Genomic DNA, 115343 nt, shown 5'->3' on the forward strand with positions numbered 1-115343 from the left:
GCATCGCGCCGTCGTCGCCAACATCGAAGCGATTGCCGCGCATGGCCTGATGATCAGCCGCCGCGACCGCTGCGTGTCATGGCTGCCGTTCTATCACGACATGGGACTGGTCGGTTTCCTGCTGACGCCGCTGTGCTGCGCGATTCCGGTCGACTTCGTCGCCACGCGCGAATTCGCGCGCCGACCGCTGACCTGGCTGCAGCTGATCAGCCGCAACGGCGGCACGCTGTCGTTCAGCCCGAGCTTCGGCTTCGAGTTGTGTGCGCGTCGCGCCGAAAACGGCGCACCGGCCGGCCTCGACCTGTCGAGCTGGCGTGGTGCCGGCATCGGTGGCGACATGGTGCGTCCGGCACCGCTGCAGGCCTTCTCCGAACGTTTCGCCGCGAGCGGCTTCAACCCCGGTGCGTTCGTCCCGAGCTACGGCATGGCCGAGGCATCGCTGGCGCTGTCGTTTACGCCGCTGAACCGCGGCGTGCGCATCGATCATCTGGACATCGATGCGCTCGAACGCCAGGGTCGCGCGGTCGCGGCGGCAGCGGGCGCCTCGCGCAGCCGCAGCTTCGTATTCTGCGGCCCCATCCTGCCCGGCCACGCCGTCGAAGTCCGTAACGAAGATGGCACGACACTGGGCGAGCGCCAGATCGGCCGCATCTACGTCCGCGGCCCGAGCCTCATGCAGGAATACTTCGCGCGCCCGGATGAAACCGCGCGCGTGATCGCCGACGGCTGGCTCGATACCGGCGATCTCGGCTACATCGCCGACGGCGAGATCGTCATCACCGGTCGCGCCAAGGACCTGATCATCGTCAACGGCCGCAACATCCTGCCGCAGGATCTTGAATGGACCGCGGAAGGTGAAGTCATCGGCCTGCGCAGCGGCGATGTCGCGGCGTTCTCGGTTGACGACGGCGAAGGCGAGCGTGTGGTGGTGCTGTTCGAATGCCGCAGCAACGACCCGCAGGCTCGTGAAGCACTCGGCGCCGAAGTGGCCGGCGTGCTGCGTACCCGCCACGGTGTGCATGCCGACGTGGTACCCGTGCCACCGCGGACGCTGCCGCAAACCTCGTCGGGCAAGCTCAGCCGCGCACGTGCGCGTCAGCTCTACCTGAAGGGCGCGTTCGAGGCCGTGCGTGCCGCCTGAAGCGGCGGCTGAAGCGTCCGCTCGAGGTACCGTCGCCGTCACCGGGGCCACCGGTTTCATCGGCCGTCATCTGGTGCGCGCGCTGGCGCAGGCCGGCTGGCGGGTGCGCATGCTCGTCCGCCGCGATCCGGCCGGCGCCGATTGGGGCGGGCTGCAACTCGAACTGGTCGGCGGTGATCTGCGCAATGCCGACGCGGTGCGGCAACTGGTCTCGGGCGTCGATGCGGTCGTCCACCTCGCCGGCGTCATCAAGGCGCCGACCGAGGACGCCTTCATGCGCGTCAATTGCGATGCGACGCGCGCATTGGCCGAAGCCACCGCGAAGCACGCGCCGGCCGCCGCGTTCCATGGCGTCTCCAGCCTCGCGGCGCGCGAACCCGAGTTGTCGACCTATGCGCGCAGCAAACGCGCCGGCGAGGACGCCATTCTCCAGGTGCTTGGCGCGCGTGCCGGGATTCTGCGCCCGGCCGCCGTTTATGGCCCTGGCGACCGCGAAACCCTGGTGTTCTTCCAGCTCGCCGGCATGCCACGCGTGCCGCTGCTGGGCAACGATCGTGCGCGCCTGACGGTGATCCACGTCGCCGACCTGTGCGCCGCCATTGTCGATGCCGTGGCGGCCGGGCCGAATGGTCAGGTGCGGACGGTCTGCGACGCCCGCGCCGACGGCTACGGCTGGCGCGAGCTGATGGCCGCTGCCGCCGCTGCGATCGGGCGCCCCCATGCCAAGCAGATCCGCCTGCCGCGGGTGGTGCTCCGCAGCCTGGCCGGCGTCGGCGATGTGGCCCATCGTTTTGGCAACGACAACATGCTCAGCTCGGAAAAGCTGCGCGAGCTGCTGCACGAAGACTGGTCGGTTGGCCTTGCCGAGCAGTACCGCTCGCCGACATGGCGCCCCCGCTTCGATCTGCATTCCGGCTTCATCGATGCCGCATCGTGGTATCGTGACGCGGGCTGGCTGCCGGCGGGATGACCGTCCGGTGACCGATACGCTACGCTGGCATGGCGACGATTGCAGCGTGATCGTTGCGTGGAGCCAGGAAATTTCTTACGATTTCCTTACAGCTTCACGAAGCTCAAACAAAGACTTATCGCGTTTCTCCGGCTGTGTCTCCGACGGCGCCCCGCTCCCCCGGCGCTCACGCTGTGCCGAAGTGCCCGCGACTGACACCTGACCGATATGAAACAGATCTCCGAGATTCGCGAACAGATCATCTCCGGCCTCGCACAGGCACGCCCCGATGCCCCAGACATCAACGGTTCGACGCGCATCGTGCAGGACCTTGAGCTCGACTCGGTTGCCGTCATGGACTTCATTCTCTCCGTCGAAGATCGCTTCGACATCTCGATCCCGCTCGATCGCGTCGCTGATATCGTGACGGTCGACGATCTGGCGCGCGTCGTCGAAGGCCTGTGCAACGCGGAACGCGCATGAGCATGCGACACGGTGTTTTGCGCGAAGCGCAAATGGCGGCGGCAGCATGCGCTCTCATGAAGGCAGCCACACTTGAAGTCAGCGTAAGGGTGGGTGCATGAGCATTCTCGATAAGTTCGAACAGCTTCGGCATACCTTCGAGCGAGTCGGCAGCGGCGGCCACAATCCATTTTCGGTCGCCTTCGATCGCATCGATTCGGCCACCGAGGGCGTCGTCGACGGTCGCCGCGTCATCCTGCTCGGCACCAACAATTATCTGGGTCTGACCTTCGATGCGCATGGCATCGAGGAATCGGTCCGCGCCGTGCAGACGCAGGGCACCGGCACCACCGGCTCGCGCGTCGCCAACGGCAGCTACGCCGGCCACCGTCAGCTCGAACACGATCTCGCGGCATTCTTCGGTCGCCGGCACGGCATGGTGTTCAGCACGGGCTACCAGGCCAACCTCGGCATGCTGTCGACCGTGGTCGGTCGCGGCGATCATCTGATCCTCGATTCCGACAGCCACGCCAGCATCTACGACGGCGCGCGCCTCGGGCACGCCGAAGTGATCCGCTTCCGTCATAGCGATCCTGAAGACCTCTACAAGCGTCTGCGCCGCCTGCAGGGCACGCCGGGCAGCAAGCTGGTCGTCGTCGAAGGCATCTACTCGATGCTGGGCGACGTCGCACCGCTGCGCGAGATTGCCGCGGTCAAGCGCGAGATGGGCGCCTATCTGATGGTCGACGAGGCCCACTCCATGGGCGTGCTCGGCGAGCACGGCCGCGGTCTGGCCGAAGCGGCGGGCGTCGAGGCCGATGTCGACTTCATCGTCGGCACGTTCTCGAAGAGCCTCGGCAGTGTCGGTGGCTTTTGCGTATCGGATATCGAAGGCTTCGATATCCTGCGCGTTGCCTCGCGGCCGTACATGTTCACCGCATCACTGCCGCCGGCGGTCATCGCCTCGACGCGCAGCGCGCTGCAGCGCCTGGCCGAAGACAAGGCCCTGCGCACGCGTCTGAACGACAACGCCCACCGTCTGCATGGCGGCCTGCAGCGCCTCGGCCTGCACGTCGGCCCGCACGTCAGCCCGGTGGTGTCGGTCGAACTCGAGGACGTCGAGGTCGCCGTACGCTGCTGGAATGCGCTGCTGGATGGCGGCATCTACCTGAATCTGGCACTGCCGCCGGCGACCCCGACCAGCCGCCCGCTGCTGCGTGCCAGTGTCAGTGCCGCGCACAGCCCGCAGCAGATCGACGCGGCCATCGAACAGTTCGCCCGCGTGACCCGCGAGCTGGGCGCGCTGCCGGCGGAAGCACCACAGATCGACTTCGCACCGGCCCACGCATCGGCCGGCTGAGCGTTGTTGAAAAAAGGCCGCCGGCGCGTCTATGCGCCGGCGGCCTTTTTGTTGGCACACGCGACAGGCGCGCGATACGACGTCAGCGCAGCACGCCGCGCCGCCACAGCCGCCACAGCACCTTGGGTGCCGCCAGCACTGGGTGCCGGCGTTGCCAGTCGCTCAGCTCCAGCTTGTAGCCCGAGTGCCGCTCGATCTTCCACGCCAGATAGTCGGCGCCGTTGTCGAAGGTGAACGCCGCCTTCGCCAGCCGCGCGAGATTCAGCGGCTTGCCGGCCGCACGGCGCAGCCACCAGGCACGCTGTGCAGCGCGCCGTAGCGCGGCATCCAGCGTCGGCTGGTAGAGGCCAGCGGCTTCGGAATACGCCACTGCGCCGGCCTGCCAGGCCAGCGGCAGCAGTCGCGCATAGCGTGCGCCGTCGAACGCCAGCAGCGACTTGGCACGCGTGCCGCCACGCTCCACGCGCAATTCCACGGCATAGGTGTGCTGGTAGAGCGCCTGCCAGTAGTCGCCCGCCGCGCCGGACGCAGGCCCCAGCAGCGCCGCCCAACGGGCGGCAGTGACGACCGCCTGCGACAGATCGGCAACGACCCGCTCGCGCGTTGCCGCATCGCGTGCCCAGGCACAGGCGGCAGGCTGCGAGAAGCGCGCCCACATGGTCGTATCGATCGCACCCTCGCGCATGCCGCGGCGCAGCTGCGCGGGGCTGAGCACGGCAATCTTGGCGCGCAGACGACGATCGTCGATCGTCATCTCGACATACGAGACGCTGACCGGCAGCACGGCATTGGCCAGCGCCGCCGCCTGGCTGTCGTGCCAGCCACTGAGCGGATCAGCAACGACATAGAAATCGAGCAGCCCGTCGAGGTCGGCATCGCGCAGCGCCGAACCGTAGAACAGGATCGCCTGGGTGGCGGTACTGCGCTGCGCCAGCGCGGCAGCGAAGGCCGCAACCCGCGCATCGAGCGGCCGCGCCAACTCGTCGGCGAGCAGCGCCTGCAATTCACGGCGTGCGTTCATGGCGTGACGAATTCCAGTTCGGCGTCGGTATCGATCTCGACGATCCCGCTGGGCCCCGGCGCGAAGCGCTCACCGTCGATGATCAGCGGGTCCGAGTAAACCAGGCGGATGCGCTCGGCACGGTCGCTGCGGTAGGCGCTGCGATCGCCGCGCGGCGGTCGGCCACGCAGCACCCGCGGCAGCGAGCGCAGCAGGCGTGGCGGCGGCGAATCGATGTCGAGCCAGCGCAGCGGCGCCGCACTGCCCTCGCCGCCCCAGAACGGCCACAGTCCGAGCATCAGCTGATTGAGCGTCGTCGCCATGAAGATGAAACGTGCGCCTTGCCGCGGCGCGGCATCATCGATGGCGATCGACATCGATTCGGCACCGACCCAGCCGGGACGGCCCCAAGCGGCGCGCCACAGCGCCACGGCGACGGTGACGATGACCGAGGCCTGGTGTGTGACGCCGCGCGTCAGCACACGCTCGTTGGCATGGCGCGTCGCCTGTGAAACCACCGCACCGCCACAGACGAAGCCGAGCACGGGCAACACGTCGAGATCCGGCCAGCGCACGCGCAGCAAGCGACGCCGGGCGCGCTTCGAGAAGCGTTCATCGCTCGCTGCCTGCAGCAAGGCGTCGAATGCGGCCTGGCCGTAGCCGGCGCTACCGACGTCGGCACCGACGACATTGGCGTTGCCGGCACTCAGCACCGACACGCACGGCAGGCGCTCGCCATAGGCATGCGGCAGCATCGTCGTGACTTCGCGCAGCGTGCCGTCGCCGCCGCTGACGATCACCAGATCGACACCGCGCGCCACGAATCCACGCAAGGCCTTGAGCAGTTCGTCGCGCGAGGTCGGCGCCGCATACGGAAAATCCGGCGCGATGTGCAGCGCCGCCGAGGCCCGGTTCCGTTGACTGAGCGGGTTGTAGATCAGACCGGGCTGCATCAACCCGCGAGCCAGGATTTCAGCGGGCCATGACGCTTGGCGAGGAGGCCTTGAACGATGACGACGGCGTGAATGACGAAGCAGATCAGCACCCAGACCGCGACGATCGCAAAGCCGATGTCGGGACGACCGACGAGGGCGCTGAGCGTCAGGATCAGCAGATTCGGATTGCGCCGCGCCGTGATCAGACGCATGAAACTGTCGAACGGACGCCAGACGTGCATACCGACACCGCACAGTGGCTTGAAGATGCCTTCCTCGATCCGCTGCGCGACGTAGCCGACCAGGATCACCCACAGCGCCCAGTCGAGGTGCGGCAGACCGGCGAGTCCGACAGCACCGAGCCCGGTGAACCACGCCCACCACCAGAACGGCGGATGGATCAGATCGATGCCGTGATCGAAGATGTCACCGAACGTCGACGACTGCAGCGTGACGCGCGCCAGCTTGCCGTCGACGGTATCGAGAAAGGTCATCAGCCACGCCGCCACCAGACCGAAACCGTAGTGGCCGGCCTTGAACTGGTAGAACGCGATGATCGTGAAGATCAGGCCGAGGAAGGTGACGTGGTTGGGCGCCACGCCGCGCCGCGCACACAGTGCCGTCACGTGGCGCGCCGGCCACGGCCAGACGTACTTGGTGACGAGATCGGTGACGCCCTTGTAGGACGCACCGAAGGTGCGTCGCTCCATCTCGGCGATCTGGGTCGCCTCGAGGCGACCCAGATACGGAATCTCACGCTTGCGCAGACGATGGTTGTAGGTGCCGGCAACGCCGGAGGGCGACTTGGCCACACACGCATCCGGCAGCGCCTCCGGCATCTGCCCGAGCAGCGCCGCGACCGCTGCGGCCTGCGCCGGCGCCACCAGCGCCGCAACGATGCGATTGGCGGCCTCGTCGACCAACAGCGTACCGACCTCGGTCTTGGCCATGGCCTGTACCAGGGTCTCGTCGAACACCCATTCGCCGTGCAGCAGCAGGACCGGCGCCGCCTGCGCACCGGCCGTCGCCACGTCATCGGACACCTGCGCGATACCCAACGCACGCAGCTGGCGACGCAGCCGCTCTTCGCCGGTCAGCCCCCAGATCTTGAGGTGACTGTGGCCGACGAGCACCGCATGGGGTTTGTTCGAAGTCGCGTTTTGCCCGGGAGGCGAGTCGGTTGCCGGTCGCACGTATGTCATCATGGCGGTCTGAATAAGCCGCCTATTATCCATGACCGCGTTCACGCTTGCGCATTTTTCAGACCCGCACCTGCCGTACGAACCGCGACTCGACTGGCGCCAGCGTTTCTCCAAGCGGATCCTCAGCGCCTGGTCGTGGCACCGCAGCCGCCGCGCGGTGCAGCGCCCTGACATCCTTGCCGCCCTCGCCGACGATGTCCGCGCGCAGCAGCCTGACCATATCGCCGTCACTGGCGACATCACCAATTTCTCGCTACCCGGCGAATTCGAACAGGCCGCCGCCTGGCTGCGCACGCTCGGCGACGGCGCGCGCGTCAGCGTCGTGCCCGGCAACCACGATGCGCTGGTGCCGGTCGCGCCAGCCGAAGGCTGGGACCACTGGCAGCCGTGGATGCGCAGCGACGACGCCGACGCAACCCAATGGCCGTACCTGCGCCTGCGGGGCGACGTCGCACTGATCGGCGTGTCTTCGGCGCTGCCGACGCCACCGACCATCGCCGGCGGTCGCGTCGGCGCGGCACAGCTCGCCGCGCTCGAAGCGCTGCTGGACGCGCAGCGCGGGCGATTCCGCGTCGTGCTCGTCCATCACCCGCTTGCCGACGGCGCGGTGTCGCGGCGCAAGGCCTTGCGTGATCGGGCCGAACTGCGGGCGGTACTGCAGCGCGCCGGTTGCGAGCTGGTGCTGACCGGTCATGCCCGCGACGCCCGCCTCGACCTGCTCGACGGTGCCACCGCGCCGATCGTCTGCCTCGGCCTGCCGTCGTCGACGGCGGCACCCAATGCGCACGACCAGGGTGCGCGCTGGCACGCCTTGCGCATCGAAAAGCAAAGCAGCGACTGGCGCCTTTCGGTCGCCGTGCGGCTCTGGGATGAAGCCACCGGCGCGTTCTGCTCCGGCGGCACCTACGACTACCGCCTTCCACGGACAGGAGCAATCGCGGTATGAGCATGCGACACGGTGTTTTGCGCGTAGCGCAAATGGGTGCGGGAGCATGCTCTCTCATGCATGCGGCCGCACTTAGAAGACCACGCGACGGTCGGAGCATGAGCATGCGACACGGTGTTTTGCGCGCAGCGCAAATGGGTGCGGGAACATGCGCTTCCATGCGAACCGCCGCATTTGCAGGCAGCGCGGGGACGGACGCATGAGCAATGCCACTGCGCGAAAATTCGGATATCCCGACACGCTGATCGCCGAGATCGGCCCGTGGCAGCTGCTGTTGCGGCCCAAGCAGCCGACGCTCGGTGCGCTGGTGCTGGTTTGCACCGAAGACGCACAGGCCTTCGCCGATCTCAGCCCGGCAGCCTACGCGGCGCTACGCGACGCCGTGCGCGGCACCGAGACGCTGCTCAAGGATTTCGTCGGCTATGAGCGCATCAATTATCTGATGCTGATGATGGTCGACCCGGACGTGCACTACCACGTGATTCCGCGCTACGCCGAACCGCGCCACCATGCCGGCGTCGACTACACCGATCACGGCTGGCCCGGACCGCCGGCGCTCGAACCGTCGGTGACGCCCGATCCGGAGACCCGCAGCGCCCTTGTCGCCGAGCTGCGGCGGCGCTGGTCGGCCGCGCACTAACGCCCGGCATGGCTGTGAAGGGCACCCGCGACACGCGGATTCTCGACCGCTATCTGCTCGGCATGCTGGCCGGGCCGCTGTCGCTGTCGATCGGCGTGGTGCTCGTCGCGCTGTTGCTGGAGCGCCTGCTGCGCCTGTTCAATCTGGTCGCCGCCAGCAGCTCGGCGCTCAGCGCCGTCGCCGACGCCATCGTCAACCTGGTGCCGTACTACCTCGGGCTGGCACTACCGGCGGCTTTCTTCGCCAGCATCTTCATGGTCGTCGCACGGCTCGGCGACGACAACGAACTCGACGCAATGCTGGCGGCCGGCCGCTCGATCCTGCAGCTGGCGAGACCGTTCGTGCTGGTCGCCGGCCTGCTCGCGATCTTCGCCTTCTATCTCTACGGCTATCTGCAGCCGCACAGCCGCTACCGCTACCGCGCCGTGCTCTACGAAGCGCTGCACGAAGGCTGGAACGCACGCGCACAGGAAAACGTGTTCGCCGACGCCGGCCGTGGCTTCACGCTGACCGCCGACGAGGTCGACGCCAGCGGCCGCCACATGAAAGGCGTGTTCATCCGCCGCCTCGCCGATGGCTACGACGAAATTATCACCGCCCGTACCGGCACCCTGCTGCCGACGCCGGACGGCCACAGCCTGCAACTCGAACTCGGCGTCGGCCGCTCGGTGCGTGAGCAGGATGGCATCGGCCTCGACGACATGCATTTCCAGCACGCCATCGTCAACGAGAACTTCGACGCGCAGGCGCCACCGTTCCGGCCGCGCGGCAACAGCGAGCGCGAGCTGACGCTGCCCGAGCTGTGGAGCGCGATGCACGAGCAAACGCCACCGGTCTCGTACGCCGAACTCGCCGGCGAGTTCCACGCGCGCCTGGCGCGCTCGGCGGCGCTGCCGTTCCTGCCGCTGTTGGCCTTTGCGCTCGGCATGGCCGCCAAACGCGGCCAGCGCGCGCCGAGCGTCGCACTCGCCTGCCTGCTGCTGCTCGCCCTGCACCACGGCATCCAGTTCGGCGAGAGTCTGGCGCAGACCGGCCGCGTCTCGGCCGTGGCCGCGGTCTGGTCGCCGCTCGCGGTGTTTGCGGCACTCAGCTGCTGGCTGTTTGCTGCCAGCCTCAAGAGCCCCGGCGACAACCCGATGACCCGCATGGTCGCGCGCAGCGAACGCTTGATGGAAGGCATCTCGCTGCGCCGCAAGAAGGCCGCGCCGTGATCAAGGGACCGCTCGCCTCCTACCTGCGGCGCATGCTGCTGGCGCAGACCACCGGCCTGCTGCTGGCGCTCGCGGCATTGATGCAGGTGCTCGATCTGCTCGACGCCACCACCGACATCCTCAAGCGTCACCTCGGCCTGTCCGGCGTGTTGCACTACGCGGCGCTGCGCACGCCGGCCGAACTGGCGTTGGCACTGCCGCTGGCATCGTTGCTCGGCGCACTGTTCACGTTCTTCACGCTGGCCAAGCGCCGCGAGTTGACGGCGATTCGCGCCACGGGCGTCAGCCTGCGGGGCGTTGTCATCGCCCTGCTGCCGGTGCCGCTGCTGTTCGCTGCGCTGCAGTTCTGGGTCACTGATCAACTGGTTCCGAAGAGCGAGATCGCGCTATCGGCCTGGTGGAACTCGACGACGCCACCGCCCGGTGACGATGACGACCAGGCGAAGACCACGCTTTGGGCGCACACCGACGACGGCCTCGCCGCCTTCGATCAGATCAGCGCCGATGGCCGCCACATCAACGGCCTGCACTTGTACCGGCGCGGCGCCGACGCGCAGTTCGACGAGCGCCTGGAAGCGGCCAAGGCCGATTGGGATGGCAAGCAGTGGCATCTGCGCGACATGCGCCGCCTCGCGCTCGAGCCCGATCATGTCGATCGTTCGGTACCGTCCGACGATGTCTGGCGCACCAATCTGCGGCCGGATGATCTGCTGCGCATCGATTCGCCGCAGCCGCAGCTGTCGAGCACCGTGCTGATGGGCGTGCTGGCCGGTGCGCGCGTCGGCGCGCGCCCGGCGAGCTACTACCACACCGCCCTCTACCGCCGTTTCACCGCACCGCTGGCGCCGGTCATCATGCTGCTGCTGGCGCTGCCCGCCACGCGCGCCGCCGGGCGCAGCGGCGAAGGTGGCGGCCTGATGCTCGCTTCCCTGGCGGCCGGCCTGCTGTTCGTGCTGGTCGACGGTCTGCTCGCGGCGCTCGGCGAGGGCGGTCGTATTCCGGCGCTGGCCGCCAGCGCCGCCCCCCTGATTTTGTTCGCCGCACTCGGCGTGGCGATCCTGCACCGTTACGATACGCGCTGACACAGCCGACAGGTTCGACCTGGAAACCTCATAACATCATGACCTCAATCGACATCGTGCCGGTGCGCAGCCCCGCCGAAATGCGCCGCTTCATCCGCCTGCCGGCGCGCCTGCATGCCAACGATCCGCTATACATTCCGCCGCTCGAACTGGAGCGCAGCGAGGCGTTTTCGCCGAAGAAGAACCCGTTCTTCGAACACGCCGACGTGCAGTTCTGGCTGGCCGTGCAGGGCGGCGTCGACGTCGGCCGCATCAGCGCACAGATCGACAAGCTGTCGCCGATGCTGCGCGACGAGTCCGCGGGCCATTTCGGCCTGATCGAAGCCGAGGACGATCCGGCCCTCTTCGACGCGCTGTTCGCCACCGCCGAAGCCTGGCTGCGCGAGCGCGGCTGCAAGCGCGCGATCGGCCCGTTCAACCTGTCGGTCAACGAGGAAACCGGCCTGCTGGTGCGCGGCTTCGACACGCCACCGATGCTGATGATGAGTCACGACCATGCCTACGTCGGGCCGCGCATCGAAGCGCTGGGCTACAAAACCGAGCAGAACCTGCTCGCCTACATCCTCGGCGCCGACGTCGATCCGCCGAAGGGCCTGCAGCGCATCCTCGCGCAGCCGCCGAAGAACCTGCGCGTGAGGCCGCTGAACCTGAAGAACTACATGGCCGACATCCGCACGATCACGGCCATTTTCAACGACGCCTGGTCGCAGAACTGGGGCTTCGTGCCGTATACCGAAGCCGAGGTCGATCATCTCGCCCACGCGCTCAAGCCGTTGCTCGACCCGAAGCTGGTGCCGATCGCCGAGCTCGACGGCGAACCGGTCGCGTTCGGCGTGCTACTGCCGAATCTCAACGAGGCGATCCGCGAATTCGGCGGCAAGCTGCTGCCGTTCAACTGGGCCAAGCTGATCTGGCGCCTCAAAGTCAGCGGCGTGAAGACCGGCCGCGTGCCACTGATGGGCGTGCGCCGCAGCATTTCAGCCGACTTCGTCGGCCGCTCGGTGGCGTTCTACGTCGTCGATGCAATGCGCCAGCGCTGCAAGCAAATCGGCATCGAGCGCGTCGAGCTGTCGTGGATTCTCGAAAACAACGCGCCGATGCGGCGCATGCTCGAAATGCTCGGCGCGCACGACTACAAGACCTATCGCCTCTACGGCAAGGATCTGTGAGCACACCGGCAGCCGGCCTCACCGCGCTGGTCCTGGCCGGCTCGCGCGGGCCTGACGAGCCGCTAGCGGTCTATGCCGGGGTCAGCCACAAGGCGCTGATCGAGATCGGCGGCAAGACCATGCTCGAGCGCGTGCTCGACACGCTCGCCAGCATCGACGCCATCACACGCATCGTGGTCGTCATCGAGCGCCCCGAACTGCTGGCCGCGCTACCGGCCGTACAGCGGCTCGGCACGCGAGTCGAAGCGATGCCGGCCGCGGCCGGCCCCAGCCTCAGCGTCGCCGCCGCGCTGACCCGCTACGGCACGCCACTGCTGGTGACGACCGCCGATCACGCGCTGCTGGAGGCTGAGTGGGTGCGCTACTTTCTCGCCCACTGCCCGCCGCAGAACGATCTATGCGTGGCGCTGGCACGGCGTGAAGCGGTACTCGCGGCATTGCCGGACACGCAGCGCACTTGGCTGCGCTTCGCCGACGGTCACTATTCGGGCTGCAATCTGTTCTACCTGGCGCGCCCGTCGGCCGGCGGCGCCGTGCAGTTCTGGCGCACCCTCGAAGCCGACCGCAAGCGGCCGCTGCGCATGCTGCGCCGCATCGGCGTCTTCAGCGTGCTGCGCTACCTGCTCGGACGGCTGACGCTGCGCGAGGCCCTGCGTCGCATCGGCCGTCGCTGCGGCGCCAGCCCGGCGCTGGTCGAGATGCCGTACGGCCTGGCCGCCGTCGACGTCGACAAACCATCGGACCTCGACTTGGTCCGGAAAATCGTCGGCGACGCGTAAAAGACGTGAACCACAGATTTCACAGATTGCACAGATGGGAAGCGGCGCTGCAGCCGTTCTGTTTTCGACAAGATCCGCCGCGCCGTCTCGTTGAGGTCGCGGCTGGCGCCTCTCCTACAGCAAGACGCCTGCTGGTCCCGAAAGCTTCACCGCGCCCAACACCCCCTGTAGGAACGGCGCAAGCCGCGACCTGCAATGCCGGCAGCGAATAACGGGCACCCCGAAATGTGGGAGAACCTTTCGCCGGCGCATCGCGAGCGAAGGCAGATGACGGGACGACGAAGCGCAGCGTACGTTCGTACGTGAGCCTTGCAAGCACCGCCCGCGCGGGAGGTGCCGAGCGCTGGGGCTCCGGCGAAAGCTTCAGCGCGGCCGGGTGCCGAAGACGTAATCCCACAACGGCGTGCTGACGCCGAAGCGTCGATCCGGATCGACGAAGTGGTGCTGCATGTGATTGCGCTTGAGCGCGGTAAACCACGACATGCGCCACGACGCGTGATGCAGCGCGTAGTGAATCAGGTCGTATATCAGGTAGCCGGTCAGGAAGCCGGCGAAGCTCGCGTGCAGGCCGGGCGCCGGCATCACCAGGCGGAACAGCAGGTAGAACACGAAGGCGATCGGCAGACTCGCCGACGGCGGCATCACCAGACGCTTCGCATCGTTCGGGTAGTCGTGGTGAACGCCGTGGAAAATGAAGTGCAGGCGCTTGCCCCAAGCAAAGCCGGGCTCATAGTGGAAGGCCCAACGGTGCAGCACGTATTCGACCGGCGTCCAGATCGCCAGCCCGACAGCGAACCAGCCCAGCGCCGGCAACACCGGCACGGATTCGAGACCGAGCGCGACGTAGAGCATGGCGGCGATGATCGGCACGAACACCAGCGGCGGCACCCACCAGTAGACCTTCGACAGCGCCTCCATCCAGTCGAAGCGGAACATGCGCACCGACTCGCGCGAGTTCGAAACGTAGCGGCGCTGAGGCGCCGACGCGCCGCGCGCCGGAAAGGTCTGCTGAACGGACATGCGGCTCAGCGGGCGGCAGCCGTCGGCAGGCTGGCGCCGGCAGACACCGGATGCAGCCAGCGATCGGCCCACGGCGCGGTCAACGCACGATTGCTTTCGACGTCGGCGAGGAAGTCCATCTCGCCCCAGTCGAGGCCTTCGATCGATTCGACGCGCACCTCGCAACCGTCCTGCACGAGGCGATTGATGGTCGACAGATACCAGAGCTTGATGCCCTCGCCGCTGCGCATCATGCGCTCGAGGTCGGCGATGAAACGCGCGGCGCCGTCGGCATCGAAGCGCAGAAAACCGATGGACTCGCCGTCGACGATCGACATTGGCAGCGTCTTGCCGATCGCACGCAGCTGGCCGTCTTCGGTCTGTACCTTCATGTCGTCGGCGTCGTAATCGCCCTTGCGGTCGATCGTCACGGTCACCGGGGCGGCCGGCGCGCTCAGCAGACGCATCGCGATTTCCGGCTCGATCAGCGTGTCGCCGTTGAGGATCAGGCCGCCGTCGCGCAATTCCTCGCGGATCAGCCAGCAGGTCGCCAGGTTGTCGCTGACGTTGTAGAACGGATTGAAGACCGTCCGCACCGTCATACCGGCCGGCGTGTGCGCGGCCAACATCTGGTCAACCTGATCGGCGGCGAAGCCCGTCACGACCACGGCTTCGCTGACGCCAGCATGACGCAGCGCTAACAACTGCCATTCGAGGAGGCTGCGACCCGACAAATCAATCAGGCACTTCGGTCGCTTTTCGGTCAGCGGCAGCAGCCGGCTGCCCTGTCCTGCACTGAGAATGACCGCTCTCAGTCCCGGTCGGGCGCGCGCTGCACGCCCGGCGTGTCCATCATCCATTTCTTCCTACCTGCTGTGACCGGACACCACCCCCCCGGCAGTGTTCCGCTTTCTTGACGGATATGTTACGGCGCTGCGCCCCCGGCTGCACGCGGCGCCCCGCCGATCACACGCGGCCGGTCGAACCTTGCTGGCTACGGACGATTTTCAGCTCCGGACGGCGGCTGATGCGCTCGCCGGTGCCGGGCAGCGGTTGCTCCTGCTCCAGCGCGCGTACGCACTGGTCGAGCATCTGACTGATCATGGTCTGATTGCGGATCATCTCGATGCGCGGCCACGTGGCGCGTTCGCCTTCGAGCATGAAGCGCTTGATCGCTTCCATCGACGGGTTGGCGGTGACGTTGGCGTATCGCCAGAGACTGACGTCCGGCAGGATGTTGATGTTGCCGCGATAGTCCTGATCAAGGATCGACGATGCCGTGTCCAGGGTCCGGCGCAGGCCGCCGACCGCGAGGTTCTGCCGTGCCAGGTCGACGATGCTCTTGCTCTGGCTGCGCGCCGTCGAATAGATGTAGTCACGCGCCGCATTGCGCAGGCCCCGATCACCCGGCTCGCGCTTGCCCGACACGAACGGCAGCACATGCGGGTTGGTCTGGCTGACGATGAAGTGATTGACGTTGTGCAGGCGGCGCATGCGCAGGATCGGCAGATCCGACTTCAACGAGCCGTCATTCCAGCGCAGCAGCGGCATATACGGCACGCGCTCGTCACGCTCGTCCTGCGTCATCAGCATCACCGGCGGAAACAGCAGCGGTACGGCGCAGGACGCCAGCACTGCTTCGCGGATATACAGATACGGGAACGTCAGGTGATTGAGCAGGCGTGGCTGCTGATGCGTACCGGCCGGTGATACCGTGATGTTGATGGCGCGCCCGGACAGGTGCTGGGCCTGCTCGAAGGTCAGGTCGCGCACATTGGCGGCAATCGCCTTGCGCAGCTGATCCTGATCCATCAGCGCACGGCGGCGGATGATGTCGCGCATCGGCAGCACGCGCCAGAAGTGGTAGTACGCGGCATCCGGATCGAGCAGGTCCTCGACCTCGTGCGCGGCGCGGGTACCGACCGTCGCGCAGACGACCGAGCCGGCGCTGGAGCCGGACATCACCGGCGGCACCAGGTTCTCGCGATACAGCGCCTTGACCACGCCGACGTGGAACAGGCCCAGTGTCGCGCCACCCGACAGCATCAGCGCCGAGCGGCCGTAGCTCGAGACAATGTCGTTGAAGAACTTGAGCTTGGCGGCTTGCGGCAGCTCCGGCAGATCGACCTCGCAGATCCACTGCAGCGCCGCACAGACCTCGCGGGCGTATTCGGTCACCAGTTGCTTGGTGCCGACGCGCGCATGCGAGTACAGACGCGCGCTGCCGACGTTGCCAAGGTTCCAGTGCAAGCCCTGACGCAGGTGATGAATCAGCTTGAGCACGTTGCCATGCTCGCGATACTGGCGGATCTGACGCAGACGCGAACGAATCAGGCGCCAGTCGTAGTCGTCCGAGGCCTCGTCGGCCTGCCAGTCGTCCCAGCCTTCGCGACGATCGAGCTCGGCCGCCGCGTCGCGCCACTGCGCGTAGCTGGTTGCCGCCTCCATCTCGCGATTCAGCTGGCGAGTTTTTGCGTCCAAGTGCCGCTCCGTCAATATGACCTTGGACACTATGGTCGCCGCCACCCGGTGCCGCCGCAAGCATCATCGGCACCATTATTCGACCGACCGGGACCGTCCGTCCGGCACGGGCGGCGCCTGCGGTTACACTCGCCGCTCGGGCTCGCGAAGCCCTATCCGAACGAATACGCCTGCCTCTCTGATCGCTCCGTCATGAATGCCACCGTCGCCCCCGTCCTGCAGCGCCTCAATCAGATCATTCTCGGCAAGGACGCCCAGCTGCGGCTGGTGCTGGCCTGCCTGCTCGCGCGCGGCCACCTGCTGATCGAGGACATCCCCGGCATGGGCAAGACGACGCTGGCGCTGGCGCTGGCACGCGTGCTCGGCCTGCACTTCCAGCGTGTGCAGTTCACGTCCGACCTGCTGCCGGCCGATATCCTCGGCGTCTCCGTGTTCGAAACCGCGACCAGCGCGTTTCGCTTCGTGCCGGGGCCGATCTTCTCGCAGCTGGTACTGGCCGACGAGGTCAATCGCGCCAGCCCGAAAACGCAGTCGGCGCTGCTCGAGGCGATGGAAGAACGCCAGGTCACCGCCGAAGGCGACACGCGCGCACTGCCGGAACCGTTCTTCGTCATCGCCACGCAGAACCCCTCCTACCAGCTCGGCACCTTCCCGCTGCCGGAATCGCAGCTCGATCGCTTCCTGATGCGTCTGTCGCTGGGCTATCCGTCGCCGGATGCCGAACGCCAACTATTGTTGGAACGCGAACGCCGCGACCTGCTCGACGAGCTGCAGCCGGTGCTGCAGCCGGCCGAGTTGCTCGATTTGCAGCAGCAGGTCCGCGGCGTGCGCACCGCGCCGGCGCTGGTCGACTACATCCTCGCGCTGGTGCAGCGAACCCGCGAGCTGCCGGGGCTACGCCAGGGCCTGTCACCGCGCGCCGGGCTCGGCCTGCGTCGCGCTGCACAGGCCTGGGCGTTCATCGAAGGCCGCAGCGGCGTGATTCCGGAGGATGTCCAGGCGGTGTTCGCGGCCGTGGTCGGCCATCGACTGGTGATGTCGGCCGAGCGCGAGGGCGCCGCCACCAGCGCCGAGGACATCCTCGCGCAGGTGGCTATACCGTGAGGCGTGAGGCGTGAGGCGTGAGGCGTGAGGCGTGAGGCGTGAGGCGTGAGGCGTGAGGCGAAAAAGCATACGGCACGGGGCGTGAGCTTCAACCCACTGCATCTGATTCAGGCGCGTATCGACGCCTGGGTGATGGCGCGCGTCAAGCGTCAGCCGGGGCCGATCGCGATCTCGCGCGGCCGCGTCTACATCGTGCCGACGCGCTTCGGCAGCGGCTACGCGCTGATGCTGCTGGTCATGCTGCTCGGCGCGATGAACTACAGCAACAGCATGGCGTTCCTGCTGACCTTCCTGCTCGCCGGCCTCGGCCTGCTGTGCATGTATCACACGCACGCCAACCTCGCGAACCTGCGGCTGCGCGCCGGCGTCACGCATCCGGTCTTCGTCGACGAGATCGCGCACATCGAAGTGCGCGTCGACAACCCGTCGCGGCAGGCGCGGCTGTCGATCGGCCTGTCGTGGCCGCGCGCCGCGCAGCCCGCCGACACACAAGACATCGCGCCGCTGCAGACCGCGACAATGCGCTTGCCGCTGGCGGCCGCGCGCCGCGGCTGGCTGCGGGCCGGCGCCTTCAGCGTCGCCACCGAATATCCGCTGGGCCTGTTCCACGCCTGGACCTGGGCCGAGCTCGACATCAGCGTGCTCGCCTATCCGAGACCGGCGGCGGCGCGCCTGGTGCCGCCGGGCAGCGCCGGCCATGGCAGCCTCGAAGCCAGCAACCGCATCGGCCAGGACGAGTTCAGTGGCCTGCGCGGCTACCAGCGCGGCGACACCGCACGCGCGATCCACTGGAAGAGCCTGCCGAAGTCGCCGCAGCCGATGGTCAAGCAGTTCCAGGAAGCACTCGATCAGGATCTCTGGCTCGAATGGCATGCGCTGCCGCAGCTCGACGTCGAAGCGCGTTTGTCGCAACTCACGCGCTGGGTGCTCGATGCCGAAGCGCTGCAACGCCGCTACGGCCTGCGCGTGCCGGGCACGACGATCGCACCCGGCCAGGGCGATGCCCATCGCTTCCGCTGCCTGAAAACCTTGGCGCTGTACGGGGCCGACGCGTGAGCCCGCGGCACGGTGTTTTGCGCAGCGCGCACCCGTCTGCGGGCACGGGCGCTCTGCTGCGGGTGGCCGGGCTTGAAGACAGCGCGGGACGGCGTGCATGAGCGACGAGCGCGGCATCGCCGACTACCTGCCGGTCGCGACGCTGTTGCGTCTGCTCTTGGTGCTGACACTGGTCTACGCGCCGCATGTCACGCATCTGCCGCTGTGGGAGACCGGCCTGCTCGTCGCCCTGCTGATCTGGCGCGCGCTGGCGGCCACGCGGCAGTGGCGGATGCCGCCGCGGGCGCTGCGCGTTGGCCTGGTGGTCGCGTCGGTCGGCGGCATCTATGCCAGCTACGGCCACGTCTCCGGCCAGACCGCCGGCACCGCGCTGCTGTGCCTGATGGGCGCGCTCAAGCTCGTCGAGTTGCGCGCGCGCCGCGACGTGATGGTCATGGTGTTCCTGATGTACTTCATGCTCGTCACGCATTTCTTCTACTCGCAGGAGATCTGGACCTCGATCTACCTGCTGGTCAGCTGCGTGGCGATCACCGCGCTGCTGATCGAATGCCAGCATCTCGGCGCACTGCCGCCGCGACAGACCTTGCGCAAGGCTGGCGTGATGGTCGCGCAGGCGCTGCCGCTGATGCTGATCCTGTTCGTGCTGTTCCCGCGCATCCCAGGGCCGCTGTGGGGTCTGCCGGCCGACGCCGGCGCCACCGCGCGCACCGGTTTGTCAGACTCGATGTCACCGGGCGATATCGCGTCGCTGATCCAGACCGACGCGGTGGCGTTTCGCGTGCACTTCGACGGCCCCGCGCCGCCGCCGGAGCAGCGTTACTGGCGCGGCCCGGTCTTCGACTTCTTCGACGGCCGCACCTGGAAGCCCAGCTGGATCAGTCGCCAGCCCTTGGCCGCCGATGCTGTCCGCTATCTCGGCCAGCCGGTGCGCTACGAAGCCACGATGGAGGCGACGCGCATGCCGTGGCTGCTGGCGCTCGACCTGCCCAGCGACCGCGGGCTGCCCGACGACGTGCGCCTCAACCACAACGGCGAACTGCTGGCACGCCGGCCGGTCATCGAGCGGCGCCGCTACACCGTCACCTCGTACCCGCAATACGCGCTGGACCCGCAGCTCGACGCACGTGCACGGCAGCGCCTGACGCGACTGCCGAAGGGGCGCGATCCGCGCACGCTGGCGCTGGCTCAAAGCTGGCGCGCACAGGGCTTGACCGACAGGCAAATCGTCGATGCCGCGCTGAACATGATTCGCAACGAAAACTTCGTCTACACGCTACGCCCACCGGCGCTCGGCGCCGACAGCATCGACGAATTCCTGTTCGACACGCGCCGCGGCTTCTGCGAGCACTACAGCAGCGCGTTCACGTTCCTGATGCGCGCCGCCGGCATTCCGGCGCGTGTCGTCACCGGCTATCAGGGTGGCACGCTCAATGCGCTTGGCGACTACTACGTCGTCAACCAGGCCGACGCGCACGCCTGGAGCGAAGTCTGGTTCGACGGCAGCTGGCACCGCATCGACCCAACCGCCGCCGTCGCGCCGAACCGCATCGAGGACGGGCTCAGCGCCGCGATCGACAGTGCCGACGGCCTGCCCGCTTACCTGGCGCATCGAACCGCCTGGCGCGACGCGCTGAAGCTGCGCTGGGATTGGCTCAATGCGCGCTGGAACGGCCTGGTGCTGGGCTACGGCCCGGAACTGCAGCAGCAGTTCCTGCAGCGCTTCGGGCTCGGTGATCTGCGATCGATGATCCTGGCATTGACCATCCTCGTCACCGGCACGCTGGCACTGGTCGGCGCCGTGCTGATGCGACGTGCGGCACCGGCGCGCACGCAAGACCCGGCGTTGCGCGAGTGGCAACGCCTGACCCGCCGCCTCGCGCGCCGTGGCCTGCCGGCACATCCGGGCGAAGGCCCGCGCGACTACATCGCCCGCGTGCAACAGACGCACCCCGAGTGGTGCGACGCATTGCAGACGGCGCTCGACCTCTACCTGAGCAGCCGCTATCTCGACACGCCGAATGCAGCACGTGTCGCCGAGCTGCGGCGTGCTGTAACAGCTGCGCGCATCTGATCGCAGCGACCGTCGATCGGCGATAATGCACTGTCCCCGGCCATGCCGGTGACGATCGATAACAAGCAAGAAGCGCCCGGCGAAAACGGGCGACGAGGAGATCATGGACCGCGAAGACCGCATCGCGATCGGCGCGCACGTACCGCGCCGGCAGCGCCCGTTGCTGCGCCGCCTGGGCCGCGCCGTGCTGCGCAGCTTCGGCTGGCGCCTGCAGGTGACGGTGCCGGACGTGCCGAAGCTGGTCGTCATCGCCGCGCCACACACCTCGAACTGGGACTTCGTGTTCGGCATGGCGGCGGTACTGGCGCTCGATCTCGACGTGCACTGGCTCGGCAAGCACACGCTGTTTCGCGGCATCTGGGGGCGTCCGCTGCGCGCGCTCGGCGGCATCGCCGTCGACCGCCAGGCCGCCGGTGGTGTCGTACGCCAGAGCAGCGATGCCTTCGTCGCGCATGAGCAGCTGATCATCGCGCTGGCGCCGGAAGGCACACGCTCGCGCGTGGCACGCTGGAAGCGCGGCTTCTATCACATCGCCACCGCCGCCGACGTCCCGGTACTGGTCGCCTACATCGACTACCGCACGCGCACGGTTGGCGCGAATTTGCTGGTCTGGCCAACCGGCGACTGGGATCGCGACATGCGCCCGGTATTCGCGTTCTACGACGGCGTCACGCCGAAGCGGCCGGCGGATTTTGCGACGGAGCCGCCGCTGCCGGCGCCTTCACGCGCGACAGCAACAGCCCGCCGATAACGAAGAACGGCAACAGCGTCAGGATCGGCAGGCGCTGGTTGTCGACGACCAATGCGGTCTGGCCGACGACGATGGGCCCGAGCACGGCGGCGAACTTGCCGAGCATGTTGTAGAAGCCGAAGAACTGCCCGGACTGCTCGGACGGGATCAGGCGTGCGTAGTACGAGCGCGACAGCGACTGGATACCACCCTGCACGCAGCCGATCGCCGCCGCCAACAGATAAAAATCGCGCTCGCTTTGCAGCCAGTAAGAGCCGATCGTCACCCCGCCGTAGACGGCCAGCGCGATGTACATCATCAGCTTGGTGCCGAAACGATTGGCCAGCCAGCCATACAGCACGGCGGCCGGAAAGCCGATGAACTGCACCAGCAGCAGCGCCTTGATCAAGGCGCTGGGTTCGAAGCCAAGCTTGACGCCGTAATCGACGGCCATGCGGATGATGGTGTCGACCGCGTCGATGTACAGCCAGTAGCCAAGCAGGAACAGCAGCACCGGCTTCATCGTCAGCACCTGACGGAAGGTGCGTACCAGTTCCTGCCAGTCGCTGCCGGATTGATCGTGCATCGGCTCCTCGTGCACCCAGCGGAACAGCGGCAGCGAGAACAGCATCCACCAGACCCCGACCATCAGGAACGACCACAACACCGCCTGCGCGCCGCTGGCCAGGCCGAAAGTCTGCGGCGACTGGAACATGAAGACGTTCACCGCGAACAACAGGCCACCGCCCAGGTAGCCCAGGCCGTAGCCGAGGCCCGATGTGAAGTCCATTTCCTCAGGCTTGGCGACCGCGACGATCAGCGAATCGTAAAACGACGTGCCGGCAAAAAAACCGATCGAACCGAGCGCGAACAGTCCCAGGGCCAGCGGCCAGTTGCCTTGCGCCACCCAGAACATCGCCGCCGTCGACACCGCGCCGAGCACGGTCGCGGCGAACAGGAAGTGCTTCTTGATGCCCTTGCGATCGGCCAGGCCACCGAGCAGCGGCGCGATGAACATGACGATGACGCTGACCGCCGAGCTGGCCAGGCCCAGCCAGAACGTGCGCGTGCCCGGCTCCAGGCCCTTGGCCCAATACTCGGCGAAGAACAGCGGAAAGAAGCCGGCCATCACCGTTGTCGCGAACGACGAATTCGCCCAGTCGTAGAACGCCCACGACCACCTGCTGCTTCGATCGGATTTCATGCGCTGTCCTGTCAGGCCCGCCACTGCGAATGTCGATTCAAGATCGCGCCGCGAGCGGCGCCGGGGCATCGACTCAACTGCCGATGAGTTCCAGGGACAGCACCCAAGCGTCCTCGCGGCCTTCGGCGGCCGGATAGTAGCCGCGACGTTCACCGATCTTGGCGAACCCGAAGTTCTCGTAGAGCTTCTGCGCGGCCTTGTTCGAACGGCGTACTTCGAGCAGCACCAGCGTGACGCCGGCGGCGCGTGCCACCATCAGCAGGTGCCGCAGCAGAAACGCGGCGACGCCGCGACGCTGCTGATCCGGCGCGACGCAGATGTTCAGCACATGCGCTTCGCCGACCGCCATGCTCATCAGCGCATACGCCAGCACCTCGCCGAGCGTATTGGTCACGACCCAGGCGCTGTAGCCGACACGCAGGCAGTCGTTGAAGATGCCTTCGGTCCACGGGTGCGTATAGGCCTGCTGCTCGATCTCCATGACCTGCGGCAGGTGTGACGGATGCATCGGGTACAGCCGCCAGATGTCTTCGGGCTGCGCACTCATGCTTCCATCCTCGCGCCGACTGCAAGTGCGTCCGCTCGCATGAGAGAGCCTGCTCCCGCACCCGTTTGCGCTGTGCGCAAAACACCGTGTCGCACGCTCATGCGCCGGCTCCCAGCAGGCGGTGGATCTGTTTGAGATCCGCCCAGCTCTTGGCCTTCTCGCGCGGACTGCGCAGCAGATAGGCCGGGTGGTAGGTGATCAGCAGCGGCGTGTCACGCGGACCGTAACGATGCATCTGCCCGCGCAGGCGCGACAGCGGCTGGTCGGTGCTGAGCAGGCGCTGCGCGGCGACACGGCCGAGTGCGACGATCAGCTTGGGCTGCACCAGCTCGATCTGCCGGTCGAGGTACGGACGGCAGGCCTCGACCTCGTCCGGTTGCGGATCGCGATTGCCGGGCGGCCGGCATTTGACGACGTTGGCGATGAACACCGCGCGCGCCGGGTCGGCCTCGCCGCGGCTGCGGCCAATGGCTTTCAGCATCTCGTCGAGCAATTGGCCGGCGCGACCGACGAACGGTTCACCGCGCGCATCCTCGTCGGCGCCCGGCCCTTCGCCGATCACCATCAGCGGCGCCGACTCGTGACCAATGCCGAACACCGTGTTGGTCCGCGTCGCGCACAGCTTGCAGGCGTCGCAGCCACTGACCATCGCACGCAGCCCCGTCCAATCGCCCGGCACGTCGACGACGCGCGGCGCGGCGACAGGTGGCGTTGCAACGAGAGATGGCGTGGCCGGCTGCGGCGCCGTTCGTGGCACGGCGGCCGGACGCGGCGGCGCCGCCGATGGGCGCGGTGTCGTGGGTCGCGGCGCTGCAGCGGCTCGCGCCGGCGGCGCGGCTTCGGCCACCGTTGCAGGCGGCATCTCGGCTTCCAGCGGGTCCGGCTCGGCACCACGCAGCCGCCAGGCATCGATGCCCATCAGCTTCAGATAACGGTGTCGGCGCGCGGCATCCATGTCGGCATTTTATCGGCGTACGGCGAACGGCGCTCAGAGATCGGGCGCGAACTCGTCGGTATCGCGGCCTTCAAGCCGCCAGCCGCGCTTGCCGGCGAGCTTGGCGACGTACATCGCCTCATCGGCGCGCCGGATGATGCGCTCGGCGTTGTCGTCCGAACCATCGAACAGCGCGATCCCCACCGACGCGTGAATCTCGAACTGACGCGATTCCAGCTCGAACGGCACCGACAGAGCGATCAGCAGTTCGTCGGCCAGTATTTCCGCGGCCTCGACACCGTCAATGCGTGCGATGACGATCGCGAATTCATCGCCGCCCAACCGGCCGAGCACGGCGCCGCCGTCCGGCACCAGCACGGTCATGCGCTTGGCGGCATGGCGCAGCAACTGATCGCCAAAGGCATGCCCGTAGCGGTCATTGATCAGCTTGAAATCATCAAGGTCGACATAAAGCAACGCGCCCTGCGCCGACGTTCCACGCAGCTTGCGCGCTGCACGACGCACCGCTTCGAGGAACAGGCGCCGCGTACCGAGGCCGGTCAGGGTGTCGTAATTCGCGAGCTGGGCCAGCTTGCGCATCGCCATCTGCCGGCGGCTGCTCTCGACCGCGAAGCGGTCAAGAACGGCGTTGTAGAAAACCGCGATGCGAGCCGCCTCGGTCTCGGGCTCGACATCGACGCGCGACGCGAAGTCGCCGCTGCGCGCCTGACGGTCCATTTGCACGATCAGGTCGAGCACCGCGCTGCTGGCACCATGCTCGGCGATATTGAGGCCGATGCGCTCGTCGTCACGGCTGACCCGCAGCGGCATCCAGCGATTGAACAGATACAGCACCACGAACGCCAAGCCGAACGAGAACACGCCAATGCTGACGATGCCGAGCAGCTGGACCTGCAATTGCTGCCAGCGCGTCACGCCCTCGCCCCAGCTGCCGTCCGGCGCGCAAAGCGCAACCGCCAGGGTCCCCCAGATGCCGGCAAACAGATGGACCGGCACGGCGCCGACCGCATCGTCGATCTGCCGCCTTTCGAGCAGCTGCGTGCCGAGCATGCAGACCGCACCGCCGACCGCACCGACCAGCAGGGCGCCCAGCGGCGTCAGCAGATGGCAGCCGGCGGTAACGCCGACCAGCCCCGCGAGTACGCCGTTCATGATGCGATCGACGGCGGGAATGCCGAGCAGCTTCCAGGTCAGCAGCATCGCCGCCGCGCCGCCCGCCGCGCCGGCGAGCGCGGTATTGGTGATGATGCGCGGCACCTGATCGTCGAGCGCCAGGGTGCTGCCGCCGTTGAAGCCGAACCAGCCGACCCAGAGCAGGAACACGCCGAGCGTCGCCACCGGCAGGTTGTAGCCCTCGATCGGCCGCCCGTTGGGACCGAAGCGACCGACACGCGGGCCGATGATCAACAGACAGGCCAGTGACACCCAGCCACCGACCGAGTGCACGACGGTCGAACCGGCGAAATCGATGAACCCCGCCTTGCCTAGCCAGCCGGTGTGAAAGCCCTCGATCACACCGCCCCAGGCCCAGTGGCCGACGATCGGATAGATCAGCAGCGAGATCATCACCGCCGCGGCGCAATACGCAGCGAAGCGCATGCGCTCGGCGACCGCGCCGGACACGATGGTCGTCGCCGTGCCGCAGAACGCAACCTGAAAGAAGAACAGCGTGTAGAGCCAGGACGTCGAGCCGGCATGCTCGAGAATGTCCGGCTGCACGCCGATCAGGCCGTGCCAGCTGGCGCCGAACATCAGGCCGAAGCCGGCAACGCCGTACAGCACCGCGGCGATGCAGAAATCGATGAGATTCTTGAAGGCGACGTTGATGCTGTTCTTGGCGCGCACCAGGCCGGATTCGACACAGGTAAAGCCCGCTTGCATCAGCACGACGAGAATCGCGCAGGCGAGTACCCACAGATGGTCGATCGGTGCGTGAACCGACATGACGGCAGAACCACTAAAGGCGAGAGGTCCGCAGTATGCAGCGCAGCGGACCGCGCTGCTGTACCTGCGGCGGACCGGCCGCAAATAGCCGCCAGCCGGCCTTCAGCCCGCGCCAAGCGGGCGAAGCCCGGCCAGCGGCCGACTTCGGGTCAGGCGACGCGACGCTGCTCGACGTTGCCGCGCTGCGCCAGCGCGCGGTTGAGTCCGGACAGGATCGCCTTCAGCGACGCGGTGACGATGTTCGAATCGCGCGCCGCGCCGAACAGCGCCTTGCCGTCACCGAGCTTCAGCTCGATGTAGGTTGCCGCGGCGGCGTCGGCACCGGCCGAGATCGCGTGCTCGTGATAGTCGACCACCGTCAGCTTCTCACCGACCACGTCCGACATCGCCGCGATGAACGCGTCGATCGGGCCGTTGCCGCGGCCCTTGAGCTGGCGCACCTGGCCATCGACCTCGATCTCGGTGGCCAGCTCCACCTCGTTGCGCTTCGAGTCCTCGACCAGATGGTGGGCGACGTAGCCATACGGCTGCTGCGCGTCGAAATACTCGCGCGTGAAGATCTCGCCGATGTCCTCGGCCGACATTTCCTTGCCGGACTCGTCCATCGCGCCCTGCACGACCTGGCTGAACTCGATCTGCAGGCGGCGCGGCAGCACCAGCCCGTGCTCATGCTCGAGCAGATACGAAATGCCGCCCTTGCCGGACTGCGAATTGACGCGAATCACCGCCTCGTAGCTGCGGCCCAGGTCCATCGGGTCCAGCGGCAGATACGGCATGTCCCAGATATCGCCGTCCTCGCGCGCCGAGAAAGCCTTCTTGATCGCATCCTGATGCGAGCCGGAGAACGAGGTGTAGACCAGATCGCCGACGTAAGGATGGCGTGGATGTACCGGCAGCTGGTTGCAGTACTCGACGACGCGGCGGACTTCGTCGATGTCGGAGAAGTCCAACTGCGGATCGACGCCCTGCGAATACAGGTTCAGCGCCAGATTGGCGACGTCGAAATTGCCGGTGCGCTCGCCGTTGCCGAACAGCGTGCCCTCGATGCGGTCGGCGCCGGCCATCAGCGCGAACTCGCCGGCGGCGGTGCCGGTGCCGCGGTCATTGTGCGGATGCACCGACAGGATGATCGCGTCACGCTTGGCGACGTTGCGATGCATCCACTCGATCATGTCGGCGAAGATGTTCGGCGTCGAATGCTCGACGGTCGACGGCAGGTTGATGATCAACGGATCTTCCGGCGTCGCACCGAAGGCCTCGACGACGGCGTCGACGACCTGCTTCGAGAACTCCAGCTCGGTGCCCGAGAACATTTCCGGCGAATACTCGAAGCGCCAGCGCGTGCCCGGATGCTCGTTGGCCAACTGCCGCGCCAGATGCGCGTGCTTGATCGCCAGGTCGTTGAGCACCTGCTCCTTGGTCATGTTGAAGACGACGCGGCGCATGATCGGCGCCACGGCGTTATAGACGTGAACGATGGCTTGCTTGGCGCCCTTCAACGATTCGAAGGTGCGGCGAATCAGTTCCTCGCGGGCCGGCGTCAGCACCTGAATGGTGACGTCGTCCGGGATCATGTCGTCTTCGATCAGGCGACGCACGAAATCGAATTCGATCTGCGAGGCGCTCGGGAAGCCGACCTCGATCTCCTTGAAGCCGATACGGATCAGCTCGCGGAACATGCGCAGTTTGCGCTCGACATCCATCGGCTCGATCAGCGCCTGATTGCCGTCGCGAAGATCGGTCGACAGCCAGATCGGCGCCTTGGAGAGCACCGCGTCCGGCCACTGCCGGTCACGCAGGTGGATGGGCTGGAACGAACGGTACTTGGTCGAAGGATCTTTCAGCATGCTCATGGCGGATTCCTGCCGTATCGCGAACGGCCGCTAAGGCCAGGTTCGGCGGTGAATTTCTTGGGTTTTGTCTGGCACGGTTTCGGCCCCGTGCTGGCGCGGTCGTTGGTCTGCCTTACGGCAGAAGCGCGAGACCAAGAAGAAGCTGCGAGCGCACGAACGACGGCACCGCACCGAGGGTGCTGGCATGCAGGTCGTTGTGAATGGTGCGGCACATGACGCGGAACTATAGACCAATTCGCCGCAGGGGAAAACCACCAATGGCGACGAACGTCACCATCTGCCGGTTCACGCGGTCGCCGACGAGCGGCGCACGCGCCGCCAGATCAGCGCTGCCGGCCCCGACAGTGCGTACGCGAAAAAGCCCAGGAACAGGATGCGCGGCGGGTCGATCAGCACCAGCGCGAAGATGCCGATCACCGCGGCCAGCGACACGAAGCGCATCCGCGTCTTCAAGTTCAGCTTCTTGAAGCTGTTGTAGCGCACGCTCGACACCATCGACAGCGCCGTCGCCACCGTCAGCGGCGCCGCGAAGCCGAGCACTTCACTGCCGGTCAGCGGGACATGGCCGGAGACCCACGCGAACAACGAGCGGCTGTCGTCGACGCAACTCCAGACGAAGAAGGTGATGACCGCCGCCGCCGCCGGGCTCGGCACGCCGTAGAAATCCTTGTTCGAACTGGCCAGCGCCGCCAGCACGTTGAAGCGCGCCAGCCGCAGTGCCGCGCAGGCCGCGTACGCGAACGCGATGACCCAGCCGAGCTTGCCGCCGATCCACGGATAGTCGGCCAGATAGTGCAGCGAGAACGCCCAGATCAGCACCGCCGGCGCGATGCCGAATGCGACCATGTCGCACAGTGAGTCATATTCCTTGCCGAAGTCGGTCTGCGTATTGGTCAGCCGCGCAACGCGACCGTCGAGGCCATCGCAGATCATCGCGCCAAAAATGCCGAACACCGCCGCCGAGAAATGACCGGCGGTGGCCATCACGATCGCGTAGAAGCCGCCGAACAACGTGCCGGTCGTCAGCATGTTCGGCACCAGATAGATGCCTTTGCGTCGCTTTTTGGGCTGGCTGCTGTCCATATCGTCGTTATGTCGTTTCAATCCCGGTGGGGCCGAATCTTAGCGGGTCGCCGGCCTGAATATCATTGCCGACCCGCCGCTTGCGTTACCGAAGCCCAGCCACGACGATGCGCGGGCCGCGCCCGGCGCGCGCTCCGCAATGCACGTCACCGCGAGCCTCATCATCGATACGCCGCTGCCCACACTCGAACGCCTGGCCGACGACGCGCTGCTGCTGCAGTGGTCCGAAGACACCACCAACACGGCGCCGATCCGCGCGCTGTGCGCAGCGTTGCGCGAGGCGGCCCTGCCCTGGCTGCGCGACCTGGTGCCGGCCTATGACAGCGTCGGCGTGTTCTTCGATCCGCGACAGTCCACGGCATCCGAGATCGGCGCTTACCTGCAGGACACGCTGCGCCGCCTGCCGGCCGGCGCGACCGAGCGCGATGCCGCGCGGCTGATCGAGATCCCGGTCTGCTACGGCGGCGAGCACGGCCCGGACCTGGAATCGGCCGCGACCGAACTCGGCCTGACTGCAGCGGACCTTGCACGGCGGCACGCCGACGGCGACTACGAGGTGGCACTCATCGGCTTCGCGCCCGGCTTTCCCTATCTGCGCGGGCTGGACCCGACGCTGGCTTTGCCGCGCCTGGCGACGCCGCGAACCCGCGTTCCGGCCGGCAGCGTCGCGATCGGCGGTCAGCAGACCGGGATTTACCCGCGTGCAAGCCCCGGCGGCTGGCGATTGATCGGCAGCACGCCGCTGCGCCTGTTCGACGTCGAGCGTGCGCCGCCATCGCGCTTGTTGCCCGGCGACCGCGTGCGCTTCGTCGCCATCGACGCGGCAGGCTTCGCCGACCGCAACGAACACGACCTGAGCTGAGCCCGCCCGCATGAGTCTGAAAGTCATCAGCAGCGGCCCGCTGAGCACGGTGCAGGATCTCGGCCGCAGCGGCTGGCGCCACCTCGGCGTCGGCCTGGCCGGCGCCCTCGACGCCGACGCCGCGCGCATCGCCAACCGCCTAGTCGGCAACGCCGCCGACGCCGCCGTCATCGAATGCACGCTGCAGGCGCCGACGCTGGAATTGCTGCAGCCCTGTCGCCTGGCGATCTGCGGCGCGCCACTGCAAGGCCGCTACCGCGGTGCCGACGACAGCCTGCTGACGATCGATAGTGGCCGCCGCTTCGATCTGCTGCCGGGACGCATCGAGCTGGGCCGCCTGCGCGGCGCGGCGCGCGCCTGGATCGCCGTGTCCGGCGGCATCGACGTTGCCGCCGTGCTCGGCAGCCGCAGCACCGATCTGCGTGCCGGCTTCGGCGGCCTGCTGGGCCGCGCACTGGCCGCCGATGACGTGCTGCCGCTGGGCGCCGCCCGGACCGACTTCACGCGCAGCCGTGCCGCACCGTGGTCGATCCGCGTCGACGCCCCGCCGCGTACCGCAGTGCTGCGCTATGTGCCGAGCGCCCAACCCGCCGCCGTCGCGCTGGCCCGCCGCGAATGGCAGATCGATGCGCGCAGCAATCGCCAGGGCCTGCGCCTGTCGGGCGACGCCCTGCCGTCACCGCCGGCCAACGGCATCTCGGCCGCCGTCGCGCCGGGCACCATCCAGCTGCCGCCGGACGGTCAGCCCATCGTGCTGCTCGCCGACGCCCAAACCGTTGGCGGCTATCCACGCCTTGGCGACGTGATCGGCGCCGACCGCAATCGCCTCGCGCAACTGCTGCCGGGTCAGCGCGTCCGCTTCGAGGCCGTCAGCGTCGAACAGGCGCGCGAACTCGCGACACAGCGCGCCGCCGCGATGGCCGCACTCGAGCACGCCATCGCCCAATACGGCGGCAACTGACGCGGGTCGCGCCAGCCGCGCGGATCACCAATCGATGTCACGACCGTTGCGCTCTGCGCAACATCGCGACCGGCAGCGGGCGCCGCGCACGGCCAGGGCTGGAATCCGACCGGCCCGGTGCACTAGCCTCTCGGCCATGCCCTCCATCGACTTCAACTGCGACCTCGGCGAAGGCTGCGGCGACGACGCGGCGATCGTGCCGTGGATCAGCAGCGCCAGCATCGCCTGCGGCGGCCACGCCGGCGACGAGCAGAGCATGCGCGCGACGCTGCGCCTGTGCCGCGCGCGCAGCGTTGCCGTCGGCGCGCATCCGTCCTACCCCGATCGCGAGGGCTTCGGCCGTCGTGCGCAGGACTTGAGCCCGGCGCAGATTGCCGCCACCGTGCGCGAACAAATCCTCGCACTGCGCGCGATCGCCGAGCAGGAAGCCTGGCCGCTGCGCCACGTCAAACCGCACGGCGCGCTCTACAACCGCGCCGCGCGTGACGCCGACTGCGCTCGGGCGATCGCCGACTGCGTGGCGGCCATCGACCCGACGCTGACGCTGTACGGCCTGTCCGGCTCGGCGCTGACCGACGCCGGCAGCGCCGCCGGCCTGCGCGTCGCGCATGAGGTCTTCGCCGAACGCGGCTATGCCGCTGACGGCCAATTGCTGCCGCGCGGCACACCGGGCGCCGAACTCGATGACCTGCCGTCGGCACTCGCGCAGGCACGCGCGCTGGCGCAGCACGGCCGCCTGACGCTGGCCGACGGCCAGATCCTGCAGCGCCGCGCCGACACGCTGTGCCTGCACGGCGACCGCGCCGATGCCGCCGCCTTCGCCCGCGCCTTGCGCGAAGGGCTGGAAGTGGTGGGCGTCGGCGTGCACGCGCTGTGATCCACCCCGCCCTCACCGCCACCGGGGCCGCGCCCCGCAGCCGACGCACGACATGATCGACCTCAATTACTGGCCGCTGCTGGGCATCGCCTGCGTGGTGCTCGGCTTCATCCTGCGCTTCAACCCGGTGATCGTGGTCGTCGGCGCCGGCCTCGTCAGCGGCCTGTGCGCCGGCATGAGCGTGCCGAACCTGCTGGAGCTGCTCGGCAAGAGCTTCGTGTCGAACCGCGCGCTACTGCTGTTCGGGCTGACACTGCCGACCATCGGCGTGCTCGAACGCGCCGGCCTGCGCGAGCACGCGCACGCCTGGATCGGTCGCCTGGCCGGATTGACGCTGGGCCGGCTGCTCGCCGGCTATCTGCTGCTGCGCCAACTGCTGAGCATGGTCGGTCTCAATCAGGTCGGCGGCCACCCGCAGACGGTGCGCCCGCTGCTGGCGCCGATGAGCGAGGCCGCCGCCGAGAAAGAGCACGGCAAGCTGCCCGACGCGGAGCGCCAACGCCTGTTCGCGCTCGACGCGGCCACCGACAACATCGGCCTGTTCTTCGGCGAGGACGTGTTCGTCGCCATCGGCGCGGTGCTGCTGATCCAGGGTTTCTACGCGCAAAACGGCATCGTCCTCGAACCGCTGCAGATCGCGCTGTGGGCGCTGCCGACGGCGATCGCCGCCTTCGTCATTCACGCGCTGCGCATCCGCCTCTACAGCCGCGCGCTGCGCCGCCGCCTGGAGGCGGGGCGATGATCCATCTCGGCTATTTCTACGGGCTGCTGGCACTGCTGATCGCCTACACGGCGCTGCGCAACCTGCGCGAACGGCGCTGGCGCGCGGCCGGCTTCTGGGCGGTGACCGCGCTGCTGATCGGCAGCGGCGACTGGGTGCTGGCGCGCGACGCTGCCGGCGACCCGCTGCCCGCGCAATGCGCCGGCGTCGCGGTCCTGCTGCTGGCGGTGCTGGCGCCGGGCATGCAAAGACCGGCGCTGGCCGAAGCCCCGCTCGAACAGCGGCTCGCCAGTGCCCGCCGTCTCGGCCACCGGCTGTTCGTGCCGGCGCTGCTGATTCCGCTGATCACGGTACTGGTCGTGATCGCCGGCAAATGGTTGACCGAGAGTGGCCTGATCGGTGCCGACGACAGTGTCACGCTGATCGGCCTGTCGCTGGCCAGCGTCATCGCCGTGCTGGTAGCGCTGCGCATGGGCCGCGCGCCGCTGCCAACCGCGGCCCGTGAAGGCCGGCGCCTGCTCGACACCATGGGCTGGGCGGCATTGCTGCCGCTGGTATTGGCGACACTCGGCGGCGTGTTCGCAGCCAGCGGCGTCGGCGATGCGGTCTCGGCGCTGGTCACTGCGGTGATTCCCAGCGACAGCCGTGTCGCCTGCGTGCTCGCCTATGGCCTCGGCATGGTCTTGTTCACCGTCATCATGGGCAATGCCTTCGCCGCGTTTCCGGTCATGACGGCCGGCATTGGCCTGCCGCTGCTGATCCACGAACACGGCGCCAACGCCGCCATCCTCGGCTCGCTGGGCATGCTCACCGGCTATTGCGGCACACTGCTGACGCCGATGGCGGCCAACTTCAATCTGGTGCCGGTGGCGCTGCTCGAACTCGACGACCCCTACGCGGTGATCCGCGCGCAGTTGCCGACCGCGCTGGGCCTGATGGCCGTCAACCTGCTGCTGATGTACTGGCTGATCTTCGCGTTCTGAGGCCCATGATGCGCAAGTCCTCCAAGACCCCGACCGTGCTGCTGACCGGCTTCGCGCCGTTCGGCGGCGAATCGAGCAACCCGAGCTGGGAGGCCGTCGCCGGCCTGCATGGCGCGCGCATCGCCGGCCATCGCGTGCAGGCCGTGCAGCTGCCGGTCGTCTTCGGCGACTCGCTGCGTACGTTGCGCGCGGCGCTGCGCGAACACAAACCCGCACTGGTGATCTGCGTTGGTCAGGCCGGCGGCCGCGCGCAACTGACCATCGAACGCGTCGGCATCAACGTCGACGACGCGCGCATCGCCGACAATCGCGGCCAGCAGCCAATCGACGAACCGGTGGTCGCCGGCGGCCCGGCCGCCTACTTCGCGACGCTGCCGATCAAGGCCATGCTGCAGGCGTTGCGCGACGCCGGCATTCCCGCCGAAATCTCGCAGACCGCCGGCACCTATGTCTGCAACCACGTGCTCTACGGCCTGCTGCACGCGCTGCGCGCGCAGCCCCGCGTGCGCGGCGGCTTCATTCACATTCCGTATTCGCCGGCGCAGGCCGCGCAACACCCCGGCGCGCCGAGCCTGCCGATCGACGTCGTGCAGGCGGCACTGCGTCTGTGCGTGCGCACCGCGCTTCGCACCGCCGGTGACCTGCGGCTGAGTGCAGGCGCCGAAAGCTGAAGAAGCGCGAACGCCGCGCACAAAAAACGCCCGCGTGCGCGGGCGTTCTTGACTCGATGATCGTACGACGCTGCGGCAGGAGCCGTAGCGTCGCGAGGATCAGTTGCGCGTCTTGTCGACGAGCTTGTTCTTCGAGATCCACGGCATCATTTCGCGCAGCTTGCTGCCGACTTCCTCGATCTGATGCTCGGCCGACAGGCGACGCTGCGCCTTCAGCGTGGTGTGGCCGGCCTGGTGCTCGAGCACGAAGTCGCGAACGAAGCGGCCGGTCTGGATGTCGGCCAGCACCTTCTTCATTTCCTTCTTCGTCTCCTCGGTGATCAGGCGCGGGCCGGTCACGTAGTCGCCGTACTCGGCGGTGTTGGAGATCGAGTAGCGCATGTTGGCCATGCCGCCTTCGTACATCAGGTCGACGATCAGCTTGAGCTCGTGCAGGCACTCGAAGTACGCCATTTCCGGCGCGTAACCCGCTTCGACCAGCGTCTCGAAACCGGCCTGCACCAGCGCCGTCGTGCCGCCGCAAAGCACCGCCTGCTCACCGAACAGGTCGGTTTCGACTTCCTCGCGGAAGGTCGTTTCGATGACGCCGGCGCGGCCGCCGCCATTGGCCGACGCGTACGACAGCGCGATCTGCTTGGCCTGGCCCGACGCATCCTGGTAGACGGCGATCAGGCTCGGCACGCCGCCGCCCTGGGTGTAGGTGCTGCGCACCGTGTGGCCGGGGCCCTTCGGCGCGATCATGATCACGTCGAGGTCGGCGCGCGGCTCGATCAGGCCGAAATGCACGTTGAGGCCGTGCGCGAACGCCAGCGCCGCGCCCTGCTTGATGTTCGGCGCGATCGAGTCGGCGTAGATCTTGCGCTGGTCCTCGTCGGGGGCCAGGATCATGATGACGTCGGCGATCTTCACCGCCTCGCCCACTTCCATGACCTTGACGCCGGACTTCTCGGCCTTTTCCCAGGACTTCGAGCCGGCACGCAGGCCGACGATGACATCGACGCCGCTGTCCTTGAGGTTGAGCGCGTGGGCATGCCCCTGCGAACCGTAACCGACGATGACGACCTTCTTCGACTGGATGATCGAAAGGTCGGCGTCTTTGTCGTAATACACGTTAATGCTCACAGCTTCACTCCAGGTCAGGACTTGGCAAATAAGCGGCCGCCGCAGGCGTTCGCTCGGGGGGTAGTGGGTAGGCGCTCAGACCACCGGCACGCGCATGCACTGCGCACCGCGCTGCAGGGCGGCAACGCCGGAACGGACCAGCTCCAGCACCGGCGCGATCTTCTCGATCGCCGCGACGAACGCATCGATCTCCGGGGCGGCACCGGCGCATTGCGCGGTGCGCGTCTCGCCGGTCTCGTCGAGGATCACGCCGCGATGCTCGCGCACGCAGTCGAGCAGCGCGCGGGTGTCGACGCCGAGCGTCGAGACCTTGAGCATGACCAGCTCGCACTCGAGGTGCTCGTCGCTCGACAGGTCGGAAATCTCGACGATGTCGATCAGCTTGCGGGTCTGCTTGATGATCTGCTCGATGACCGCATCGGAACCCGTCGTGACGAGCGTCAGGCGCGAAACCGTCGGATCGTGCGTCGGCGCGACCGACAACGAGTCGATGTTGTAGCCGCGCGACGAAAACATCGCCGCGACGCGGGCCAGCGCGCCCGCTTCGTTTTGTAGCAGGATAGAGATGATATGACGCATAGGGCGCGCATCTTAGTGGCTCGCGGCCGAGAAAGCACCAAAAAATTGGCCGTGGGCTAGCACGAACGCGGCGCCAAGACTATTGGGGTAGCCCCCCAAATAGGGCTAAGATTCGCGCCCCCTACGTTTGACGCGCACCGCCAAGACCCTCAATGAACGCCGTACTGAAGACTGCCCACCCGCTCGCCGGCCAGACGATGACCGGAGCGGACATGATCGTCCAGATTCTTGCGGACGAGGGCGTCGAGGTCGTCTTCGGCTACAGCGGCGGTGCGATTCTGCCCTGCTACGACGCGATCTACCGCTACAACGCCGCGCATCCGAGTGCCGACGGCGGCGAGTCCATCCCGCTGATCGTGCCGGCCAACGAGCAGGCCGCCGGCTTCATGGCCGCCGGCTATTCGCGCGCGTCCGGCCGCGTCGGCGTGTGCATGGTGACGTCCGGCCCGGGCGCGACCAATACCGTCACGCCGGTGCGCGACAGCATGGCCGACTCGATCCCGATGGTCGTGATCTGCGGCCAGGTGCCGACCGCCGCGGTCGGCACCGATGCGTTCCAGGAAGCGCCGATCAGCGCGATCATGGGCTCGGCGGCCAAGCACGTGTTCCTCGTCACCGACGCCAGCAAGCTCGAAGCGACGCTGCGCAGCGCGTTCGAGATCGCCCGCACCGGCCGCCCCGGCCCGGTGGTCGTCGACATCCCCAAGGACGTGCAGAACTGGAGCGGTCCGTTCCAGGGCGAGGGCGTGCTGCCGCTGCCGGGCTACCGCGCGCGGCTCAAGGAGGTCTACGAAAACCTGGTGACGCCGACCCAGCAGCGCAGCTTCCTCGACCTGCTGCGTCAGGCCAAGCGGCCGCTGATCTATGCCGGCGGCGGCGTCATTCACGGCGAGGCCTCGGAAAGCCTGCGCGCGTTCGCGCACGCCTTCGGCATCCCGGTGACGACGACGCTGATGGGCATCGGCTGCTACGACACCACCGAGCCGCTGTGCCTGCAGATGCTCGGCATGCACGGCACCGCGTTCGCCAACTACGCGGTCGACGACTGCGACTTCCTGATCGCGGTCGGCGCGCGCTTCGACGACCGCGTCGCCGGCAATCCGGGCAAGTTCGCGCCAAATGCCAAGGCCATCGCCCACTTCGACATCGACCCGTCGGAGATCAACAAGGTCAAGCGCGTGCAGTGGCACCACGTCGGCGAGCTCAATGCGGCGCTGAACAGCCTGCGCGAGTACCTCGGCAAGCAGGGCTTTGCACCCGACTACGGCGAGTGGCATGCCCATATCGCCCAGCTCAAGCAGGTCCACGCGATGAACTACGAGCGCGGCGGCGAGCTGATCCAGCCGCATGCCGTGATCGAGGCGATCAACGCGCAGACCCAGGGCGAGGCCGTGGTCGCCACCGGCGTCGGCCAGCACCAGATGTGGGCCGCGCAGTATTTCGACTTCAAGCATCCGCGCCTGTGGCTGACGTCCGGCTCGATGGGCACGATGGGCTTCGGTCTGCCGGCCGCGCTCGGCGCCGCGTTCGCGGCCAGGGACAAGATCGTCATCGACATCGACGGCGACGCCTCGATCCGCATGAACTACGGCGAGCTGGAAACGGCGACGACCTACAAGCTGCCGGTCAAGATCGTCATGCTCAACAACAACGGCGACGGCATGGTCAAGCAGTGGCAGCGGCTGTTCTTCGAGTCGCGCTACGCGGGTTCGGACAAGACGCTGCACACCAAGGACTTCATCAAGGCCGCCGAGGCCGACGGCTATCAGTTCGCGGCGCGCGTCGAGAAGAAGAGCGAGCTCGAAGCGACGATCAAGGCCTTCATCGAAGCCGACGGCCCGGCCTTCCTCGAAGTCATGATCGACCCGATGGCGTCGGTCTACCCGATGGTCGGTCCCGGTCAGCCCTACGCGCAGATGATCACCGGCGACTGGATCCAGTCGCGCAGCGAGGTCGCACCGGAAAAGGCCGACGCGCAAACCACGCAGATGTTCTGACGCGCGGGCGTCGGTGCCGAGAGCCGGTCAAGGCCGGCTGATGCGGTACGTGCGCTGGACAAATTCAACGGCAGGCTGTGACCAGCGTCGGCTCGCACCTCTTCAGTTCTCGGCACATGGACCTCCAAACCCCACTGCAGTACAAGATCTGGGCCGACCGTCGGACACTGGACGCCGTCGCCCGGCTCGATCAACGAAGCGCATCCGCGGCCTTCGCGTTTGCTCGACAGCAGCTCAATCACATGGTGCGGGTCGAAGAACTGTTCCGTGCTCGATTGATCGGTGCCGCCGATCCGTATGCTTCCACGAACACACATGATGTGCCTCAGCTTACAGCGCTCGATCACCGATTGATGGCGTCGAACCGCTGGCTGCAGGATTACGTTCGGACGCTTCCGCCAGGCGAGATCGGCAAATACATCCGCTTTGCGTTCGTCGACGGCAGGAATGGAATGCTGACCCGCGAGGAGGTGATCTACCACTTGATCAACCACGGCACCTACCATCGCGGGGCCATCGGGCACGCACTCGACCTGGCAGGCGCTCATCGGCCGGCGGACACGTATACCGTCTTCGTTCATGCGGCAGAACCGGCGCGCAGAGACGCTGGACCCGCCACAGACCACCGGTCATCTGACTGAGCACATCAGCTGCGGCGCGGCCTCGCCAGGGACGCGTCCGAAGCGCTGGCAGCGTACGCAACCAGAACATCGAAACACGCCCAAACCGTCAGGCCCGACAGACGCCTCGGCGCGCACCGCAGGTGCGGAGATCCTTCGATACACCGCGCTGCGCGCGGCACTCAGGGCGAACGGCGAAATGGGATCGGTGACGCCCTCCCCGAGTTCAGCCCCGCGTGCGGCAGGACCTGCGCTTGACGCCTACCTATCAGTTCATGCCGAGTGCCGTGCGAAGCACGGTGTGTCGAGGCACGTGCAAACCGCAGGGCAGGACAAATACGTCCGAGTGCGCGCCGCAAGCGCCGAGACCCTTCGATACACCGCGCTGCGCGCGGCACTCAGGGCGAACGGCGAAATGGAATCGTGGTGCCTCACCCCGAGTTCAGGTCGGGCGTGCGGCAGGGCCGGCGCTTGACGCCTCCCCCATCCGTTCATGCCGAGTGCCGTGCGAAGCACGGCGTATCGAGGCACGCGCAGACCGTCAGCGCGGTGCCCGAAAATCCGGGTTGCGTACCGGCTGCGAGTCGCGCGGCTCGACCACCTCGCCGCTTTCGTTGACCAGGGCCGCGCGGATGCGCCCGCCGCTGCGGCGGTCGAGCAGGCGCACCGGACCGCCACCAGGCGGCGACGCATGGCGATCGCCCCAATCCATCAGCGCGACGATCACCGGCAGCAGGTCGACACCGCGCGACGTCAGCCGGTACTCCGAGCGCTCGCGGTCGCCGTCGTCGCGATAGGCCTGGCGGCGCAGCACGCCGGCATCGACCAGCTTTTTCAGGCGCGATGCCAGCACCGCCGTCGAGCAGCCGGTGTTGCGTAGGAACGCGTCATAGCGACGCACCCCCATGAATGCTTCGCGCAGCACCAGCAGGCACCAGCGGTCCCCGATCAGCTCGGCCGCCGCGGCGATCGCGCACTGGTCGAGGTCGCGGCGCACGTCATCTGCTGGTTCTGACAGTCTGACTTTCATTGACAAAGCCAGAATAGCCGACTAGCGTCTGACTTCCAAATCCGAAGCCACATCGAGTTCCGTCATGCCCGATACCCCCACCGCCGCCATCCGCTACGGCGTCGTCGATCCCGCCGAACGCGCCAGCGTCGACGGCGTCAGCTTCCTGCAGGCCATCATCGACGGCCGCCTGCCGACCCCGCCGATCATGGAAACGATGGCGATCCGCACGGTCAGCGCCAAGCACGGCGAAGTCGTGATGGACGGTGCCCCCGAGCATCGGCATCTCAATCCGCTCGGCAGTATTCACGGCGGCTTCGCCTGCACCTTGCTCGACTCGGTGCTCGGCTGCGCCGTGCATTCGACACTCGCCGCCGGCGAGGGCTACACGACGGTCGAGCTGAAGGTGAACCTGACGCGGCCGATCATGCCGGGCATGCGCGTGCGCGGCGTCGGCACCGTCATCAACCGCGGCCGGCAGATCGCCGTCGCCGAAGGCCGCATCTTTTCCGACGACGGCAAGCTGCTGGCCTATGCCAGCACTTCGTGCCTGATCTTCGCGATGCCGACGAAGGCGGCCGGATAATGCGGTCACTCGTCCGGACGCAGCAGCCGGTTCCAGCGGCCCGGCCGCTACACTAGCCACCCTCACTTTCAAGAACGGTCCCTACATGAGCACCGAGCACATCGTCACCGAACTGCGCGACCGGATCCTGACGATCCGCCTCAACCGCGCCGACAAGAAAAACGCCATCAGCTCGGCGATGTACGCCGCGATGGCCGATGCCCTGGTCGCCGCCAACGACAACGCCGACGTCCGTGTCGTGATGTTCGTCGGCACCGACGGCTGCTTCTGCAGCGGCAACGACCTCGGCGATTTCCTCAATTCGCCGGGCAATGCCAGCGGCAACGTCATCGCCCGCTTCATGCAGGCCGTCACCGACCTGAGCAAGCCGGCGGTCGCCGCCGTGCAGGGCCCGGCGGTCGGTATCGGCACGACGCTGCTGCTGCACTGCGACCTCGTCTACGCCGGCGAGAAGACGCGCTTCCAGCTGCCGTTCGTCAACATCGGCATCTGCCCGGAATTCGGTTCGAGCATGATGATGCCGGCGATCATGGGCCACCCGCGCGCCGCCGAACTGCTGTTGCTCGGCGAGATGTTCTCGGCGGCCAAGGCCCGCGAATACGGCCTGATCAACGACGTCAAGGCCGACGATGAAGTCATCGCCTACGCGCGCGCGCAGGCGCTCAAGCTCGCCGCGCAACCGCCGAACGCAATGCGCACAACCAAGGCGCTCCTCAAGCGCTGGACGCGCGAACAGCTCAAGGATGTGATCGGCGTCGAGATCAATCACTTCGGCCCGATGCTGACGCAGCCCGAAGCGCGCGAAGCGCTCACCGCATTCATGCAGAAGCGCAAGCCGGACTTCTCCAGCTTCAGCTGAGAGGATGACACGACCGGCGGGCGATCCCCCTATCGCCCGCCGGCAGCAGCGCTTACAGTGCCTGCGATCATCCGTACAGGGGCATTCATGAACACCATCAAAGCGGTGCTGGCGCTGACGCTGGCCACCGGCGTCGTTGCCTGCAAGGGACATGACGACAGCACCAGCAAGGCCGCCGCCGACCCGGCCGCATGGAAGCTCGACGACAGCAAGCTGACGCCGTCGATCAGCTTCTCGCCGAACGACCTCGACGCCAGCAAGAACGCCTGCACCGACCTCGCCGCCTACGTCAACGACAAGTGGCTGGCGGCCAACCCGATTCCGTCCGATCGCGCCAGCTGGGGGCCGTTCGCGGCACTGGCCGAGCGCTCGCTCGACGTGCGGCATCAGATCGCCGAGCACGCCGCGACTGAAAAATCGCCGGGCACCATCGACAAGATCATCGCCGACTTCTGGACGTCCGGCATGGACGACAAGAAGATCGAGCAGCTCGGCATCAGCCCGCTGAAGTCGCGCCTCGATGCGATCGCCGCGCTCAGCGACGGCAAGTCGATCGCCGACTACCTGCGCAAGACCGCCGCCGAAGGCGAGAATCCGCTGTTCGACTTCGACGCCGAAGCCGATTTCAAGAACTCGTCGATGAACATCGCGTACGCGACGCAGGGCGGCCTCGGCCTGCCCGACCGCAACTACTACTTCGACGACGACAAGAAGGACATTCGCGAGGCCTACGAGAAGCACATCGCCAAGGTGCTGGAGCTGTCCGGCATCGACGCCAAGGACGCCGCCGAGCAGGCCAAGACCGTGATGGCCTTCGAGACGCGCCTGGCCAAGGTCTCGAAGTCGCAGGAAGAAATGTCGCGCGACGTCTCGCTGTACTACAACCCGGTGTCGCCGGCCGACGCCGACAAGCTGACCCCCAACTTCCCGTGGACCGCGTTCTTCGCCTCGCAAGGCGTGCCCGCACCGACGATGTTCTCGCTGGCGATGCCGGCCTTCCACGAAGAAGTCAGCAAGATGCTCGCCGACGTGCCGGCGGCGCAGTGGCAGAGCTACCTGCGCTACCACCTCGTCGACAGTGCCTCGCCGTATCTGAGCAAGGCTTTCGTCGACGAGTACTTCGAATTCCACCGCAAGACGCTGGGCGGGCAGAAGGAACAGCGCGCGCGCTGGAAGCGCGTCATCGGCGCCATCGAATCCAATGCCGGCGAAGCGATGGGCCAGCTCTACGTCAAGGTCGCCTTCCCGCCGGAATCGAAGACGCAGATGGAGACGCTGGTCGGCAATCTGCGTACGGCGCTCAAGGCTCGCATCGAGAATCTCAGCTGGATGAGCGACGAGACCAAGAAGAAGGCACTCGAAAAGTGGGCGGCGTTCACGCCGAAGATCGGCTATCCCGACAAGTGGCGTGACTGGAGCGGTCTGAAGACGCAGCCGGACGACTATCTCGGCAACGCGCTGGCCGCCGACAAGTTCAACTACGAGTGGCAGCTCAGCAAGATCGGCAAGCCGGTCGACAAGACCGAATGGTCGATGACGCCGCAGACCGTCAACGCCTACTACAACCCGCTGCAGAACGAGATCGTGTTCCCGGCCGCCATCCTGCAGCCGCCGTTCTTCGATCCGAATGCCGATGCCGCGTTCAACTATGGCGCGATCGGCTCGGTGATCGGCCATGAAATGACGCACGGCTACGACGATCAGGGTTCGCGCTTCGGCCCGGACGGCAACTTCGAGGACTGGTGGACGAAGGATGACCGCGCCAAGTTCAACGCGTTGACCGACAAGCTGATCGCCCAGTTCAACGGCTACACGACCAAGGATGGGGTCAAGGTCAACGGCAAGCTGACGCTGGGCGAGAACATCGCCGATCTCGGCGGCATCAACGTCGCCTACGACGCGATGCAGGCCGCGACCGCCGGCCAACCGGATGACAGGGCCGACGACCTGACGCGCGATCAGCGCTTCTTCATCGGCTGGGCCACCGCCTGGCGCGGTCGCTACACGCCCGAGCTGGAGAAAGTCATCATCGCCTCGGACCCGCATGCACCGGATAACTTCCGCGCCGACGGGCCGCCGTCGAACATGCCGGTGTTCGCGCAGGCTTTCGACTGCAAGGCCGGCGACCCGATGGTGCGCAGCGAGAAGGACCGCATCTCGATCTGGTAATCACGCTCAGCAGCACCCGAACGCCCGGCCCTCGCGCCGGGCGTTCTTTTGCATGAAAGTTGACGCATGCGTCATCAATATTCATGCTGCCGCTCACGCGCAAAAACAGGGAGGAGAACCCATGAGCGCAGGCCAGCGTGTCGCCGTCATCGGCGCCGGTCCGTCCGGTATTGCCGCCGCCAAGGAATGTCTCGCCCACGGCTTGGGCGACGGACTTGTCGTCTTCGAGAAGTCCGATCAGGTCGGCGGCAACTGGGTATTCCGCGAACAGACCGGGCATTCGAGTGTCTACGAAACGACCCACATCATCAGCTCCAAGTACTACTCCGAGTACGAGGACTTCCCCTTCCCGGCCGGCGTGCCGGACTACCCGCATCACACGCACCTGAAGGCGTATTTTCAGGACTACGCGCAACACTTCGGCGTGCTCGACAAGATCCGCTTTCACACCGAGGTGCTACGCGCCGAGCGCGACGCCGACGGCAAGTGGCAACTGCACTCGCGCGGGCCGGACGGCGAGCGCATCGAGACCTTCGACGCATTGATGGTCGCCAACGGCCATCACTGGAACCCGCGCCTGCCGAGCTACCCCGGCCGCTTCGACGGCGAGTTCCTGCACTCGCACCAGTTCAAGCGCGGCGAGACCTTCCGCGGCAAACGCGTGCTGGTGATCGGCGGCGGCAATTCGGCAGCCGACGTCGCCGTCGAATGCGCGCGCGTCTGTCCGCAGGTGTCGATCTCCATGCGCCGCGGCCACTGGTTCCTGCCGAAGTTCATGTTCGGCCTGCCCGGCGACGTGATCTACGAGCGCGCCGCGTGGCTGCCTAACGTCTTGCGCCAATGGGGGCTGCAGCTGTCGGTGAAGATCGTCGGCGGCGACAACACGCGCTTCGGCCTGCAAAAGCCGGCTTACAAAATCCTGCAGGGCCACCCGACGCTGAACTCGGAGCTGCTGTACTTCATCGGTCACGGCGAGATTCAGCCGCGGCCCGGTGTCGCCCGTTTCGAAGGCGGCCGCGTCTACTTCAGCGACGGCACGCACGGCGAGTTCGACACCATCGTCGCCGCAACCGGCTACAAGATCACGTTCCCCTTCTTCGACCCGTCATTCATCGACTGGCAGGACGCGACCTATGTGCCGCTGTGGCGACGCATGTTCCACGAGCAGGTACCGAACCTGTACTTCATCGGCCTGTTCCAGCCGATCGGCTGCATCTGGCCACTGGCCGACTACCAGGCGATGCTGGCCTGCCTCGACATCGTCGGCCGCTATCGACGGCCGTCCGACATGGCGGCAGCGATCGCCGCCGAGCGGCGCCGTCCGCACTTTCGCTTCGTCGAATCGCCACGGCATTCGACGGAAGTCGACTACGCCGACTTTCGCCACGAACTGTTCGCCGAATTGAAAAAGGCCGGCGCGCAGCCGCACCCGCGGCCGCGCTCGGCGTCGATCTTCCGCCTGCGCGACGAGGCCTCGGCGATGAAACGCATGCGGGCCGCATAAAATGCGCGCATGACCACGGCCGGCAAGCGCGAGCGCAACAAGGAGGCGAACCGTGCGGCGATCCTCGCCGCCGCACGGCGCTGCTTCATCGACACCGGCTACGACGCGGTGACGATCCGCGACATCGTCCGCGCCACGTCGCTCGCGTCCGGCACCTTCTACAACTACTTCCCGGACAAGGAAACGCTGTTCCGTGCGCTGGTCGACGCGCGCCTCGGCCATCTCCAGGAACGTATCCACGCGTCGCGCCAGCACGCAGGCAGCATCGAGGATTTTTTCTACGGCGCTTATCTCGAGGGCCTGCAGGAAGTCCGCAACGATCCGGCGTTCTTCGCGATGATGTTCCGGAATGAACCCGTACTGCGCGCGCTTTACCACGACAACATCTTCGGCCTGATGCTGCGTTCTCTGAAGGACGATCTGCGTGCCGCGATCATGCGCGGCGTATTTGCGGAGACCGACATCGACGTGCTGACCTCGATATCGTTCGGCGCCGGCTATGAGCTGTGCCGCCTGATGGCCAATGAACCGGAGCGCAAACCTGAAGTCCTGGCCCGCTACGTCACGCGCCTGTTCGTCGACGGCATCGCCGGCCTGCCGCGCGCAGCCGAGACGCCGATGATCCGCATCGGTCCGCGCAAGTTGCGCGGCGCGGCGCGTTGACTTGAATCCAAAGTGAAACCCATCGCGTCAATCACACTTGCGGTGGCTCAGTACCGTCGATGAAAATTTCCGCGATACTCGTAAGTCTCAACGCTCTCGTCCCGCCTCATCGAAAGTTCCTTTAATTGGCGATAGAAGATACTCAAGCACCGTTCGTTCGCCAAGGATGATTTCCGCTTGAACCTGCATCCCCGGAAGCAAGGACAGTTTCTTTCCCCGATATTCCAGATATGGATGGTTCAGGTCGATGAGCGTGCGATAAAGAAACGGATTACTTCCGGCCATAACCTGACTTCGGGTCGACCGGCCATTCGAATCGACGTCGTCCGAAGCATCAGCACTGACATCGGTCACCTGACCAGCCAGGAAGCCATATTTCTGGAATTCGAACGTTGCGAGCTTCACATGGGCTGGAAGCCCTGTCCGAACGAAGCCCACATCTTCATTGGAAAGCCATACCTCTGCGACAAGCGGTTGATCTCCGGGAACCAGAGTCATCATTATCTCGCCCGGTGAAACAACCGTACCGATCGAGTGCGTCTCAAGGTTTTTAATGATTCCGCCCACCGGAGCCTTGAGTTCGAGAAGTCCTTGCGCGTAGACATTTTTCTTCAACTGCTCTTTGAGCCGTGACACGTCGCTCGTGACCTCCACAGCCTTGGCCTGAAGTTCGCGTCTGTAGTCGGACTCGAGTTGCCGTAAGCGTTCCTCGCTCTGTCGAATCGCCGCGCGAGCCGATTTGATGGCGAAGCTCTGGGCTTTCAGGTCCTTTTCGGCCTGAATTCTCTGGCGCACCTTCTCGTTGAGCTGAATTTTGCTGGCAATGCCACTCCTGTCCAATTCCTCATAGATATTCTCTTCCTGGCGATAGCTCGGCAGCATGCCTTCCAGCTTCTCGAACGTCTCCCGATTTCCTGCCAGATCATTCTTCGCGCGGCTCAAGCCAGCTCTTTCCAGCCGAATGTCGTTCTCATGCGCATGCACATTGGCAAGGTACTCTGCGCGGACCTTGGAAAAAATATCGTCACGGTCACCCGGCTGTTTATCAAACGAAGTTCCAGCAATCTCTGCCTTGATACGGCGCAGCGTGAGCTGCTGTATCTCATACTCCGTCAGTAGTGCACTGCGATCTGCCTCAGACTCCGTTGAATCCATCCGCATCAGGACTTGCCCCTCTTGAACCACTTGTCCTTCAGCTACCAGGATCTCCTTGATAACCCCTTGACTGGCTGGCTGAATAATCTTGACATATGTCTTCGGGATCACTTTTCCATGGGCAGTTGCGACGACTTCAACATGGCTCACAGAAATCACGATGAGGCCCAATACAATGAGTGCCGACAGCGAGAGCAAAACGGTCCGGCGCAACGGAGACGGCTGGCTCCTTTCAATTTTCAACAGGCCCGGCTGAAAATCGTCCAATACCGGTTCATGCCCGGATAGCGGAAAAAGAGAGGTGGCCGCCTCCTTCACGGACGACCACCTTACCAACCGGCCCAGCGCGACAAGCCCGTGCTTCATTGCGTCTAAACGCATCGGCTTATGCGGCCATTCGAGAGGATTGGCCGTTCCTCAGGTGATCCTCTGTCAACAAATCGGACGCCAGCCTGTGCGACTGCAAGCCACCGGCGGACTGCAGAGTCAATGGATTTCTTATCCATGCGGCTGCGAAATCCTCGTCCATCGCGCTTGCGTTATGGTCCATATCGAAACGAGAAACAGCGTCCGCTAGCGTCCAGCTGCTGATACCAGCGCCGCTGCGGAATGCAGGTTTTTCAGGCACGACGGTATCGGATGCCTCGTCGGCCGTCGTTGCCGGCAAATCTCCGGCATCCAACCACAGTCTGGTCGTTACGCCGCTTGCCGCCATGCTCTGCCCTGAAATCGCGTTGACGACATCGGCATAACCCAGCGTGGTGCCGTCATCGAACCGGATGGCATCCAGTCGATATGCGCTTGTTCCGTTACTCGCGAAGTAACTCTGAATCGTGACTTGGTCCGATGTGCCGTTGATCGAGACGATGAGATTGTTGCCGCTTTGCGTGAACGTCGTGTCCGCCATCGCAATCCCTGTACCCAATTGCAAGGTGTCAGTTCGCGACGACGCAGTGTCATAGTTATTGATCGTGTCCTGACCGTCACCGAGCCCGAACAGATAAACGTCATTACCCGCATCACCCTTCAGCGTATCGTTGCCCCCGCCACCTGATAGCGTGTCGTTGCCCGATCCACCTGACAGCGTATTGGCCGCCGAATTGCCGATCAGTATGTTGGCCAGCGTGTTGCCCGTTCCGTTGATGGTGGAGTTACCCGTCAATGTCAGATTTTCGATATTGTTGCCCAAGGTCCAGGTGCCGCTCGACATCACCATGTCGGTGCCTTGCCCCGCGCTTTCGGTAACCGTGTCACTGCTGGTGACGTAGTAAATATTGTCGCCAGCGCCACCGGACAGCGTGTTGATTCTCGAGTTTCCGGTCATGACGTTGTTCAGCGCATTTCCGGTTCCATTGATCGCCGAGTAAGTCAACGAATCACCACTGTCCGGATCCGTAAACGCGCCCGACGTTACGGTATAAGTGAAGTTGACGCCCTGCGAGGCTGACTGGTCCGCCAGCGGCATCGATAGCTCCGGCGCGTGATTGGGGCCTCCGACGACCAGACTCACATAGGTGCCTGCAGCATAGCCATAGTTGTCGGCTCCCCAAAGCACGAATTGCAAGGTCCCGAGATCATCCGCATCCGGCGTCCCGGAAAACGTCCTCGTGGCCGGATCGAAGGTGATCCAGGACGGCAATGCCGAGCCATCGGGCATGCTGGCGCTATACGTGATCGAATCCCACGGATCCGGATCAGTGATCGTGTCGATGGGCACAACGTACGTGAACGCGCTTCCCTGGCTTGCATGCAGGGTCGGAACCGTACCGCTGACCGTCGGAGGTTGATCATTGTTCGCGCGATCGACGACGGTCTGGATCATTTCCTGATCCCACACGACGCCGTTACTGAATTGAACCGCATCGATCTTGTGATCGGCCGCTTGCCCGTCGATCGTGGTATCCGCCGCGTAGTAATCAATGATTGCGACTTGATCGGAGCTACCGTTGATCGTCAGGAAAAGGCTGCTGCCATACTGGAAAGCCGACACATCATCATCGGAAATGCCCGAGCCGAAGCTCAGCGTATCGGTCGCGCTGAGAAGATCCGTGTTGTCGATACTGTCTTGTCCGTCGCCAAGGTTGAATACGTAGGTATCGTCACCTTGATCACCGAAAAGGTAGTCGTTACCCGCGGCTCCAGTCAGCACGTTATCGCCCGCGTTGCCCCAGAGACCATTGTCGAGCTCGTTGCCGGTAGCCGACACCGCATCTCCGTCAATGGCGAGGCGCTCAAGATTGGCGCCCAGTGTCCAGCTCACCGTGCTGCGGACAAAGTCGTCTCCTTCGTCAGCATTCTCGTGGATGACATCTGCCGCGTTGTCGATTTCGTAGTAATCGTCGCCGAGCCCGCCGATCAGGGTGTCTTCGCCGTCCGATCCGAACAAGGCATCGTCACCGGCACCGCCAATCAGTGTGTCGTTTCCGCCCAGGCCCAGCAGATTATTGTCTGCGTCGTTTCCGGTAATGACATTGTCGAGATCGTTGCCATTGCCACGGTACACGGTACCGGCAAGAGTGAGATTCTCGACGTTGCTTTCCAGGATGTATGTGGTATCGAAGCTCCGCAGGATGGTGTCGATACCGCCGCCGGAATCCTCGGCGACGTAGTCATCGGCATCGTCGACGACATAGGTATCGTCGCCGAGACCGCCTTCCATGTAATCCGCACCCGCGCCGCCATCGAGACGGTTGTTGCCGGCGTTGCCGATCAGGTCGTTGTCTTCGCTGTTGCCAGTGGCATCGATATCGGCAGTTCCGATCAGCGTGATGCCTTCCAGATTCGCGCCGAGCGTATAGCTGAAACCGGCTTCTACTGTGTCGAAGCCATTGTCTGCGTCTTCCTCGATCACGTCACCGGCACTGTCGATCACGTACGTGTCGTCACCCGCCCCGCCTTCGAGGGTGTCATCGCCAGCGCCACCATCGAGCCGATCGTCTCCGCCCAGCCCAATCAGCCAGTTGTCCGACGCATTGCCGACCAGCGAATTGTCCAGAGCATTGCCGATGCCCTTTGCCGCCGTATCGGTCAATACGAGATTCTCGACGTTGTCTTCGAGATCGTAGTCGCTGCTGACGCTGCGAATGACTGTGTCGTTGCCCTGCCCTGCGTCTTCAATGGCAAAGTCGTCGGCGTTGTCTTCGATATAGGTGTCGTCGCCGGCACCGCCAATGAGATCGTCGTAACCGCCGCCGCCATCCAGACGGTTGTTGCCTGAATTCCCGGTCAGGATGTTATAGCCATCGTTTCCTGTCGCATCGATATCCGATGAACCCAGCAGAGTGATGTTTTCAAGATTGGCGCCGAGCGTGTAGCTGAAGGCCACTTCCACGGTGTCGGTTCCACCATCAACATCCTCCGTGATTTGATCGTTCGCCGAATCGACGACATAGGTATCGTCGCCAAGTCCGCCAACCAAAATATCGTCCCCGGCTCCGCCGTCCAATCGATTGGCTCCGTCGTTGCCGGTCAAGGTGTTGCTGCCGCTGTTGCCCGTCGCATTGATGTCATCCGAACCCGATAGCTGCAGGTTTTCGACATTCGCAGCCAAGCTGTAGTTGATAGAACTGATGACCGTATCGGTACCTTCGCCTACCGCTTCGGTGATCACGTCATTGACGTTGTCGACGACGTACTCGTCGTCGCCCGTGCCGCCCGACAGCTGATCGGCGCCGCTGCCGCCATCCAGCAGGTCGTTTCCGGCAGCGCCATTGAGGGTGTCTGCTCCGGCGCCACCCATCAAGGTATTGTCGAGCTCGTTGCCGTCGAGCACGTTATCGCCATCATTGCCTGTGCCTTCGATGGCTCCAGCGCCGACGAGACTGAGATTTTCGACGTTGTCCGCAAGCGTGTAGTTGACTGCCGCTTGAACAGTGTCAGCGCCTTCTCCAAACGCTTCAGTGACAGAGTCATCAGCGTCATCGACGACATAGGTATCGTCACCCATGCCGCCGGACATCTGGTCGGCGCCCGTACCGCCGTCAAGCAGGTCGTCACCGGCACCGCCGGCAAGCACATCGTTCCCGGCAAGGCCCGTCAAGGTGTTCGATGCGCTGTTGCCGATGATCTCGTTGTCAAGATCGTTCCCGACACCCTGAGTCGCGCCACTGCCCTCCGCCAGGACCAGGCGCTCGATATTCTCTCCAAGCGTGAAATCAACGCTCGCAACAACCGTGTCGGTGCCCTCATCGGCATTCTCGATCAGGGTTGCGGCGTTGCCGGCGACGATGTACTCGTCATCCCCGGTGCCGCCGCTGGCGACATCCGAATCGCCATCGAGCATGAGCGTGTCGTTTCCTGCGTTGCCTTCGACCACATCGTCACCGGCGCCACCGGACAGCGTGTCATCGCCGTCGCCGCCATACAGGTGATCAACACCCGAGCCGCCATTGACGATGTCGCTGCCCGCGCCGCCGTAGATCACGTCGTCGCCATCGTCACCGGAAATGGTGTCGTTCCCGTCACCGCCATCGGCGGTATCGTCCCCTGCGCCCAGCGTGACAATATCGTCGCCCGCTCCCGCCGTAACGGTGTCGTCGCCTTCCAGCGCAGCGATGTTGTCGCGGGCCGAGGTGCCGGTAATCGTGTCGGCATCCGGCGTGCTCGGCAGCGAAATGCCGACCGCCTCGACCACATCCGCAAGCGTCATCGTGGTTCCGTCGGAGAACTCGATGCTGCTGATCGGCGAGGTATCGACAAGATTGTTGTAATCCACCCCGTCCAGATGGATGGCATCGCCACCCGCACTGGTTTCGATCAGCAGCGAACCCAGGCCGAGATGGATATTGCTGAGCGTGATGCCGTCCTGCAGTACCAGCGTGTTGAAGCCGCCGGTATCCGTGATGTGCTTGGTGCCGTCGCCCAGAGAGAAAACATAGACATCGTCACCGGCACCGCCCGACAGCGTGTCGTTTCCAGTACCCGCGACGAGTATGTCGTTGCCGGCGCCGCCTTCCAGCGTGTCGTCACCGGCGCCGCCGTAGAGCTGGTCGTCTCCGTCACCGCCGACCAGCTGGTCGGCGCCGTCACCACCACTGAGGTAGTCAGCGCCGTCGCCAGTTGTGAGCGCGTCATCTCCGGCTCCGCCGTACAAGGAGTTGTTGCCGCTCGTATCGGTCAGGATGTCGTTGCCGTCGTTGCCCGAGAGCGAATCGTCTCCAGCATCGCCGTTGAGCTGGTCAACGCCGCCGCCGCCGGAGAGTATGTCGTTTCCGGCGCCACCCGAGAGGGTGTCGTCCCCTTCGTCTCCCTGCAGCGTGTCGATGCCATCACCGCCCATGAGCTGGTCGTTGCCACCGTATCCCCTCAGATAGTCGTCACCGGCGCCGCCATCCAGTATGTCGTTGCCGTGATGTGCGGCATCGACGTCATCGGCGTCACCGAAGAGCTGGTCGTTGCCGTTTCCACCGAGCAGCGTGTCATTGCCGCCTTCGCCGATAAGGTGATCGTCGCCGTCGCCACCATCGAGTTCGTCATCTCCGTGCAGCGATGCGTCTATATCCGATGCGTCGCCATAGAGGTAGTCGTTGCCGGCGCCACCGACCAAGGTATCGTTGTTGCCGTACCCGACAAGCGTGTCGTCGCCGTCACCGCCGTCGAGACTGTCTGCTCCTTGCGAGGCTGCGTCCGTGCCGGCAACGTCGCCGTACATCTGATCGGCGCCAGCGCCACCGACCAGCGTGTCGTCGCCACCGTAGCCGACCAGCAGATCGTCGCCGTCGCCGCCATCGAGATAATCGTCACCCTGTGAGGTGGGATCAGTGCTCTGCAGATCGCCGTAGAGACGGTCGTCGCCATTCCCACCGAACAAGGTGTCGCTTCCGGCATAACCGACAAGCTGGTCGTTGCCATCGCCACCGTCAAGAAAATCATCGCCCTGATCTGCCACGGCAACATTGTCGGCGTCTCCATACAGGAGGTCGTCATCGTCCCCGCCAAACAGGAAATCCGAGCCGCCATTGCCGAAGAGGATGTCTTCACCGGCGCCGCCGTAGAGCCAGTCGGCACCGTAATACGCCGCGAGTGTCGAGTTCGAATCACCATCGAGCTGATCGTCACCGTCACCGCCATACAGCGTGTCGTTCCCGCCTTGACCGCCGAGGACGTCATTGCCGGCGCCGCCATCCAGGGTGTCGTCGCCGTGGTACTGCCCGTCCAGAATTTCCGAGTCACCCTGAAGTTGATCGTCGCCATCACCGCCGGTGAGATCATCGTTGCCGCCGCCGCCGATCAGATAGTCGTTTCCGGCGCCGCCATCGAGCGTATCGTCGCCCTGGTATTGACCGGGCGTGACGTTGTCGTCACCAAACAGATAATCGGAACCTGCGCCGCCCAGCAGTGTGTCGGCACCGCCGTTGCCGTAGAGCGTATCGTTACCGGCACCGCCATCGAGATAGTCGGCGCCGTGCAGGCTTCCCGACAACCCGCCGGACGAGCCGTCGTCATCGGCGTCGCCAGAGATGTCGTCGTCACCATCTCCACCCAACACAACATCGGAGCCAGCGTCGGCAAAGACGAGATCGTTCCCCGTGCCGGCATCAATGAAGTCGTTGCCACCGCCCGCATATACCCAGTCAGCCCCCGCGCCGGCGATGATGATGTCGTCATCACCCGCACCCGGCGCGAGCGCGATCGGCGTCACGCCCGATTCCGTCAGGTTGTAGGACGTCTGGGAACCGTTGACGATTGTCTCGCGCGTCACGCTCCAGTCGGTATTGGCGCCGGCGAGATCGCGATCGCCCCAGATGACGTCGTCGCCCGCGCCGGCCACGATCGTGTCCTGGCCCGACCCGCCATGCAGATAATCATCGCCGTTGGACGCGATGAGCCGATCATCACCGTCACCGCCGACGAACAGGCTGCCTCGCTGGCCTGTTCCTGATTGCGTCTCTCCGTTGTCGATGGCGGTATCGATGTCGCTTTCTTCGGCGCCATACAGATCGTCGTTGTCCGCTTCTCCGAACAGCACGTTGCTGCCCGTGCCGCCGATCAACACGTCTTCCCCGCCGTGGCCGGCGAGGACATCGTTGCCGCCCAGACCTTCGATCCGGTCATTGCCGTCCGAGCCGAGCAGGGTGTCGTTGCGATCCGGAGACGCCGTGGCGCCGACCACGACGTTGCCGTACTGGTCGTACTGAAGGTTTTCTTCGCCGTCGATCGGGGCAAGGTCACCGACAAAGGTCAGCGTCGTTTCGGGCGGCGCTTCCTGCGCGCCGCCCGTCAACTCGATGCCCAGATCGCCGCTGTGGAAGTTCTGGACAATGGTGCGGTCACCGCTGCTGCGCGAAACAATGGTCAGCGTCGTGCCGCTGCCCGTTGCTGAACTCAAGATGTAATCGAACAGATCATCGTCACTGCGATACAGCTGCCCACCACCGGACGTACCCGCAATGAGATGACCATTACCCAGAAGGCTGACGGTGCCATCGGCACCATTCTCGTCCGGGATGATGAACTGGATTTGCCCGGCTTTGTGTCCGCCCGACTCGTCGATGTCGATGATCGTGTCGCCGGCCTGGCCGGCGCGGATCACGTAAGTGTCGAATCCAAGACCGCCTTCAAGGGTGTCAGCGTCCTCCCCTCCGTCGAGGAAGTCATCGCCCTGCATGCCGACGAGGCGGTCACGGCCGGCTTCGCCTTTGAGCAAGTCGCCGCCGCTGCCGCCTTCAAGATAATCATTACCTTCGCCAGCGGAAAGTGTGTCGTCACCGTCACCACCGAACAGCCGGTCGTCTCCGCTTCCGCCTGACAGCGTATTGACAGCGGCACTCCCGAAGATCGTTTTACCGGACGTGACCAAACCAAAATCCAGTCTGTCGACGGTTACCGAAAGGCTCTGCCCGACGTCAGTGAATTCCAAATCACCGCCCAAGAAGGAATAAGGCAGGTTCACGAGGACAGAGAAAGGGGCATTTGTATCCTGAACAAATGGCGGTACCGTATTGTCGGTGCGATCATTTGCGTTGACTGCCTGTTGGACCGCCAGCATTTCAGAACGCGCCGATACCCACTCCTGCGTGATGTTTCCAGCTCCTGTATTGGGGTCATAGAGCGACAGGGAATTCGCGTAGGCTTGGTAAAGAAGCTGTCCGTTGGCATCGAGAACCGCTCCCGAGGAATCGGACGCCATAAAAACGAACGGATTGAGTCGCTCCAAAGCGTAGCGATATGCCAGTCCTGCATCATCGTCCGCAGCCCCGAGCGTCGCCGCTGAGCTCAAATACTGAGTGCCACCCACAATACTAAATTGAAGACCCGGATGATCGGAAACGAGCTGCGATATGCCAGACGAAATCGCATCGATCGTATCGTAGAGTTGGCTCCGATCTTCGTTTGCAACTACTGGGGCTAAGAAAAGATCAGCCAGCGGGTTCACAATGTTTTCGAGCGAAGCGGTGGAGGAGTTCGCCGCGGCATCGAAGATTGTGCTGACAGTCTGATCGCTGATGGATGGATCAATTCCATGAAGTAGCGTCTGAACAGCCAGAGAGTCGACCAGATATTTGATGCTGTGGTTGTTCAATACCCCTTCGTTTTCAATTCTGATCGGCTGGACAGAGCCGATCATTTGCCCGAGTCCGGACGTAGCCGAAGGGCCATCTTCGGCATAGACGTTGAATATGCGATCGTTCGGCATAGTTGCATCGGTAATTCCCAGCATTTCGAGTAACTGGGTTCCGATATCCGAAATTGCCCCTGCGGCGATGGAAAAACCCGGCGCGTTGAAGGTGTAAGCCGCCGAAACAACATCGGGATGATCGGCAGCAAATGCCTCGGCCAGAAACCCACCCAAGCTATGACCCGTAACGGTGATCGATTCCGACGGATCTATTTTCGGAGGATTTCCAGTCGTTAGTGACTGATAGAACGATTCCAGAGCCTCATATTGTGGCTGGCCGAACCATGTTCCGAGTATCGCTACGTTCGCAATATCTGTTACATAGTCCGTAAATCCGTTGGACCCAGCGATTGCGATCACCTTTTCATGGGTGTCGGCGTCCTCGAAAGCAACGGCTGAGAAGCCATTGAGCAAGTCAACTTGCTCCAAAACGATCCATTCGCCGTTGAATTGCTGAGCCAGAGCAAGAGGCATTGCAGGATCACTGGGATTACTACCCACATATGCATCTATATTTTGGGGATCTTGGCCATCGAAAAGGTCAGTGGCATACGCTGCTTGTGCGGTTTCCGCATAACGAAGATACGTGCTGATTGATGGCATGACTCACGCTCCCTTGACGAAAACCGACCTGATAAGTTGCTGTTCTTCTTTTCTGGAAGGACACGTATTTACAGTTGACTCAAAACCAATAAGTAGCGAAATATCTCCTCCATACGAGGAATAATAAATTTTCTCGGCCAGCAATTGACCATCGGCTCTTCTAATTATCTTCTGATCGTGGCGAATAAGCGAAGTCCCGCCGAGTTCTGGCTGCCCATTATTTAATGCTTCATACTCATCGTCGTATAAATATTCATGGCCGAGTAAATTTTTAACCGACCTCTGTTGCCATCCCGGAAAAGGGTTTCCGTATTCATCAAACATATTTTTTGGAAGAATTACTTTTTCATATACTCTTATTCCACCATCGCTCCTACATAGGGATCCCATACGGCGCTCTACAAGATATTTATTGCCCTTCATCAGCGACAAAAGAGACACACAAAGGAAGAAAAGGAGCCAGGCTAACGTCTTCATAGCCCCATCTCCGTTTGCCCTTTACCGCCGTTGAACACGCCGTGATCGGCTCGGAACCTACTGCGTAGCTTCGGAACACGTCCGGCACCTTGTGCCTTTTCTATCAACGCGCGGAAACGTTCGCCACCATCTCCACCCAACACAACATCGGAGCCAGCGTCAGCAAAGACGAGATCGTTCCCCGTGCCGGCATCAATGAAGTCGTTGCCACCGCCCGCATATACCCAGTCAGCCCCCGCGCCGGCGATGATGATGTCGTCATCACCCGCACCCGGCGCGAGCGCGATCGGCGTCACGCCCGATTCCGTCAGGTTGTAGGACGTCTGGGAACCGTTGACGATTGTCTCGCGCGTCACGCTCCAGTCGGTATTGGCGCCGGCGAGATCGCGATCGCCCCAGATGACGTCGTCGCCCGCGCCGGCCACGATCGTGTCCTGGCCCGACCCGCCATGCAGATAATCATCGCCGTTGGACGCGATGAGCCGATCATCACCGTCACCGCCGACGAACAGGCTGCCTCGCTGGCCTGTTCCTGATTGCGTCTCTCCGTTGTCGATGGCGGTATCGATGTCGCTTTCTTCGGCGCCATACAGATCGTCGTTGTCCGCTTCTCCGAACAGCACGTTGCTGCCCGTGCCGCCGATCAACACGTCTTCCCCGCCGTGGCCGGCGAGGACATCGTTGCCGCCCAGACCTTCGATCCGGTCATTGCCGTCCGAGCCGAGCAGGGTGTCGTTGCGATCCGGAGACGCCGTGGCGCCGACCACGACGTTGCCGTACTGGTCGTACTGAAGGTTTTCTTCGCCGTCGATCGGGGCAAGGTCACCGACAAAGGTCAGCGTCGTTTCGGGCGGCGCTTCCTGCGCGCCGCCCGTCAACTCGATGCCCAGATCGCCGCTGTGGAAGTTCTGGATGACGACACTGTCGCCGCCGGAGATGATGGTCAGGTTTTGCTGGCCGCTGGTCCCCGGCCTCAGAATGTATCTGAAGTGATTGTCGTCGCTCTCGTAGATTTGTTCGCCGCCATTGGCGCTGATCAGATGACCATCGCCGACCGGCTGATATCCGTATTCGCGTGTCGTGAACTCGATGACGCCGCTACCGTCCGCATCGCGAATTTTGTCACCGGCTTCACCGTATCTGACTTGGTAGGTGTCGAAACCCAGGCCCCCATCCAAAATGTCGGCGCCGGCGCCACCGTCCAGCGTGTCCGATCCGCTCATGCCGAGAAGCGTATCAATGCCCTCGCCGCCGGAGAGGGAGTCAGTACCGGCTCCCCCCTCTAAATAGTCGTTCCCTTTTCCGGCGTAGAGAAAATCGTCGCCAGCATCGCCAAAGAGATAGTCCGCCTCGTCGCCGCCTTCCAGCGTGTCATTGCCAGCGCCGCCGAACCGGACATAGTGCTCGCGCTGGAACAGCGCGAGAATCGATGCCGACAGGGTTGAGTATTGAGAGAGTTCATATCCGGGCGACGCATCGGAATACGTGTACAGATCAAGACCGGATCCGAGCGCAACAGCGGTCGATGGATCTCCGTCGATGTCTGGCAATACACTGATTCGGTTCCGGAGAAGGTCCGCACGCTGGCGAATGTATTGTTCAGTGATATCGCCTTGACCGGACGTTAGATCATATAGCTCGAGATTGCTTCCGCTGAAGTCCGTCGATGTGTCGGCGAAAATGCTGAGATTGCGTAGAGCCGCCCGGGCAGACAGCGCCGAAGCTCCACTTCCCAATGCATCGGCCAGCAATTCGTCCGGCGTTTTGAGTTGAATCGCCCAGGTCGCGCCATCGGTTCCTAGCAACGCGGCAAATGAGGCGGCATTGGCGTCGAAGGTGGCGTCCGTAGTCGGAACGACTGGCGCGCCGCCCAGAACGGCCCCGAGGCTGTCGAGAACAACGTCTACGCCGTATGTGTCAATAGCACTAAAAGCGGCTAACAGTACCGGATTGTCTGTCCCGATGAGGGCCGCTGAAAAAGGAGCCGTGCCACCGCTTTCCACGTAACTGTGGATCGTGCTACCAAGAATTAGACCATCCGTCGTCTTTTGCTCGCCTGGCTCCAATGCCCACGTAGCCGTAGCGGATGCGAGTGCCTTTTTAAACGACACATACGCGAACAATACATCTCGCCAGTCGCTCATCGTGTCGATGGCGGTGTTGTCGCCCGTGGACATCAACCTGCTTGACTGATCGGAGCCGAGCAGTGTGAAGAGTAGAGCCCCGGACCAGGCTGAGTTATTCGGCGGTGCTGTTGTATCGCCCAGCTGATTGAACAAGACCAGACCTACAGCTGTGGCGTCGTTAACCGCAATGTCATTAATTCCGGGGATGATCCTTCTAGTATCGGGGTTATTTATGCCAAACAAGTCATTCAGCACCGCTTGGCAAACTGCATTTGACGCCTCTTGCATCAAACCATCGGGGATGGGCTCTCCATAACGAAGCTCGTACTGGCTTTCCGTGTAGGCTCGAATTAGTTCAGAGAACGCTCCTCGGCCTGCATTCGCTTCTGTTGCGCCTTGCAACCAGAGTAAGGTCGGGTCGGTCTCTGATACGCCGCGAGTTTCAAGGCATGTCGTGAGATATTCATATACATGCCAGTAAACGTTCGTCGCTTGTGCATCTGATTGAAGGTCCGAGAGCTCCGAAAGTTCCTGCTCGGTTAGTACGATCGTCATTTATCCCTCCTTCACTTGATTGAGGACCCGGACTATCTCGCGATAGATTTCGGGCCAGTCCTGGGCATGTCGGTGATTGAATCTTACGTATACGCGTAGGCCATCTTTCCATACGAAACCACTTGTGCAGGCCTCGTACGTATATGCGTCTCTACACGCTGTGGCCGGAGGAAGGCCGGATGGGGTCTTCTGTCCAGTCGCAACATAGAAGGTTGATATTCCGTTGACGCCTACTGGATCTTCAACCTCCACACGCTCTAGATCAGGCCGTATTTGCTTGCGTCGTACCATCTTCTTCTGTTTTTGCGCGTTCTCAATGAAGCCATAGGTTTCGCCTGTTGAATCGCTGGCCTTGATGAAGAACTCAATTGCCACATCGAAATAGTTACTCAATACACCGGGCTTGCTGGGAATGAACTCTGTGGCCCGATCACCTTGCCGCATGGGCACCTTGCTCGGCCAATAAAATGCAGCGGACCCGTAAGGTGCAAAACCATACGCGCTAGGTGCTACAAGAAAGTGACCGCCGATCTTGAAAACAGATTCTGTCGTTTTGTCAAAATCTGGAAGACGATCCCCTTTGCAAATTCTATTCAGACACTCCCGTTTAATTCTCTCGTTGTACCTCGCCGTGCGCTGCTCCGAGTCACATGCAGTCAATCCAATGTACGCCAGCAGAAACAAAAGCACGCGGAGATAAGCTCGCATTTTCAAAGCTCCATTTCCGTTTGCCCTTCATTGCCATCGCGCGTAGCGATCGACTGCTGACGATTAGCAGTCGTGAGAACGATCATCGCGTCGGAATCCAGCGTTGCAGGTTCGGCATGCGTGATGAACATCGTCGTCACGGTGCTTTTGAACGAGTTCACCGTTTTGGCAAATGCTTCAGCGGTCGCCTGGTCGAGATTGCTCGTTGCCTCGTCGAAGATGAGAATCCTCGGCTTCTTGAGCAGCGCTCTTGCGATCGCGAGCCGCTGCTTCTGCCCGCCGGATAGACCGACGCCGTGTTCGCCGACCGTGGTTTGATAACCCTTTGGCAACTGCTTGATGAAGTCATGTATCTCCGCAAGCTCACAGGCTTTGACGACTTCCTGAAACGTCGCATGCGGATTCGCCAAATGCAGATTTTCGTAGATTGTTCCGGAGAACAGCGTCGTCTCCTGCGGCACGATGCCGAGCGAGGCGCGCAACTCATTTGCACTCATATGGCGGATGTCCACACCATCGAGCTTGATCGAGCCTTCCGTCGGCTGGTAGAAGCCTTGAAGCAGCTTGGCCAGTGTGCTTTTGCCCGATCCGCTCGGGCCCTTGAGCACGGTGATCTTGCCGGGCAGAAGCTCCAGATTCAGATTCCGGTACAGGAAGGGATGATGGGTGCTATAGCGGAAGCTGACGTCGAGAATTTCGATGTGGCCCTTGGCATTGCCGTCGCGTGACGGCGTCAGTGAATAAGGCTCGCCAGGCGCATTCATGATGTCGCCCAGCCTACGCACGGCGATATTCGCTTGCTGGAATTCCTGCCAGAGACCTACCAGACGCAAAACCGGCTGGCTGAGACGCCCGGCAAACATCTGGAACGCGACCAGCATGCCGACGGTGAAGCCGTCATTGCGCATGACGAGTGTCGCCCCGATGAACAGGATGCCCAGGGTCATCGTCTGTTCCAGCGCGTTGGCGATGACGTTATAGGTATTCGCCAATTGCCTTGTTGAAAATCCGGACGCCAGATAAGCAGCCAGCAAGTCGCCGTACCGCCTTTCGAGCGTCGGTTCCATTTGCAGGGATTTCACCGTTTCCATGCCGGAGATGTATTCGGTCAGGAATGACTGGCTTTTCGCACCTTGCAGGAACTGGCGATTCAAGTGCTCACGGAACAATGGCCGGACCGCGAGGCTGATGAGTGCGATGATCGCAAGGATCGAGACTGCGATCAGCGTCAACTGCCAACTGTACGCAAACATCACCGCGAGGAAGACGAACAGGAACGGAAGATCCAGCACGATCGAGACGGCAGCACCCGTGATGAATTCCCGTATGGTCTCCACGCCGTGGAGTCTCGCCACCAGCGTGCCGGTCGGCCGGTTCTCGAAGTACGTCATCGGCAAGCGCAGCAGCCGGCTCAGCACGCGGCTGCCCAGCACGGCATCAAGCCGGTTGCCGGTATGGATGATCAGATACTGGCGCAGCCAGGTCATTACGCCGGAAAAGATCGTGAACAGCACCAAGGCCATGACGACGACGTCCAAGGTGCTCCGGGTCTGATGCACCACGACCTTGTCGATCACGACTTGCGTACACAGCGGCGTCGCCAGGCCGATGATCTGGATGACCAGCGACGCAATCAGGACATCCCGCCAGATGGCGCGATATTTCAAAAGCTCCGGGATGAACCAGCGGAATCCGAAGTTCGATTGAGTGGATTCTTCGTCATCGGTTTCTTCCGCGCGCGAAATGACGATGATGCCTTCGAACCGCTCAGTCCATTCCTGGTGGGAGACGATCTGCGGCGTGTCGCTTTCCGGGATGAAGAAAAGCAGGCGCTGTTCATCGCTCTTAACCAGAAGCGCGAGCGCGCCGATCGGCTCAACGCTCCGCTGATCGCTGTCATTGCCGGAACGCCCGGATGCCTCGGCGCGGGAGATTGCGATAGCGGGAAACGGAATCCTTGTCTTGTCGAAGCCGCCGGCACGAACCGGAAGCGTTGCCGTCTTGAAGCCGAGGTCGTGAAGCGCCGCAAGAAGCATTGCTTGATCGTACGGCGGCGGATGCTGCCCGGTGAGCAGTGCAGCATCAAATGGAATACGAAACAGATTGCACAGGCTCGCAACCGCCCACACGAAATCGCGCTCGGCGATCCGCCGCCTATGACTTGATGGGCTCTCCCTGCCTCCGGTCATCTGCCACCCCTGGCTCAGTATGCCAGCCGACACTTGAGTCACTGCAAGACAGCGACTTCAGCACAGGCCGATACATCTGATGGCTTCCCGACTACTCATGCGCGAAACGACCGCACTTGAGCGAGCCGGTGCACAAACTGCGGACATGGAGGGAACTCCGGTCCGCGTTTTACCCCCGTCCATGATTAATGCATTTTTCTCGATGCTTTTGTGACATCGCGGAGAGAGGTTTGTGATGCGCATCACATTTATGCATCACTTTATCGAGCGGATCGTGGCATCACTGCGAACGCAGCGACAGCGAAACCAGACAGGCGCCTAACCGCGAGTCACCAGCCGCCCGCCGCGCTGATCGGGCAGCAGCACGGTCAGTACGCCAAGCAGCGGAAAGAACGCGCACGCGCCGTAGACCGCCTCGATGCCATAGAGGTCGGCGAACTTGCCGAGCACCGCGGCGGCGATGCCGCCCATGCCGAACGCAAAGCCGAAGAACAGGCCGGACACCATGCCGACCTTGCCCGGCACCAGTTCCTGCGCATAGACCAGGATCGCCGAGAACGCCGACGCCAGCACGAAGCCGATAATGGCGCTGAGCACGCCGGTCCAGGCCAGACCGACATGCGGCATCAGCAGCGTGAACGGCGCAACACCGAGGATCGACACCCAGATCACCTGCTTGCGGCCGATGCGATCGCCGATCGGGCCGCCGAGCACGGTCCCGGCGGCCACCGCGAACAGGAACACGAACAAATGCAACTGTGCCGACTGCACCGACACGCCGAAGCGATGCATCAGGTAGAAGGTGTAGTAGCTGGTGATGCTCGACAGATAGAAGTACTTCGAGAACACCAGCAGCATCAGCACCGTCATCGCCCGCGCCACCAGCGCCTTCGGCAGCGGCGCCGGCAGCGCCCGCGGCCGGCCGGCGGCGGCGCGATGCTGGCGCCGGTACCAGTGGCCGATCTGCCAGAGCACGACGATCGCCAGCAGCGCCGCCAGCGAGAACCACGCGATGCTGCGCTGGCCATGCGGCAGGATGATCGCCGCCGCCAGCAGCGGCCCGACCGCGCTGCCGGCGTTGCCGCCGACCTGGAACAGTGACTGCGCCAGGCCGTGCCGCCCACCGGACGCCATGCGCGCCACGCGCGATGACTCCGGATGGAAGATCGACGAGCCGGTCCCGACCAGCGCCGCCGCGAGCAGGACCACGCCGAACGTCGGGGCAAACGCCAGCAGCAGCAACCCGCCGAGCGTGAAGCCCATGCCGACCGCCAGCGAATACGGCTGCGGGCGCTTGTCGGTGTACAGGCCGATCGCCGGCTGCAGCAGCGACGCGGTGATCTGATAGGTCAGCGTGATCAGGCCGATCTGCGCGAAGCTCAACGAAAAGCCGGACTTCAGGAGCGGATAGATCGCCAGGATCAACGACTGGATCATGTCGTTGAGGAAGTGCGCGAAGCTGATCGCGCCCAGCACGCCGAAGCCGGTGCGCGCCGGCGCGGCCTGTAACGACTCGAAAGAGGGTTGCAAACGGGTTTCCACGGCCATCTCCGGTAGCCAGCCGGAAGCAGCCCGATGCCGCTTCCCGACGGCGCGCATCCTAGGGTGCGAACGCGCGTCTGTCCTGCGAGAATCGGGCGATAATCTTCGCAAAACGGACATCGGCTGTGGCCCATCCCCACTTTCGCGCCTACGACCACGGTCCGGCGCCCGTCACCGCACTGGCCACCGACTATGTCGCCGGTCACATCACGCCGGCCCACGAGCACCCGTATGCGCAGCTGATCTACGCCGTGCACGGCGTGATGATCGTCAGCACGCAGCACGGGCAATGGGTCGTGCCGCCGACGCGTGCGATCTGGATGCCACCGCAAACCCAGCACACCGTGCGCATGGCCGGCCGTGTGCAGATGCGCTCGGCGTTCGTCGATCCCGGCCTGGCGCCGCACCTGGCCGGCGACTGTGTGGTGCTCGCCGTCTCGCCGCTGATGCGCGAGCTGCTGCTCGCCGCCGTCGCCCTGCCACCGCCGCACGCTCCCGGCTCGCGTGGCGATCATATTGCCCACCTGCTGCTCGACGAGCTGCGCACTTTGCCCGCCCTCGCGTTACATCTGCCGCAACCGCGCGACGCACGATTGCAACGCATCTGCGAGCGGCTGCAAGCGGCGCCCGACGACAACAGCACCGTGGCGCAATGGGCGGCTCGTTTGCACGTCGACGCCAAAACCGTGCAGCGGCTGTTCGCGCGCGAGACGGGCATGAGCTTTGCTCGATGGCGGCAGCAGGCCCGCTTGCTCGCGGCGCTGGAACGTCTGGCGCGCGGCGACCGCATCCTCGATACGGCACTGGCGCTCGGCTATGCCAGCCCCGGCGCCTTCGCGACGATGTTCCGCCGCCAGTTCGGCGTTGCGCCGAGCGCCTATTTCCGCTGACGACCGGCACGGCACGCGAGCGGCAGTCACGTTAAGATCGGCTCGTGGATCAGGGAGCTAGGCACGTGACGACATGTCGCGGGCCCATCATCGGACGGCTCTTGGATTCATGAGGATAGGACTCGAAATCTCGACACTGGCGCAGCCCTACCGCAGCGGCATCGGGCGTTACGCCGCCGGACTCACCAGCGGCCTGCGCGCGCTGGCATCGAGCGAACCGCTCGAACTGCGCCCGTACTGCCACCTGAAGAAGCTGCGCGATCGCCGTCACGCGACCGACGTCTTCGAGAGCGGCTTCCAGCTCTGGCGCGACCCCTGGCTGCGGCCGCGGCGCCTCGACGTGATGCATGCCACCTCATGGCGCCTGCCTGCTCATGGGCGCATGGCACGCGTCGCAACCATCCACGATCTCTACTCATTCATCGGCATCAATTTTCGCGACGATTCACGCGCGGCGCAGGAGCAGGCTCGTTACCCGCATCTGCTACAGCACGCCGACGCCATCATCTGCGTCAGCGACAACACCCGCCGCGACCTGCTGTGCCATTTCGACGTGGACCCGCAACGCGTGCACGTCGTGCCGCTGGGCGTCGACGACTGCTATGCGCCCGTCGACGCCGCGCAGCAAACAGCGATCCGCGACCGACTGAGTGCGGGGCGCCCCTACCTGCTCGGCGTCGGCCTCGCCGCCGGCCTCGACGTGCGCCGCGCCAACAAGAATCTGCCGCGACTGCTCGACGCGTGGTCGCGCTGCGCGATGCGCCGCCACTACCGCCTCGTCGTCACCGGCGGCGTCGACCGCGACGAGCAATGCGCGCTCGAAGCCCATCTGCGTGAGCGCCGCCTTGACGACAGCGTGGTCGTTGCCGGCTTCGTCGAGGAAAGCGACATGCCGGCGCTCTATTCGGCGGCCGCCGCCGTCCTGTTGCCCTCGCTGTACGAGGGCTATGGCCTGCCGATCGTCGAAGCCATGGCCTGCGGCGCCCCCGTGCTGACCAGCCGCAGCGGCAGCTGTCCTGAAACGGCCGCCGGCCACGCCACACTGGTCGATGCAAGCTCCGTCGACGCCATCGCCCAAGGTCTGCACACGGTACTCGACACCCCGGCCAGCACCCGCCAAGCCGCCATGCGCCACGCACACGCGCAACGCTGGCGAGGCGTCGCCGCGAAAACGCTAAAGGTCTATCGCCGCGCCATCGCGACGGCGCGTGCGCGCAGGCGCTAATCAGCCACGTCATTTGCACGGCGACGCCCTGCCATCACAGCATCACCCAAAGCTGAGCGGCCTGCCGCAAGACACAAAATGAGAGCCACGCCCCTTTTGCACTGCGGCTAATAGGAAAAGGCGCGCAAGCTTCGGCATCATGAGGTAGGGGTTGCCTTCGACGCGCTTTCGGCCCAGCGGGGAAATCACGAACGCGAATCATCGACTTGCGGCAATCCACATGGCCGCAGCTTCATCTGCGAACCTCGGAGTCAGCTGAATCGCTGCTCGACACTACAGGAGCTGGGTTATGGGTATGTGCTTGGTGCTGCAGACCTTAAGCGATGCGAATATCAGCAAAGTTCTTCAAGACCCCCCGCTCATATGGAAAGTGGTCGCGCCCGATGACTCAGGTGCCTATGAGCGTGCAAGAAAGGGGGAAGCGTTAGGATTTCTTGGGCGATTGCTTGGCAAGGCCAACACAAAAAAAGCACCGATCCTAGAGCTGTCCTTGGATGAGGGAGAGGTCGCGGAAACGGATCTAGATAAAGCCTGGCACGGCATACACTTCCTTCTCACACAAACCGCGTGGGAAGGAGAAGCCCCCCTGAATTTCCTGTTGGCGGGCGGAGCAGAAGCGGGCGACATTGATTTGGGGCATGGGACTGGCCGCGCGTTACTATCAAATGAAGTAGCCGCCATTGCCTCGGCTTTGGAAGCAATCAACGAATCAACTCTCAGAGAGCGCTTTTCCCCAGATCAAATGATGAGATTGGAAATATACCCAGAAATTTGGGATCGGCCACTCGATGAGGATGATTCCCTCGCTTACTGCCTTGAATATTTCGAAGTCCTGAGATCGTTTGTGTCGGACGCCGCCCTCCGGAACGTCGGAATCATCATTTACGTTACGTGAGCGCGACTGCAGGTGAATCTATCGCGTTTATCCTGATCCTGATGATCCCGTCCCTGCTGGAGACCCATAAATTACTGAGATGAAATCGACTTTCTTTATTTTCGCCATCTTCTATCTTGCATTGGCAGCCGTGGCCATTCGCCTCTACTTTCGCTCGGTGAGGCCAGGTGGTAATTTGCATGTTAGATACCTTGCCGCTTCACCGACGAACCAGAAGCTTTTACGCTGGGGGCTTCTTGGAGCGATATTTTTCTTCTCTCTTTCTGGGCTTCACTCACTCTATTTGATGCTCTTTGTTGTCAAATGAGTGCACCTCATTCCGGCAGCTCGGCACTTATCACGCCAATCGCGCCCATATCATGGTGGCGGGATGAATTCCGCCCACTGCCCTCTGCACTGAGTACGCGAACGACACCCACTAGATGAAGCAATCGCGACGGGCCAAGGAAGGGGACATATTCTCGATCAACATCGACGATAAGCGACGCGTCTTTGGTCAAGTTATATTCCCGCCGTTCTATATTTGCATCTTTTCCAGAGCATATCCGAGAGATATTCAGGTCGATCTCACCGACGTGTGCAGTGGGCGTATTGCGCTGGTCGGCGACAGCTTGGACGCTCTTATCTTTCGCGACTCGTGGAAAATCGTTGGCTCAATGCCCTCAGTAAAGGACCGAATTCCAAGGCCTCTCTTCACCGTACAGATCGATGGTCAGCTCATGCTGGAAGATTTCGAAAAGCGCTTGATCAAAAAAGCAACGGAAGCCGATGATAAAAAATATGGTCGGCGTTGGACCCGAGCACCCATCGCATTTGAAAATGCGATTAAAGCCTTACACGGCATCGGGGAATGGCGCGCTGATTTTGATCAACTCACGATCGAGCACTCCCAAGCATGTGCACGCTGAGGCCAACGCAGGCAGCTTTGCAGCTTGCAATTCGAAGCGTGCCTCATACCAGTAGAACGGGACTTATCCCGCCAGTCGCGCCCATATCATGGTGGCGGGATGAATCCCGCCCTACTGCACTTAGAGTAAGTCAAGTGCGCTCCAACAAGTGTGTCCGACCGACCGGCCACTCGCTGCGCTCGCGGCCGTCGGCTGACGATCGGCGTTGGGCATCATGAAATTCAGTATCCAGGTCACGTCCGGCGGGGAGGTCGTCTTTTCTGGGCATTCTCAAAAGAATCGTCCTGTCTACTACGGCGCACCGCCAGAAACCGGGTTGTGGCGTGTGAGCATTCCAAAGTTTGAAGATTTTGTAGCTGGAAAACTGTTGGCAATGTCATTTGGGGACTCGATCGACGAGTTCCTCTTTGGGTTCGAGATCGGTGAGCTGGAGGAATGGGGGATGTGGTTCACTTCAATGAGTAACTACATGAGCTACCGGCCAAAAAACAAGACGTTCATCTCCGTTGGACAGTTGGACTGGAAGGTAGTCAAGCACCTATCTACGTCTGAGCAGTTGAAAATGCTTGGCGATACACTCATTTCATCGATCGAACGAATTGCCACGGCTAAGCGCAAGCCTAAGGATTTTGACCACATGGCTCTGGCTCAAACCGTTCGTGGCATCCTGCACTCGTGTGAGCCATCTCTCGTCGAGGCTTCCGCATGACGCCCAACCCATCATTGCACCGGACCTCGCGCCTGCGGTGTGCGTCCGGTGAATTCAAACGCCGGGCCTCACATCAGCGCAGGCAATAGAGATGCCGCTGAACGAACGAGACTGGAAGGTATTGCAGAACCTGAAGCGTCCGCTGCTTGAGCGGTTCTGCCAGGTTGCGCTGTTCTCCGCCGAGCAGATCATTCAAGACAAGACAAAGACTTATCACGAGCGCTATGGCGCGTTGTATGAGTTCGTTCAGCAGCGCGACAAGGCACTGGCACTGGCATTCGATGGCCTTAGAAGATCCAACGCTCTCATGAGGCTTGTCTTCATGCGTCAGGCCGAGCTGTTTACTGAGGAGGAATTTGGTCAGTTCAGTGAAGACACGAGAAGGCGCGTTGAGAAAATGCTGGAGGGCCATGAATAAGTGCTGTAGGGCGGGATTCATCCCGCCAGTCGCACCATTGCATGGCGGCGGGATTCGTCCCGCCCTGCTGTTGCGGCGCCGGCCGAGGCGCAATCTTCATGCTCAGGCGACCCGCGCTGGCGCCAGCGGTGCCAGTGGCGCGCGGGCCTGTCGACACAGGCGCTCGATCAGTTCGATGTCGCGCGCTGGCGTTCCGCATTCGATCAGCAAGGCATGCACGCGCGCCTCTATGGGACCGAATCGTGCTCGCAGTTCAGCGGTCATGCTCGCCGCGGGGGCGCGGCAGTCATCAAACGACAGGCCGTCGATGCCTTGCGACGCGAGGGTGCCGACGGTGTGTTGGCGATAGTCCGCATCGACGGACAGGCGATCGATGCTGATCAGCAGATCGGCATGCTGGCATCCGTGCAGCAATGCCAGACACCAAAGCAGGTAGAACAGCGCGTAGGACTCTTCTTCCGGTAAAGCAAATTTCTTGTATTTGCGGAATTCCGCATCGATGTCGTCAAGCGAGTACGACGGGAGCGAACAGATGCGGCGCATGCGGCGCATGGACTCGGGCGCGCCGCGTGCATTGGCGATCAGCAGCTGCGCCGTGGCGAAGTACGCCGTGGCCTGATACGACTGCCACTGTGCGTGCGGCTCGCGCCACAGGTAGAGATGCAAGCCCCCGAGTTCGCGTCGCAGGCGACCGATGCGCTGCGTCGTGCGGCAGTCTTGAAAGAACGCCGGTCGCGGCGAGGCCGCCGACAGCGCATGGTAGTAGCGATGGGTGCCGGCGCCCGCGCAACCGCCGAAGTAGTCGTCGTAGACCATCTCCTTGCGAATGACGTCCTTCCACGCTGTATGCGTGTCATACAACTCCTGGAAGTACGGGCGATCCAACTGCGGATGCCGGAGGCGGCCGTGATTGTCGCTGGTGGCTTCCAGCAGCCGCTCATGGTTTTCGATGCTGCGCCATGCGATTTCGTGCAGCGGCTCCTGAAAGCACTGAAACCTGCCGCTGCGACGGAATACCTTGAACAAATAGGTACTGCCGCTACGAAACAGCGAGTGGCAGAACACCGGGCGAGGCTTGTCGCGCTCGGACGCTGCAGACGCGTGGTCAACAACCGGCAGCGCCACGCCCGCGGCGCGCGCCATGCCGTCGAGCACGCCATCAACGAAGACGTTCGGCACGATCGGCCGGTACTCGTCACGAATACGCTGACGCAGCGCGGCCAGCCACGCGTCGTCCTGGGCGGCGCGCGCAATCGCCCGGCACCAGCCGTCGAGATCGTCGGCATCGATGATCGGCATCAGCTGCTGTGTCGCTTCAGCCAGTGCCGGGGCGTCGGAAATCAGTACCGGAAGGCCGAAATCCAGACATTCCGCCGCGCCCAAGCCCCAGCCCTCGGCATGCGACGGAAACACGCCGAAGCGTGCATGGCGGTAGAGCTGCGCCAACTCGGCATCGCCGCGTGCCGAACGCAGCTGCACCTTGTCGCTGAGTTGCGGATGCTCTGCGAGAAAATCGCGGACTTCATCGTATTTCCAGCCCCAGCGGCCGCACAGCACCAGCACCGGCAAGGCATCGCCCAGCTCAGGCAATAGCCGCTGCCAGGCGCGCAGCAGGATGATGTGATTCTTGCGGACCTCGATGGTCGCGCAATACAGCGCATACGGCCGATCGATCGGCGCAGCTCCCGGCGTCATGCCGCGTTCAACCGTCGCCAGCGGAAACGACGCCAGACGCTGTACGGCCATCTCGATCGGCGGGTGACGATCGCGCAGGTGCGCGCGCAAACGCTCGGCCGTCGCGGCCGACACACAGATCAGGCGCGCGCAGGTCCGCTGCATCCACGAGAAGTCGCGTTCAAAACGCGCCACGTGCTCGGCATCGAAGAATTGCGGCGCATAGAGTGGAATCAGATCGTGCACGATGGCCGTCAGCGATGCGGCAAGGTCGCCGCGAGCGGCCGCGCGCAGGCGCCGCACGCCGAGCGTCGTCAGCAGGCAGTGCGCCTCACGATCGGCCAGCGGATCGCGAAGGGCGGGCGCTGCGTGCTGCCGCGGCCGGCGCCACCATTTCGCGATGCCGACGATGCGCCGCGCCACGGCATAGGTCCAGCCACGCTGCTGCGGGGCGTCCACCAGAAACTGCGCGGCCATGCGGTCGAAGCCCTTGCCAGCCCACATGGCGCCGTCGTCGATGACCGCGACGATGCGGGAAAAGCGCGCTCGCAGACCCCTGCAGCGAGGCCCCAGTTCCATTGCGCCGCCCTCGGCCAGCCGCCACAGATACTCGCGCTCTTCAACGTTCAGCTCGCGGCCGCGGCCACGGCCGTCGATCCGGATCAGCGCAACCGACAGCGCCGGCTGCGCGAGCACGCCGCGCGCCAGCGCCATCTCGACACGGGGAATACCGGTCGGGGGGCGCGGACCTTCGTTGAGCGCCTGCGTGGCGTCGAGATAAAGCCGGGTCTTCATGGCCTGCCATTGTGCGCAGACGGACGTCCGCGGCCGGCAAGAGCGCGTTTCAAAACGCTACGCATTGTTTCAGCATCGACCAGGCAGGGATTTGCCGGAAATTCCTGCAAGCTCGATGCCCGGCGCCGACAGAAGCGCGCGCCTGGCCCTGCTGTGACGCGAAGATGAAACATATGTCACGAAAACATCACCAAAAAACCTCGCCTTGCAGGTTTTCCCGAATGTCCATGACCCCAGTGCCAGCGGTAAAATACCGAGTTGTCACTCCTCGAACGACTTCACGAAGAACGCCCCCATGAGCAAAACCATTACCGCCACCCTGATCCCCGGCGACGGGATCGGCCCCGAAATCGTCGACGCCACGCTGGCCGCGCTCGAAGCGCTGGGCCTGTCGTTCGACTGGGACATCCAGCAGGCGGGCCTGGCCGGCATCAAGGCCGCTGGCGATCCGCTGCCGGAAGCGGTGCTCAACAGCATCCGTCGCACGCGCCTGGCCCTCAAAGGCCCGCTCGAAACGCCGTCCGGCGGCGGCTATCGCTCCAGCAACGTGCGCTTGCGCGAGGCGTTCAAGCTGTACGCCAACGTGCGCCCGGCCAAGACCATGATCCCGGGCGGGCGTTACGACGACATCGACCTGATGATCTATCGCGAGAACCTCGAAGGCCTGTACACCGGTTACGAGCACTACATCCCGATGGACGGCGATCCGGAAGCGGTGGCGATCGCCACCGGCGTCAACACCCGGCAGGGCGCGCATCGCGTCCTTGAATACGCGTTCGAGCACTCGATCGCGCTCGGCCGCAAGAAGCTGGCGATCGTGCACAAGGCCAACATCATGAAGGCGCTGACCGGCATCTTCCTCGACGAGGCGCGCAAGCTGTACAAGAGCAAGTACGAAGACAAGATCGAGATGCACGAAGTCATCGTCGACGCCTGCGCGATGAAGCTGGTGCTCAACCCGTGGCAGTTCGACTCGCTGGTGACGACCAATCTGTTCGGCGACATCCTCTCCGATCTGGCGGCCGGTCTGGTCGGCGGCCTCGGCATGACGCCGGGCGCCAACATCGGCACCGACGCGGCGATCTTCGAGGCCGTGCACGGCTCGGCACCGGACATCGCCGGCAAGGGCATCGCCAACCCGGTCGCGCTGATGCTGGCGGCCGGCATGATGCTCGACCACCTGAAGCTGCAGGACGAAGCCACGCGCCTGCGCAGCGCCATCTCGGCGACGTTCAACGACGACAAGGTGCGCACCGGCGATCTCGGCGGCACGGCCGATACCAAGACCTTCACCACGGCGCTGGTCTCGCGCATCCGCAACGGCTGATCATCCGTAAAGTCGATGGGGCCGGCGCTGACGGCCCCATCGACCGATCTGCCGAGGATGCGTGACATGTTTCGCCGACTGCTACTGATTGCCTGCGTTTCCACGATTTCGGCCTGCGCCACGGCGCCGGCCCGCTATGCGCCCGCCGCGCAAGCCGGCGACATCGGCTACCGCGAGACGGTGCTCGGCGCGGCGCAGTATCGCGTCACTTACACCGGGGACACCGCGACCCCGGCGGCCACCGTACGCAACTACGCGCTGCTGCGCGCCGCCGATCTGACGCTGGAGCAAGGCGCCGACTGGTTCGAGGTCACGCATCAGGACACCGAGCGCAAAGGGGAGACGCGAACCCGCATCGACCCCGGCTTCGTGACGCCACCGCGCCAGACGGTTTACCGCAGCTGCGGCCTGCTCGCCTGCAGCACCTCGGTGGTCTATTCGCCGGGTTATGTCGAAGGCGGCAGCGCACAAACGCAGACCGACTACGCCTACAGCTCCGCTCTCGATATCACACTGCACCACGGCCGCAAGCCGGCCGACGACATCAACGCCTACGACGCGCACGACGTTGCGCAGTCGCTGCGGCCGACCGTGTCAGCGCGCTGAATTCACACTGTCGGCCCGCACTAGGCCGAATTTCCTAGTCCCTGGCCGCAACGCAGCGCGGTGGCCGCTTGCCGCCGCGCAGAGCACGCAGACCACCCGTCAGCGTCACATCGCTGACATCGATCTCCCCTAGCGTCCCGCCCGCTCGCGCTGCACTGCGGCGAGCGTTCATATCGGGTTGCAGGGGACCAGACCGTGGCACTATCGACCGTCGCTGCGCGCTACCGCGCGGCGTCCGCAAACCTGTGGCGATCGGGCGCCACCGCGACCCTCGTCGTGCTGCTCGCCGCCTGCGGGTCCAGCACCCACAACGACGCAAGCAACCCCGGTGGCGGCACCCCGCCACCCACTGGATCCACTCCGAAAGCGCTGACGATCACGATCGACGGTGCCGGCGACGTCAGTTCGATGCCGTCCGGCATCGACTGCGGTCCGCACTGCAGCGCCAGCTTTGCCGGCGACACGACCGTCACACTGCTGGCGACGCCGGCCGGCGATGCGCAGTTCGCCGGCTGGAGCGGTGATTGCAGCGGCGTCGACGTCTGCACTCTGACGATGGACGCCGCACGCAAGGTCCGCGCGCGCTTCGTCGCCGCACCCGCAACCGCGCCGACGGGCGACTGGCTGAAGGGCGATCTGCATGTGCACGACGATCACTCGTCCGACGGCAGCTTCCCGCGCCAGGTCTTCGGCCAGGGCTTTCCCGGCAACCTGCCGGTCAGCGACCAGATCGCGCAGGCCGAGCGCGTCGGTCTCGACTTCCTGATGCTGACCGACCACCGCACCTACGATCAGCATGACGACCCGCTGTGGCGCAGCGAGACGCTGCTGCTGATTCCCGGCGAGGAAGCCAACGGCAGCCCGCACGCGACCGTGCACGGTGCCGTCGACACCATCGTGCAGGGCGCCAATCCGCCCGACGCGCCCGAGTTCGCGCGCGTCCAGCAGTCGATCTGGGATGCGCACAGCCAGGACGCGGTCTGGGTCACCGCGCATCCGGACGACGGCGAGACCGACGACGACGGTACGCCGAACGCGCGCGCCAACGCGCAAGGCATGGATCTGGTCGAGGCGTGGAACCGCGCCAGCAACCCGGACGCAGAGATCGACTATTGCGAGAACCGCTGGAATGCCGGCTTTCGCTTCGGCATCAACGGCGGCAGCGACGATCATTTCAAGGAACTGTGGGCGATCGCCGGACCCGGCTCGCCGACCTCCGAGGCCTATGCGGCCAGCGCCAGCGAACGCGGCATCCTCGATGCGCTGCACCACGGCCACACGCGCATCACGCCGAGCGCCATCGCGCCGCTGATCACGTTCACCGCCGATGTCGACGGCGACGGCGTCTTCGAGGCCATGGCCGGCGACGAAGCCGCCGCCACGCCCGGCCGCGCGGCGACGCTGCGCATTCGCGTGCAGCACGCGCTCGGCGATACGGTGCTGCTCTACCCGTCGCCGGGCCGCAGCGCCGGCACCTTGCAGAGCGTGCTGGCGGACAGTGACGACGTCAGCTTCGACGTCGACATCACCACCCCGGATACCCCGCAGTGGTATCGCGTCGAAGTGCGGGGCCTCGGCCTCGTCGCCGGCATCGACACCAGCAATCTGACCGACCCGGCGGCGCTGCTGTCGTCGCTGAAGCTGCTTGACCAACTGCGCGGCCTCGCATCGCCGATCTTCATCGGCCCGACGCTGGCGCAGGCCGCGCCGGACGTCGCCATCCCCGACGACATCGGCCGCGACGACGGCGCGCTGTGGGTGGCCGGCGCGCGCGAGCGCTACAGCGGCTTCGCCGACATCGCCAGCGCCGATGCCACGCACATCGTGCTCGAAGCGCACGAACCGGGCGCCAGCCGCATCGTCTACCGGCGTCTCGAAAGCGACGGCGACTGGCGCGCAGCGCCGCAGGTACTCAGCAGCGAATCGACGACGGCACGCTTTCCGCATGTCGCCGCGCGCGGCGCCACCGTCTTCGTGGTCTGGCAGGACGAACCGCACGGACAGATTCCCAGACGCCCGGTGATCCGCCTGCGCCGTTCGCTCGACGGCGGCAACAGTTGGCAGGCAATCGAGACCATCCGCGACATCGACGGCCGCAGCGAACACCCGGCAGTGGCCATCGACGCCGACGGCGATCCGGTCGTCGTCTGGCAGGAGATCACGCCCGACCAGCCGTTCGACGTGATGGTGCAAACCGTCGGTGTCGACGCCGAGCCCACCAATCTGTCGCGCGACGGCAAGACCCTCGTCGCCGCCTCGGCGCTCGACGCCCGCCACGCACGCGACCCGGCATCGGTCTGGCCGGCGATCGCCAGCAGCGCTGACGGCCGCATCGCCGTCGCCTGGCAGGACAACCGCGACGACCCCGATCCGCTGTGGACCGGCAGCACCGGCAACGGCGACGGCACCAACCCCGACGACTGGCAGATCGCGGTCCGCACGCGCGGCGCCGGCAGCAGCGCCTGGAGCGCATTGCAGACGCTCGGCAGCAACGACCGCGCCGACCGCCATCCGGCGCTGCGCTACGGCGACGACGGCCGTATGGTCGCCGCCTGGGACAGCAAAACGCTCGACTCGTCGGGCGTCAATCTGTCGATCCAGGCCGCGGTCGCCAGCACCGACGACAGCGGCAGCGCCACGTTCACCGCGCCGCAGACGCTGGCCGCAGACGCCGATGCGATGGGCCAGTATCCGCATCTCGGCCGCGATGCCGACGGCGCGGTGCGCGCGGTGTGGTACGACGCGCGCGCGGCCGATTGGCGTTGGCGGGTGATGACGACGAAGCTGGCAGGCGCCGGCTGGGACGCCGGCACGCTGTTGCTCGCGCCCGGCGTCAACACCTGGCCGGCGACTGACGGCGGCCACATCGTCTTTTCCAGCACGCGCCGCGCGCAGCGCCTGCAGCGCGACCGCACGCAGCAGATCTTCGTCGTCGGAGCGCCGTCATGACGACGCCGCGCCGGTTACCGGTCGCGCTGCTTGGCTTGCTGCTGGTCGCCTGCGGCGGCGGATCGTCACCGGCAACCGACGGCGGCGGCACGACCACCGGCGGCGACGGCACTGGCGGCAGCACACTCGAGCTGTCGCAAGATGCCGAACGCTTCGTGATCGGCGATGGCACGACGCAGGTCGAACTGACGCGCGACGGCTGGCATCTGCGCTGGACCGATGCCGACGGCGCGACGCGGGTCGAGGACGCGGCCGACGACGGCACGGTGACGCAGACCAACCCCGACTACGCGCGCTTCAACGATCGCCAGGACGGCATCGACAAGGCCTACCCCGGCCTGCCCGAGGTCAGCTACAAACCGCTCGCCTACCGCGACAACGCGCAGTGGCATTACGCGACCGGCGCCAGCGCCGTCAGCGTCGACGGCGATACCGCGACCGTGCAGGTCACGACCGACGACGGCCTCGGCGCAACACTGACGCTGCGCTTCGCTGGCGACGGCACGCTGAGCCTGCACTACGCGCCGGCAGCGGCCGGCGTCGATGCAGTGTCGACGGCCTGGAACAGCCCGGACAGCGAGCGCTACTTCGGCGGCGGCGAGCGCTTCTCCGGCGTGCAACTGCGCGGCTCCGCCTTGCCGCTGTGGATCAGCCACGGCCCCGGCGCCAACCGCGAAGGCTCGACCAATGAGATCGCCGCGTCGTTCTTCTGGTGCCCCTGCGGTTGGGGCCTGGCCGCCGACTCCGACGCGCGCGGCGAGATCGTCTTCGCACGACGCAACGAACGCGCCGACGCCGGCCGCATCACGATCGAGAACGACACGCTTGATCTCGTCTACTACCGCGGCACGCCGCGCCAGATCGTCGCCGCACAAACCGCGCGCGTCGGTCGTCCGCAGTGGACCCCGCCGGAGTGGATGTGGCAGCCGATGGTCTGGCAGGACAGCGATACCAGCACCGAATCGGTGATGGCGCTGGTCGACGGCATGCAGGATCGCGACATTCCGCTCGGCGCGGTCTGGCTCGACAACCCCTGGGACGCCGGCAAGGCCAGCTTCGACTTCGATGCCAGCCGCTTCGACGATGCGGACGCACTGATCCGGGAAGTACACGACAAGGGCGTGCGCTTCATGGTCTGGCTCTCGCCGTTCGTCAGCGGCGACGCGCAGACCCGCACCGAGACCAACGGCTGGACCGTGACCGGCACACGCGCCGACGGCAACGACGCCACCTATTACCCGACGCGCGGCATCGACACGCATCTCGATTTCACGAACCCCGCCGCCTACGCGTGGTGGCGCGACGGTCTCGAAGGCCTGATCGCGCGCGGCGTCGACGGCGTCAAGGTCGACCGCGGCGAGGAAGACCTGTCCGACGATTCGGTCTGGCACAACGGCCTGCCCAACCGGCTCAATCACAACGCCTACATCGACCACTATCACGAGGCGATCTTCGACGCGTTCGAGGCCGAGCGTCCGGACGGCGACTTCGCGATCTTCGCGCGCGGCGGCTGGAACGGCTCGGCGCGCTGGGCCGGCCACTGGGCCGCCGACAACACCAGCGTGCTCGGCGAGCTGGGCCTGACGCAGGCGCTGCGCTCGCTGCTGTCGCTGTCGATGAGCGGCTTCGCGTTCAACGGCTCGGACATCGGCGGCTACGCTGGCGCCCGTCAGGACCTCGGCGAATCGGGCTGCGGCATTCCGCTGCTGCCGCCGGGCTACGCGACCTACGTGCGCTGGACGCAGCTCGGCGCGCTGTCGCCGATCATGCAGACGCCGGTACCGCCGTGGTGGGTCAGCGATCGCGCAGTGACGATCTACCGCCGCTATGCAACGCTGCACGAGCGACTGGTGCCGTACATCGCCGCCGCCGCGCGGCAGACGATAGACGACGGCCTGCCGATCGTGCGGCCGCTACCGTTTGCCTATCCGGACGACGCCCAGGCGGTCGCCGCCGACGACGAATACCTGTTCGGCCCCGATCTGCTGGTGGCGCCGGTGACCAGCGTGCTGTCCGGCCTCGCCGTCACCGCACGCACGGTTTATCTACCGGCCGGCCGCTGGCGACAGTTCTGGACCGGCACCGTCATCGACGGCCCGGCCACGCGCGTCGAGCTCGTGCCGCTCGAACAGATCCCGCTTTATGTCCGCGACGGCGCCATCTTGCCGTCCGGCGTCAGCCCCGAGGAATTGCCATGATCACCCGCCGCCGCCTGTTGCAGGCGACCCCCGGCCTGTTGCTGCCACCCGCCCTCACCGTGCTCACGAGCTGCGGCGGCTCGTCGCCGTCCGACAGTGGCGGCACGCCGGGCACCGGCGACTGCGCCGCGGCGACGCCGACCGCCACCGCCGCCAGCCCGCGCGGCCTGCACGTGAGCTGGACCGACGATCCGTTCACGACGCGCACGGTGACGTGGTTCACCGACGGCAGCGACGATCCGGGCACTGTCATCGAATACGGGCCGGTCGAAGACGGCATGAGCGACTGCGAGATCGCCCAGACCGCGATGCCCAACCGTGTCGAGGGCAGCACCAAGGCCGTCTACGACGTCGACGCACTGACACACAGCGCCACGATCAGCGGCCTCGACGAGGGCAAGGCCGTGCGCTATCGCGTCGGCTCCGACGCCGGCTGGTCGGACGTGCGCGTGTTGCAGCCGCAGCCGCGCGACACCTTCCGCTTCGCGCATTTCGGCGACCACGCCACCAGCGACGCCAGCCGCGCGGTGCTCGCCGGCGTGCAGGCGCGCGCACCGGACTTTGTCGTCATCGCCGGCGACCTGTCCTATGCCAACGGCGAACAGCCGGTCTGGGACACTTACTTCGACATGCTCGACCCGGTCGCCTCGCGCCTGCCGGTGATGACCTGCCCCGGCAATCACGAAAACAAGGACGGCGACGGCGACGGTTATCGCTCACGCGTCAGCCAGCCCGGCCAGGGCACGTACTACAGCTTCGACCACGGCCGCGTGCATTTCTGCTTCAGCACCGGCGGTTCGCTGCTGACCGGCGTCGCCGGCGCGCCCGACCTGCTCGCCGAGCTGGCCTGGCTCGAAACCGATCTGGCCGCCGCCGCGCTGCGCCGTGCCAATGGCGAGATCGACTTCATCGTCTTCGTCCAGCACTACACGATCTGGACCGACAGCGACGGCCGCGATCCCGCGAACTTCACCCTGGTGCTGCTCGAGGAACACCTGCTCGTCAACTACGGCGTCGACCTGCTCGCCGTCGGCCACGACCACATCTACGAACGCTCGCAGCCGATGGCCTACGGACAGCCACTGGCCGGCGGTTACGTGCAGATCACCCAGGGCGGCGGCGGCCAGTCGCTTTACAGCCTGACCGAAGAACTCGGCACCTGGGCCGCGTTCGCCACGCTACGCCACGGTTTCACCGAATACGCAGTCGACGCCACGGCGATCCGCGGCACGACCTACTCGGTGGAGAACGACGCCGGTGAACTGCTGCCAGACGGCGAGCTGCAGATCATCGACCAGTTCGAGATTCCCGCGCGCAGCGCGACGGACAAGGCGACGTATGCGCAACGCCCGAAAGCCATCGCGCTGAACGGCTTCGACTACGACGCGATGATTCTGCACACTATCGAACGCAACCGCCTGCACGATCTGCAGGAAGCCGGCGAGCACTGAGCCGGGACAACACCCACGAAAAAGGCCGGGCAATGCCCGGCCTTTTTCACAACATCACGACGAACTTACTGCAGACGCTGCAGCACCGTCGCGACGCCCTGGCCCATGCCGATGCACATCGTCGCCAGACCGAACTCGGCGTTCTTGTCGTTCAGCACATGCGCCAGCGCGCCGGTGATGCGCGCGCCCGAGCAGCCCAGCGGATGGCCGAGTGCGATCGCGCCGCCACGAATGTTGACGCGGTCCATGCGCTCGGTGAGCTTGAGGTCCTTGAGCACCGCCAGCGACTGCGCAGCGAACGCTTCGTTGAGCTCGAAGTAGTCGATGTTGTCGATCGACAGACCGGCGCGCTTCAGCGCCTTCTGCGACGCCGGCACCGGGCCGATGCCCATGATCGACGGATTGCAGCCGGCCGAGGCCATGCTGACGATCTTGGCCATCGGCTTGAGGCCCAGCGCCTTGGCCTTGTCGGCCGACATGATCAGTGCGCAGGACGCACCGTCGGACAGCGCCGAGCTGTTGCCGGCCGTGACGCTGCCACCCTTCGGGTTGAAGACCGGACGCAGCTTGCCGAGATCGGCGAGGTTGGCGTCCGGGCGAACCACCTCGTCGAAGTCGACGAGCAGCGGCGCGCCGTCGGCGTCATGGCCCTGCACCGGCACCATTTCGTTCTTGAACTCGCCGTTCTTCCAGGCCGCGTAGGCCTTCTGGTGCGAGGCCAGCGCGAACTGGTCCTGCTGCTCGCGGTTGATCTGGTGGGTCTGCGACAGCATTTCCGCGGTCAGACCCATCGACGCCGCCGCCTTGGCAGTGTTCATCGACATTTCCGGCGCACCGTCGAAGCCGTGCGTCATCGGCACGTGGCCCATGTGCTCGACACCGCCGACGATGAAGATGTCGCCGACGCCGGCGGCGATGCTGCCGACCGCGGCGTGGATCGCCGTCATCGACGAACCGCACAGGCGGTTGACGGTCTGGCCCGACACGGTCTGCGGCAGACCGGCCAGCAGCGCCGCGTTGCGGGCGATGTTGAAGCCCTGCTCCAGGGTCTGCAGCACGCAGCCCCAGATCACGTCCTCGACCTCTTCGGCCTTGACGGCCGGGTTGCGCGCGAGGATTTCCTTCATCAGATGCGCGGACAGCACTTCCGCGCGGACATTGCGGAACGCACCGGCCTTGGAACGGCCCATCGGCGTGCGAATCGCATCAACGATCACGACATCAGTCATTACAAATCTCCAAAAGAATTCTTGCGCGCGACCTTACTTCGGGAAGTAAGTCTTGCCTTCGGCGGCCATCTTCTTCATCGACTCGGTCGGCTCATAGAGCTTGCCGAGGTGCGCGAACTTGGCGCACTTGTCGAGGATGGTCTGCATGCCGATCGTGTCCGCGTACTTCAGCGCACCGCCGCGGAACGGCGGGAAGCCGATACCCATGATCAGGCCCATGTCGGCTTCGGTCGGCGTCTCGACGATGCCGTCGTCGAGGCAGCGCACCGTCTCGATGATCATCGGCAGCATGTGGCGATCGATGATTTCCTCGTCGCTCATGTCGACCTGGCCCTTCTGGATCGGCTTGAGCAGCTCGTAGGTGGCCGGATCGGCGATCTTCTTCGGCTTGCCCTTGGGATCGGTCTCGTACTTGTAGAAGCCGACGCCATTCTTCTGGCCGAAGCGCTTCTGCTCGTACATCACGTCCAGCGCGGTCTTTTCGCCGGTGTCGTTCTTCATGCGGTCCGGGTAGCCCTCGGCGAGCACGTCACCGACGTGATGCGAGGTGTCGATGCCGACCACGTCCTGCAGGTAGGCCGGACCCATCGGCCAGCCGAAGCCTTCCATGACCTTGTCGATCTTGACGAAGTCGGCGCCGTCGCGCAGCGCACCGAGGAAGCCGTAGAAGTACGGGAACAGGATGCGGTTGACGAGGAAGCCCGGGCAGTTCTTGACGACGATCGGCGTCTTGCCCATCGCCGCGGCATAGGCGGCGACCGTGGCGATCGCTTCCTTGCTGGTCTTCTCGCCGTAGATCACCTCGACCAGCGGCATGCGATGGACCGGGTTGAAGAAGTGCATGCCGAGGAAGTTCTCGGGGTGCTTCACCGCGGTGGCCAGATCGTCGATCGAGATCGACGAGGTGTTCGACGCGATGATCGTGCCTTCCTTGACCATGGTCTCGGTCTCGGCCAGCACGCTCTTCTTGACCTTCGGGTTCTCGACCACCGCCTCGACGACGATGTCGACGGTCTTGAAATCGCCGTAGTTCAGCGTCGGGCGGATCGTCGACAGGATGTGGCCCGCCTTCTCCGGCGTCAGCTTCTTGCGCTCGACCTGCTTCGACAGCAGCTTGTTCGCTTCTTCCATGCCGAGGTCCAGCGACTTGTCGGCGATGTCCTTCATGATCACCGGCGTGCCCTTGATCGCCGACTGGTAGGCGATGCCGCCGCCCATGATGCCGGCGCCGAGCACGGCCGCGTGCTCGATCTTCTTGCCGGCCTTCACATAGGCCTTGCCCTTCTTCTTGATCAGCTGATCGTTGAGGAACAGGCCGATCAGCGCATCGGCCTGCGTGGTCTTGGCGACCTTGGCGAAGCCCATGCCCTCGATCTTCAGCGCATCGTCGCGCGTCTTGCCGGCGGCCTTCTCGATCGCCGTGACGGCGGCCAGCGGCGCCGGATAGTTCTTGCCGGCCTTGCCGGCGATGAACGCCTTCGAGGTCGTGAACACCATCATCGACTCGATCGGGTTCAGCTGCAGCTTGCCGGTCTTCTGCGCACGGCGCGCCTTCCAGTCGTACTTGCCGTCAACGGCCTGCTGCAGCAGCTTCTCGGCCGCCTCGCGCAGCTTGTCCGGGGCAACCACGGCGTCGACCGCGTGCACCTTCAGCGCCGCGTCGGCCTTCATCTGGCCACCGCCGGCAATCCATTCGATGGCATTGTCGGCACCGACCAGGCGCGGGAAACGCACCGTGCCGCCGAAGCCCGGGAAGATGCCGAGCTTGACCTCGGGGAAGCCGACCTGCGCCACCGTGCTCATCACGCGGTAGTCGGTCGACAGCGCCATTTCGAAGCCACCACCGAGCGCCAGGCCACTGACCAGCGTCACGGTCGGGAACGGCAGGTCTTCGATCGCGCTGAACTTCTTGTTGGCTTCATAGGCCCAGGCGGCGATCTCTTCTTCGGTCTTCTGGAAATTCGCGCCGAATTCGGTGATGTCGGCGCCGACGATGAACACGTCCTTGGCGCTGGTCACCATCAGGCCTTTGATCGAGCCGTCCGCCGCCAGCGCTTCGCCGGCCTTGCCGAGTTCTTCGACGGTGCGTGCATCGAACTTGTTGATTGCCTCGCCCTGGCGATCGAAACGCAGCTCGGCAAAACCGCTGGCGAGTTTTTCGACGACGAGGGACTGCCCTTGGAACAGGGGCGTATTGGACATTACGACACCTCACTTACAGATGGGAAAGCGGAACGCGCGGCGCCGCTACTGCTCGGTGCGCGCAGCGAAATTTTTGAGGCGGCCATCATAGCCGCCGGTCCGGCAACGCGAAACCTAGCGCCCAGCCGAGTCCGACTGTCGCGGCGGCCACTTCACAGACAGCCGTACTTGTGCGCCCAACACCCTGCAAACGGCACGGCCGGCAGCGCCGCTCCCTGCAGTTTTCGCGCACCGAAGACGCGCATGTGTTTATTTTTTGACAATGTTTTAGGGCAACCCTACACTCGTTCACAGCTTTTTGGGGAAAAGTCAAGGGGACTCAATGGCGCCGCTCGGCGTCAAGTCACTTACATGATCGAATCGCGTTGCGCCGGTCTTCCATGTAACAAGCGGACGGTGGCGGCCACGATGGCCCGCCCGGGCCCCCTGTCCCGCTCCGAATTCCGAACCGGCCTGTCGCCTTCCGAGCGGCGCCCGTCGCGAATCGTGTGCCCACTGCCCGGCACGCGCAGCCTTCCTCCGATGGTGCACCCGCATTCCTGGCCGCCTCGGCCACAACCTGTATGGAGCTTGTGACGCATATGAAGAAGTCCGCGAAGAAGGGCCCGGCCAAGGCCGTCAAAGCTGCGAAGAAGGTCGTTGCCAAGAAAGCCGCCAAGGCCAGCAAAGTCGTCGCGAAGAAGGCTCCGGCCAAGAAGGTCGCTCCGAAGAAAGTCGTGAAAAAGGCCGTGAAGAAGCCAGTCGCCAAGAAGGTCGCACCGAAAAAGCCGATCAAGAAGGCGACAGCCAAGAAAGCCCCAGCCAAGAAGGTGGCGGCGAAGAAAGTCGTCGCCAAGAAACCGGTCGCGAAGAAGGCTGCAGCCAAGAAGCCGATCGCCAAGAAGACTCCCGTCAAGAAAGCGCCCGTCAAGAATGCGCCGGTCGCCAAACCGGCGCCGAAGCCGACCGTTACAAGTCGTCTGACCGCCCTGAAGAAGACGGCCAAGCAGGCCGTCAAAACCGTCGTCACCGAGGCCAAGGCGGTGGTCAAAAAAGGCGAAACCAAGCTTCAGCAGGCTGAAAAGACCGTCAAGAAAGACATTAAGAAGGTCGAGGCGACGGTGAAGAAGGATGTCGCCAAGGCTGAAAAGGCGATCAAGAAGGAAGTGAAGGCGGTTGAAAAGACCGCCAAGAAAGTGGTCGCCGCCGCCGAAAAGAAGGTCGAGGAAGTCAGTGCCCCCGTGGTGACGACGGCGGAGAAGATCACGCCGTCGCCGCTGTCGCGCGCGTTCCTCGCCACGTCAGCCGGCAAGAAGGAAGCCGCCGAGCACCCGGAGATCGTCGCCGCACTGCAGGAAGGCAATCCCCCGCCGGGCTCGTCGTCCTGATTGCCAACGGCACGCAAGACCAGGGCCCGCCATCGTGCGGGCCTTTGTCGTTTGGGGCGCCGCAGGCGACAATGCGCGGATATCCGTCCATCCGCATGAACCCATGAGCCTGACGCTCGAGCAAAGCACGGCGTTGTGCAGCCTGTTGTCCGATATCAGCCGCCAGCGTCTGCTGCTGCTGCTCGAACGTCACGAGCTGTCGGTCGCCGAGCTGACCGACATCACCGACCTCGCGCAAAGCCGCGTCTCCACGCATCTGGCACGCCTCAAGCGCGCCGGTTTGGTTCAGGACAAGCGCGCCGGCAACGCCGCGTTCTATTCGGCGACCGAGCACGACGGCGAGGCTGCGGCATTCTGGAAGCTGCTGCGCGGCACCGTCGACGACACCCAGGCCCGCGTCGACCGCGAGCGCGCCGAGCAACTGATCGCAAGACGCAAGCACGGCCAGACCTGGGCGGAATCGGTTGCCGGCCGCATGGAGCTGTACTACTCGCCGGGCCGCACCTGGGAAGCGACGGCGCGGGCGCTGTTCGGCCTGCTGTCGCTCGGCGAAGTCGTCGATCTGGCCAGCGGTGACGGCGTGCTCGCCGAACTGGTCGCCGAACGTGCGCAGCGCGTAACCTGCGTCGACGCCAGCAGCACCGTCATCAGCGCCGCGCGCAAGCGCCTGCAACGCCTCAGCAACGTCGAATTCGTCGAAGCCGACATGCACGCCGTCCCGCTGCCGGACGCCGCCTACGACCACGTATTCCTGATGCACGCGCTGGTCTACACGAAAGAACCGAAAGCGGCGCTGCAGGAAACGGCGCGACTGCTGCGCCCCGGCGGCAAACTGATCGTCGCCGCGCTCGCCGAACACACGCACGAAGAAGCGATGCGTGCCTACGACCACGTCAACCTCGGCATCAGCCCCGAGCGGCTGCGCAAGCTGCTGAGTGCCTGCGGCTATCGTGTCGAAAGCTGCCGCGTCAGCTCCCATGAGCCGCGGCCGCCCTACTTCGGCGTCATCACCGCGATCGCGACCAAGGAATGAGGGACAGCGAGAAGCTTTTGAACCACAGATTACACAGATGACACAGACTGGAAATGAAGCCAGCGGCAGTCAGTCCGCACCGCGGTCGCATCGCAGCTGAGATCCGCTTTTTAATCTGCGTAATCTGCGTAATCTGCGAAATCTGTGGTTAACCGCTTTTTCCGCGTTTAGACGGCACCTACGCTGGCGGCAGGTCGGCGGTCCAGACCAGCTTGCCCTTGGACTTGTCGGCGATCTTGGCCAGGCGCGCGCGATGCAGTTCGAGTTCGGCCGCATCCGCCATCAATACCGGCAGTGGCGCGTCGCTTTCGCCGAGCAGGTCGGCGAAACGCGAGCGGCGCTGCTGGCCGTCGCCGTCGTGGTCGAGCACCAGCGCGCTCTGGCCGCCGGTCATTGCCAGATAGACGTCGGCCAGCAACTGCGCGTCGAGCAAGGCGCCGTGGAACTCGCGGTTGGAGTTGTCGACGCCGTAGCGTTTGCACAGCGCGTCGAGGTTGACCTTCTGGCCTGGGTGCAGGCGGCGCGCCATCGCCACCGAGTCGGTGATCGTGCAGACGTCTCCGAGCTTGCCGCCGATGCCGGCGCGCGCAAATTCAGCGTTGAGGAAGCCGACGTCGAATGCCGCGTTGTGAATGACCAGTTCGGCGCCCGACAGATAATCCCAGATGTCCTGCGCCAGCTCGGCGAACTTCATCTCCTGCGCGACGCGCTCGTTGGTAATGCCGTGCACGGCGATCGCACCGGCGTCGATCTCGCGTTCCGGATTGATGTAACGGTGATAGTTGTTGTGCGTCGGGCGCCGGTTGCGCAACTCGATGCAGCCGATTTCGATCAAACGATGACCCTGATCGACTTCAAGACCGGTGGTTTCGGTATCGAGAATGATCTGACGATTCATGCGTTTCTCAAGCGGTGGCGCGCGCCGCCAGCAGCACGCCTTCGTTGGCGAGGCGATCGGCCTCTTCGTTGCCCGGATCGCCGGCATGGCCCTTGACCCAGCGCCAGTCGATGCGATGGCGCTGCACGGCGGCGTCGAGCGCCTGCCACAAATCCTGGTTCTTGACCGGCTTCTTGTCGGCGGTGCGCCAGCCGCGCGCCTTCCAGTTCGGCATCCACTGCGTCAGCCCCTGCATGACGTAGGTGGAGTCGGTATAGAGCGTCACCGCGCATGGCTGCTTCAGAGCCGTCAACGCTTCGATCGCCGCGGTCAGCTCCATGCGGTTGTTGGTGGTCTGCGCTTCCCCACCCTTCAGCGCGCGACGCTGGTCACCGTAGATCAACACCGCACCCCAACCGCCCGGTCCGGGATTGCCCTTGCAGGCGCCATCGGTGTAGATCGTGATCTGCTTGCTCGGCGCGGGTGCGTTCATCCGCCCATTCTACCCGCCGCCTGGGCGCCGCGCCCCGGCATCAGGGCGTTGGTTTCGGCTCGTCGACGCCCTGACGTTGCACCGACGCCGTGGCCGGCACACCGACCAGCGGCTTGATCTGCGCGCGCTGGGTCTTGCCGATCAGGTTGATCGGCAGGACGCGACGACGCGCGACGATCAGGTAGTTGTCGGTGAACGGCGCCAGCAGATCGCCGGGCCGCCACGGATGCGTGCTCGACCGCGGTGCCAGCCATGGAAAGCCGGTGCCGAAGCGGCGCACGTCGGCGATATCGAAATCGAGCAGTTGCAACCAGTCCGCGACGCGATTGGCGCCGTAGAAACGCGCCCCCGGCGGAAAGTTGCGGGCACGCCAACCCAAGCGTTCGCGCCAGGCCGGCAGACCCCACGGGCTGAAACCGAACAGGAACAGGCGGCCGCGGTCGTTGAGCACGCGCGTCGCCTCGCGCAGCACATTGTGCGGCGAGGCGCAGAACTCGATGGTGTGCGGCAGGATCACGGCATCGACGCTGCGCGCCGGCAGCGGCAGATGCTCGGGATCGATGACAGCGGCGGCGCTGTCGCCGACCACGGTGCCGAGCACCGCGCGATGCAAGGTCTCGGCGCTGTCGATCAAGGCATTGCCGCCGAGCCAGCTGCCGATCTGCAGGACATGGCGGCCGAACACGTCCGGCAGCAGGCGCCGCAGTTCGGTCGCCTCCAGCGCCAACAGACGCTGGCCGCGCGGCGACGCGGCCCAGCCTTCGAGAACACCGCGGTCGAACGGCCGCGAGCCGTTGAGATGACGTCGTGCCGGCATCGCACTACCCTCCGGGAAAACCTCACGCTCATCATAACGCTCCCCCACACGATTTCGAGTGCCACGTGATCACCGTTCAGCCACTGTCCGCTTTCACCGACAACTACATCTGGGCGCTGCGCCGCGGCGACGAAGCCATCGTCGTCGACCCCGGCGACGGCCGCGTCGTCCAGCGCTTTCTCGACGCCGCTTCATTGCGTCTGACGGCGATCGTCATTACGCACCACCATCCCGACCACACCGGCGGCATCGCGATGCTGCGCGAACATTGGGATGTGCCGGTCTACGGACCGCGCGCCGAGGCGACGAAGATTGCCGGCCTGACCACGCTGCTCGACGACGGCGATCGCGTCGAGCTGTTCGACGAGTCCTACGCGGTGATGGCCGTACCCGGACACACGCTCGGCCACATTGCCTATTACGGCGCCGGCCGGCTGTTCTGCGGCGACACGCTGTTCTCGGCCGGCTGCGGGCGCCTGTTCGAGGGCACGCCGGCGCAGATGCACGCCTCGCTGGCACGGCTTGCGGCGCTGCCGCCGGACACGGCGGTCTATTGCACGCACGAATACACGACGGCGAATCTGGCTTTTGCCCACGCCGTCGAGCCGGGCAACGCGGCATTACAGCAACGCACCACCGAAGTGCAGCAGCGGCGCGCACGCGACGAGCCCAGCCTGCCGTCGACGATCGCGCTCGAACGCGCGCACAACCCGTTCCTGCGCGCCGCGGTGCCGGCCGTGCAGCAACGCGCTGTCGAGCACGCCGGTATGCCGCTCACCGACGAAATTGCAGTCTTCGCCGAACTGCGCCGCTGGAAGGACGGCTTTCGCGGCTAGATTCTTGCAAGGCCCAGTGGCACAAACGAACCGCGAGCGCAGCACATGACAAGGACGTCGAATCGCGGCGTGTGGATGTTCGATCGATGCCGGCCGCTGTGGCTGGCACTGAGCGTGGCATGCACCGCCGCACCGGCATGGGCGCAAACCAGCCCGCCGACCGCACCGCCCACCGCCGGCACCTCACCACCGGCCGCAGCTGCGCCGGCATTGCCGGCGCCTCCATCCAGCCAGGACAAGATGCAGCGCCTGTCGGACGAAGCACGCATCAAGCACGAGGCCGGCTTGATGATTTGCCGCTACTCGGCCGACAACAAGCTGATTTACGAAGGCTTCGTGCAGAGCAGCGAGAACGGCTTTCTGAAGATCGAAATCGGCGCCGCGATCGATCGCGCCAGCGCCAAGCCCGTGCCGAAATTCGAGACTGTCGACGTCTGGGATTCGGTCGACAACTGGTGGATCTGCACGCGCTGAGTCGCGCGCTGCCGAACAAGAAAAAGCCCGGCGCGAGGCCGGGCTCTTCAAACAGACAGCGACGCGCTCAGTGCGCTCGTGCGGCGTCCGCAGCGTCCGCGGCAGCCGTGGCCGGCGCCTCGGTTTCAACCCGCGGCTCGGGCTCACGCTCGAGCGCGATCTTCAACACTTCCTCGATCCAGCGCACCGGCTCGATGTTCAGCGTCGACTTCACCGTCTCCGGAATGTCGGCGAGATCCTTGACGTTCTCGTGCGGGATGCAGACCGTCTTGATGCCGCCGCGCTGCGCCGCCAGCAGCTTCTCCTTGAGGCCACCGATCGGCAACACCTCGCCACGCAGCGTGATTTCGCCGGTCATGGCCACCTCGGCCTTGACCGGAATCTCGGTCAGCGCCGAGACCAGCGCCGTGCACATCGCGATACCGGCCGACGGACCGTCCTTCGGCGTCGCGCCTTCCGGCACGTGGACGTGGATGTCGTTGGACTCGTAGAACTTCGGATCGATACCGAGCTTCGTCGAGCGCGAACGCACCACCGTCAGCGCCGCCTGGATCGACTCCTGCATGACGTTGCCGAGCGAACCGGTCTGCGTCATCTTGCCCTTGCCGGGCGCCAGCGCCGCCTCGATCGTCAGCAACTCGCCGCCGACCTCGGTCCACGCCAGGCCGGTGACCTGACCGATCTGGTTCTTCTCCTCGGCGCGACCGTAGCGGAACTGCGGCACACCGAGATACTTGTCGACATTGGCCGGCGTCACCTCGATGCGGGTGACGTCCTTGCTGGTCAGCAGTTCCTTGACGACCTTGCGGCAGATCTTGCTGACCAGACGCTCGAGCGAGCGCACGCCGGCTTCGCGCGTGTACAGACGCACGATCTCGCGCAGCGCATCGTCGGTGACCGTCAACTCGCCGTCCTTCAAGCCATTGTTCTTCATCTGCTTGGCCAGCAGATACTGCTTGGCGATCGCGACCTTCTCGTCCTCGGTGTAACCCGGCAGGCGGATCACTTCCATGCGGTCGAGCAGCGGCCCCGGAATGTTCAGGGTGTTGGCGGTGGCGATGAACATCACATCCGACAGGTCGTAATCGACCTCCAGGTAGTGATCCTGGAACGTGCTGTTCTGCTCGGGGTCGAGCACTTCGAGCAGCGCCGACGACGGATCGCCACGGAAATCCATGGCCATCTTGTCGATCTCGTCGAGCAGGAACATCGGGTTCTTGACGCCGACCTTCTGCATGTTCTGGATGATCTTGCCCGGCATCGAACCGATGTACGTGCGGCGATGACCGCGAATCTCGGCTTCGTCACGCACGCCGCCCAGCGACATGCGCACGAACTTGCGATTCACGGCATCCGCGATCGAGCGACCGAGCGAGGTCTTGCCGACGCCCGGCGGCCCGACCAGGCACAGGATCGGACCCTTGAGCTTCTTGATGCGCGCCTGCACCGCCAGATACTCGACGATGCGTTCCTTGACCTTCTCCAGACCGTAATGGTCTTCGTCGAGCTTGGTCTGCGCCAGATCGAGGTCGATGTGCGTCTTGGTGCGCTTCTTCCACGGCACCGAGGTCAGCACTTCGAGATAGTTGCGCACGACCGTGGCTTCCGCCGACATCGGCGGCATCATCTTCAGCTTGTTCAATTCGGCGACGGCCTTGCCCTTCGCCTCCTTGTGCATGCCGGCCTTCTCGATCTTGTTGGCAAGCTCTTCCTGCTCGCTCGGGCCGTCCTCGTTCTCGCCGAGTTCCTTCTGAATGGCCTTCATCTGCTCATTCAGGTAGTACTCGCGCTGGTTCTTTTCCATCTGCTGCTTGACGCGCGTGCGGATCTTCTTCTCGATCTGCATCACGTCGATCTCGCTTTCGAGCTGACGCATGACGTGCTCGATGCGCTTGTGCGCGTCCTCGATCTCGAGCACCGCCTGCTTGTCCTCGAGCTTGAGATTCAGGTGCGCGGCGATGGTGTCGGCGAGACGGCCGGGCGCGTCCATGCTCGCCAGCGACGGCAGCAGTTCAGCGGGAATCTTTTTGTTGAGCTTGGCGTAGGCCTCGAACTGCGCGAGCACCGAACGGGTCGCGGCATCGACTTCCTTGTCGTCGGTCGTCGAACTCTTGTCGTCGGGTAGCTGTACGCACTCGGCGGCGAGAAATTCGCCTTCGAGCTCGAAGCGGCTGATCTTGGCGCGGTAGACGCCCTCGACCAGCACTTTCACGGTGCCGTCCGGCAGCTTCAGCATCTGCAGGATGCTGGCCAGCGTGCCGACGCGGTAGAGGTCTTCCTCGCGCGGCTCGTCGGTATCGGCGGTTTTTTGTGCGACCAGCAGAATGCGCTTGTCATCCTGCATCGCCGCCGTCAGCGCCTTGATCGACTTCTCGCGACCGACGAACAGCGGGATCGCCATGTGGGGAAAAACAACCACATCGCGCAGCGGCAAGACGGGGGCGGAGCGTTCGGTCTGGTAATCCACGAGATCTCCTGTTGATGTGCCTGCATTATGCCGGCTCAAGTCCCTTCCTGTAGCCGAAGTGGCAAGAATCAAGCCACGGCCACATCAAATTTTCGCAAAGCTCCGGCGGATCAGCGACTTGGCCGAAATCGCTCAGTCTGGATCGAGCTAGCGCACGCGAAAATGGACGGTCGGCGTCGAGACATCGTCGGCGTCCGGCGTGGTCACGATCGCACGCAGCCGATGAACGCCGGCCTGCAGCGGCCAGTCGTATTGCGTGCCGGGGGTCTGCGCCACCACCCGGCCGTCGACCTCCCAGCGCACCGTCGTCGGCGTACCGCGCCAGGCCAGCTCGAAGCGCAGCACTTCCAGGTCGTCGGGAATGCGCGGATCGCGCGCCAGTTGCAAGCCGTCGAACGGCTGCGCGATGCGCGGCGTCGACGGCAGCGCGTCGACCGCCGCTTGTGCATCGGCCTGCGGATCCAGATGCAAGGTGGCGGCGCGCAACGGCGTATCGCTGGACAGACCCGCCAGCAACGAGCGCGTCAGCAGCGCCGGCCCGCGCGCACCGGTAATGCCGTCGGTCGCCACCCCGGACAGATTGCCGACCCAGACGCCGACCAGCCAACGGCCGTTGTAGGCCACCGTCCACGCATCGCGGTAATCGCTGGACGTGCCGGTCTTGACCGCGGTGCGCACCGGAAAGCGGAGCACGCCGCCGTCGCCGAATTCGAGCAGGCGCGACGACGCGTCGGCAAGCACCGCGCTGATCGTGCGCGCCGCATCGCGCGCGATGACCTGCCGCGGCGGCGCCTGCGGGCCAGCGTCCTCGATCACCCGCAGCGGTTGCCACTGCCCGTCGTGCGCCAGCGCCGTATAGGCCTGTACCAGCTCGTAGAGCGTCAGCGCGCCGTTGCCGAGCGCCAGGCCGTCGCCGTAGTAGTCGGGCGGTTCGGTCAGGCTTTGCACGCCCAGCGCCTGCAGCCGCGCCAGGAACGGCGCCTGACCGACGAACTGCAGCGCCTTGACCGCCGGAATGTTCAGCGAATTGCCGAGCGCTTCGGCCACCGTCACCGTGCCGTAGTGGGTGCGGCTGTAGTTGCGGTATTCGTGCAGGCCACCGTTGATGCGTTCACGCAGCTCGGCGTCGTCGATGGTCGTATCGGCGCGCCAGCCGCGTTCGAGCGCCTGCGCGTAGAGCAGCGGCTTGAGCGTCGAGCCCGGCTGGCGCGGCGTCTGTAGCGGGTCGATGCCGACCACGTTCGGATGCAGGCGGTCGGCGCTGGCATAGGCCCGGACGCGGTTGCCGTCGAGATCGACGACCAGCGCCGCCGCCTGGCCGACGCCGTCGCGTGCCAGATCGCGCAGACGCTCCTGCAGAAAGGCTTCGGCCGCCGCCTGCAGCGCCGGATCGAGCGTCGTGCGCAGTTGCGCTGCGCTGGGCCGCAACTGCTGGGCCTGACGTTCGGCAAACGCGCGGAAATACGCGGCGTGCAGCGCCGGCTGCGCGCGCACGAAATCCGGCACGGTCGACATCGCCACGTCCGCAGGCAGCTCACCGCGCGCCTGCATCGCCCCCGCCAGCCGCCGCACGCGCGACTGCAACGCCAGCGGTTCGTTGGCGAGCCGCGTCGGCGCCCGCACCAGCACCGCCAGCGCCAGCATCTCCTCGGTCGACAGCGTGTCGAGACTGCGCCCGTAGTAATAGCGCGCCGCCTGCGCGACGCCGCGGCGGTTGGCGCCGTAGGGCACCTGATTCAGATAAAACTCGAGAATGTCGGCCTTCGAGTAGCGCGCTTCGAGACGATAGGCTTCAAAGCCCTCGACCCAGCGCGACCAGACGGTGCGCGGCCGAGGGTGCAGGATGCGCACGACCTGCTCGCTGATCGTGCTCGCGCCGCGCACCGCGCGACCGGCGCGTAGATCGGTCCACAGCGCCGCGACACGGCCCGGCCAGTCGACGCCATGATGGCGCCAGAAGCGCCGGTCCTCGGACGCAACGAAGGCCGTACGCAGCGTCGCCGGAATGCGTTCGAGCGGTACACGGTGCTGGCGGTTCCAGCCACCGTCGTAGGCGAGCTGCAGCGGCCGGCCATCGCGATCGAGCAAGACGATGTCGTCGCCGGCCGCGACGCGCGGCGCCAGCGTGTCCGGCAAGGCGCGCTGCGACAGCACGGTGGCCAGAACCAGCAGCGCGACGAGCGCGCCAACCGCCGACCGCAATGGACGGCGCCGCAGCGCGGCGGCCACGGCACGCACGCTCACGTTCCCGGCTCGACCTTCAAGCGCGTCGCCACGCCGTTGCCGAACACGTCCGGGTCGTACATGCGCTCGGCATGCGTCTCGGCAACGGCGAACGTACCGGTCGCGACCGCCTGGCCGATCCACGCCAGCTTGTACTGCCCGGCACCGATGCTGTCGGCGTAGAAGCGCACGACGTCGAAGCGCAGCGCCCGGTAATAGAACGGGTAAGGATAGGCCGGGCTGGCCTGGGCCATTTCGTTGGCGCTCAAACCGGATGCCGTTGCCAGATCCGGATTGACCGGTTCGAGGCCGGCCGGCACCGGATCGTCGACGACCACATAGGTCATCCACGCCGGCACCGACAGCGACAGCTCGATCTTCAACTGCTCGCCCTGCTTGACCGTCATCAGCGGACCGCCGAGCGGCTGCCACTGCCCGTCGCGGCGGACGAAGTACGCGCGCGACACGCTCAGGCCGGCCTGCAGCGGCTCGGTCGGCGGCGCCGTCGCATAGCGCAGCGTCGTCGTCACATAGGCGCGGCCCTGACCGTCACCGCGGACCTGCAACTGCCGCGCCGCCGACGCCGCCTCGGCATCGAGCGGCTTGGCGATCGTTGCCGACCGGCCATCGGCGAGCTGCGCGCTACCCAGCTCGGTGCCGTCCAGCAGCGCACGCACCGTCATCGCCAACGGCGTTGCTTCGTAACGATCAGCGTACTGGATCAGCGCGCGCGTGCAGAACACGTTCGCCTGCGTGTTGATCCAGTACGTGTGGACGCCGCGCGCCTGGGCGATGGCGCGCGTCAGCTTCATAACCAGCGGCGCTTCGTCGGCATCGTCATCGGCGAGCAGCGCCGACAGCGCCGCGCAGTTGCTGCCGATCTTCGAACCCAGCGTCCACGGGTAGCTGGCGCTCTGGTCGTCGTCGAGCAACACCGTCCCGGCCGACTGCTGCGCGCGCGCCAGCAGGCGCTGCTGCGCGGCCTGCAGCGGCGCGGCGGCGCCGGCGGTCTGCGCCGCCGCCTGTGCATAGAGCGCCTCGCCGAACAGGCCCATGCGCGGCAGCTGCGGCTGGTAGCGCTGCAGGTCGGCGGCCTTGAGCTTGCCGTGCTGCGCCAGCGCCGCCAGTGCCACCGCGCGGATCTGCGCGCGCAACTCGGCAGTGCCGAAGCCGTCGACGCCAAGGTCGTCGTGCAGCAGTGTCTGCAGGTAGCCGTCGAGCTTGTCCCAAACCTCGGCCGGCGGCTGATAGCCCATCTGTTGCAGCCAGCCAAACGCCAGCGCCGTATACGCCGACAAGTAAGGACTCTGGTGCTCGTCCTTGGGCACGAAGAAGGTCATGCCACCACCCGGCGCCTGGAACGACGCCGCATCGTCCAGCGTCCGCTGCGTCAGCGTGTCGGCGCCCGGCCAGTCCGGCGGCGACGCCAGGCGATCGTGCAGCTTCTCGAAGTGCGCGGCCATCACCGCCTTGGTCAGGCGCTGCTCCCAGCACAGGTACGGATAGTCGGCCATGTACGTGAACGCACCGCCGAGATCGCCGAGCAGCGAGCTGGCGACATCGAGCCGCAGTTCCGCGCGTGGCGTATCGGGCGGCAGCTTCAGCGGCACGGTCAGCGGTGCCTCCGCCGTCAGCGCCGAGAAGCCGGCGGCAGCCACCGTCAGCGGCCGTTCGTGCACCGGCACGTCGGCCTGCAAGGCATCGCCGTCGTCGCCCTCACCGGCCTGCACGGCGAAATGCACCGCGCCGCTGCTGGCAACATCCAGGGGCAATGCGACCTTGCCGCGCTCGAAGGACTGGAGCGACACGCGCTGCGTGGTTTTGCCTTGCGCGGCGCCGCTGGCTTCGATCGTCACGTCGATCGTGCGGGTGCGTGGGGTGCGATTGGTGATCGTGAACACGGCGTCGACGTGGTCGCCGCGCGAGAGCTGATTCGGCAGCGCCGAGCGAATTTCGGTCGGTTTGTTGACGTGTACCGTTGCCTGACCGAGGCCCATGCGGTCGCCCGGCGTCACCGCCATCGCCAACACGCGCCAGCCCGACAGATTGTCCGGCGTCGTGAACGTGAACTGCGCACGACCGTCGGCATCGGCCTTGAGCGATGGATTCCAGTACGCGACGAACTTGTCGATCGAGCGCAGTGACAGATCGCCGCCGCCGTCACCGCCGCTGCTGGCGCCTTTCTTCTCGAATTTCTGGCGGCCGATCAGCCGCGTCAGCAGGCTGTAGTTCGACAGGTCCAGCGCATCGAGCTGGGTGAAGCCCTGGAGCGGATCGAAATACGTGGTGCCGCCCTGGATCAGATCGAAGACCGCTTCGTCGAGCACCGCGACCGCGAACTCGACCGGCGTCTTGTCGCCATGGCGCGGCGTCGCCTGCAAGGTCACGGCCACCGGCACGCGCGGTCGCACCTCGTCCCGGGACGGCTTCACGTCAACCTTGAGCTGACGATACGGATCGTCGACCTGCAGCTTGGCGTAGCCGATGCGCAGCGCCGGCTTGCCGAGGTCGACGCCGTTCTTGATCGGCTGCGACTGGCGCGGCGACATCACCACCACCGACACGTAGGCGCCGGGCAGATAGTCGGGCTTGATCGGAATCTCGATCACCGGCGTCGCGGTCTGCAGCACCTGCAGGCGGCGCGTGAGTACGCCATAGCGCTCGACCGTGATCAGCGCCTGCGCGCCGGGATACGGATTCTTGACGAACAGGCGCGCCACGTCGCCGACCTTGTAGCTCGGCTTGTCGATGCGCACATCGAGCGAATAATCCGGGCGGTCTTCCCACAGCACGGCGTTGTTGCCCTGCGCGTAAATGCACGTCGTCGAGCTGTGCAGGCGGCCGTGACGATCCTGCACCATCGCCGTCGCACGCAGCTCGCCGCCAGCGTCCGGCGTGAACGTGCAGGTATCGCCGCCGGCATGCGAGCGCCCCTTGCAGGTGGCGACGCGCTGCCAGTCGGAGACATAGCGCGTGATGTAGGCATTGCCGGCACCCTTGACCCGCGCGCCCTTGGTCAGCTTGCGCTCGATCTTCACGTAGTACGGCGCACCGCTCTGCGGCTGGCCGTCGCGATCGACGACCAGCGTGCCGAGCGTGGCCGGCGTGCCGGCGCGCACCCAGCCATGCTGCTCGATGCCGATGTAGCGGTCGCGGCCGAAATACGGAATGCGGGCCTGGCCGACGATGGACGCACCGCGATCGTCCTGTACCGTCGCCTCGACCACCAGCTTGCCGACCAGCACCGACGCGTCGCCCGGCACGATCGTGGTCTGCCAGGCGCCGTTGCCATCGAGCGTCGCTTGCTGATCGACCAGCGGCGCGGTGTCGCGGCCGCCCGGCTGCCAGGTGTCGAAGTCGTAGCGCTGCGCCAGTGTGTTGTGCGGCTCGAACGGCGCCGACTCGACGCGCGCGGTGATGCGCGCCTGCGCATTGGCGAACGGGCCGCCGCCGTGCAGGGTCGCGCGCACCTCGGCGCCGATCTCGCGGCCCGGCGCCGCCTCGTCACCGCGCAACTCGGCGCTGACGTGAAACGGCGCCGGCACGAAATCCGAGACCAGCACCCGCAACGGCGACAGCGTCAGGTCGTCGGCATACGAAGGCTGCAGTTCGGCGCGATACCAGCCGACCGCGGCGCTGCGCGGCAGCTTCAACTCACCGTCGATCGCGCCGAACGCCGACAGTCGCAGATCCTTGCGCTCCTGCACCGTGTTGCCGGTCGGGTCGATGATGCGCAGCGTGTAGCTGTGATCCGGCGCCGGCGCCAGGCTGCGCTGGTCGTCATCGCGGACGTAGAGCTTGTACTGAATGGTGTCGCCGGCGCGGTAGACGCCCTGCGCCGTCGTGCCCCAGGCGCGCAGATGACCGTGGCGCGCGCGCCGCCAGTCGTAGATCTGCTCACGCGACGCGCGCCAGGTGTCGATCTCGAACTCGTTCGACAGCGGCAGCATCGCCAGGTCCTGGCCCTTGCTGACACGCAACACCAGCGGCGGCTTGTCGTCGTCGTTGACCGACTGGTAGAGCCGCGTCAGTTGCGGGTCGAGTTCGGCGCCGCCGGGCAGCCAGGCCAGACCGTCGGCGTCGGTCGTCGCCGTGGCCTGAGCCTTGCCCTGCCAACCGTCGAGCACCGCAACGTCGACGCCGGCCGCCGGCTGACCGTCGGCCATCGACGTCACCCAGACCAGCGTATTGGCGTTGCCGTATTTGGCATGCACTTCCCACGGCGTGACCTCGGCGAAGAACGGCCGCGGCTTTTTCGACGTCGCCGGCGTACTCGTCAATCCGCCACGCACCACACCACTGTGCGCGCCAAGCAGTTCACGGATTTGCAGCGGTGTCGCGAACGCCAGATTGCGCACCGGCGGCAGCTTGATCTCGCGCTGGGCGACGGACGTGCCGTCCGCGGTCGTGCGCGAGCCGGACAGCGACAAACGATCGAGGTTGGTGACGATCGCCGGTACCTCCGAATCGACATCGGTTTCGAGCACCGCCGGCGAATGCTCGAACACCAGCTTCGGCTCGCGAATCCGTGTGCGCAGTGTCAGCGCCGTCGTCTTGCCGAGCGCGCGACCGAAACGATCCTGCAGCGTGCCGGCGACCGACAGCTGATACTCGGCTTCGGCTTTCAGCGGAAACGGCAGACGCACGCGATAGTGCTGGTCCTTGCGGTGATTACCGCGGACCACGACCGCACCGTCGTCGTCCGCACCGCTGCCGTCGTCCTGGTCCGCGTCATCGCCGGCGTCAGCCTCGGGCTTGGCGTCGCCACGCGGATCGGGCGTGATCTGCAGCGCGGCAAGCAAGTCCGAGCGCGCCACCGGCGCGGTGAACACCAGCGCCACGCCGTCGAGCGGCGCACAGGCCACGCCGGCGTCGACGAGTCGCGTTTGTTGTCCGTCATTGCATTCCAGACCGACCAGTCGCGGCGCCGCGAAGGTCTGCATGGTCAGCACGTCGCGGCGCTCGGCACCCGGCAACGGCCCCAGCGCCGAACGCAACCCCGGCCCGGCCCGCAGCGCCACCGTCGCGTCGGCCGGCAGCGGCGACGTCGGTGTCAGCAGCCAGGTCGACCGCGCTTCGCCGTCCGGCGTCCAGAATGGCGTGTCGTCGTCGTAGTACGCCGACGACACGTCGGCCGCCGCATTGCCGAATCGCACGGCGGTTGCGACCGACGCCGCCGTCACCGGCTGATTGAAGCGCACCATCACCTGCGGCTGCGTCGGGCCGTTCCACTGCTCGACACGCGCGTATTGCACGCGCGGCAAGGCGGTCGAGAATCGATACGTCGCCGGCGCCAGCACGCTGCCGTCGAGCGCAACGAATCCGTCTGCAATCGCCACCGTATAAGCCGTCGCCGCGCGCAGCGACGCGCCGTCGGCCGGCTGGCAGGCCAGGTTTTGCGTATCGAGCCAGCGCCACTGGCAATCAGGCGACGGCGTGACCGTCACCGGAATCTCATCGCCGCTGCGCTCCATGCGGCCGAGCGGCACCATGTCACGGTCGAACGCCAGCACAATCTGGCTCTTGGCCGGCACGTCGTCGCCGGCCGGCGTGACGCGCAACAGCTTCAGCGCATCGGCATGTGCGACACCGGCAATGGACAACAGCGCGGCCAGTGCGGCCGCCCGTTCAAGGCGTGCTGACCTTGATGCGCGCATAAATCGCCCCCTGCGGCGTGCCCGACAACACCACCTCGCGATAACCCGCCAGGCCGTGCCAGATGTCTTCGTGCTCGGTAAATGCGTCGGGTTCGCGGCTCGGCAGGCCGATCACCTTCAGGCTGTCCGGCGCAAACGCCAGATCGGCGCCGCCCATCGGCACGGTGATCCAGTCCGCGCGGCCCTTGATGTAAGTGATCTCGACGCCGATACCGCCGTAGCGGCAGCGCTCGGAGAACTGGCCCGGCTCGCATTGCTGCGGACTGCCGAGCAGTGCGCTGATGTCCTGAGGCCGCTTGCCGGCCAGCGCCACGACGTCGACCAGCGACGCCCCCCCGCTCGAAGCGGCAGGACGTTCGAACGCAGCGGTGTAGTCGAAACGGTCGGCTGCACGGTGGACGAAGAACCACCAGCCCCCGATTCCGAGCACGATCGCCAGCGCGATCAGCGCCAGAATCTTTTTCATGTCGCTTCCTCCCTGGACACGACTCTAACAGCGTGCTGCGGTGTCTCGCATGAATCCGCGGCCGCTAGCGTTATAATGTTACAAATCTTCGTGCGCGCCCATGTCCCTCGTCCTGCTCGCCCTATCGCTCGTCGCGTTGCTCAGTGGACCGCTGCTGTACGCGCTGGCGCGCTCGCGTGCCGGTCTGCTGGCGTTTCTCGACGGCTTCCTGTTCGTCAGCATCTTCGGCTTGGTATTGATCGAAGTGGTGCCCGGCACGTTTGGCGCCGGTGGCACCTGGAGCTTGTTGTTCGTCGCCATCGGCCTGCTCGGTCCCAGCCTGCTCGAACGCTGGATCAGCCGCGCACGCCGTGAAGCACACCTCGCGGCGCTGCTCCTGGCAATGGTCGGTCTGGTCATTCACAGTTTCGGCGACGGTGTCGCGCTGTCGTCCGGCGGCGACGCCCATGTGCCGCTGGCGCTGCCGCTCGCCGTTGCCGTGCACCGCCTGCCGGTCGGCCTGATGATCTGGTGGCTGCTGTATCCGGTATTCGGCCGCTGGCCGCCCATGCTGGCACTGCTGGCGATGTGTGCCGGTACGCTGGGCGGCTACCTGACCGGGCCGACGCTCGGGACCTTGCTGGGCGCCGACGGCTGGGCGTGGTTCCAGGCCCTGGTCGCCGGCACCATCCTGCATGTCGTGTTCGGGCGCCCGCACATCGACCCGCACGTACAGCACCCGCACGCGCCGCGCCTGGAAGGGATCGGCAATCTCGTCGCGCTGGTCGGCCTGGTCATGCTGTCGCGGCTCGACGAAGACGCACTGCCGGCGGCCACCCTGTTTGCCCACTTCGCGCAGATCGGCGCCGCTGCCGCACCGTGGCTGCTGGCGGTCTATCTCGCCGGGGTTCTGCTCCTGTTGCGTGGCGGTTGGCGCGCCGCCGTCCAGCAAGTGGCCGTTCGCTGGGTCGACGTCAGTGCGATCTGGATCGTTCTCGCCATCCTCGCCGTGGCACTGCTCAGCGCGCATATTGACGGCTTCACGCCGTCGCCGCCCGACGCGCCGCACCTGCTGGCGCTGCTGGCACTCGCTGCACTGTATGCCAGTTCGTTGCTGCGCAGCGGCGGCCGCGCCTGGATCGCCACTGCGCTGCCGCGCCGCGGGCACGCGCATCAGCACGCTCACTGACGCCCCCCAATAAAACGACGAGGAGAAAACCCGATGACGATCTCACTGTTCGACGCCACCGTGCCGAACTATCTGCAGATACTCGACGCCAGCATCCACGTCCTCGAACGGGGCCAGCAGCACTGCACCGAGCACGGCATCGATCTGCAGGGCATCGTCGAAACCCGGTTGTTCGACGACATGCTGCCGTTCCGCTTCCAGATCCATTCGATCGCCCACCATTCGGGCGGCGCGCTCGACGCCCTGCAGAATGGCTTATTCGAACCGCCGGCGCGGCGCTCCGGCGATGACTACGCCGCACTGCAGGCCCTGCTGGTAACGACCCGCGACCGCATCGCCGGCCTCTCGCCGGCCGACGTCAACGCGCGTTCAGGTGCCGAAGTCGTGTTTCGTGTCGGTGAGTTCCAGCGCAGCTTCACGGCCGAGAATTTCGTCATGTCGTTTTCGATGCCGAACTTTCATTTCCACGCGGCAACCGCCTACGACATCCTGCGCATGAAGGGCGTGCCGCTCGGCAAGCGCGACTTCATGGGCCGGATGCGCGCCCAGAAATAGCAGCTGCTATCGTCACCTTGATTCAACGAGAGTGCCCATGATCGTCAAGCGCGAAAATCCGCAGATCACCCAACTGCGCGAGCAGGTGAACCGCAACCCCGAGCACGCCGCCGACGCGGTACTCGCCGCGGCAGAGGCCGGCGATGTCGACGCTCAGGTCCTGCTCGGGCAGATGCTGCTCGAAGGGCGCGGCATCGCACGCGATCCGGCCCTGGCACTTCGTTGGTTCCAGTCCGCCGCCAAGCTCAAGCATCCGATGGCGCTGAACCTCATCGGGCGCTGCCTGGAACACGGCCTGGGCTGCCGTCAGAACGTCGAGGATGCAGCGGCGTACTACCGCGTCTCCGCCGAGATGGGCCTCGACTGGGGCCTGTATCACTACGCCAATCTGATGATCACCGGCCAAGGCAAGGTGCCGCGCGACGCCGCACACGCGGTCGTGCTCTACCAGCGCGCCGCGGAAACCGGACACGCGATGTCGATGCACATGCTCGGCTGCTGCTATGAAGATGGCGTCGGCGTGCCGGTCGATATCGACCAGGCCCAGCAGTGGTATCGACGCGCGGCGGAAAGTGGCGATTTTCGAGCCCAGTATCGGCACGCCGCGACGCTCATCGCACAGGACGACATCGAGGGTGCGGCGCCCTGGCTCGACAGCGTGCGCGCCAACGGCAACCTGAAATTCCTGCGCAGCATCCGCACCGAGCTGCTGACCAGCCCGGATGCGCGCCTGCGCGCGTACGCCGAAGCCTTCCACGAGCGCGCGGCCGAACTCGGTGATTCATCCGACCGCGATGCATGGATCATCGCCCGCGTCGGCACCGCATCCGCCTCGACCACGCAGTAGGCGCGCACCTCAACCGCGGAGGTCTTTCGCAGGAGCGGTCGCGGCTGGCGCCGCTCCTACAGATCGCCGCAACGCGCGCTGAACGTACGCCGGACTTCAGCCGGCGACACGCGCGATGCGGATCGCCAGTTCCAGGGCTTGTTCGTCGTTGAGACGCGGGTGAGCGGCGGTGCTTTGCGGGCATAGCCCGCAACCGCGGCGAACGCCCGAGGCAGGACGCCGAGGGCCGGGCTGCTTGGCGAGCGCAGGACGTGCGAGCCTAGCAGCGCGTCGATCCGCGCAGCGCCTCAGCCGGCAACACGCGCGATGCGGATCGCCAGTTCCAGGGCTTGTTCGTAGTTGAGGCGCGGGTGAGCGGCGGTGCTTTGCGGGCATAGCCCGCAACCGCGGCGAACGCCCGAGGCAGGACGCCGAGGGCCGGGCTGCTTGGCGAGCGCAGGACGTGCGAGCCTAGCAGCGCGTCGATCCGCGCAGCGCCTCAGCCGGCAACACGCGCGATACGGATCGCCAGTTCCAGGGCTTGTTCGTAGTTGAGGCGCGGATCGACCTGCGACTTGTACGCCCGCTCCAAATCCTCGTGCGACAGGTTGCGCGCGCCGCCGGTGCATTCGGTGACGTCCTCGCCGGTCAGCTCCAGATGCACACCGCCGAGGCGTGAGCCGCAGGCCTTGTGAATGGCGAAAGCCTGCTCGACTTCGGACGCGACGCGCTCGAACGGTCGCGTCTTCAAGCCGTTCGGTGCGGTGATCGTATTGCCGTGCATCGGGTCACACATCCACAGCACACGATGGCCGGCGGCGCGCACGGCTTCGATCAGCGCCGGCAGGTGATCACCGATTTTGTCGGCGCCCATGCGGTGGATCAGCGTCAGGCGCCCCGGCTCGTTTTCGGGGTTGAGAACACGGCAGAGAGCGAGCACCCATTCTGTGGTCATCGACGGGCTGACTTTGACGCCCATGGGGTTGCGGATACCACGGCAATACTCGACATGCGCGCCGTCGAGCTCGGCGGTGCGCATGCCGATCCACGGAAAATGCGTGGACAGGTTGTACCAACCGTCGCTGCGCGGTACCTGCCGCGTCTGCGCCTGCTCGGACCAGAGCAACAGCGCCTCGTGCGAGGTGTAGAAATCGACGCGCGAAAAATCGCTGATCGAGCCGCCGGCCAGCGTCTCCATGAATCGCACCGAATCGCCGAGCATGTCGACCATGCGCTGATACTCGACCGCCAGCGGCGAATGTCGCACCCAACTGAGATCCCAATACTCGGGGTGATGCAGGTCGGCAAAGCCGCCGTCGATCAGGCCGCGGACGAAATTGATCGTCATCGCCGAGCGCATATGCCCTTCCAGCAAACGCTGCGGATCGGGAATGCGCGCAGCTGCCGTGAAGTCCGGGCCGTTAACGAGGTCGCCGCGATAACTCGGCAGCGTCGTGCCGTGCCTGGTCTCCAGATCCGCCGAGCGCGGCTTGGCGTACTGCCCGGCGAAGCGGCCGATGCGCACGACGCGTTGGCGCAGCCCATGCACCAGCACCAGTGACATCTGCAACAAGACCTTGAGCCGGTTGGCGATGACATCGGAGCGACAGTCGGCGAACGATTCGGCGCAGTCACCGCCCTGCAGGACGAAGGTCTCGCCGGCCTGCGCCCGCGCGATCTGCGCCTTGAGGTTGTTGACCTCCCACGACGTCACCAACGGTGGCAAGGTGCGCAGCTGACCCAACGCCGCCGCCAGCGCATCGGCGTCCGGATAGTGCGGCTGTTGCGCAGCGGTCTTGCGCTGCCAGCTGTCGGGCTTCCAGCCGGATACGGTTGCGTCGTTCACGTCGTTCATCGGCAATCAGGTGGGACGCAGTATAGTGGCGCGCCTCCGCGTCCCGCCCCGATCCGCCTCCATGTCCGCACGCCCCGTTATCGGCGAGCATCCGCTCACCGGCCCGCTGACCCTGTTGTTCGCGTTCGCCTGCGGCGCGATCGCCGCCAACCTCTATTACACGCAGCCACTGCTGGCCCTGCTGGCCCACACCTTCGGCCGCCGCGAAAGCGATGTGGGGCTGCTGGTGACGCTGACGCAAATCGGCTACGCGACCGGTCTGGCGCTGATCGTGCCGCTCGGCGATCGCCTGGATCGCCGCCGCCTGATCTGCGGTCTGATGGCGCTCAGCGTCCTGGCGCTGATGGCCAGCGCGCTGAGCGCCAATTTCCTGATGCTCGCGGTGTTGAGCATTGCCGTCGGCCTGGCGTCTTGCACGGCGCAGTTGCTGGTGCCACTGGCTGCGACGATGGCCGACGACGCCACGCGCGGCAAAGCGGTCGGCACCGTGATGAGCGGCCTGTTGCTCGGCATCCTGCTGGCGCGCACCGTGTCCGGATTGATCGCCGACCTCGCGGGCTGGCGAGCGGTCTTCGTTTTTGCCTCGGCACTGTCGCTGCTGCTCTGTGCGCTGCTGGCCTGGAAGCTGCCGCACGACCGCCATCGCGGACCTCTGGCATATGGCGCGCTGATGCGCTCGGTGCTGCAACTGTTCGCCGAGCAGCCGGTATTGCGCCAGCGCTCGCTGTACGGCGCCTTCGGCTTCGCCGCGTTCAGCCTGTTCTGGACGGCGCTGAGCTTTCTGCTGCGCGCGCCGCCGTACTCCTTGTCTGAGTCGGCGATCGGCGCCTTCGGCCTGATCGGCGCCGCCGGCGCGCTGGCCGCTAATGCCGCCGGCCGGCTGGCCGACGGCGGCCGCGCCGCCTTGGCAACGCGCGTCTTCGCGGCGCTGATCCTGCTGTCGTTCGTCTCGCTGTGGATCGGCGTGCATTCGATGACGGCCTTGATCGTCGGCGTCATCGTGCTCGACATCGGGGTGCAAGGCCTACAGATCACCAATCAAAGTGTGATCTACGCGCTCGATCCACAGGCGCGCAGCCGCATCACGACGGTCTACCTGACCAGCTATTTCATCGGCGGTGCGCTCGGCTCGACCGCGGCGGGCCTGGCCTTTGCGGCTGGCGGCTGGCCGGGCGTCTGCATCGTCGGCTTGATCATCGGCGCCATCCTGTGCGGACTGACGCTGCGCCAGCGCCGTTAAAAAGGACCAAAGTCGGGTCCGACGCGCCCCGGGTGGCGTCGCCGCGAATGCCGCGGCGACAGGGCCGGGTTAAAATGACAAACGCGGTTCCCGAAATGCCGGCCTCGCGGCAGGCTGGCAGTCAGCCAGGGCGGCCATCCTGGCGCCGGGAACCGCCTCGGCTTTGCGGTATGTGCCGTGCTCCCGGCAGCCAGCGGGTCACGACACCATCCGGTTTGCGACGAACGATATGACCGCCGGGATACCGGCCTCTTAACTTTTTCGAAAGGTGGAGTACATGCAAGAACAGGACGTGATGACGAAAATCGCCAAGGGTGAAGGCTTCATTGCCGCGCTCGACCAGAGCGGCGGCTCGACGCCGAAGGCCCTGAAGGGTTACGGCATCGAGGAAGGCGCGTGGTCGACCGAGGCCGAAATGTTCGACCTCATCCACCAGATGCGCACCCGCATCATCACCTCGCCCGCGTTCACCGGCGACAAGGTGCTCGGCGCGATCCTGTTCGAGCGCACCATGGACGGCCAGGCCGGCGGCAAGCCGGTGCCGACTGTGCTCAAGGAGCGCGGTGTGGTGCCGTTCATCAAGATCGACAAGGGTCTGGAAGAGGAGAAGGACGGCGTGCAAGTGCTCAAGCCGATGCCGGAACTCGACGTGCTGCTCAAGCGCGCCAAGGCCCTCGGCGTGTTCGGCACCAAGGAACGCTCGGTCATCAACCTCGCCAACCCGGCCGGCATCGCCGCCGTGGTCAAGCAGCAGTTCGAGGTCGGTCAGCAGGTTCTGGCCGCCGGTCTGGTGCCGATCATCGAGCCGGAAGTGAACATCAAGAGCCCGGAGCGCGCCGCTGCCGACAAGATCCTGCTCGACGAGCTGCTCAAGGCGCTCGACGCGATGCCGGGCGACAGTAAGGTCATGCTGAAGCTGTCGCTGCCGACCCAGCCGGGCCTGTTCGACCCGCTCGTCGCGCATCCGCGCGTGCTGCGCGTCGTCGCCCTGTCGGGCGGATTCAAGCGTCCGGAAGCCTGCGTCGAGCTGGCCAAGAACAAGGGCATCATCGCCAGCTTCAGCCGCGCGCTGCTCGAAGACCTGCGCCATCAGATGAGCGACGCCGAGTTCAACGCCTCGCTGGCGTCGGCGATCGACGAGATCTACACGGCCTCGAAGACCTGATCGCTGCACTTCCGCAACGCGGATTCCACGCCAGCCGGGCCTAGCCCGGCTGGCGTTTTTGTTGGCGCAGCCCCGCGTCGCGCTGCCCATTCTCGGCACACGCCGTTACAATGCGCGCCATCATGTTGTACGCCTCCACGATGACGCCGCCCTAGCGCGCGGCCGCGGGCTGATCTGCCCGCTTCTTGCATCCGCTTTGATACCCGCACCGTCTGACGCCTGACACCTGGCGTCGGCGCGTTCCTGAATCACGCCCCCGATCAAGCCGCCTCGTCGCGGCGACAGAACTTTCATGCGCCAGAATTTTCGCCAGCAGTGGCTGGCCAACCCCAAGAACGACGTGCTCGCCGGACTGGTCGTCGCCCTCGCCCTGATTCCCGAAGCGATCGCGTTTTCGATCATCGCCGGCGTCGACCCCAAGGTCGGCCTCTATGCCTCGTTCTGTATCGCCGTGACCATCGCCTTCACCGGCGGCCGGCCGGCGATGATTTCCGCGGCGACCGGCTCGACCGCGCTGGTCATGGTGCTGCTGGTCAAGGACCACGGCTTGCAATACCTGCTGGCGGCGACGCTGCTGACCGGCCTGATCCAGATCGTCGCCGGCCTGCTCAAGCTCGGCGCGCTGATGCGCTTCGTATCGCGCTCGGTGGTCACCGGCTTCGTCAATGCGCTGGCCATCCTGATCTTCATGGCACAGCTGCCGGAGCTGATCGGCGCGCCGGCCGCCGCCTACGTGATCGTCGCCGCGGGTCTGGCGATCATCTACATCCTGCCGCGCTTCACCACCGTCGTGCCCTCGCCGCTGGTCTGCATCGTCGTCATGACGGCGATCACCATCGGCTTCGGCATTCATGTGCACACGGTCGGCGACATGGGCGCGCTGCCGGACAGCCTGCCGCAGTTCCTGTTGCCGGAGGTGCCGTTCAATCTCGACACCCTGCGCATCATCTTTCCGTATTCGCTGACGGTGGCGGCGGTGGGCCTGCTCGAAACGCTGATGACGGCGACCATCGTCGACGAGATGACCGAGACCGGCAGCAACAAGCATCGCGAGACCGTCGGCCAGGGCTGCGCCAACATCGTCTCCGGCCTGCTCGGCGGCATGGCCGGCTGCGCGATGATCGGCCAGTCCGTCATTAACGTGAAATCCGGCGGCCGCACGCGGCTGTCGACGCTGATCGCCGGCGTATTCCTGCTGCTGATGGTGGTGTTCGCCGGCCCTTGGGTCGCGCGCATTCCGATGCCGGCGCTGGTGGCGGTGATGATCATGGTCTCGATCAGCACCTTCAAATGGGATTCGTTCGCCTCGCTGCGCACGCATCCGCCGTCGTCGAGCATCGTCATGGTGGCGACGGTCGCGGTGGTCGTCGCCACCCACAATCTTGCCGAAGGCGTACTGGTCGGCGTGCTGCTGTCGGCGCTGTTCTTCGCGCGCAAGGTCGGCCGCCTGCTGCGCATCGGCACCCTCGACAGCGAGGACGGCAAGCACCGCACCTATCGCATCACCGGCCAGGTGTTCTTCGCGTCGGCCGAAGCCTTCGCCGACGGTTTCGACTTCGCACATCCGGCCGAGCAAGTGCGCATCGACCTGACACACGCGCACTTCTGGGATCTGTCGGCGGTCGGCGCGCTCGACAAGGTCGTACTGCGCCTGCGGCGCCGCGGGGTCGACGTCGAGGTCATCGGCCTCAACGAGGCCAGCGCGACCTTGATCGACCGCCTCGGCGTACACGACAAGCCGGGCGCCGACACGGCCGCGGTCGGCGGCCACTGATCGCCGATCAGCGCGCCGGCAGGCTCGGGTCGATGCCGGGCACGCCGGCGCGGATGAGCTGCGAAAAATCCGCCGCGTCGCCGGCGTCGCGGGCGCGCTCGGTGATACGGCCGTCGCGGCGCAGCGTGGCGACGTCGTAACCGGGCGTCAGCGCGCCGACGCGCGCCAGATATTCCGGCAAATAACCGGACAGCAGCAGCCGCGGATCGAGCGGCAGCCCGTGCACGATGTGGCGCATCATCTGAAACACGATGGTGGTGCAGTTGGCCGTCGCCGTGTTGTACCAGCGCGGATGGCTGCGCAAACGCTCGGCCTTGGCCAGATACGCGAGGAACAGCGAGCGCATCGCCTCAGGCGGCATTTGCACGCGATACAGATAGTCGTCCTCGCCGCGCACATTGGTGCGCACGCGGACGATGTCGCGCTCGTCGGCCGCGACCAGCGTCGCCTCGAACTGCTTGAAGAAACCGCCGATCGCCGAAAAGCTTTCGCCGCGCTCCTTGCGGATTTCGATGGAGAACGTCAGATAGCGCCCATCGGCGAAACCGAACGACACCAGTGTGTGCGCGATCGCCGGCCCCATCCAGTACGACAGCACGGTATCGACAGAACGCAGCTGCGACAGGTCGTAATGCCGCGTCTCCCAGCGCACGTCGTAGTCGTCCGGCGTCCGCCAACGAAAGTCGCGCACGTTGTCCAGAGTCACCTGGTCGCCATCGACGGTCGGCACCAATTGGCGTGCGACATCGTCGGCCCAGCGCCGGTTGTTGGACGGCCGGATGGACTGCCACCAGAACAGCAGCATCGCGCCCAGCACCAGCGCCGCCAGCAGCGATGGTGCCCAGTGGCCGCGCCAGCACCAGACGACCACGCACACCGCGCTCAAGGCCCACATCAGGACCACCAGCGGCTTGGCCGCCGGCCAGCGGAACCACAGCGCGCCGGCGCCCCAGGCAGCGAAGAGCAGCCAGAGCGTCGTTCCGGTCAGCAACGTGACAGTTTTCATGGCGTCGATTGTCGCATTCTGTGCGCAATGTCAGTGTCAGCACCGCGCGCCGCCCTCAAGCGCCGGCCCACCGAGCTGCGGACGGCGAGCGAGGACGGTGCATCGCAGTGACAGCGCCGCTCGGCAAGTCCGCTCACGGTGCATGCCGGGCGACTTCGAGATCGGCCGCGCACCGCATCGGGGCATGACAAAACGTTCATTGGCAAAGACCTAGGAAGCGCCGCCGAAATCGTTATAACTAGTCGGTATCGGGGGCTGGGGAAGCCGCGCCCACAACCGCATTCGGAGCCGTCGTCGATGCTGATCGGGAATCGCAAATCGTCGTTGTTGACCGCCGTATTCGTCGCTGGGCTACTGCCCGCCATCAGCGCATCGGCCGACATGAAGTCCGACATGGCGAAAGGCGGCATGGCAATGACCGGCATGCACATGGACACCGCCAGCGACGTCAAGCCGACGACGCAGGCCTATACCAGCGACCATCGCTATTTCATCACGTTGGACGGCATGCCGAAGTCCATCCCCGAGCAGGACTACTTCACGCTGCACTTCTCGGTGTTCGATGGCCAGCACCCGAAACAGCCGGTGTCGGGCTTCTCGCTCGACGTGCAGGCCGGCATGCGGCACGGCATGAAGAACGGCTTTGCGCACGGCATGCAGTCTTCGCCCAAGATCAGCGTCAGCGGCAATACCGCCACCGTGTCCGGTTTGATGTTTCACATGATGGGCACCTGGACACTGCAGTTGACGGTGCACGACGGGCAACACACCAGCGTCGCCGATTTCGAGCTGCCCTGCTGCTCCCAGTAGGCCGCGAATGATGGTGCGACTCCAGGGCATCGGCCGCATCGCGGCATTCGCTGTGGCCGGCACGGTACTGAGTGCGGCGCTGTCTGCAGCCTGGATGCCGAACGCTGCCGCCGTCGACGACGATCACGCGCACTACACAGCGGCCGAACTGGCCATGATTTACCGTCACTCGCCGCTCGGCAATCTGCCCAACGACGGCACCAATCACGTTGCGGACGATCCGCGCGCCGCGCGCTTCGGCCAGCATCTATTCTTTGAAACCGCGTTTTCGAAGAACGGCAAGGTTTCGTGCGAAACCTGCCATCAACCCACGCTTGCATTCACTGACGGCAAGGCTATCGCGGTCGGCGTCGCAACGGGCGTGCGCAATGCCCCGACCATACTCAATGCCGCCTACAGCCCGTGGTTTTTCCTCGACGGCCGCACGGATTCGATGTGGTCACAGGCACTACAACCGTTCGAAAATCCGCTCGAATTCGGTGGTGATCGCCTGCAGATCATTCACGCGGTGGCCCGCGACCCGGCCATGCGCAAGGCCTACGACACCGTATTCGGCGACTGGCCTTGGCCCGAAGGCGATCCCGCGCTACCGGCACACGGACGGCCCGGCGCCAGCGCCGACGGCCCGCAGGCGCGGGCCTGGGCCGCGCTGTCGCCCGACCAGCAGCACCAGGTCAATCTCGTCTTCAGCAATCTGGGCAAGGCCATCGAGGCCTATGAGCGCGAGCTGGTTGGCGGCAATTCGCCGTTCGATCAATACGTCGCGGCGCTACGCAAAGGCGACATCACTCGCGAAAACGTCATCTCGCCAGCGGCCAAACGCGGGCTCAAGCTTTTTGTCGGCCAGGCCAACTGCGAGCTGTGCCACTCCGGCCCCAATTTCAGCGACGGCCAGTTTCACAATCTGGGCCTGCCGACGCTTCCTGGCGAAGCCACCGACCCTGGCCGATCGGCCGGTATCGCGCTGATCGACGCCGACATCTTCAACGCCGCCGGGGCATTCAGCGATGCCCCGCAGGGCAAGCGCGCACAGCGTCTGCAATACCTGCCGGACGCCAAGACCCAGCTCGGCGCGTTCAAGACGCCCAGCCTGCGCAACATCGATACCCCGCCCTATATGCACGACGGCCGCTACGCGACGCTCGAGCAGGTACTCGACTTCTACAGCGATGGCGCCGACGGGGTCCGCGACGGCCCACACGTCGGCGTCCGAGAAAAAACCGTCGATCTGGTCCCGCACTTGAGCGCGGCGCAGCGCGCCGACCTGATCGCGTTCCTGAAAACACTCGATGACGCGCCCTTGCCCGACGATCTGACCCGGGCGCCGCCACGCCCCTGAGGGCAAAGCGCGCCTCCTGCGGTCGGCTCCACTGCGACTCCTGCATCACACCCTGTTGATGATGCGCAATCAACTATACAGTCAAACTGTACAGTTTGACTGTTCAGGCATATGCTGCCGTGCATGTCCGAACCGCCCACCACCCAGCTCGCCGGCGACCTGCGCATTGCGCTGGCCAAGCTGCATCGTCGCCTGCGAGAGCAGACCCGCCCGCACGATCTGACGTCGGCCCAGCAATCGGTGTTGCTGCGGCTCGACCGCGACGGTCCGGCGACGGTCTCGGCGCTGGCCCGCGCCGAAGGCGTGAAGCCGCAGTCGATGCGCATGACGGTCGCCAGCCTGGAAACGATGCGCGCGGTGCGCGGCGACGCGGACCCGAACGATGGCCGGCAGACGTTGATCAGCCTGACGCCGGCGTTTCGCGCCGAACTGACGGCACGGCGCGCGGCCAAGAACGACTGGCTGCACCGTGCGCTGCAGGCACAGCTATCGCCGCGCGAACACGCGCAGCTCGCGCGTGCCGTCGCCTTGCTGCAGCTCCTCGCCGACTACTGAACCCGGAACCCGTCCGCCATGGCCCTGAGCACCCTCGATCCGCACACGGCGCTGATCGTCGTCGACCTGCAAAAAGGCCTGATCGACGCGCCGTTCGTGCATCCCATCGCCTCCGTCGTCAAGCACGGTCGCCAACTGGTCGCCGCGTTTCGCCGACATCACCTGCCGATCGCCTTCGTCAACGTCGCCGGCACCGCGCCCGGTCGCACCGAACGCCCGGCGCGCCAGACCCAGCCGCTGCCGGCCGGCTGGACCGACTTCATCGACGCGCTATCGCCCGAAGCCGACGATCTGGTCGTCACCAAGCACAGCTGGGGCGCATTCGCGACCACCGACCTGGACGCACAGTTGCGCCGCCGCCAGGTCACGCAAGTGCTGATCGCGGGCGTCGCCACCGGCACCGGCGTCGAATCGACCGCCCGTCAGGCCTACGAGCTTGGCTACAACGTGACGCTGGCGATCGACGCGATGACCGACGGGCGCGCCGCCGCGCACGACTACAGCCTCCACCACGTGTTCCCGCGCCTCGGCGAAACCGCCACGACGCGGGCCATCCTCGATCACCTCGACACCCGGAGCACCTGACATGCCCTGGCTCATCCTGCTGGCCTACGTCGGCGGCGCCGCGTTTCTGACCAACGCCATTCCCCATCTGGTCAGCGGCCTGCTCGGACGACCGTTTCAGAGCCCCTTCGCCAAGCCGCCCGGCATCGGCCTGTCGTCGTCGACGCTCAACCTGGTTTGGGGTTTCGCCAACCTCGTCGTCGCCTGGGTGTTGTTGTGCCGCGTCGGCGACTTCTCGCTGCGCAGCGCGCCGGACGCAGCGGCCGTCGGTCTCGGCATCCTGCTGATGGGCCTGCCGCTGGCCCGGCATTTCGGCCGCCTGCACGGCGGCCATCCCGCGCCGCGCGAATGAGGCCCCTCGGCCACAGGTTTCGCGCCCTTCGCAGCTTCAATTACCGCATCTGGGCCGGCGGTGCGCTGGTCTCGAATGTCGGCACCTGGATGCAACGCACCGCGCAGGACTGGCTGGTCCTGACGCAACTCACCGACCACGATGCGTCCGCGGTCGGCATCGTCATGGCCCTGCAGTTCGGACCGCAGCTGCTGCTATTGCCGTGGACCGGCGCCGCTGCCGACCGTTTTGATCGGCGACGGCTGCTGATGGTCACCCAGGCGATGCTCGGCCTGCTGTCGCTGGCACTGGGCATCGTCACCGTCACTGGCGTCGTCCAGCTGTGGCAGGTGCAAGTCTTCGCCTTTCTGTTCGGTTGCACGACAGCCTTCGATGCGCCCGCCCGGCAAACCTTCGTCAACGAGCTGGTCGGCGACGCCGATCTCGCCAATGCCGTCGCGCTCAACTCCACCTCGTTCAACGCCGCGCGCATGATCGGCCCCGCCGCGGCCGGTCTGCTGATCGCCTCGGTCGGCACCGGCTGGTCGTTCGTCCTCAACGGCGCCAGCTTCGTCGCGGTGCTGGTCTCGCTGACGCAGTTGCGTCGCAGCGAATTGCACGACAGCCCCCGCGCGCCGCGCATGCGTGGCAGCCTCGCCGACGGCATTCGCTACGTCGCCACACGCGCCGAGCTGAAACTGACGCTGGCGATGCTGTTCCTGATCGGCACCTTCGGGCTGAACTTCCCGATCTTCACGTCGACGATGGCGACGCAGGTCTTTCATACCGACGCCCGCGGCTATGGCCTGCTGTCGTCGCTGATGGCGTTCGGCACCATCAGCGGCGCGCTGATCGCAGCCGGCCGCAGCAGGCCGCGGGTATCGGCCTTGATGAGCGGCGCGGCAATCTTCGGTATCGGCTGCATGCTGGCCGCGATGGCGCCGGGCTATTGGGCATTTGCCGCAGCGCTGGTCGTGATCGGTGCCGCCGGCCTTGTTTTCATGAACACCAGCAACAGCCTCATGCAGCTCGCCACCGAACCGGCCATGCGCGGCCGCGTGATGTCGCTGCGCATCGGCATTGCCCAGGGCGGTACGCCGCTCGGCGCACCGATCGTCGGCTGGGTCGCCAACCAGTTCGGGCCCCGCTGCGCCCTGATGGTCGGGGCTGCGTCGGGCCTGTCGGCGGCGGCGCTGGCGGCTTGGGTCGCCGCGCGCGGCCGCCGCACTCGCAGATCGAGCTGACCGCGCCAGCGGCGCCCGGCCGAGGCGGTTTTGCACCACCGCGGGGAACGCCGGCTGCCGCTCGGCGTGGCGGCGCGAATACACTACGCGCCCATGAGTAAAGACGCCTTCTCCTCTCACACGCCCCTGATGCAGCAGTATCTGGGCATCAAGTCACAGCATCCGGACACGCTGGTGCTGTTCCGCATGGGCGATTTCTACGAACTGTTCTACGACGACGCGCGCAAGGCCCACAAGCTGCTCAACATCACGCTGACGCAGCGCGGCGAGTCGGCCGGCCAGCCGGTGGTGATGGCCGGCGTGCCGCATCACGCGCTCGAACAGTATCTGGCGCGGCTGATCAAGCTCGGCGAATCGGTGGTGATTGCCGAACAGGTCGGCGAAGTCGGCGCCGAAAAAGGTCCGGTCCGCCGTGAAGTCGCACGCATCGTCACGCCGGGCACGGCCACCGACGACGCGCTGCTCGACGCACGCACGCAGACCCTGCTCGCCGCCGTCGCGTCGGTCGATCAACAGTACGGCCTGGCCTGGCTGGAACTGTCGTCGGGTCGCTTCAGCGTGCTGCAGACTGGCTCGCAGGCCGAGCTGCAGGCCGAGCTGTTCCGCCTGCAGGCCAGCGAGCTGCTGGCGCCGGACGGCTTCGCCGGCGACTACGACGCGTTCAAGCCGCGGGCGCGGCCGGTCTGGCACTTCGACGCGCCGTCGGCCTATCGCCTGTTGACCGAGCAGTTCGGCACCCGCGACCTGCGCGGCTTCGGCGCCGAAGGGCTGGAAGCGGCGATCGCCGCCGCCGGCGCGCTGCTGCAGTACGTGCAGGAAACGCAGAAAAGCAGCCTGCCGCATTTGCGCAGCCTGCGTGTCGAAACGCCGGGCGATGCGCTGATCCTCGACGCCGCGACACGGCGCAATCTGGAAATCGACCGCTCGCTGTCCGGCGCCCACGACCACACACTGCTGCGCGTCGTCGACACCTGCGTCACGGCCATGGGCGCGCGCGCGCTGCAGCGCTGGCTGACGCGGCCGCTGCGCAGCCACGCGGCGCTCGACGCGCGTTTCGACGCCGTCACCCGACTCGGCGACGCTCGCCCGCAGGGCAGCGGCGACGAGACGCTGCGCCTGGCCCTGAAAGACATCACCGACGTCGAGCGCATCCTCGCGCGCGTCGCCCTGCGCTCGGCGCGGCCGCGCGATCTGGCCGGCCTGTCCGCCAGCCTCGCCGCCCTGCCCGGTGTCGCCGACGCGCTGTCGGGCGTCGAGGCGCCGCTGATTCGCGAGCTGTGCGAACGCCTCGGCGAACACACCGTGCTCGCCGCTCATCTGCAGTCGGCGCTGGCCGACGAGCTGCCGCTGCTGGCACGTGAGGGCGGCGTGTTCCGCGCCGGCTTCGATGTCACGCTCGACGAACTGCGCAATCTGTCGCAGAACGCCGACGGCTTTCTCGTCGATCTGGAAACCCGCGAACGCGCGCGGACCGGCATCGAGACTCTGAAGGTCGGCTACAACCGCGTGCACGGTTACTTCATCGAGGTCGGCAAGACGCATGCGGCGAAGATCCCGGCCGACTACACGCGGCGACAGACGCTGACCAACTACGAGCGCTACATCACCGAGGAACTGAAGCGCTTCGAGGATCAGGTGCTGTCGGCGCGCGACCGCGCGCTGGCCCG

General features: G+C 65.4%; 90 protein-coding genes (2 of these 90 running past the window's edge). 56 read left to right on the plus strand and 34 right to left on the minus strand.

From position 1 onward, the window contains the following. The 4 genes from G7Y82_RS13335 to spt form a co-directional block, all read left to right on the plus strand. Window positions 1-1141: the 3' portion of a fatty acyl-AMP ligase gene (locus G7Y82_RS13335; RefSeq protein WP_168148622.1), read on the plus strand. It extends 590 nt beyond the left edge of the window; only the last 1141 of its 1731 coding nucleotides appear in the window; its start codon lies beyond the left edge, outside the window; the stop codon is at window positions 1139-1141. Further along, window positions 1131-2111, plus strand: coding sequence for an NAD-dependent epimerase/dehydratase family protein (locus G7Y82_RS13340; protein WP_168148623.1), 981 nt, complete (start codon window positions 1131-1133; stop codon window positions 2109-2111). Before G7Y82_RS13335 ends, G7Y82_RS13340 begins: the two co-directional genes overlap by 11 nt. Window positions 2112-2318: 207 nt before the next feature. After that, window positions 2319-2573 carry an acyl carrier protein gene (locus G7Y82_RS13345; RefSeq protein WP_168148624.1) on the plus strand — a complete coding sequence of 85 codons (255 nt, stop codon included), beginning with the start codon at window positions 2319-2321 and terminating at the stop codon, window positions 2571-2573. Between the two features lie 97 nt (window positions 2574-2670). Further along, window positions 2671-3912 carry a serine palmitoyltransferase gene (gene spt, locus G7Y82_RS13350; RefSeq protein WP_168148625.1) on the plus strand — a complete coding sequence of 414 codons (1242 nt, stop codon included), beginning with the start codon at window positions 2671-2673 and terminating at the stop codon, window positions 3910-3912. Window positions 3913-3994: 82 nt separating this feature from the next. Here spt and G7Y82_RS13355 read toward each other — a convergent pair whose 3' ends face one another. From G7Y82_RS13355 to G7Y82_RS13365, 3 genes are read right to left on the minus strand one after another with little or no spacing between them, the layout of a single operon-like run. Then, complete coding sequence (locus G7Y82_RS13355) at window positions 3995-4933, minus strand: hypothetical protein (RefSeq protein ID WP_206370688.1); 939 nt, start codon at window positions 4931-4933, stop codon at window positions 3995-3997. Then, on the minus strand, window positions 4930-5865 hold the full coding sequence (locus tag G7Y82_RS13360; protein WP_168148626.1) for a diacylglycerol/lipid kinase family protein: 936 nt from the start codon (window positions 5863-5865) through the stop codon (window positions 4930-4932). The genes G7Y82_RS13355 and G7Y82_RS13360 overlap by 4 nt, the downstream gene beginning before the upstream one ends. Beyond that, window positions 5865-6980, minus strand: a complete 1116-nt coding sequence (locus tag G7Y82_RS13365) for a CDP-alcohol phosphatidyltransferase family protein (protein WP_366515664.1) — start codon at window positions 6978-6980, stop codon at window positions 5865-5867. Before G7Y82_RS13365 ends, G7Y82_RS13360 begins: the two co-directional genes overlap by 1 nt. Before the next feature lie 100 nt (window positions 6981-7080). Here G7Y82_RS13365 and G7Y82_RS13370 point away from each other — a divergent pair, with 100 nt between their 5' ends. The 6 genes from G7Y82_RS13370 to G7Y82_RS13395 all read left to right on the plus strand — a co-directional run bounded on the left by G7Y82_RS13370 (window position 7081) and on the right by G7Y82_RS13395 (window position 12876). Next, the gene (locus G7Y82_RS13370; protein WP_168148627.1) at window positions 7081-7995 is read left to right on the plus strand and encodes a metallophosphoesterase family protein; all 915 of its coding nucleotides are present in this window, start codon (window positions 7081-7083) and stop codon (window positions 7993-7995) included. 199 nt (window positions 7996-8194) lie between these two features. Next, complete coding sequence (locus G7Y82_RS13375) at window positions 8195-8635, plus strand: HIT family protein (protein WP_168148628.1); 441 nt, start codon at window positions 8195-8197, stop codon at window positions 8633-8635. An 8-nt stretch (window positions 8636-8643) separates the two neighbouring features. Then, window positions 8644-9846 (plus strand): LptF/LptG family permease, encoded by a 1203-nt coding sequence (locus G7Y82_RS13380; RefSeq protein WP_168148629.1) that lies wholly within the window; start codon window positions 8644-8646, stop codon window positions 9844-9846. Next, entirely contained in the window at window positions 9843-10928 is a 1086-nt protein-coding gene (locus G7Y82_RS13385) for an LptF/LptG family permease (RefSeq protein WP_168148630.1), read from the plus strand. The genes G7Y82_RS13380 and G7Y82_RS13385 overlap by 4 nt, the downstream gene beginning before the upstream one ends. A gap of 38 nt (window positions 10929-10966) precedes the next feature. Beyond that, window positions 10967-12097 carry a GNAT family N-acetyltransferase gene (locus G7Y82_RS13390; protein ID WP_168148631.1) on the plus strand — a complete coding sequence of 377 codons (1131 nt, stop codon included), beginning with the start codon at window positions 10967-10969 and terminating at the stop codon, window positions 12095-12097. After that, a complete protein-coding gene (locus G7Y82_RS13395) occupies window positions 12094-12876 on the plus strand; it encodes a nucleotidyltransferase family protein (protein WP_168148632.1) in 783 nt (260 codons plus the stop codon). Before G7Y82_RS13390 ends, G7Y82_RS13395 begins: the two co-directional genes overlap by 4 nt. Window positions 12877-13239: 363 nt before the next feature. On the opposite strand, the gene G7Y82_RS13400 is transcribed toward G7Y82_RS13395, so the two are convergent. From G7Y82_RS13400 to G7Y82_RS13410, 3 genes are all read right to left on the minus strand, one after another. Further along, window positions 13240-13896: a sterol desaturase family protein gene (locus G7Y82_RS13400; protein ID WP_168148633.1), complete on the minus strand. Its 657-nt coding sequence runs from the start codon at window positions 13894-13896 to the stop codon at window positions 13240-13242. 5 nt (window positions 13897-13901) lie between these two features. Further along, complete coding sequence (locus G7Y82_RS13405; RefSeq protein ID WP_168148634.1) at window positions 13902-14735, minus strand: phosphocholine cytidylyltransferase family protein; 834 nt, start codon at window positions 14733-14735, stop codon at window positions 13902-13904. A gap of 106 nt (window positions 14736-14841) precedes the next feature. Then, the gene (locus tag G7Y82_RS13410; protein WP_240954283.1) at window positions 14842-16356 is read right to left on the minus strand and encodes a DUF3336 domain-containing protein; all 1515 of its coding nucleotides are present in this window, start codon (window positions 16354-16356) and stop codon (window positions 14842-14844) included. A gap of 192 nt (window positions 16357-16548) precedes the next feature. Between G7Y82_RS13410 and G7Y82_RS13415 the strand changes: the two genes are divergently transcribed. From G7Y82_RS13415 to G7Y82_RS13430, 4 genes are all read left to right on the plus strand, one after another. Beyond that, complete coding sequence (locus tag G7Y82_RS13415) at window positions 16549-17460, plus strand: AAA family ATPase (protein WP_168148635.1); 912 nt, start codon at window positions 16549-16551, stop codon at window positions 17458-17460. An 81-nt stretch (window positions 17461-17541) separates the two neighbouring features. Beyond that, window positions 17542-18516, plus strand: a complete 975-nt coding sequence (locus G7Y82_RS21905; RefSeq protein WP_168148636.1) for a DUF58 domain-containing protein — start codon at window positions 17542-17544, stop codon at window positions 18514-18516. Window positions 18517-18613: 97 nt separating this feature from the next. Continuing rightward, window positions 18614-20587 carry a transglutaminase TgpA family protein gene (locus G7Y82_RS13425; protein ID WP_168148637.1) on the plus strand — a complete coding sequence of 658 codons (1974 nt, stop codon included), beginning with the start codon at window positions 18614-18616 and terminating at the stop codon, window positions 20585-20587. A gap of 103 nt (window positions 20588-20690) precedes the next feature. After that, window positions 20691-21338 (plus strand): lysophospholipid acyltransferase family protein, encoded by a 648-nt coding sequence (locus G7Y82_RS13430; protein WP_168148638.1) that lies wholly within the window; start codon window positions 20691-20693, stop codon window positions 21336-21338. On the opposite strand, the gene G7Y82_RS13435 is transcribed toward G7Y82_RS13430, so the two are convergent. The 6 genes from G7Y82_RS13435 to pssA form a co-directional block, all read right to left on the minus strand. Next, window positions 21256-22521: an MFS transporter gene (locus G7Y82_RS13435; RefSeq protein WP_168148639.1), complete on the minus strand. Its 1266-nt coding sequence runs from the start codon at window positions 22519-22521 to the stop codon at window positions 21256-21258. The genes G7Y82_RS13430 and G7Y82_RS13435 overlap by 83 nt on opposite strands. Before the next feature lie 73 nt (window positions 22522-22594). Further along, window positions 22595-23068, minus strand: coding sequence for a ribosomal protein S18-alanine N-acetyltransferase (gene rimI / locus G7Y82_RS13440; RefSeq protein WP_168148640.1), 474 nt, complete (start codon window positions 23066-23068; stop codon window positions 22595-22597). Window positions 23069-23165: 97 nt separating this feature from the next. Then, window positions 23166-24023 (minus strand): uracil-DNA glycosylase, encoded by an 858-nt coding sequence (locus tag G7Y82_RS21470; protein ID WP_168148641.1) that lies wholly within the window; start codon window positions 24021-24023, stop codon window positions 23166-23168. Window positions 24024-24056: 33 nt separating this feature from the next. Continuing rightward, complete coding sequence (locus G7Y82_RS13450) at window positions 24057-25967, minus strand: ammonium transporter (protein WP_168148642.1); 1911 nt, start codon at window positions 25965-25967, stop codon at window positions 24057-24059. Window positions 25968-26116: 149 nt separating this feature from the next. Next, window positions 26117-27814: a 2-isopropylmalate synthase gene (gene leuA / locus G7Y82_RS13455; protein WP_168148727.1), complete on the minus strand. Its 1698-nt coding sequence runs from the start codon at window positions 27812-27814 to the stop codon at window positions 26117-26119. A gap of 291 nt (window positions 27815-28105) precedes the next feature. Beyond that, the gene (gene pssA / locus G7Y82_RS13460) at window positions 28106-28903 is read right to left on the minus strand and encodes a CDP-diacylglycerol--serine O-phosphatidyltransferase (protein ID WP_168148643.1); all 798 of its coding nucleotides are present in this window, start codon (window positions 28901-28903) and stop codon (window positions 28106-28108) included. 139 nt (window positions 28904-29042) lie between these two features. Here pssA and pxpB point away from each other — a divergent pair, with 139 nt between their 5' ends. The 6 genes from pxpB to pcp all read left to right on the plus strand — a co-directional run bounded on the left by pxpB (window position 29043) and on the right by pcp (window position 33978). Beyond that, window positions 29043-29765: a 5-oxoprolinase subunit PxpB gene (pxpB, locus tag G7Y82_RS13465; protein WP_168148644.1), complete on the plus strand. Its 723-nt coding sequence runs from the start codon at window positions 29043-29045 to the stop codon at window positions 29763-29765. Window positions 29766-29775: 10 nt separating this feature from the next. Further along, window positions 29776-30726, plus strand: coding sequence for a 5-oxoprolinase subunit C family protein (locus G7Y82_RS13470; protein WP_168148645.1), 951 nt, complete (start codon window positions 29776-29778; stop codon window positions 30724-30726). Window positions 30727-30862: 136 nt separating this feature from the next. Then, window positions 30863-31603 (plus strand): 5-oxoprolinase subunit PxpA, encoded by a 741-nt coding sequence (locus tag G7Y82_RS13475; RefSeq protein WP_168148646.1) that lies wholly within the window; start codon window positions 30863-30865, stop codon window positions 31601-31603. Between the two features lie 52 nt (window positions 31604-31655). Then, on the plus strand, window positions 31656-32345 hold the full coding sequence (locus tag G7Y82_RS13480; protein WP_168148647.1) for a DUF969 domain-containing protein: 690 nt from the start codon (window positions 31656-31658) through the stop codon (window positions 32343-32345). After that, complete coding sequence (locus G7Y82_RS13485; protein ID WP_168148648.1) at window positions 32342-33307, plus strand: DUF979 domain-containing protein; 966 nt, start codon at window positions 32342-32344, stop codon at window positions 33305-33307. Before G7Y82_RS13480 ends, G7Y82_RS13485 begins: the two co-directional genes overlap by 4 nt. Before the next feature lie 8 nt (window positions 33308-33315). After that, window positions 33316-33978 (plus strand): pyroglutamyl-peptidase I, encoded by a 663-nt coding sequence (gene pcp, locus G7Y82_RS13490; RefSeq protein ID WP_168148728.1) that lies wholly within the window; start codon window positions 33316-33318, stop codon window positions 33976-33978. A gap of 99 nt (window positions 33979-34077) precedes the next feature. On the opposite strand, the gene ilvC is transcribed toward pcp, so the two are convergent. Both ilvC and ilvN read right to left on the minus strand, forming a co-directional pair. Continuing rightward, window positions 34078-35094, minus strand: coding sequence for a ketol-acid reductoisomerase (gene ilvC, locus G7Y82_RS13495; RefSeq protein WP_366515667.1), 1017 nt, complete (start codon window positions 35092-35094; stop codon window positions 34078-34080). Between the two features lie 81 nt (window positions 35095-35175). After that, entirely contained in the window at window positions 35176-35679 is a 504-nt protein-coding gene (gene ilvN, locus G7Y82_RS13500; protein WP_168148650.1) for an acetolactate synthase small subunit, read from the minus strand. Window positions 35680-35831: 152 nt separating this feature from the next. On the opposite strand from ilvN, the gene ilvB reads away from it, so the two are divergent. Next, window positions 35832-37676, plus strand: coding sequence for a biosynthetic-type acetolactate synthase large subunit (ilvB, locus tag G7Y82_RS13505; protein ID WP_168148651.1), 1845 nt, complete (start codon window positions 35832-35834; stop codon window positions 37674-37676). Between the two features lie 116 nt (window positions 37677-37792). After that, a complete protein-coding gene (locus tag G7Y82_RS13510) occupies window positions 37793-38317 on the plus strand; it encodes a DinB family protein (RefSeq protein ID WP_168148652.1) in 525 nt (174 codons plus the stop codon). A gap of 520 nt (window positions 38318-38837) precedes the next feature. Here G7Y82_RS13510 and G7Y82_RS13515 read toward each other — a convergent pair. After that, a complete protein-coding gene (locus G7Y82_RS13515) occupies window positions 38838-39326 on the minus strand; it encodes a winged helix-turn-helix transcriptional regulator (protein ID WP_168148653.1) in 489 nt (162 codons plus the stop codon). A gap of 64 nt (window positions 39327-39390) precedes the next feature. Here G7Y82_RS13515 and G7Y82_RS13520 point away from each other — a divergent pair, with 64 nt between their 5' ends. The 5 genes from G7Y82_RS13520 to G7Y82_RS13540 all read left to right on the plus strand — a co-directional run bounded on the left by G7Y82_RS13520 (window position 39391) and on the right by G7Y82_RS13540 (window position 45086). Beyond that, window positions 39391-39891, plus strand: coding sequence for a PaaI family thioesterase (locus tag G7Y82_RS13520; RefSeq protein WP_168148654.1), 501 nt, complete (start codon window positions 39391-39393; stop codon window positions 39889-39891). An 85-nt stretch (window positions 39892-39976) separates the two neighbouring features. Further along, window positions 39977-40750 carry an enoyl-CoA hydratase gene (locus G7Y82_RS13525; protein ID WP_168148655.1) on the plus strand — a complete coding sequence of 258 codons (774 nt, stop codon included), beginning with the start codon at window positions 39977-39979 and terminating at the stop codon, window positions 40748-40750. 87 nt (window positions 40751-40837) lie between these two features. Then, a complete protein-coding gene (locus G7Y82_RS13530; protein ID WP_168148656.1) occupies window positions 40838-42919 on the plus strand; it encodes a M13 family metallopeptidase in 2082 nt (693 codons plus the stop codon). A gap of 121 nt (window positions 42920-43040) precedes the next feature. Then, window positions 43041-44423 (plus strand): flavin-containing monooxygenase, encoded by a 1383-nt coding sequence (locus G7Y82_RS13535; protein ID WP_168148657.1) that lies wholly within the window; start codon window positions 43041-43043, stop codon window positions 44421-44423. Between the two features lie 9 nt (window positions 44424-44432). After that, window positions 44433-45086, plus strand: a complete 654-nt coding sequence (locus G7Y82_RS13540) for a TetR/AcrR family transcriptional regulator (RefSeq protein ID WP_168148658.1) — start codon at window positions 44433-44435, stop codon at window positions 45084-45086. Between the two features lie 87 nt (window positions 45087-45173). On the opposite strand, the gene G7Y82_RS13545 is transcribed toward G7Y82_RS13540, so the two are convergent. The 7 genes from G7Y82_RS13545 to G7Y82_RS13575 form a co-directional block, all read right to left on the minus strand. Then, window positions 45174-46559, minus strand: coding sequence for an HlyD family type I secretion periplasmic adaptor subunit (locus tag G7Y82_RS13545; protein ID WP_168148659.1), 1386 nt, complete (start codon window positions 46557-46559; stop codon window positions 45174-45176). Between the two features lie 67 nt (window positions 46560-46626). Then, on the minus strand, window positions 46627-55461 hold the full coding sequence (locus tag G7Y82_RS21740; protein ID WP_168148660.1) for a calcium-binding protein: 8835 nt from the start codon (window positions 55459-55461) through the stop codon (window positions 46627-46629). A 3-nt stretch (window positions 55462-55464) separates the two neighbouring features. After that, the gene (locus tag G7Y82_RS13555; protein ID WP_168148661.1) at window positions 55465-55938 is read right to left on the minus strand and encodes a hypothetical protein; all 474 of its coding nucleotides are present in this window, start codon (window positions 55936-55938) and stop codon (window positions 55465-55467) included. Further along, window positions 55935-58619, minus strand: coding sequence for a calcium-binding protein (locus tag G7Y82_RS13560; RefSeq protein WP_168148662.1), 2685 nt, complete (start codon window positions 58617-58619; stop codon window positions 55935-55937). Before G7Y82_RS13560 ends, G7Y82_RS13555 begins: the two co-directional genes overlap by 4 nt. Further along, window positions 58620-59327 carry a hypothetical protein gene (locus G7Y82_RS13565; RefSeq protein WP_168148663.1) on the minus strand — a complete coding sequence of 236 codons (708 nt, stop codon included), beginning with the start codon at window positions 59325-59327 and terminating at the stop codon, window positions 58620-58622. 2 nt (window positions 59328-59329) lie between these two features. Then, window positions 59330-61516: a peptidase domain-containing ABC transporter gene (locus G7Y82_RS13570; protein WP_168148664.1), complete on the minus strand. Its 2187-nt coding sequence runs from the start codon at window positions 61514-61516 to the stop codon at window positions 59330-59332. 318 nt (window positions 61517-61834) lie between these two features. Further along, complete coding sequence (locus tag G7Y82_RS13575; RefSeq protein WP_168148665.1) at window positions 61835-63064, minus strand: MFS transporter; 1230 nt, start codon at window positions 63062-63064, stop codon at window positions 61835-61837. A 119-nt stretch (window positions 63065-63183) separates the two neighbouring features. On the opposite strand from G7Y82_RS13575, the gene G7Y82_RS13580 reads away from it, so the two are divergent. From G7Y82_RS13580 to G7Y82_RS13610, 7 genes are all read left to right on the plus strand, one after another. Next, window positions 63184-63948: an AraC family transcriptional regulator gene (locus G7Y82_RS13580; protein ID WP_366515665.1), complete on the plus strand. Its 765-nt coding sequence runs from the start codon at window positions 63184-63186 to the stop codon at window positions 63946-63948. Between the two features lie 109 nt (window positions 63949-64057). After that, window positions 64058-65173 (plus strand): glycosyltransferase family 4 protein, encoded by a 1116-nt coding sequence (locus G7Y82_RS13585; protein WP_168148666.1) that lies wholly within the window; start codon window positions 64058-64060, stop codon window positions 65171-65173. Between the two features lie 295 nt (window positions 65174-65468). Further along, complete coding sequence (locus G7Y82_RS13590) at window positions 65469-66068, plus strand: YfbM family protein (RefSeq protein WP_366515668.1); 600 nt, start codon at window positions 65469-65471, stop codon at window positions 66066-66068. 79 nt (window positions 66069-66147) lie between these two features. Next, window positions 66148-66375 carry a hypothetical protein gene (locus G7Y82_RS13595; RefSeq protein WP_168148668.1) on the plus strand — a complete coding sequence of 76 codons (228 nt, stop codon included), beginning with the start codon at window positions 66148-66150 and terminating at the stop codon, window positions 66373-66375. A gap of 115 nt (window positions 66376-66490) precedes the next feature. Next, on the plus strand, window positions 66491-66976 hold the full coding sequence (locus G7Y82_RS13600; RefSeq protein ID WP_168148669.1) for an Imm26 family immunity protein: 486 nt from the start codon (window positions 66491-66493) through the stop codon (window positions 66974-66976). A gap of 214 nt (window positions 66977-67190) precedes the next feature. Beyond that, window positions 67191-67685 (plus strand): Imm44 family immunity protein, encoded by a 495-nt coding sequence (locus G7Y82_RS13605; RefSeq protein WP_168148670.1) that lies wholly within the window; start codon window positions 67191-67193, stop codon window positions 67683-67685. Window positions 67686-67776: 91 nt separating this feature from the next. Further along, window positions 67777-68103 carry a peptide ABC transporter substrate-binding protein gene (locus tag G7Y82_RS13610; protein WP_168148671.1) on the plus strand — a complete coding sequence of 109 codons (327 nt, stop codon included), beginning with the start codon at window positions 67777-67779 and terminating at the stop codon, window positions 68101-68103. A gap of 102 nt (window positions 68104-68205) precedes the next feature. On the opposite strand, the gene G7Y82_RS13615 is transcribed toward G7Y82_RS13610, so the two are convergent. Next, window positions 68206-70572 carry a glycosyltransferase family 4 protein gene (locus tag G7Y82_RS13615; RefSeq protein WP_168148672.1) on the minus strand — a complete coding sequence of 789 codons (2367 nt, stop codon included), beginning with the start codon at window positions 70570-70572 and terminating at the stop codon, window positions 68206-68208. Between the two features lie 295 nt (window positions 70573-70867). Here G7Y82_RS13615 and G7Y82_RS13620 point away from each other — a divergent pair, with 295 nt between their 5' ends. From G7Y82_RS13620 to G7Y82_RS13640, 5 genes are all read left to right on the plus strand, one after another. Beyond that, window positions 70868-71899: an isocitrate/isopropylmalate dehydrogenase family protein gene (locus tag G7Y82_RS13620; RefSeq protein ID WP_168148673.1), complete on the plus strand. Its 1032-nt coding sequence runs from the start codon at window positions 70868-70870 to the stop codon at window positions 71897-71899. Between the two features lie 66 nt (window positions 71900-71965). Continuing rightward, a complete protein-coding gene (locus G7Y82_RS13625; RefSeq protein WP_168148674.1) occupies window positions 71966-72505 on the plus strand; it encodes a CC0125/CC1285 family lipoprotein in 540 nt (179 codons plus the stop codon). Window positions 72506-72700: 195 nt separating this feature from the next. After that, window positions 72701-75454: a CehA/McbA family metallohydrolase gene (locus tag G7Y82_RS13630; RefSeq protein WP_168148675.1), complete on the plus strand. Its 2754-nt coding sequence runs from the start codon at window positions 72701-72703 to the stop codon at window positions 75452-75454. Continuing rightward, window positions 75451-77652 carry a glycoside hydrolase family 31 protein gene (locus G7Y82_RS13635; RefSeq protein ID WP_168148676.1) on the plus strand — a complete coding sequence of 734 codons (2202 nt, stop codon included), beginning with the start codon at window positions 75451-75453 and terminating at the stop codon, window positions 77650-77652. Before G7Y82_RS13630 ends, G7Y82_RS13635 begins: the two co-directional genes overlap by 4 nt. Next, window positions 77649-79103, plus strand: coding sequence for a purple acid phosphatase family protein (locus G7Y82_RS13640; protein ID WP_168148677.1), 1455 nt, complete (start codon window positions 77649-77651; stop codon window positions 79101-79103). Before G7Y82_RS13635 ends, G7Y82_RS13640 begins: the two co-directional genes overlap by 4 nt. Before the next feature lie 65 nt (window positions 79104-79168). Here the strand turns inward: G7Y82_RS13640 and fadA are convergent, their stop codons facing one another. Next, the gene (gene fadA / locus G7Y82_RS13645) at window positions 79169-80332 is read right to left on the minus strand and encodes an acetyl-CoA C-acyltransferase FadA (RefSeq protein ID WP_168148678.1); all 1164 of its coding nucleotides are present in this window, start codon (window positions 80330-80332) and stop codon (window positions 79169-79171) included. A 33-nt stretch (window positions 80333-80365) separates the two neighbouring features. Beyond that, window positions 80366-82534 carry a fatty acid oxidation complex subunit alpha FadB gene (gene fadB, locus G7Y82_RS13650; RefSeq protein ID WP_168148679.1) on the minus strand — a complete coding sequence of 723 codons (2169 nt, stop codon included), beginning with the start codon at window positions 82532-82534 and terminating at the stop codon, window positions 80366-80368. A 581-nt stretch (window positions 82535-83115) separates the two neighbouring features. On the opposite strand from fadB, the gene G7Y82_RS21210 reads away from it, so the two are divergent. Then, the gene (locus tag G7Y82_RS21210) at window positions 83116-83901 is read left to right on the plus strand and encodes a hypothetical protein (protein WP_206370696.1); all 786 of its coding nucleotides are present in this window, start codon (window positions 83116-83118) and stop codon (window positions 83899-83901) included. Between the two features lie 103 nt (window positions 83902-84004). Beyond that, on the plus strand, window positions 84005-84934 hold the full coding sequence (locus G7Y82_RS13660) for a metalloregulator ArsR/SmtB family transcription factor (RefSeq protein WP_168148680.1): 930 nt from the start codon (window positions 84005-84007) through the stop codon (window positions 84932-84934). 178 nt (window positions 84935-85112) lie between these two features. Here G7Y82_RS13660 and dnaQ read toward each other — a convergent pair whose 3' ends face one another. From dnaQ to G7Y82_RS13675, 3 genes are read right to left on the minus strand one after another with little or no spacing between them, the layout of a single operon-like run. Further along, the gene (gene dnaQ / locus G7Y82_RS13665; RefSeq protein ID WP_168148681.1) at window positions 85113-85832 is read right to left on the minus strand and encodes a DNA polymerase III subunit epsilon; all 720 of its coding nucleotides are present in this window, start codon (window positions 85830-85832) and stop codon (window positions 85113-85115) included. A 7-nt stretch (window positions 85833-85839) separates the two neighbouring features. After that, on the minus strand, window positions 85840-86304 hold the full coding sequence (gene rnhA / locus G7Y82_RS13670; protein ID WP_168148682.1) for a ribonuclease HI: 465 nt from the start codon (window positions 86302-86304) through the stop codon (window positions 85840-85842). Between the two features lie 40 nt (window positions 86305-86344). Further along, a complete protein-coding gene (locus tag G7Y82_RS13675; RefSeq protein ID WP_168148683.1) occupies window positions 86345-87121 on the minus strand; it encodes a methyltransferase domain-containing protein in 777 nt (258 codons plus the stop codon). 65 nt (window positions 87122-87186) lie between these two features. Here G7Y82_RS13675 and gloB point away from each other — a divergent pair, with 65 nt between their 5' ends. Next, complete coding sequence (gene gloB, locus G7Y82_RS13680; RefSeq protein ID WP_436286676.1) at window positions 87187-87957, plus strand: hydroxyacylglutathione hydrolase; 771 nt, start codon at window positions 87187-87189, stop codon at window positions 87955-87957. Between the two features lie 45 nt (window positions 87958-88002). Continuing rightward, window positions 88003-88431 (plus strand): hypothetical protein, encoded by a 429-nt coding sequence (locus tag G7Y82_RS13685; protein ID WP_168148684.1) that lies wholly within the window; start codon window positions 88003-88005, stop codon window positions 88429-88431. A gap of 67 nt (window positions 88432-88498) precedes the next feature. Here G7Y82_RS13685 and lon read toward each other — a convergent pair whose 3' ends face one another. The 4 genes from lon to G7Y82_RS13705 form a co-directional block, all read right to left on the minus strand. Further along, window positions 88499-90832, minus strand: coding sequence for an endopeptidase La (lon, locus tag G7Y82_RS13690; RefSeq protein WP_240954302.1), 2334 nt, complete (start codon window positions 90830-90832; stop codon window positions 88499-88501). Window positions 90833-91045: 213 nt separating this feature from the next. Continuing rightward, window positions 91046-93142: a transglycosylase domain-containing protein gene (locus G7Y82_RS13695; protein ID WP_168148686.1), complete on the minus strand. Its 2097-nt coding sequence runs from the start codon at window positions 93140-93142 to the stop codon at window positions 91046-91048. Further along, complete coding sequence (locus G7Y82_RS13700; RefSeq protein ID WP_168148687.1) at window positions 93139-98778, minus strand: Ig-like domain-containing alpha-2-macroglobulin family protein; 5640 nt, start codon at window positions 98776-98778, stop codon at window positions 93139-93141. Before G7Y82_RS13700 ends, G7Y82_RS13695 begins: the two co-directional genes overlap by 4 nt. After that, window positions 98750-99244, minus strand: a complete 495-nt coding sequence (locus G7Y82_RS13705) for a hypothetical protein (RefSeq protein WP_168148688.1) — start codon at window positions 99242-99244, stop codon at window positions 98750-98752. Before G7Y82_RS13705 ends, G7Y82_RS13700 begins: the two co-directional genes overlap by 29 nt. A gap of 100 nt (window positions 99245-99344) precedes the next feature. Between G7Y82_RS13705 and G7Y82_RS13710 the strand changes: the two genes are divergently transcribed. Genes G7Y82_RS13710 through G7Y82_RS13720 form a run of 3 tightly spaced genes read left to right on the plus strand, consistent with a single transcriptional unit; the run spans window position 99345 to window position 101814 of the window. Then, window positions 99345-100412, plus strand: coding sequence for a ZIP family metal transporter (locus G7Y82_RS13710; RefSeq protein ID WP_168148689.1), 1068 nt, complete (start codon window positions 99345-99347; stop codon window positions 100410-100412). A gap of 33 nt (window positions 100413-100445) precedes the next feature. Beyond that, a complete protein-coding gene (locus G7Y82_RS13715) occupies window positions 100446-100967 on the plus strand; it encodes a DUF1993 domain-containing protein (protein ID WP_168148690.1) in 522 nt (173 codons plus the stop codon). A 37-nt stretch (window positions 100968-101004) separates the two neighbouring features. Further along, the gene (locus G7Y82_RS13720; RefSeq protein WP_206370697.1) at window positions 101005-101814 is read left to right on the plus strand and encodes a tetratricopeptide repeat protein; all 810 of its coding nucleotides are present in this window, start codon (window positions 101005-101007) and stop codon (window positions 101812-101814) included. Between the two features lie 478 nt (window positions 101815-102292). Here the strand turns inward: G7Y82_RS13720 and G7Y82_RS13725 are convergent, their stop codons facing one another. Continuing rightward, a complete protein-coding gene (locus G7Y82_RS13725; protein ID WP_168148692.1) occupies window positions 102293-103648 on the minus strand; it encodes a class II 3-deoxy-7-phosphoheptulonate synthase in 1356 nt (451 codons plus the stop codon). 61 nt (window positions 103649-103709) lie between these two features. On the opposite strand from G7Y82_RS13725, the gene G7Y82_RS13730 reads away from it, so the two are divergent. From G7Y82_RS13730 to G7Y82_RS13740, 3 genes are all read left to right on the plus strand, one after another. Further along, entirely contained in the window at window positions 103710-104888 is a 1179-nt protein-coding gene (locus tag G7Y82_RS13730) for an MFS transporter (protein WP_168148693.1), read from the plus strand. Window positions 104889-105165: 277 nt separating this feature from the next. Beyond that, complete coding sequence (locus G7Y82_RS13735; protein WP_168148694.1) at window positions 105166-106053, plus strand: fructose bisphosphate aldolase; 888 nt, start codon at window positions 105166-105168, stop codon at window positions 106051-106053. 292 nt (window positions 106054-106345) lie between these two features. Beyond that, window positions 106346-107827: a SulP family inorganic anion transporter gene (locus tag G7Y82_RS13740; protein WP_168148695.1), complete on the plus strand. Its 1482-nt coding sequence runs from the start codon at window positions 106346-106348 to the stop codon at window positions 107825-107827. A gap of 7 nt (window positions 107828-107834) precedes the next feature. Here the strand turns inward: G7Y82_RS13740 and G7Y82_RS13745 are convergent, their stop codons facing one another. Continuing rightward, complete coding sequence (locus G7Y82_RS13745) at window positions 107835-108833, minus strand: Lnb N-terminal periplasmic domain-containing protein (RefSeq protein WP_168148696.1); 999 nt, start codon at window positions 108831-108833, stop codon at window positions 107835-107837. Window positions 108834-109130: 297 nt separating this feature from the next. Between G7Y82_RS13745 and G7Y82_RS13750 the strand changes: the two genes are divergently transcribed. From G7Y82_RS13750 to mutS, 7 genes are all read left to right on the plus strand, one after another. Continuing rightward, window positions 109131-109643 carry a hypothetical protein gene (locus G7Y82_RS13750; RefSeq protein WP_168148697.1) on the plus strand — a complete coding sequence of 171 codons (513 nt, stop codon included), beginning with the start codon at window positions 109131-109133 and terminating at the stop codon, window positions 109641-109643. A 7-nt stretch (window positions 109644-109650) separates the two neighbouring features. Further along, complete coding sequence (locus G7Y82_RS13755; protein WP_168148698.1) at window positions 109651-110982, plus strand: cytochrome-c peroxidase; 1332 nt, start codon at window positions 109651-109653, stop codon at window positions 110980-110982. 123 nt (window positions 110983-111105) lie between these two features. Further along, the gene (locus G7Y82_RS13760) at window positions 111106-111537 is read left to right on the plus strand and encodes a MarR family winged helix-turn-helix transcriptional regulator (RefSeq protein ID WP_206370698.1); all 432 of its coding nucleotides are present in this window, start codon (window positions 111106-111108) and stop codon (window positions 111535-111537) included. A gap of 18 nt (window positions 111538-111555) precedes the next feature. Next, entirely contained in the window at window positions 111556-112122 is a 567-nt protein-coding gene (locus G7Y82_RS13765; RefSeq protein WP_168148700.1) for an isochorismatase family protein, read from the plus strand. Window position 112123: 1 nt separating this feature from the next. After that, window positions 112124-112453, plus strand: coding sequence for a hypothetical protein (locus tag G7Y82_RS13770; RefSeq protein WP_168148701.1), 330 nt, complete (start codon window positions 112124-112126; stop codon window positions 112451-112453). After that, window positions 112450-113676 carry an MFS transporter gene (locus G7Y82_RS13775; RefSeq protein WP_168148702.1) on the plus strand — a complete coding sequence of 409 codons (1227 nt, stop codon included), beginning with the start codon at window positions 112450-112452 and terminating at the stop codon, window positions 113674-113676. The genes G7Y82_RS13770 and G7Y82_RS13775 overlap by 4 nt, the downstream gene beginning before the upstream one ends. A gap of 93 nt (window positions 113677-113769) precedes the next feature. Then, window positions 113770-115343 carry the 5' portion of a DNA mismatch repair protein MutS gene (gene mutS, locus G7Y82_RS13780; protein ID WP_168148703.1) on the plus strand. It continues 1030 nt past the right edge of the window, so 1574 of the gene's 2604 nt are visible here — the first part of the coding sequence; it begins with the start codon at window positions 113770-113772; the stop codon falls past the right edge of the window.

Source organism: Solimonas marina, from assembly GCF_012241385.1.
Classification (GTDB): domain Bacteria; phylum Pseudomonadota; class Gammaproteobacteria; order Nevskiales; family Nevskiaceae; genus Solimonas; species Solimonas marina.

Bases quoted from the DNA above. Each gene is read 5' to 3' on its own strand.
- ilvB (WP_168148651.1), top strand. From the start codon at position 35,832: ATGAACGCCGTACTGAAGACTGCCCACCCGCTCGCCGGCCAGACGATG.
- lon (WP_240954302.1), bottom strand. From the start codon at position 90,832: ATGGCGATCCCGCTGTTCGTCGGTCGCGAGAAGTCGATCAAGGCGCTG.
- G7Y82_RS13400 (WP_168148633.1), bottom strand. From the start codon at position 13,896: ATGTCCGTTCAGCAGACCTTTCCGGCGCGCGGCGCGTCGGCGCCTCAG.
- G7Y82_RS13485 (WP_168148648.1), top strand. From the start codon at position 32,342: ATGATCCATCTCGGCTATTTCTACGGGCTGCTGGCACTGCTGATCGCC.
- G7Y82_RS13615 (WP_168148672.1), bottom strand. From the start codon at position 70,572: ATGAAGACCCGGCTTTATCTCGACGCCACGCAGGCGCTCAACGAAGGT.
- fadA (WP_168148678.1), bottom strand. From the start codon at position 80,332: ATGACTGATGTCGTGATCGTTGATGCGATTCGCACGCCGATGGGCCGT.
- G7Y82_RS21210 (WP_206370696.1), top strand. From the start codon at position 83,116: ATGAAGAAGTCCGCGAAGAAGGGCCCGGCCAAGGCCGTCAAAGCTGCG.
- G7Y82_RS13770 (WP_168148701.1), top strand. From the start codon at position 112,124: ATGCCCTGGCTCATCCTGCTGGCCTACGTCGGCGGCGCCGCGTTTCTG.
- G7Y82_RS13705 (WP_168148688.1), bottom strand. From the start codon at position 99,244: ATGAAAAAGATTCTGGCGCTGATCGCGCTGGCGATCGTGCTCGGAATC.
- G7Y82_RS13515 (WP_168148653.1), bottom strand. From the start codon at position 39,326: ATGAAAGTCAGACTGTCAGAACCAGCAGATGACGTGCGCCGCGACCTC.
- G7Y82_RS13775 (WP_168148702.1), top strand. From the start codon at position 112,450: ATGAGGCCCCTCGGCCACAGGTTTCGCGCCCTTCGCAGCTTCAATTAC.
- G7Y82_RS13675 (WP_168148683.1), bottom strand. From the start codon at position 87,121: ATGCCGGCACGACGTCATCTCAACGGCTCGCGGCCGTTCGACCGCGGT.
- G7Y82_RS13735 (WP_168148694.1), top strand. From the start codon at position 105,166: ATGCAAGAACAGGACGTGATGACGAAAATCGCCAAGGGTGAAGGCTTC.
- G7Y82_RS13425 (WP_168148637.1), top strand. From the start codon at position 18,614: ATGAGCGACGAGCGCGGCATCGCCGACTACCTGCCGGTCGCGACGCTG.
- rnhA (WP_168148682.1), bottom strand. From the start codon at position 86,304: ATGAACGCACCCGCGCCGAGCAAGCAGATCACGATCTACACCGATGGC.
- rimI (WP_168148640.1), bottom strand. From the start codon at position 23,068: ATGAGTGCGCAGCCCGAAGACATCTGGCGGCTGTACCCGATGCATCCG.
- G7Y82_RS13370 (WP_168148627.1), top strand. From the start codon at position 7,081: ATGACCGCGTTCACGCTTGCGCATTTTTCAGACCCGCACCTGCCGTAC.
- G7Y82_RS13525 (WP_168148655.1), top strand. From the start codon at position 39,977: ATGAGCACCGAGCACATCGTCACCGAACTGCGCGACCGGATCCTGACG.
- G7Y82_RS13710 (WP_168148689.1), top strand. From the start codon at position 99,345: ATGTCCCTCGTCCTGCTCGCCCTATCGCTCGTCGCGTTGCTCAGTGGA.
- G7Y82_RS13640 (WP_168148677.1), top strand. From the start codon at position 77,649: ATGATCACCCGCCGCCGCCTGTTGCAGGCGACCCCCGGCCTGTTGCTG.
- G7Y82_RS13570 (WP_168148664.1), bottom strand. From the start codon at position 61,516: ATGACCGGAGGCAGGGAGAGCCCATCAAGTCATAGGCGGCGGATCGCC.
- G7Y82_RS13750 (WP_168148697.1), top strand. From the start codon at position 109,131: ATGCTGATCGGGAATCGCAAATCGTCGTTGTTGACCGCCGTATTCGTC.
- G7Y82_RS13635 (WP_168148676.1), top strand. From the start codon at position 75,451: ATGACGACGCCGCGCCGGTTACCGGTCGCGCTGCTTGGCTTGCTGCTG.
- G7Y82_RS13605 (WP_168148670.1), top strand. From the start codon at position 67,191: ATGAAATTCAGTATCCAGGTCACGTCCGGCGGGGAGGTCGTCTTTTCT.
- G7Y82_RS13480 (WP_168148647.1), top strand. From the start codon at position 31,656: ATGATCGACCTCAATTACTGGCCGCTGCTGGGCATCGCCTGCGTGGTG.
- G7Y82_RS13700 (WP_168148687.1), bottom strand. From the start codon at position 98,778: ATGCGCGCATCAAGGTCAGCACGCCTTGAACGGGCGGCCGCACTGGCC.
- G7Y82_RS13450 (WP_168148642.1), bottom strand. From the start codon at position 25,967: ATGTCGGTTCACGCACCGATCGACCATCTGTGGGTACTCGCCTGCGCG.
- G7Y82_RS13470 (WP_168148645.1), top strand. From the start codon at position 29,776: ATGAGTCTGAAAGTCATCAGCAGCGGCCCGCTGAGCACGGTGCAGGAT.
- G7Y82_RS13730 (WP_168148693.1), top strand. From the start codon at position 103,710: ATGTCCGCACGCCCCGTTATCGGCGAGCATCCGCTCACCGGCCCGCTG.
- G7Y82_RS13555 (WP_168148661.1), bottom strand. From the start codon at position 55,938: ATGAAGACGTTAGCCTGGCTCCTTTTCTTCCTTTGTGTGTCTCTTTTG.
- spt (WP_168148625.1), top strand. From the start codon at position 2,671: ATGAGCATTCTCGATAAGTTCGAACAGCTTCGGCATACCTTCGAGCGA.
- pxpB (WP_168148644.1), top strand. From the start codon at position 29,043: ATGCACGTCACCGCGAGCCTCATCATCGATACGCCGCTGCCCACACTC.
- G7Y82_RS13510 (WP_168148652.1), top strand. From the start codon at position 37,793: ATGGACCTCCAAACCCCACTGCAGTACAAGATCTGGGCCGACCGTCGG.
- G7Y82_RS13520 (WP_168148654.1), top strand. From the start codon at position 39,391: ATGCCCGATACCCCCACCGCCGCCATCCGCTACGGCGTCGTCGATCCC.
- G7Y82_RS13380 (WP_168148629.1), top strand. From the start codon at position 8,644: ATGGCTGTGAAGGGCACCCGCGACACGCGGATTCTCGACCGCTATCTG.
- G7Y82_RS13660 (WP_168148680.1), top strand. From the start codon at position 84,005: ATGAGCCTGACGCTCGAGCAAAGCACGGCGTTGTGCAGCCTGTTGTCC.
- G7Y82_RS13610 (WP_168148671.1), top strand. From the start codon at position 67,777: ATGCCGCTGAACGAACGAGACTGGAAGGTATTGCAGAACCTGAAGCGT.
- G7Y82_RS13600 (WP_168148669.1), top strand. From the start codon at position 66,491: ATGAAGCAATCGCGACGGGCCAAGGAAGGGGACATATTCTCGATCAAC.
- G7Y82_RS13360 (WP_168148626.1), bottom strand. From the start codon at position 5,865: ATGCAGCCCGGTCTGATCTACAACCCGCTCAGTCAACGGAACCGGGCC.
- G7Y82_RS13745 (WP_168148696.1), bottom strand. From the start codon at position 108,833: ATGAAAACTGTCACGTTGCTGACCGGAACGACGCTCTGGCTGCTCTTC.
- G7Y82_RS13760 (WP_206370698.1), top strand. From the start codon at position 111,106: ATGTCCGAACCGCCCACCACCCAGCTCGCCGGCGACCTGCGCATTGCG.
- G7Y82_RS13765 (WP_168148700.1), top strand. From the start codon at position 111,556: ATGGCCCTGAGCACCCTCGATCCGCACACGGCGCTGATCGTCGTCGAC.
- G7Y82_RS13755 (WP_168148698.1), top strand. From the start codon at position 109,651: ATGATGGTGCGACTCCAGGGCATCGGCCGCATCGCGGCATTCGCTGTG.
- G7Y82_RS13595 (WP_168148668.1), top strand. From the start codon at position 66,148: ATGAAATCGACTTTCTTTATTTTCGCCATCTTCTATCTTGCATTGGCA.
- pcp (WP_168148728.1), top strand. From the start codon at position 33,316: ATGCGCAAGTCCTCCAAGACCCCGACCGTGCTGCTGACCGGCTTCGCG.
- G7Y82_RS13715 (WP_168148690.1), top strand. From the start codon at position 100,446: ATGACGATCTCACTGTTCGACGCCACCGTGCCGAACTATCTGCAGATA.
- G7Y82_RS13590 (WP_366515668.1), top strand. From the start codon at position 65,469: ATGTGCTTGGTGCTGCAGACCTTAAGCGATGCGAATATCAGCAAAGTT.
- G7Y82_RS13725 (WP_168148692.1), bottom strand. From the start codon at position 103,648: ATGAACGACGTGAACGACGCAACCGTATCCGGCTGGAAGCCCGACAGC.
- G7Y82_RS13585 (WP_168148666.1), top strand. From the start codon at position 64,058: ATGAGGATAGGACTCGAAATCTCGACACTGGCGCAGCCCTACCGCAGC.
- G7Y82_RS13720 (WP_206370697.1), top strand. From the start codon at position 101,005: ATGATCGTCAAGCGCGAAAATCCGCAGATCACCCAACTGCGCGAGCAG.
- G7Y82_RS13475 (WP_168148646.1), top strand. From the start codon at position 30,863: ATGCCCTCCATCGACTTCAACTGCGACCTCGGCGAAGGCTGCGGCGAC.
- G7Y82_RS13345 (WP_168148624.1), top strand. From the start codon at position 2,319: ATGAAACAGATCTCCGAGATTCGCGAACAGATCATCTCCGGCCTCGCA.
- G7Y82_RS13375 (WP_168148628.1), top strand. From the start codon at position 8,195: ATGAGCAATGCCACTGCGCGAAAATTCGGATATCCCGACACGCTGATC.
- G7Y82_RS13430 (WP_168148638.1), top strand. From the start codon at position 20,691: ATGGACCGCGAAGACCGCATCGCGATCGGCGCGCACGTACCGCGCCGG.
- G7Y82_RS13355 (WP_206370688.1), bottom strand. From the start codon at position 4,933: ATGAACGCACGCCGTGAATTGCAGGCGCTGCTCGCCGACGAGTTGGCG.
- G7Y82_RS13390 (WP_168148631.1), top strand. From the start codon at position 10,967: ATGACCTCAATCGACATCGTGCCGGTGCGCAGCCCCGCCGAAATGCGC.
- G7Y82_RS13535 (WP_168148657.1), top strand. From the start codon at position 43,041: ATGAGCGCAGGCCAGCGTGTCGCCGTCATCGGCGCCGGTCCGTCCGGT.
- G7Y82_RS13560 (WP_168148662.1), bottom strand. From the start codon at position 58,619: ATGACGATCGTACTAACCGAGCAGGAACTTTCGGAGCTCTCGGACCTT.
- G7Y82_RS13530 (WP_168148656.1), top strand. From the start codon at position 40,838: ATGAACACCATCAAAGCGGTGCTGGCGCTGACGCTGGCCACCGGCGTC.
- G7Y82_RS21470 (WP_168148641.1), bottom strand. From the start codon at position 24,023: ATGGATGCCGCGCGCCGACACCGTTATCTGAAGCTGATGGGCATCGAT.
- G7Y82_RS13415 (WP_168148635.1), top strand. From the start codon at position 16,549: ATGAATGCCACCGTCGCCCCCGTCCTGCAGCGCCTCAATCAGATCATT.
- G7Y82_RS13575 (WP_168148665.1), bottom strand. From the start codon at position 63,064: ATGGCCGTGGAAACCCGTTTGCAACCCTCTTTCGAGTCGTTACAGGCC.
- G7Y82_RS21740 (WP_168148660.1), bottom strand. From the start codon at position 55,461: ATGCCATCAATCAGCACGTATCTTCGTTATGCGGAAACCGCACAAGCA.
- ilvN (WP_168148650.1), bottom strand. From the start codon at position 35,679: ATGCGTCATATCATCTCTATCCTGCTACAAAACGAAGCGGGCGCGCTG.
- leuA (WP_168148727.1), bottom strand. From the start codon at position 27,814: ATGCTGAAAGATCCTTCGACCAAGTACCGTTCGTTCCAGCCCATCCAC.
- pssA (WP_168148643.1), bottom strand. From the start codon at position 28,903: ATGGACAGCAGCCAGCCCAAAAAGCGACGCAAAGGCATCTATCTGGTG.
- G7Y82_RS13405 (WP_168148634.1), bottom strand. From the start codon at position 14,735: ATGGATGATGGACACGCCGGGCGTGCAGCGCGCGCCCGACCGGGACTG.
- G7Y82_RS13435 (WP_168148639.1), bottom strand. From the start codon at position 22,521: ATGAAATCCGATCGAAGCAGCAGGTGGTCGTGGGCGTTCTACGACTGG.
- G7Y82_RS13625 (WP_168148674.1), top strand. From the start codon at position 71,966: ATGTTTCGCCGACTGCTACTGATTGCCTGCGTTTCCACGATTTCGGCC.
- G7Y82_RS13685 (WP_168148684.1), top strand. From the start codon at position 88,003: ATGACAAGGACGTCGAATCGCGGCGTGTGGATGTTCGATCGATGCCGG.
- dnaQ (WP_168148681.1), bottom strand. From the start codon at position 85,832: ATGAATCGTCAGATCATTCTCGATACCGAAACCACCGGTCTTGAAGTC.
- fadB (WP_168148679.1), bottom strand. From the start codon at position 82,534: ATGTCCAATACGCCCCTGTTCCAAGGGCAGTCCCTCGTCGTCGAAAAA.
- G7Y82_RS13740 (WP_168148695.1), top strand. From the start codon at position 106,346: ATGCGCCAGAATTTTCGCCAGCAGTGGCTGGCCAACCCCAAGAACGAC.
- G7Y82_RS13540 (WP_168148658.1), top strand. From the start codon at position 44,433: ATGACCACGGCCGGCAAGCGCGAGCGCAACAAGGAGGCGAACCGTGCG.
- G7Y82_RS13620 (WP_168148673.1), top strand. From the start codon at position 70,868: ATGAGCAAAACCATTACCGCCACCCTGATCCCCGGCGACGGGATCGGC.
- G7Y82_RS13565 (WP_168148663.1), bottom strand. From the start codon at position 59,327: ATGCGAGCTTATCTCCGCGTGCTTTTGTTTCTGCTGGCGTACATTGGA.